113 protein-coding genes (2 of these 113 cut by a window edge) are annotated in these 111,631 nt (G+C 65.0%); 51 read left to right on the top strand and 62 right to left on the bottom strand.

The genetic code is table 11. The features are described from left to right. Together EEB15_RS12435 and EEB15_RS12430 are read right to left on the bottom strand one after the other, a co-directional pair. Positions 1-833, bottom strand: partial view of a multicopper oxidase family protein gene (locus EEB15_RS12435; RefSeq protein ID WP_141510175.1) — the start only. Its footprint begins 886 nt before the window's first position; the window shows 833 of its 1,719 coding nt (coding positions 1-833); the start codon lies at positions 831-833; the stop codon falls past the left edge of the window. Then, positions 806-1,459, bottom strand: a complete 654-nt coding sequence (locus EEB15_RS12430) for a hypothetical protein (protein WP_141510174.1) — start codon at positions 1,457-1,459, stop codon at positions 806-808. Before EEB15_RS12430 ends, EEB15_RS12435 begins: the two co-directional genes overlap by 28 nt. A 237-nt stretch (positions 1,460-1,696) precedes the next feature. On the opposite strand from EEB15_RS12430, the gene EEB15_RS12425 reads away from it, so the two are divergent. Beyond that, entirely contained in the window at positions 1,697-2,170 is a 474-nt protein-coding gene (locus EEB15_RS12425; RefSeq protein ID WP_141510173.1) for a lipopolysaccharide assembly protein LapB, read from the top strand. A 440-nt stretch (positions 2,171-2,610) separates the two neighbouring features. Here EEB15_RS12425 and EEB15_RS12420 read toward each other — a convergent pair whose 3' ends face one another. From EEB15_RS12420 to EEB15_RS12405, 4 genes are all read right to left on the bottom strand, one after another. Further along, positions 2,611-3,357 (bottom strand): FecR domain-containing protein, encoded by a 747-nt coding sequence (locus tag EEB15_RS12420; RefSeq protein WP_141510172.1) that lies wholly within the window; start codon positions 3,355-3,357, stop codon positions 2,611-2,613. Continuing rightward, positions 3,354-4,145 (bottom strand): BPSS1780 family membrane protein, encoded by a 792-nt coding sequence (locus tag EEB15_RS12415; protein ID WP_141510171.1) that lies wholly within the window; start codon positions 4,143-4,145, stop codon positions 3,354-3,356. Before EEB15_RS12415 ends, EEB15_RS12420 begins: the two co-directional genes overlap by 4 nt. Positions 4,146-4,268: 123 nt before the next feature. Continuing rightward, positions 4,269-5,243 carry a homoserine kinase gene (locus tag EEB15_RS12410; protein WP_141510170.1) on the bottom strand — a complete coding sequence of 325 codons (975 nt, stop codon included), beginning with the start codon at positions 5,241-5,243 and terminating at the stop codon, positions 4,269-4,271. After that, on the bottom strand, positions 5,243-5,530 hold the full coding sequence (locus tag EEB15_RS12405) for a hypothetical protein (protein ID WP_141510169.1): 288 nt from the start codon (positions 5,528-5,530) through the stop codon (positions 5,243-5,245). Before EEB15_RS12405 ends, EEB15_RS12410 begins: the two co-directional genes overlap by 1 nt. Before the next feature lie 58 nt (positions 5,531-5,588). Between EEB15_RS12405 and polA the strand changes: the two genes are divergently transcribed. Then, positions 5,589-8,408 (top strand): DNA polymerase I, encoded by a 2,820-nt coding sequence (polA, locus tag EEB15_RS12400; protein WP_141510168.1) that lies wholly within the window; start codon positions 5,589-5,591, stop codon positions 8,406-8,408. 298 nt (positions 8,409-8,706) lie between these two features. Here polA and EEB15_RS12395 read toward each other — a convergent pair whose 3' ends face one another. The 19 genes from EEB15_RS12395 to EEB15_RS33645 form a co-directional block, all read right to left on the bottom strand. Further along, positions 8,707-9,024 carry an I78 family peptidase inhibitor gene (locus tag EEB15_RS12395; RefSeq protein WP_141510167.1) on the bottom strand — a complete coding sequence of 106 codons (318 nt, stop codon included), beginning with the start codon at positions 9,022-9,024 and terminating at the stop codon, positions 8,707-8,709. A 32-nt stretch (positions 9,025-9,056) separates the two neighbouring features. Then, positions 9,057-9,461 (bottom strand): GtrA family protein, encoded by a 405-nt coding sequence (locus EEB15_RS12390; protein ID WP_158290079.1) that lies wholly within the window; start codon positions 9,459-9,461, stop codon positions 9,057-9,059. Beyond that, complete coding sequence (locus tag EEB15_RS12385; protein WP_141510165.1) at positions 9,458-10,177, bottom strand: class I SAM-dependent methyltransferase; 720 nt, start codon at positions 10,175-10,177, stop codon at positions 9,458-9,460. Before EEB15_RS12385 ends, EEB15_RS12390 begins: the two co-directional genes overlap by 4 nt. A 24-nt stretch (positions 10,178-10,201) precedes the next feature. Beyond that, positions 10,202-11,326, bottom strand: a complete 1,125-nt coding sequence (locus tag EEB15_RS12380; RefSeq protein WP_141510164.1) for a glycosyltransferase family 2 protein — start codon at positions 11,324-11,326, stop codon at positions 10,202-10,204. Between the two features lie 21 nt (positions 11,327-11,347). Then, the gene (locus EEB15_RS12375; RefSeq protein ID WP_141510163.1) at positions 11,348-12,892 is read right to left on the bottom strand and encodes a hypothetical protein; all 1,545 of its coding nucleotides are present in this window, start codon (positions 12,890-12,892) and stop codon (positions 11,348-11,350) included. A 3-nt stretch (positions 12,893-12,895) separates the two neighbouring features. Continuing rightward, positions 12,896-13,807, bottom strand: a complete 912-nt coding sequence (locus tag EEB15_RS12370) for a type II secretion system F family protein (RefSeq protein ID WP_141510162.1) — start codon at positions 13,805-13,807, stop codon at positions 12,896-12,898. 9 nt (positions 13,808-13,816) lie between these two features. Further along, on the bottom strand, positions 13,817-14,809 hold the full coding sequence (locus EEB15_RS12365; protein WP_141510161.1) for a type II secretion system F family protein: 993 nt from the start codon (positions 14,807-14,809) through the stop codon (positions 13,817-13,819). An 11-nt stretch (positions 14,810-14,820) separates the two neighbouring features. Next, positions 14,821-16,224: a CpaF family protein gene (locus tag EEB15_RS12360; RefSeq protein WP_233259469.1), complete on the bottom strand. Its 1,404-nt coding sequence runs from the start codon at positions 16,222-16,224 to the stop codon at positions 14,821-14,823. Next, the gene (locus EEB15_RS12355) at positions 16,221-17,375 is read right to left on the bottom strand and encodes an AAA family ATPase (protein ID WP_141510159.1); all 1,155 of its coding nucleotides are present in this window, start codon (positions 17,373-17,375) and stop codon (positions 16,221-16,223) included. The genes EEB15_RS12360 and EEB15_RS12355 overlap by 4 nt, the downstream gene beginning before the upstream one ends. Before the next feature lie 13 nt (positions 17,376-17,388). Then, entirely contained in the window at positions 17,389-17,844 is a 456-nt protein-coding gene (locus tag EEB15_RS12350) for a TadE/TadG family type IV pilus assembly protein (protein ID WP_141510158.1), read from the bottom strand. After that, positions 17,841-18,275, bottom strand: coding sequence for a TadE/TadG family type IV pilus assembly protein (locus EEB15_RS12345; protein ID WP_141510157.1), 435 nt, complete (start codon positions 18,273-18,275; stop codon positions 17,841-17,843). Before EEB15_RS12345 ends, EEB15_RS12350 begins: the two co-directional genes overlap by 4 nt. Before the next feature lie 10 nt (positions 18,276-18,285). Next, entirely contained in the window at positions 18,286-19,566 is a 1,281-nt protein-coding gene (locus tag EEB15_RS12340) for a TadE/TadG family type IV pilus assembly protein (protein WP_141510156.1), read from the bottom strand. 27 nt (positions 19,567-19,593) lie between these two features. Further along, positions 19,594-19,785 carry a Flp family type IVb pilin gene (locus EEB15_RS12335; protein ID WP_141510155.1) on the bottom strand — a complete coding sequence of 64 codons (192 nt, stop codon included), beginning with the start codon at positions 19,783-19,785 and terminating at the stop codon, positions 19,594-19,596. Positions 19,786-19,846: 61 nt separating this feature from the next. Continuing rightward, entirely contained in the window at positions 19,847-20,038 is a 192-nt protein-coding gene (locus EEB15_RS12330) for a Flp family type IVb pilin (RefSeq protein ID WP_141510154.1), read from the bottom strand. A gap of 93 nt (positions 20,039-20,131) precedes the next feature. After that, positions 20,132-20,416: a hypothetical protein gene (locus EEB15_RS12325; RefSeq protein WP_141510153.1), complete on the bottom strand. Its 285-nt coding sequence runs from the start codon at positions 20,414-20,416 to the stop codon at positions 20,132-20,134. A gap of 20 nt (positions 20,417-20,436) precedes the next feature. Next, a complete protein-coding gene (locus EEB15_RS12320) occupies positions 20,437-22,140 on the bottom strand; it encodes a type II and III secretion system protein family protein (RefSeq protein WP_141510152.1) in 1,704 nt (567 codons plus the stop codon). 51 nt (positions 22,141-22,191) lie between these two features. After that, positions 22,192-23,046 (bottom strand): Flp pilus assembly protein CpaB, encoded by an 855-nt coding sequence (gene cpaB, locus EEB15_RS12315; protein ID WP_141510151.1) that lies wholly within the window; start codon positions 23,044-23,046, stop codon positions 22,192-22,194. Between the two features lie 18 nt (positions 23,047-23,064). After that, positions 23,065-23,619 (bottom strand): prepilin peptidase, encoded by a 555-nt coding sequence (locus EEB15_RS12310; RefSeq protein WP_141510150.1) that lies wholly within the window; start codon positions 23,617-23,619, stop codon positions 23,065-23,067. A 144-nt stretch (positions 23,620-23,763) separates the two neighbouring features. Further along, positions 23,764-24,042 (bottom strand): PilZ domain-containing protein, encoded by a 279-nt coding sequence (locus EEB15_RS33645; protein ID WP_158290078.1) that lies wholly within the window; start codon positions 24,040-24,042, stop codon positions 23,764-23,766. A gap of 241 nt (positions 24,043-24,283) precedes the next feature. On the opposite strand from EEB15_RS33645, the gene EEB15_RS12300 reads away from it, so the two are divergent. Beyond that, on the top strand, positions 24,284-24,973 hold the full coding sequence (locus EEB15_RS12300) for a response regulator transcription factor (RefSeq protein WP_141510148.1): 690 nt from the start codon (positions 24,284-24,286) through the stop codon (positions 24,971-24,973). A gap of 21 nt (positions 24,974-24,994) precedes the next feature. Here EEB15_RS12300 and EEB15_RS12295 read toward each other — a convergent pair whose 3' ends face one another. Continuing rightward, a complete protein-coding gene (locus EEB15_RS12295; protein ID WP_255466323.1) occupies positions 24,995-25,264 on the bottom strand; it encodes a 4-oxalocrotonate tautomerase in 270 nt (89 codons plus the stop codon). A gap of 77 nt (positions 25,265-25,341) precedes the next feature. Here EEB15_RS12295 and EEB15_RS33640 point away from each other — a divergent pair, with 77 nt between their 5' ends. From EEB15_RS33640 to EEB15_RS12285, 3 genes are all read left to right on the top strand, one after another. Beyond that, on the top strand, positions 25,342-25,482 hold the full coding sequence (locus tag EEB15_RS33640) for a hypothetical protein (RefSeq protein ID WP_158290077.1): 141 nt from the start codon (positions 25,342-25,344) through the stop codon (positions 25,480-25,482). A gap of 143 nt (positions 25,483-25,625) precedes the next feature. Further along, complete coding sequence (locus EEB15_RS12290; RefSeq protein WP_141510146.1) at positions 25,626-26,486, top strand: ZIP family metal transporter; 861 nt, start codon at positions 25,626-25,628, stop codon at positions 26,484-26,486. 137 nt (positions 26,487-26,623) lie between these two features. Continuing rightward, positions 26,624-27,436: a DUF4142 domain-containing protein gene (locus tag EEB15_RS12285; RefSeq protein ID WP_141510145.1), complete on the top strand. Its 813-nt coding sequence runs from the start codon at positions 26,624-26,626 to the stop codon at positions 27,434-27,436. On the opposite strand, the gene EEB15_RS12280 is transcribed toward EEB15_RS12285, so the two are convergent. Then, positions 27,414-27,929, bottom strand: a complete 516-nt coding sequence (locus tag EEB15_RS12280) for a DUF4019 domain-containing protein (protein WP_141510144.1) — start codon at positions 27,927-27,929, stop codon at positions 27,414-27,416. The genes EEB15_RS12285 and EEB15_RS12280 overlap by 23 nt on opposite strands. Positions 27,930-28,016: 87 nt before the next feature. Continuing rightward, positions 28,017-28,907, bottom strand: coding sequence for a DUF72 domain-containing protein (locus tag EEB15_RS12275; protein ID WP_141510143.1), 891 nt, complete (start codon positions 28,905-28,907; stop codon positions 28,017-28,019). Between the two features lie 29 nt (positions 28,908-28,936). Between EEB15_RS12275 and EEB15_RS12270 the strand changes: the two genes are divergently transcribed. From EEB15_RS12270 to EEB15_RS12245, 6 genes are all read left to right on the top strand, one after another. Further along, the gene (locus EEB15_RS12270; protein WP_141510142.1) at positions 28,937-31,030 is read left to right on the top strand and encodes an ATP-dependent helicase; all 2,094 of its coding nucleotides are present in this window, start codon (positions 28,937-28,939) and stop codon (positions 31,028-31,030) included. 76 nt (positions 31,031-31,106) lie between these two features. Next, positions 31,107-31,691 carry a nucleotidyltransferase domain-containing protein gene (locus EEB15_RS12265; RefSeq protein ID WP_233259468.1) on the top strand — a complete coding sequence of 195 codons (585 nt, stop codon included), beginning with the start codon at positions 31,107-31,109 and terminating at the stop codon, positions 31,689-31,691. A gap of 344 nt (positions 31,692-32,035) precedes the next feature. Beyond that, entirely contained in the window at positions 32,036-32,779 is a 744-nt protein-coding gene (locus tag EEB15_RS12260) for a tyrosine-protein phosphatase (RefSeq protein WP_141510141.1), read from the top strand. Positions 32,780-32,852: 73 nt separating this feature from the next. Then, on the top strand, positions 32,853-33,668 hold the full coding sequence (locus EEB15_RS12255; RefSeq protein ID WP_141510140.1) for an isocitrate lyase/phosphoenolpyruvate mutase family protein: 816 nt from the start codon (positions 32,853-32,855) through the stop codon (positions 33,666-33,668). Positions 33,669-33,826: 158 nt separating this feature from the next. Then, a complete protein-coding gene (locus EEB15_RS12250; RefSeq protein ID WP_141510139.1) occupies positions 33,827-34,687 on the top strand; it encodes an alpha/beta hydrolase in 861 nt (286 codons plus the stop codon). 69 nt (positions 34,688-34,756) lie between these two features. Further along, positions 34,757-36,082, top strand: coding sequence for a sodium:proton antiporter (locus EEB15_RS12245; protein WP_141510138.1), 1,326 nt, complete (start codon positions 34,757-34,759; stop codon positions 36,080-36,082). Here the strand turns inward: EEB15_RS12245 and EEB15_RS12240 are convergent. Beyond that, the gene (locus EEB15_RS12240) at positions 36,079-36,840 is read right to left on the bottom strand and encodes a VOC family protein (RefSeq protein ID WP_158290076.1); all 762 of its coding nucleotides are present in this window, start codon (positions 36,838-36,840) and stop codon (positions 36,079-36,081) included. The two genes, EEB15_RS12245 and EEB15_RS12240, sit on opposite strands and share 4 nt — an antisense overlap. A 165-nt stretch (positions 36,841-37,005) precedes the next feature. Here EEB15_RS12240 and EEB15_RS12235 point away from each other — a divergent pair, with 165 nt between their 5' ends. Continuing rightward, positions 37,006-37,194: a hypothetical protein gene (locus EEB15_RS12235; protein WP_141510136.1), complete on the top strand. Its 189-nt coding sequence runs from the start codon at positions 37,006-37,008 to the stop codon at positions 37,192-37,194. 134 nt (positions 37,195-37,328) lie between these two features. Here EEB15_RS12235 and EEB15_RS12230 read toward each other — a convergent pair whose 3' ends face one another. The 4 genes from EEB15_RS12230 to EEB15_RS12215 are packed head-to-tail and all read right to left on the bottom strand — an operon-like array spanning position 37,329 to position 40,806. Beyond that, positions 37,329-37,682, bottom strand: coding sequence for a hypothetical protein (locus EEB15_RS12230; protein ID WP_158290075.1), 354 nt, complete (start codon positions 37,680-37,682; stop codon positions 37,329-37,331). A gap of 53 nt (positions 37,683-37,735) precedes the next feature. After that, the gene (locus EEB15_RS12225; RefSeq protein WP_141510134.1) at positions 37,736-38,623 is read right to left on the bottom strand and encodes a sulfurtransferase; all 888 of its coding nucleotides are present in this window, start codon (positions 38,621-38,623) and stop codon (positions 37,736-37,738) included. Positions 38,624-38,664: 41 nt separating this feature from the next. Further along, entirely contained in the window at positions 38,665-39,564 is a 900-nt protein-coding gene (locus tag EEB15_RS12220) for a DMT family transporter (protein ID WP_141510133.1), read from the bottom strand. 9 nt (positions 39,565-39,573) lie between these two features. Then, a complete protein-coding gene (locus EEB15_RS12215; protein WP_141510132.1) occupies positions 39,574-40,806 on the bottom strand; it encodes an aromatic ring-hydroxylating dioxygenase subunit alpha in 1,233 nt (410 codons plus the stop codon). Between the two features lie 195 nt (positions 40,807-41,001). On the opposite strand from EEB15_RS12215, the gene EEB15_RS12210 reads away from it, so the two are divergent. From EEB15_RS12210 to EEB15_RS12190, 5 genes are all read left to right on the top strand, one after another. Continuing rightward, entirely contained in the window at positions 41,002-41,229 is a 228-nt protein-coding gene (locus EEB15_RS12210; RefSeq protein ID WP_141510223.1) for an exodeoxyribonuclease VII small subunit, read from the top strand. Continuing rightward, the gene (locus EEB15_RS12205; protein WP_233259467.1) at positions 41,226-42,119 is read left to right on the top strand and encodes a polyprenyl synthetase family protein; all 894 of its coding nucleotides are present in this window, start codon (positions 41,226-41,228) and stop codon (positions 42,117-42,119) included. The genes EEB15_RS12210 and EEB15_RS12205 overlap by 4 nt, the downstream gene beginning before the upstream one ends. Positions 42,120-42,142: 23 nt before the next feature. After that, complete coding sequence (gene dxs, locus EEB15_RS12200) at positions 42,143-44,026, top strand: 1-deoxy-D-xylulose-5-phosphate synthase (protein ID WP_141510130.1); 1,884 nt, start codon at positions 42,143-42,145, stop codon at positions 44,024-44,026. A 191-nt stretch (positions 44,027-44,217) separates the two neighbouring features. Next, positions 44,218-45,297: a TRAP transporter substrate-binding protein gene (locus tag EEB15_RS12195; RefSeq protein ID WP_141510129.1), complete on the top strand. Its 1,080-nt coding sequence runs from the start codon at positions 44,218-44,220 to the stop codon at positions 45,295-45,297. Between the two features lie 182 nt (positions 45,298-45,479). After that, entirely contained in the window at positions 45,480-46,559 is a 1,080-nt protein-coding gene (locus EEB15_RS12190; protein ID WP_141510128.1) for a TRAP transporter substrate-binding protein, read from the top strand. A gap of 45 nt (positions 46,560-46,604) precedes the next feature. On the opposite strand, the gene EEB15_RS12185 is transcribed toward EEB15_RS12190, so the two are convergent. Then, the gene (locus tag EEB15_RS12185; protein ID WP_141510127.1) at positions 46,605-47,222 is read right to left on the bottom strand and encodes a peptidylprolyl isomerase; all 618 of its coding nucleotides are present in this window, start codon (positions 47,220-47,222) and stop codon (positions 46,605-46,607) included. 131 nt (positions 47,223-47,353) lie between these two features. On the opposite strand from EEB15_RS12185, the gene EEB15_RS12180 reads away from it, so the two are divergent. After that, on the top strand, positions 47,354-47,752 hold the full coding sequence (locus tag EEB15_RS12180; protein WP_141510126.1) for a nuclear transport factor 2 family protein: 399 nt from the start codon (positions 47,354-47,356) through the stop codon (positions 47,750-47,752). An 8-nt stretch (positions 47,753-47,760) separates the two neighbouring features. On the opposite strand, the gene EEB15_RS12175 is transcribed toward EEB15_RS12180, so the two are convergent. Then, complete coding sequence (locus EEB15_RS12175; protein WP_141510125.1) at positions 47,761-48,270, bottom strand: DinB family protein; 510 nt, start codon at positions 48,268-48,270, stop codon at positions 47,761-47,763. Between the two features lie 71 nt (positions 48,271-48,341). On the opposite strand from EEB15_RS12175, the gene EEB15_RS12170 reads away from it, so the two are divergent. Further along, positions 48,342-49,211: a nucleotidyltransferase domain-containing protein gene (locus tag EEB15_RS12170; protein WP_158290074.1), complete on the top strand. Its 870-nt coding sequence runs from the start codon at positions 48,342-48,344 to the stop codon at positions 49,209-49,211. Here the strand turns inward: EEB15_RS12170 and EEB15_RS12165 are convergent. Continuing rightward, a complete protein-coding gene (locus EEB15_RS12165) occupies positions 49,172-49,717 on the bottom strand; it encodes a DUF4256 domain-containing protein (RefSeq protein ID WP_141510123.1) in 546 nt (181 codons plus the stop codon). The genes EEB15_RS12170 and EEB15_RS12165 overlap by 40 nt on opposite strands. A gap of 89 nt (positions 49,718-49,806) precedes the next feature. Between EEB15_RS12165 and EEB15_RS12160 the strand changes: the two genes are divergently transcribed. Next, positions 49,807-50,187: a VOC family protein gene (locus tag EEB15_RS12160; RefSeq protein ID WP_141510122.1), complete on the top strand. Its 381-nt coding sequence runs from the start codon at positions 49,807-49,809 to the stop codon at positions 50,185-50,187. On the opposite strand, the gene EEB15_RS12155 is transcribed toward EEB15_RS12160, so the two are convergent. From EEB15_RS12155 to EEB15_RS12140, 5 genes are all read right to left on the bottom strand, one after another. Further along, complete coding sequence (locus tag EEB15_RS12155; RefSeq protein ID WP_141510121.1) at positions 50,184-50,729, bottom strand: GNAT family N-acetyltransferase; 546 nt, start codon at positions 50,727-50,729, stop codon at positions 50,184-50,186. The two genes, EEB15_RS12160 and EEB15_RS12155, sit on opposite strands and share 4 nt — an antisense overlap. A gap of 24 nt (positions 50,730-50,753) precedes the next feature. Next, the gene (locus EEB15_RS33635; protein ID WP_158290073.1) at positions 50,754-50,924 is read right to left on the bottom strand and encodes a hypothetical protein; all 171 of its coding nucleotides are present in this window, start codon (positions 50,922-50,924) and stop codon (positions 50,754-50,756) included. Between the two features lie 45 nt (positions 50,925-50,969). Next, positions 50,970-51,308: a cupin domain-containing protein gene (locus tag EEB15_RS12150; RefSeq protein WP_141510120.1), complete on the bottom strand. Its 339-nt coding sequence runs from the start codon at positions 51,306-51,308 to the stop codon at positions 50,970-50,972. Positions 51,309-51,336: 28 nt separating this feature from the next. Next, complete coding sequence (locus EEB15_RS12145) at positions 51,337-51,621, bottom strand: hypothetical protein (protein ID WP_141510119.1); 285 nt, start codon at positions 51,619-51,621, stop codon at positions 51,337-51,339. 273 nt (positions 51,622-51,894) lie between these two features. Continuing rightward, positions 51,895-53,004, bottom strand: a complete 1,110-nt coding sequence (locus tag EEB15_RS12140; protein WP_141510118.1) for a PAN domain-containing protein — start codon at positions 53,002-53,004, stop codon at positions 51,895-51,897. Positions 53,005-53,665: 661 nt separating this feature from the next. Between EEB15_RS12140 and EEB15_RS12135 the strand changes: the two genes are divergently transcribed. Further along, complete coding sequence (locus tag EEB15_RS12135) at positions 53,666-54,130, top strand: hypothetical protein (RefSeq protein ID WP_141510117.1); 465 nt, start codon at positions 53,666-53,668, stop codon at positions 54,128-54,130. Beyond that, a complete protein-coding gene (locus EEB15_RS12130) occupies positions 54,130-55,575 on the top strand; it encodes a hypothetical protein (RefSeq protein ID WP_141510116.1) in 1,446 nt (481 codons plus the stop codon). Before EEB15_RS12135 ends, EEB15_RS12130 begins: the two co-directional genes overlap by 1 nt. Positions 55,576-55,968: 393 nt before the next feature. Here EEB15_RS12130 and EEB15_RS12125 read toward each other — a convergent pair whose 3' ends face one another. The 5 genes from EEB15_RS12125 to EEB15_RS12105 form a co-directional block, all read right to left on the bottom strand. Then, a complete protein-coding gene (locus tag EEB15_RS12125; protein WP_199236516.1) occupies positions 55,969-57,573 on the bottom strand; it encodes an SIR2 family protein in 1,605 nt (534 codons plus the stop codon). A 200-nt stretch (positions 57,574-57,773) separates the two neighbouring features. Next, positions 57,774-58,226 (bottom strand): hypothetical protein, encoded by a 453-nt coding sequence (locus EEB15_RS12120; protein WP_141510115.1) that lies wholly within the window; start codon positions 58,224-58,226, stop codon positions 57,774-57,776. A gap of 316 nt (positions 58,227-58,542) precedes the next feature. Then, the gene (locus EEB15_RS12115) at positions 58,543-59,043 is read right to left on the bottom strand and encodes a hypothetical protein (RefSeq protein ID WP_141510114.1); all 501 of its coding nucleotides are present in this window, start codon (positions 59,041-59,043) and stop codon (positions 58,543-58,545) included. Then, entirely contained in the window at positions 59,044-60,573 is a 1,530-nt protein-coding gene (locus tag EEB15_RS12110; protein ID WP_141510113.1) for a TRAP transporter large permease subunit, read from the bottom strand. 34 nt (positions 60,574-60,607) lie between these two features. Next, positions 60,608-61,147, bottom strand: a complete 540-nt coding sequence (locus EEB15_RS12105) for a TRAP transporter small permease subunit (RefSeq protein WP_141510112.1) — start codon at positions 61,145-61,147, stop codon at positions 60,608-60,610. Between the two features lie 427 nt (positions 61,148-61,574). Between EEB15_RS12105 and EEB15_RS12100 the strand changes: the two genes are divergently transcribed. Then, a complete protein-coding gene (locus EEB15_RS12100; protein ID WP_141510111.1) occupies positions 61,575-62,828 on the top strand; it encodes an SUMF1/EgtB/PvdO family nonheme iron enzyme in 1,254 nt (417 codons plus the stop codon). Here EEB15_RS12100 and EEB15_RS12095 read toward each other — a convergent pair. Beyond that, positions 62,823-63,908 (bottom strand): substrate-binding domain-containing protein, encoded by a 1,086-nt coding sequence (locus EEB15_RS12095; RefSeq protein ID WP_141510110.1) that lies wholly within the window; start codon positions 63,906-63,908, stop codon positions 62,823-62,825. The two genes, EEB15_RS12100 and EEB15_RS12095, sit on opposite strands and share 6 nt — an antisense overlap. A gap of 2 nt (positions 63,909-63,910) precedes the next feature. After that, positions 63,911-65,011, bottom strand: coding sequence for a substrate-binding domain-containing protein (locus tag EEB15_RS12090; RefSeq protein ID WP_141510109.1), 1,101 nt, complete (start codon positions 65,009-65,011; stop codon positions 63,911-63,913). A gap of 126 nt (positions 65,012-65,137) precedes the next feature. On the opposite strand from EEB15_RS12090, the gene EEB15_RS12085 reads away from it, so the two are divergent. From EEB15_RS12085 to EEB15_RS12050, 8 genes are all read left to right on the top strand, one after another. Next, positions 65,138-65,605 carry a formate dehydrogenase subunit gamma gene (locus EEB15_RS12085; RefSeq protein ID WP_141510108.1) on the top strand — a complete coding sequence of 156 codons (468 nt, stop codon included), beginning with the start codon at positions 65,138-65,140 and terminating at the stop codon, positions 65,603-65,605. Next, positions 65,602-67,164 carry an NADH-quinone oxidoreductase subunit NuoF gene (locus tag EEB15_RS12080; RefSeq protein ID WP_141510107.1) on the top strand — a complete coding sequence of 521 codons (1,563 nt, stop codon included), beginning with the start codon at positions 65,602-65,604 and terminating at the stop codon, positions 67,162-67,164. The genes EEB15_RS12085 and EEB15_RS12080 overlap by 4 nt, the downstream gene beginning before the upstream one ends. A 12-nt stretch (positions 67,165-67,176) precedes the next feature. Continuing rightward, positions 67,177-70,041 carry a formate dehydrogenase subunit alpha gene (gene fdhF, locus EEB15_RS12075; RefSeq protein WP_141510106.1) on the top strand — a complete coding sequence of 955 codons (2,865 nt, stop codon included), beginning with the start codon at positions 67,177-67,179 and terminating at the stop codon, positions 70,039-70,041. Then, positions 70,038-70,874 (top strand): formate dehydrogenase accessory sulfurtransferase FdhD, encoded by an 837-nt coding sequence (gene fdhD, locus EEB15_RS12070; RefSeq protein ID WP_141510105.1) that lies wholly within the window; start codon positions 70,038-70,040, stop codon positions 70,872-70,874. Before fdhF ends, fdhD begins: the two co-directional genes overlap by 4 nt. Further along, entirely contained in the window at positions 70,856-71,080 is a 225-nt protein-coding gene (locus tag EEB15_RS12065) for a formate dehydrogenase subunit delta (RefSeq protein ID WP_141510104.1), read from the top strand. Before fdhD ends, EEB15_RS12065 begins: the two co-directional genes overlap by 19 nt. Before the next feature lie 89 nt (positions 71,081-71,169). Then, the gene (locus tag EEB15_RS12060) at positions 71,170-71,904 is read left to right on the top strand and encodes an ABC transporter permease (protein WP_141510103.1); all 735 of its coding nucleotides are present in this window, start codon (positions 71,170-71,172) and stop codon (positions 71,902-71,904) included. Continuing rightward, positions 71,901-72,602, top strand: a complete 702-nt coding sequence (locus EEB15_RS12055; RefSeq protein ID WP_141510102.1) for a phosphate ABC transporter ATP-binding protein — start codon at positions 71,901-71,903, stop codon at positions 72,600-72,602. Before EEB15_RS12060 ends, EEB15_RS12055 begins: the two co-directional genes overlap by 4 nt. Next, positions 72,599-73,390, top strand: coding sequence for a substrate-binding domain-containing protein (locus tag EEB15_RS12050; protein ID WP_141510101.1), 792 nt, complete (start codon positions 72,599-72,601; stop codon positions 73,388-73,390). Before EEB15_RS12055 ends, EEB15_RS12050 begins: the two co-directional genes overlap by 4 nt. Before the next feature lie 241 nt (positions 73,391-73,631). Here EEB15_RS12050 and modC read toward each other — a convergent pair whose 3' ends face one another. Genes modC through modA form a run of 3 tightly spaced genes read right to left on the bottom strand, consistent with a single transcriptional unit; the run spans position 73,632 to position 76,158 of the window. Further along, entirely contained in the window at positions 73,632-74,720 is a 1,089-nt protein-coding gene (gene modC, locus EEB15_RS12045) for a molybdenum ABC transporter ATP-binding protein (protein WP_141510100.1), read from the bottom strand. Continuing rightward, positions 74,717-75,403: a molybdate ABC transporter permease subunit gene (gene modB, locus EEB15_RS12040; RefSeq protein ID WP_141510099.1), complete on the bottom strand. Its 687-nt coding sequence runs from the start codon at positions 75,401-75,403 to the stop codon at positions 74,717-74,719. Before modB ends, modC begins: the two co-directional genes overlap by 4 nt. 8 nt (positions 75,404-75,411) lie before the next feature. Then, positions 75,412-76,158, bottom strand: coding sequence for a molybdate ABC transporter substrate-binding protein (modA, locus tag EEB15_RS12035; RefSeq protein ID WP_141510098.1), 747 nt, complete (start codon positions 76,156-76,158; stop codon positions 75,412-75,414). A gap of 72 nt (positions 76,159-76,230) precedes the next feature. Here modA and EEB15_RS12030 point away from each other — a divergent pair, with 72 nt between their 5' ends. Beyond that, positions 76,231-76,995, top strand: a complete 765-nt coding sequence (locus EEB15_RS12030; RefSeq protein WP_141510097.1) for a TOBE domain-containing protein — start codon at positions 76,231-76,233, stop codon at positions 76,993-76,995. A gap of 52 nt (positions 76,996-77,047) precedes the next feature. Here the strand turns inward: EEB15_RS12030 and EEB15_RS12025 are convergent, their stop codons facing one another. After that, the gene (locus EEB15_RS12025; protein ID WP_141510096.1) at positions 77,048-78,148 is read right to left on the bottom strand and encodes a helix-turn-helix domain-containing protein; all 1,101 of its coding nucleotides are present in this window, start codon (positions 78,146-78,148) and stop codon (positions 77,048-77,050) included. 12 nt (positions 78,149-78,160) lie between these two features. After that, positions 78,161-79,132, bottom strand: a complete 972-nt coding sequence (locus EEB15_RS12020; protein ID WP_141510095.1) for a TRAP transporter substrate-binding protein — start codon at positions 79,130-79,132, stop codon at positions 78,161-78,163. A 23-nt stretch (positions 79,133-79,155) separates the two neighbouring features. On the opposite strand from EEB15_RS12020, the gene EEB15_RS12015 reads away from it, so the two are divergent. The 8 genes from EEB15_RS12015 (at position 79,156) to EEB15_RS11980 (ending at position 89,190) form a co-directional block, all read left to right on the top strand. Continuing rightward, entirely contained in the window at positions 79,156-79,911 is a 756-nt protein-coding gene (locus EEB15_RS12015) for an aspartate/glutamate racemase family protein (protein ID WP_141510094.1), read from the top strand. A 70-nt stretch (positions 79,912-79,981) separates the two neighbouring features. Continuing rightward, positions 79,982-81,196, top strand: coding sequence for an efflux RND transporter periplasmic adaptor subunit (locus EEB15_RS12010; RefSeq protein WP_141510093.1), 1,215 nt, complete (start codon positions 79,982-79,984; stop codon positions 81,194-81,196). Positions 81,197-81,205: 9 nt separating this feature from the next. Next, complete coding sequence (locus EEB15_RS12005; protein ID WP_141510092.1) at positions 81,206-84,376, top strand: efflux RND transporter permease subunit; 3,171 nt, start codon at positions 81,206-81,208, stop codon at positions 84,374-84,376. After that, positions 84,373-85,761, top strand: a complete 1,389-nt coding sequence (locus EEB15_RS12000; protein WP_141510091.1) for an efflux transporter outer membrane subunit — start codon at positions 84,373-84,375, stop codon at positions 85,759-85,761. Before EEB15_RS12005 ends, EEB15_RS12000 begins: the two co-directional genes overlap by 4 nt. Positions 85,762-85,810: 49 nt before the next feature. Continuing rightward, complete coding sequence (locus EEB15_RS11995) at positions 85,811-86,488, top strand: response regulator transcription factor (RefSeq protein ID WP_141510090.1); 678 nt, start codon at positions 85,811-85,813, stop codon at positions 86,486-86,488. Then, a complete protein-coding gene (locus EEB15_RS11990; protein WP_141510089.1) occupies positions 86,475-87,896 on the top strand; it encodes a sensor histidine kinase in 1,422 nt (473 codons plus the stop codon). The genes EEB15_RS11995 and EEB15_RS11990 overlap by 14 nt, the downstream gene beginning before the upstream one ends. A 152-nt stretch (positions 87,897-88,048) precedes the next feature. Then, entirely contained in the window at positions 88,049-88,753 is a 705-nt protein-coding gene (locus tag EEB15_RS11985; RefSeq protein ID WP_141510088.1) for a TerC family protein, read from the top strand. 2 nt (positions 88,754-88,755) lie between these two features. Further along, complete coding sequence (locus tag EEB15_RS11980; protein ID WP_141510087.1) at positions 88,756-89,190, top strand: universal stress protein; 435 nt, start codon at positions 88,756-88,758, stop codon at positions 89,188-89,190. 10 nt (positions 89,191-89,200) lie between these two features. Here the strand turns inward: EEB15_RS11980 and EEB15_RS11975 are convergent, their stop codons facing one another. Together EEB15_RS11975 and EEB15_RS11970 are read right to left on the bottom strand one after the other, a co-directional pair. After that, complete coding sequence (locus EEB15_RS11975; RefSeq protein ID WP_141510086.1) at positions 89,201-90,511, bottom strand: TRAP transporter large permease; 1,311 nt, start codon at positions 90,509-90,511, stop codon at positions 89,201-89,203. A gap of 26 nt (positions 90,512-90,537) precedes the next feature. Next, the gene (locus tag EEB15_RS11970; protein WP_141510085.1) at positions 90,538-91,071 is read right to left on the bottom strand and encodes a TRAP transporter small permease; all 534 of its coding nucleotides are present in this window, start codon (positions 91,069-91,071) and stop codon (positions 90,538-90,540) included. Between the two features lie 67 nt (positions 91,072-91,138). On the opposite strand from EEB15_RS11970, the gene EEB15_RS11965 reads away from it, so the two are divergent. The 7 genes from EEB15_RS11965 to EEB15_RS11935 all read left to right on the top strand — a co-directional run bounded on the left by EEB15_RS11965 (position 91,139) and on the right by EEB15_RS11935 (position 100,583). Further along, positions 91,139-92,017, top strand: coding sequence for a LysR family transcriptional regulator (locus tag EEB15_RS11965; RefSeq protein ID WP_141510084.1), 879 nt, complete (start codon positions 91,139-91,141; stop codon positions 92,015-92,017). A gap of 167 nt (positions 92,018-92,184) precedes the next feature. After that, positions 92,185-92,979: a putative hydro-lyase gene (locus EEB15_RS11960; protein WP_141510083.1), complete on the top strand. Its 795-nt coding sequence runs from the start codon at positions 92,185-92,187 to the stop codon at positions 92,977-92,979. A gap of 14 nt (positions 92,980-92,993) precedes the next feature. After that, a complete protein-coding gene (locus EEB15_RS11955) occupies positions 92,994-93,968 on the top strand; it encodes a TRAP transporter substrate-binding protein (RefSeq protein ID WP_141510082.1) in 975 nt (324 codons plus the stop codon). Between the two features lie 92 nt (positions 93,969-94,060). Next, positions 94,061-94,594, top strand: coding sequence for a TRAP transporter small permease (locus tag EEB15_RS11950; RefSeq protein WP_370283545.1), 534 nt, complete (start codon positions 94,061-94,063; stop codon positions 94,592-94,594). A gap of 22 nt (positions 94,595-94,616) precedes the next feature. Continuing rightward, entirely contained in the window at positions 94,617-95,927 is a 1,311-nt protein-coding gene (locus EEB15_RS11945) for a TRAP transporter large permease (protein ID WP_141510081.1), read from the top strand. 32 nt (positions 95,928-95,959) lie between these two features. Further along, positions 95,960-96,958 carry a TRAP transporter substrate-binding protein gene (locus EEB15_RS11940; RefSeq protein ID WP_141510080.1) on the top strand — a complete coding sequence of 333 codons (999 nt, stop codon included), beginning with the start codon at positions 95,960-95,962 and terminating at the stop codon, positions 96,956-96,958. Between the two features lie 16 nt (positions 96,959-96,974). Continuing rightward, positions 96,975-100,583: a hydantoinase B/oxoprolinase family protein gene (locus EEB15_RS11935; protein ID WP_141510079.1), complete on the top strand. Its 3,609-nt coding sequence runs from the start codon at positions 96,975-96,977 to the stop codon at positions 100,581-100,583. 546 nt (positions 100,584-101,129) lie between these two features. Here EEB15_RS11935 and EEB15_RS11930 read toward each other — a convergent pair. The 5 genes from EEB15_RS11930 to EEB15_RS11910 all read right to left on the bottom strand — a co-directional run bounded on the left by EEB15_RS11930 (position 101,130) and on the right by EEB15_RS11910 (position 105,704). Next, positions 101,130-101,798 (bottom strand): hypothetical protein, encoded by a 669-nt coding sequence (locus EEB15_RS11930; protein ID WP_141510078.1) that lies wholly within the window; start codon positions 101,796-101,798, stop codon positions 101,130-101,132. Further along, entirely contained in the window at positions 101,795-102,985 is a 1,191-nt protein-coding gene (gene tcmP, locus EEB15_RS11925) for a three-Cys-motif partner protein TcmP (RefSeq protein ID WP_158290072.1), read from the bottom strand. The genes EEB15_RS11930 and tcmP overlap by 4 nt, the downstream gene beginning before the upstream one ends. A 61-nt stretch (positions 102,986-103,046) precedes the next feature. Next, positions 103,047-104,324: a three-Cys-motif partner protein TcmP gene (locus tag EEB15_RS11920; protein ID WP_141510076.1), complete on the bottom strand. Its 1,278-nt coding sequence runs from the start codon at positions 104,322-104,324 to the stop codon at positions 103,047-103,049. A gap of 8 nt (positions 104,325-104,332) precedes the next feature. Next, positions 104,333-105,079 (bottom strand): DUF5131 family protein, encoded by a 747-nt coding sequence (locus EEB15_RS11915; RefSeq protein WP_141510075.1) that lies wholly within the window; start codon positions 105,077-105,079, stop codon positions 104,333-104,335. A gap of 34 nt (positions 105,080-105,113) precedes the next feature. Further along, positions 105,114-105,704 carry a LexA family transcriptional regulator gene (locus EEB15_RS11910; protein ID WP_141510074.1) on the bottom strand — a complete coding sequence of 197 codons (591 nt, stop codon included), beginning with the start codon at positions 105,702-105,704 and terminating at the stop codon, positions 105,114-105,116. A 229-nt stretch (positions 105,705-105,933) separates the two neighbouring features. Here EEB15_RS11910 and EEB15_RS11905 point away from each other — a divergent pair, with 229 nt between their 5' ends. The 3 genes from EEB15_RS11905 (at position 105,934) to EEB15_RS11900 (ending at position 109,948) form a co-directional block, all read left to right on the top strand. Then, a complete protein-coding gene (locus EEB15_RS11905) occupies positions 105,934-109,002 on the top strand; it encodes an N-6 DNA methylase (protein ID WP_199236515.1) in 3,069 nt (1,022 codons plus the stop codon). Positions 109,003-109,120: 118 nt separating this feature from the next. Next, positions 109,121-109,261, top strand: a complete 141-nt coding sequence (locus EEB15_RS33630; RefSeq protein ID WP_158290071.1) for a hypothetical protein — start codon at positions 109,121-109,123, stop codon at positions 109,259-109,261. A 153-nt stretch (positions 109,262-109,414) separates the two neighbouring features. After that, the gene (locus EEB15_RS11900) at positions 109,415-109,948 is read left to right on the top strand and encodes a DinB family protein (protein WP_141510219.1); all 534 of its coding nucleotides are present in this window, start codon (positions 109,415-109,417) and stop codon (positions 109,946-109,948) included. A 49-nt stretch (positions 109,949-109,997) separates the two neighbouring features. Here the strand turns inward: EEB15_RS11900 and EEB15_RS11895 are convergent, their stop codons facing one another. Both EEB15_RS11895 and rfaD read right to left on the bottom strand, forming a co-directional pair. Next, on the bottom strand, positions 109,998-110,621 hold the full coding sequence (locus EEB15_RS11895) for a helix-hairpin-helix domain-containing protein (RefSeq protein WP_141510073.1): 624 nt from the start codon (positions 110,619-110,621) through the stop codon (positions 109,998-110,000). Positions 110,622-110,738: 117 nt separating this feature from the next. Next, a protein-coding gene (rfaD, locus tag EEB15_RS11890) for an ADP-glyceromanno-heptose 6-epimerase (RefSeq protein ID WP_141510072.1) crosses the window boundary here: on the bottom strand, positions 110,739-111,631 show its 3' portion. It continues 115 nt past the right edge of the window; only the last 893 of its 1,008 coding nucleotides appear in the window; its start codon lies off the right edge, out of view; it ends in the stop codon at positions 110,739-110,741.

The raw sequence follows: 111,631 nt of genomic DNA, 5'->3' as shown, positions 1-111,631 counted from the left end.
TTCGAACAGGTCCACGTCTTCTGGTTGCCCGGCTGGCTGCAATCGGCCGGGTTCGACGGCGACGGAAAGAGGGCGGTGATGTCGTCCAGCCGGCCTTGCGTGTCGTACAGGATGGTCTGGAAAACCATCACTTTTTCATTCCGGTTGGCCTCGCGCAGCGCAGCGGGGATCTTCGCTTCGTCGTCGTCGATGATCAGCGCGCCGCCCATGCCGCTGCCCACCTGGATGGAGGTCGAGCCATGGGTATGGGCGTGATACCAGAACGAGCCCGGCGGGTGGCTGCGCGGCACCTTCACCTCGTACCCGAAGCGGCTGCCCGGCGCGATCGCCAGCAGCACGTTGTCGCTGTTGCCCACCGGCGAAACATGCAGCCCGTGGGTGTGCAGGTTGGTCGTGTTGAACGAAGCCGGCCGCGTGGACAGGTGGGCGCTCTTGTTCTCCTGCTCGAACTGCTGCTGGATCTGGTCCGGCGTTTCCTTGGGCAGGCGGTTGTTCAGCATGACGTTCATCGTCTCGCCCGGACGCACCCTCAGAGTCGGGCCCACCAGCTGGCCGTTGTAGGTGCGCAGCATGACCGGGCAGCCCGCGATGCTGGTGGTCTTCGGGTCGGTGTACTGGACGTCCAGCGTGGTCGTCAGCGCGCCGCCCTGCGCCGAAATGTTGGGTGGATTGCGCAGCTCCTGTCGCCCGTACCTGGCAACGTCGATGTTCGTGTAGGCGCAAGGATTGGTCGCTTGCGACCAGGCAGACGTGCAGCCCAGCGCCACGGCCAGAGCCGCCATGGTGCGCGCGCTGCGCCTGCCGGTCAGGCCGGGAATTCTCGATAGGGGCATGCTTCATTCCTCCTCTGTGGTTGTAGGGGCAGCAGGTGCAACAGCAACATGCTGCAGATCATCGAAAAGACGAGAGCGTCGGCGGTCCAGGGCCACTGCATGCTGCGTGCGAGCCATGGCAAGGCCCCCATGGCGAACGACATCGCCGCGAGCATCGCGGCGACTGCAAGCGCCGCGCGAAAGAAGCTCGCGCGGCCTTGCCCGCCGGTGAACTCGAACAAGACCAGCCCCACCATCGCGGCGCCACTGACGGGACACGCCCCAAGGTGCTCGATCAGAGACGTGAACTGCGCGTCCCAGGAGGTGTCCGCGCTGCACACGCTGAGGAGGCGATCGGGAGCGCTGATGGAAAAGTCGATGGAAGCGGCTGCGCACAGGGCCAAAGCGCAACGCACCAATGAGGAAGAGGCCGGGCGCGCCGCGGGCCATCGCGCAGCGGCCAGCCGGAGGCCGCCAAGCACCACCGCGCCTGCGGCGCCCCAGAGCCAGTCACGAGAAGCACCCGATGTCGTGGAAGGCAGCCAGACGGCGCTCCACCCGAGCAGCGCATGCAACGCGACGCCCCCGAGCACGCGAAGTTTTCCAGGAGCAGCCCAGGCTGCCGCCCGCATCGACGCATCCGTCATGACCCCTCCCCTTTTTCTTTTGCCATGCAGTGCTGGCGCGGCGAAGGCTACACCGCAACGCGCGGCGCCACAACCTGTCAGGTCTGACAGTCCGCGTTGGGGCAACCTCGTTCGCTTAGCGGCTCGAAGCTCGCTATTTCGGGTGGAAGCACAATGAGCGGCGTGCAGCGTGATTTAGTGCCGCATCCAAAGGCCGCGGCGCGGCGTTTATCCAGTTCCACTACAGGAGAGATCGCAATGAATCCCAAATATCTTCTCGCGGCCCTGGCCGCCGCAGCCTTCATGGCCCACGCCGCCGACACGCCGGGCAGCAACCCGAGCCTGCCCGCGGGTCCGTCGGCGAAGGAGCGCCTGGCGGCCGCGCGCAAAGCCATCGGTGCCAAAGACTGGAGCCGCGCCATGTCGGAGCTGAACGCCGCCGCGCGCGAGGAGCCACGCAATGCCGATGTCCATAACCTGCTCGGCTACAGCTACCGCAAACGTGCCACGCCCGACCTCGCGAAGGCCTTCGAGCACTACGGCACGGCGCTCAGGCTCGATCCGCGCCACAAAGGCGCCCACGAGTACATCGGCGAGGCGTACCTGATGGACAAGAAGCCCGCCGAAGCGGAAAAGCACCTGGTGGAGCTGGAGAAGATCTGCGGCAACAAGACCTGCGAGGAATACGCCGACCTGGCGAAGTCGATCGCCGAGTACAAGGCGAAGAACTAGCGGCAGCTGTCATCCCGGCTGTCATTGCGGACTCTCGATCCGCAATCCATGAACCCGCATTCACTTTGGGCGCTCGTGGGCCGCGCGCAGCAACGCCGTGCATGGCCGGGCCGCGGCGCGATGGCTACGGCGTCCGGCATCGCTTGCTGTCGCAAGCTCCTGACGGAGTCCCCGCGCTGAACGGTCTTGCGGCCCCACGCAAAACAACTCACTCCGCCTTGCTCCGCTCAAACAAGTTTTGCGAGCATGAAACGGTCGCGTCGCAAGCGACGCTGGGCCGCAAGACCGCCCACCGCGGGCGCCTGGGCTTCATTCGCGCCGCAGCCCGTCCACGCACAGCTTTGCCGCGCGGCCTACGAACACCAAACTCGGGGTCATGGATTGCGGATCGAGTCCGCAATGACAGCCAAAAGAAAAAGCCCCGCATCGCGGGGCTTTGCTCATTTCGTCGGCTGCGCGCCTGCTGGCTTTTCTTCCCCGTAACCCGAGCCGTCCTTCTCGCCTTTCTTGCCCGAGATCTCCCAGGCCGTGCGCTGGTTGACCAGCTTGGCCAGGTATTCCAGCTCCTCGTCGGTGTGGTTGATGGCCTTGGCGGGCGTGAGGGAGCGGCCGTTCTTGGGCTCCGCCTCGCCCCAGAACGCCTGGTGGTAGTCCGATCGCGAGGTGGTCTTGTCAGGCCCCGCATTCATGTCCACCGTGCCGTAGCAGTTGCAGAAGTAGCTCCGGTAACTTTGCTGGGGAAACACTTCCGTGTACACGCCGGTGCCGCGGATGCCCGCCGTGAGCGTGGGCGTGACGATCTGCCGCGTGTTGCCCCGGCCCCAGACGCTCGCGACGGCGCCGGTCAGCAGCCGCAACACGCTCACCGCGTTGAGTGTGTTGCCGCGCTGCACCGCGAAGCGCGTGTTCTGGCGCACCAGGAAAGACGAGGTGCCGATCACGAAGACCAGTTGCGAGCCCGGCCCGGTCTCGAGGTTGTCGCCGGTCTGGATGGTCTGCTGCGGGTTGAGCCGTTGCCCGTTGATCAGCGCGTCGCCGCGCAGTTCGACGATGTTGCTGCGGTACTGCGCCTGGGCCGCCGTGAACCCGCCCAACCCGGTCCACGCAGCCGCGGCCTGCAGGAAGCTGCGGCGCTGGAACCACAGTACCTCTTGTTCAGTGCGGCCTTGCAGGAAGTGCTGTGTCATGTGGGCTCTCCGGGGGATGGTTGGGCGGGGTCCGAGGTGGCGACGAAGCTATCACGAAAGGTGAAATACAGCGAGGTGGAAAACATGGCCGAGATCATGAGCACCAGGGGCTGGAACGCGAAGGCGGCCACCAGCTGGCCCGTCACCAGCGATAGCACTGCCATGACCATCAACGCGGCGAACACCACGGCGGCCCAGGCCAGGCCGAACAGAAGCAGCGCTTTGCCGTTGCGCAGGCACGCCACGACGCTGAAGAAGAGGCTTTTGACCGGCGAGACGCCGTGCCAGTACACGAGGGCAGGGGCGTGCCAGAACATCAGCGAGATCGGCAGGTACAACAGAGCCGCGACCGACATGGCGGTCAGCACCTGCGCCGCGATTTCGGGCGTCATCGTCTCGGGCGTCACGGTCGTCCGAAGTTGCGACACGTCCACCATCAGCGGCACGAGCGCCATCAGGCCTATCATGACGCCCGCGAAGATGAGCCCCAGTAGCCCCAGGGCCAGCAGGCGCTTCCGGCCGGCGCGAAAGAGGGCGGCGACGGCGCGGGGCATGGGAAACCGCCCTTCCACGGCTTCGTGGCTCGCGATCATCATCCCCAGCGTCGAGATCGGCATGGTGGCCAGCGCCAGGATGGGCCCGACGAGCGGCAGCACCAGCAGCAGGAACGCTGCCGCCCAATAGAGAAAGAACAGGCCTGTGAGAGCCAAAGGCTGCTTCAGGAAGGTTCTGATACCGAGTTTGACCCATTGGATGCCGGTGCCCGCGGGAACGATGTTGAGTTTCATGGGAGATACGTTACGGCAGTCGCTTTGGAGGCGGGTTCATTGCGGCGCGGACGCCGCGGCGGGACGGGATGCGTGACAAATTTAACGCAAGCGCCGATGTTCGGCGGTGTGCTGGGACTGAAGTCAGGCGCTCACGGGCTGGCGCACCCGCTGGCGCAGCACCCGCTCGAAGTGGGCAGGGTCGTGCGCCTGCAGCATCGCGGCCTCGCGCGGCAGGTGAAAGTCCCACAGGCGCGAGATCCAGAAGCGCAATGCGCCGGCGCGCAGCATCGCGGGGAGCAGCTCGCGCTCCGCGCGTGCCAGGGGCCGCACGCCCGTATAGGCGTCCAGGAAGGCGCGGGCGCGCTCCTCGTCGTGCGCGCCCGTGGCCAGGTCGATGCACCAGTCGTTCAGGCACACCGCCAGGTCGAACAGCCAGCTATCGACGCCCGCGAAATAGAAGTCGAAGAAGCCCGTCAGCCGGCCCTCTTCGAACATGACGTTGTCACGGAAAAGGTCGGCGTGCACCGGGCCGCGCGGCAGGGCGGCGTAGGCGGACGTCGTCGCCACGTGGTTCTGGAAGGCCAGCTCGCTGCGCAGCAGGGCGGCCTGGCTCTCGTCCACGTGGGGCAGCACCACCGGCACGGTTTCATTCCACCAGGGCAGGCCGCGCAAGTTGGGCTGGTTGAGCGGAAAGTCGCGGCCTGCGAGATGCATGCGCGCCAGCATCTCGCCCACACCCGCGCAGTGGGCCGGTGTGGGCGCCAGTTCGCTCTTGCCGCACAGCTTGTCCACCACGGCGGCCGGCTTGCCGCAGACCTGGTGCAGCAGCTGGCCGTCCGGGTTGCCCGCTGAAGCGCTCGCAGGCAGTGCGTGCGGCTCCGGAACGGGGATGCCGCGCTGCGCCAGGTGCTTCATCAGGTGCAGGTAGAAGGGCAACTGCTCCTGCGTCAGCCGCTCGAACAGCGTCAAAACGTACTCGCCGAGCTCGGTTGTCAGGAAGTAATTTGTGTTCTCGATGCCGCCCTGGATGCCACGCAACTCGCGCAGCTCGCCGAGCTGCAGCGCGCGCGCGAGCTCGCTGGCCTCGCCCTCGGAGACTTCGGTAAAGACCGCCATCAGAAGCTGAAGACGTTCCAGACGCGCCGGCCGGTCGGCTGAATTTCATACGCGGGGGCACGCCCCTTGGGCTGGACCTTGATGCTTTCCGTCTGCCCCGCGTAGCGCACCTCGTCGATCACCACGGCGTCATCCTCGACGCGGATGAGTTCGACCTTCTGGTTCTTGCGGCCATCCGGCGTGGCTTGCTCCGCCACGAGCGGCGCGGGCGCCGGTGCCGGCGCGGGCTGGGCGGCCAATGCCGTACAGGCCACCAGCGGGAGGAGGAGCAGGAACTTCGGGTGCATGGGGGGGATTGTAAGAGCCTGACAAGAAGGGGCCGCCGCCAAGGGCACAATGCCTGCCATGAGCGAGTTGACCCCTAACGAAAAGCGACCGGTGCTGCTGCTGGTGGACGGTTCCAGCTACCTGTACCGCGCATTCCATGCCATGCCCGACCTGCGCGCGGTGCCGGGCGACCCGGCGAGCCCGGCGACCGGCGCCATCCGCGGCATGATCAACATGCTGCAAAAGCTGCGCAAGGACGTGCTGGCCGACTATGTGGTGTGCGTGTTCGACGCGCCGGGGCCGACCTTCCGCGACGAGCTGTACCCCGAGTACAAGGCCAATCGCTCGCCGATGCCGCCGGACCTGCGGCTGCAGATCGACCCGATCCACGAGGTCGTGCGTCTCCTGGGCTGGAAAGTGCTGAACATCCCCGGCGTGGAAGCCGACGATGTGATCGGCACGCTGGCCTGCATGGGCACCGAGCGCGGTCTCGACACCATCATCTCCAGCGGTGACAAGGACCTGAGCCAGCTGGTCAACGAGAACGTTACGGTGATCGACACCATGAACGACCGCAAACGCGACGTCGCCGGTGTGGAAGCCGAATTCGGCGTGCCCCCGCGGCTGATGGTCGACTACCAGACACTGGTGGGCGATTCGGTCGACAACGTGCCGGGCGTCGACAAGGTCGGCCCCAAGACGGCCGTGAAGCTTCTGCAGGAATACGGGTCGCTCGACGCTTTGGTGGAGCGAGCCGCCGAAGTGAAGGGCGCCGTTGGCGAAAACTTGCGCAAAGCCCTGGACTGGCTGCCCAAGGGCCGCGCGCTGCTGACGATCAAGAAGGATTGCGAGCTGACGGACTACATCCCCGGCCTGCCTTCGCTGGACGACATCAAGGTCACCGAGGGCCAGGACACCGAAGGCCTGAAGGCCTTCTACGACAAGTACGGCTTCAAGGGGCTGGTCAAGCAGCTCGAGACGCACGACGTGCCGCCGGAACTGGCGCAGGAGCACAAAAGCAAGAAGAAGGTCGGCCCCGGCGACACGGGTGGCCTGTTCGACGAGCCCGACCTCTCGGGCGCTTCGCAGGCCAGCAACCTGCAGTACGACACCATCTTCACCTGGGCGCAACTCGATGAGTGGTTGGCGAAGATCGAGGCGGCGGAGCTGGTGGCGGTGGACACGGAAACCAGTTCGCTCGACGAGATGATTGCCGAGATCGTGGGCGTGTCGTTCAGCGTGAAGCCCGGCGAGGCGGCGTACATCCCGCTGGCGCACAGCTACGGCGACGCGCCCGAGCAACTGCCGCGCGAAGAGGTGCTCGCGAAGCTCAAGCCCTGGCTGGAGAACCCGGCGAAGCTGAAGCTGGGCCAGCACGTCAAGTACGACCGCCACGTGTTCGCCAACCACGGCATCGAGGTGCAGGGCTATGCCCACGACACGATGCTGCAAAGCTATGTGCTCGAAGTGCACAAGCCGCACGGCCTGTCCAGCCTGGCCGAGCGCCACCTGGGCCGCAGCGGCATCGACTACGAATCCCTCACCGGCAAGGGCGCGCACCAGATCTCGTTTTCGCAGGTGGCGGTGGACAAGGCGGCCGAGTACTCGTGTGAGGACTCGGACCAGACGCTGGACGTGCATCTGGCCCTGTGGCCCCGCGTGCAGGCCGACAGCAAGCTGCGTTTCATCTACGAACTGGAGATCCGAAGCAGCGAGGCGCTGTACCGCGTCGAGCGCAACGGCGTGCTGATCGACGGGCCGATGCTCGCCAAGCAGAGCACTGAGCTGGGCCAGCGCATGATGCAGCTGGAACAGGAGGCGCATGACCTCGCGGGCCAGCCGTTCAACCTGGGCTCGCCCAAGCAGATCGGCGAGATCCTGTTCACCAAGCTGGGCCTCCCGGTCGTGAAAAAGACGCCCAGCGGCGTGCCCAGCACCGACGAGGAGGTGCTGGAAAAGCTCGCCGAGGACTACCCTTTGCCCGCGAAGCTGCTGGAGCATCGCGGCTTGTCCAAACTCAAGGGCACCTACACCGACAAGCTCGCGCAGATGGCGCATCCGAGAACCGGGCGCGTCCACACGCATTACGCGCAAGCCGTGGCGATCACCGGCCGGCTGTCCAGCAACGATCCCAACCTGCAGAACATCCCGGTCAAGACGGCTGAAGGCCGGCGCGTGCGCGAAGCCTTCGTCGCGGCGCCTGGCCACTTCATCGCCAGCGCCGACTACAGCCAGATCGAGCTGCGCATCATGGCGCACCTGTCCGAAGACGAAGCGCTGCTGCGTGCGTTCAAGGAAGGCATGGATGTGCACCGCGCCACGGCGGCGGAAGTGTTCGGCGTCGCCCCGGGCGACGTGTCGAGCGAGCAGCGCCGCTACGCCAAGGTCATCAACTTCGGTCTCATCTACGGCATGAGCAGCTTCGGCCTGGCGCGGAACCTGGGCATCGACAACACGGCGGCCAAGAACTACATCCAGCGCTATTTCGAGCGGTATCCCGGCGTCAAGAACTACATGGACGAGACGAAGATGACGGCCAAGAGCAAGGGCTACGTCGAAACGGTGTTCGGCCGTCGCCTGTACCTGCCCGAGATCAATTCACCCAACGGCCCGCGCCGCGGCGGCGCCGAGCGCCAGGCGATCAACGCGCCGATGCAGGGCACGGCGGCCGACCTGATCAAGCTGTCGATGGTCAAGGTGCAGGATGTGCTGGACGCCGAAAAGCGCCGCACCAAGATGATCATGCAGGTGCACGACGAACTGGTGTTCGAAGTGCCCGAGGACGAGGTCGAGTGGGTGCGTACCGAGGTCCCGCGCTTGATGGCAGGCGTCGCGGAGCTGCGCGCTCCGTTGCTGGCGGAAATCGGCGTTGGCGAGAATTGGGAAAAGGCGCACTGAGCTCTGGTCTGCGCGGGTTGCATTCGTGGCACCTCGCGTCGCGTCAGGCGGTACGCGGCAGGGCCTCACACTGTGGCGGTCGTCGCTTCGCGCCGACTCCGCTGAGATTCTTGGCCCGGGGCCGGCGCCGTACAACTCACAGAGCGCCTAAGGCCGCTCTGCTCGGACAGGTCCGGCGAGTCAGTCAACGAAGCGCGCCAAGGCGCGCCCGACCCCGGTCCAAGAATCTCAGCCGCCACAGAGATCGGCTCTGCCGCGTACCGCCTGACGCGACGCGAGGTGCTGGAACGCGACAGGTTTACCCGCAGCGGACGCTCGCGACCTTTCCACCGGCGTCGACCTCGATCGTCAGCCGGCTCGCATCGAACTCCATCGTGACCATCTGGCCGGGGCGGACCATGCGCACCCGCAGCGCACTGGCGCGCACCCGAGCCTCTTCGGCCAGCTTCGCGTCGGCAATCTTGCCCACCGCGAACTGCGCGGCGGCGTCGTTGCACTCATTGGGCGCGATCACGGGTGGACGCGGTGCGGCGGGCACCTGAGGGGGCTGCTGGGCGCAGGCGCTGAGCGTGGTGAAGAGGGCCAAGGGAAGGCAGAGGCGCAGGGGCTGGGGCATGGGGATGAACTCGCGGAAGCCATGGCCCATTATCACCGTGCACTTCGCATCGGCGCTTCATGCCCGAAGACGAACACGCGGCAGCCGATGAACGCAACGGCCGTGTAGACCGCCACCCCGAGCGCCTGAGCCAGGTAGGGGTTCATGTGCGCCTGCGAAATGACCCCGACCACAGTGGCCAGGTTCAAGAGATACGCTGCAGCGACAACGAGGAGAAATCTGGGCAGCACCCGGGCGACGGGCTGCCGGCTGGCGAAAGTCCACGAACGGTTCAGCGTGAAACTGCAGGCCATCCCGATGGCGTATCCGATGGCATTGGCAGTGATGGGGTCCGTGCCGAAGAGGTACATGGTCCCGTAGATGGCGAGCAAGCCGATGGCCGTATTGGCGGCCCCGACGGCGGCGAACCGGATGGCTTGGTCAATCAATGCTGTCACAGGGGTGCAGTCGCGATGAGGCGGTACTGCGCGCCGAGGCCGAGCCAGCCCAGTCGAGGCTCGAGCGGGCGGAGCACCTTGAGCATGGAGGGAAAGAAGACCTTGTAGTCGATGCGAACGTGCCTCCAACCGGCCCGCAACGCGCGCTGGCGCAGCGCCCGGGCGCCGACCAGACAGGCGTTCACATCGAGGGGACACGTCCTCACGGCATGGACGGTCAGCGGATTGAGCGGATTGTGCTCGTAGATGGCGAGCAGTCCGCCGGGCCGTGTGAGCCGCCGCAGTTCGGCGAGCCAGTGGTCGTGTTCCTCGTGCGGAATATGGTGGAAGACGCAGGCCGAAAACACGAGGTCGTTGCTTTGGTCGCGCAACGGGATGCTGCCTTCTTCGACCTGGAGGTAGCGCTCGCTGCCGGGAAACCGGGAGCGAGCAACGGCGATGCTGCGGCTCGAAACATCCGCGCAATTCAAGATACTTTCGCCGAAGTATTTGCGGAAGAAGGGCACTGAGTTGCCGATCCCGCTTCCGAAATCCAGGATCCGTGCCGCGGGGGCTCCGCTCCCACGCACGAAATCGGCGAGGTCGGCGACCTTGTACTCCGAAAAGTACTCCGGCCCCTCGCCCGTGATGGCGATGTTCGCACGATGCAGCTCGTGGTATTCGTCGGCCAGAAGGTCGAACTCGGCCTGGAGGCTCTTCGCGGTTCTGGATGGCATGTCGGTTGGCCTTGATACAGCGATTCAGGCGGCGCGGCCCTTCGCGGCACGCGTGGCGCCGAAGCCTCGCGGGGTGTGGGGCCGGTGCACGGCGGGTCGCACGCCCATGGAACGGGCGGCTGGCATGGCCTGCCCTGGGCTGGAAGCGCGATGGCGAGCCGGCTCGGCCGGGGCCGCCACGTCCCGGCCGGAGATTTCCTCGATCAGGAACCGCGGCCGCTGCTTGACTTCCATGTAGGTCTTTCCCACGTACTCGCCGATGACCCCGGCGCAGACGAGCTGGATGCCGCCGAGGAAATAGATGGGCAGCGTCGTCGACGCCCATCCTGGCAGGGCGTCCCCGCCGAACTTTGCCGTCAGCGCCCAGGCCGCGGCAAGGATGCAGCCGAAGGCGACGAGGAACCCCGTGGCCGTGATGGCGCGAAGCGGCGCGATCGAGAACGACGTGATGCCGTTCAACGCGAACTCCAGCATCTTGAGGATGGGGTACTTGGACTCACCGGCAAACCGCGAGCGGCGGTCATAGCGGACAACGACGCTTCGCAGCCCCAGCAGCGGCACGACACCGCGCAGGAAGAGGTTGACCTCCTTGAACCGGTGCAGGTGCCCGATGGCCCGCCGGCTGAGCAGGCGATAGTCCGCGTGGTCGTGAACGGTGCGCACACCCAGGCCTGCCATCAGCCGGTAGAAGGCCCGGGCACTCGAGCGCTTGAACCACGTGTCGGCGTCCCGTCGCGCGCGCACACCGTAGACGACTTCGGCGCCCTCGTGGAAGGCGTCCACCATGCTCTCTATCGCGGCTTCGTCGTCCTGCAGGTCGGCGTCGATGGTGACGGCCGCATCGCCGCGGGCCGCGGTCAGCCCGGCGAGCAGGGCGCTCTGGTGGCCGCAGTTGGCGGACAGCTTGACCCCCATCACGGGGCCGCCCTCACGCGCCCACCCGTCGATCATGTCCCAGGTCTGGTCACGGCTGCCGTCGTCCACGAAAACGACGGTGCTCCGCGGGGAGATCTTGTGCGCCGCGACCAGCCTTTCGCGCAGCGCGAGGAGCCGAGCACAGGTTTCCGCGAGCACCGCCTCCTCGTTGTAGCAGGGAACGACGATGGCGAGTTCGGCAGGTGTGCGGGCGGCACGGGCAATGGATGTCATGAGTTCACCTCCTTCACCTGTTCAGCGTTGACCGTCGGCCGCGTTCGGCGCGGGCGTTCGCACGTGGACCACCGCAACCTTGTCGGCATACAGCCGTTTCCAGCCCGGCAAGCGGTCCAGCACGGCGTTGGTGGAGTTTTCCGGCTCCAGCAAGGTCCAGCCGATGTCGTACTGCGCAAGGAGCTTTTCAAGGCCGCCGGGCGTGCGCTGTTCCATGGCGTAGACATAGGCCTTCATGAACTGCTCCCCGTACATGTCGGCCCGGCCGTCGATGAATACCGGGATGCCGCGGTAGATGAGGTAGCCGCCCGCGCTGTAGCTGTTGAGCACCCGCCCCTTGACACCGGCCTTCGCCACCGCGTCAAGGGCAGCCGCGGGCACGACCGTGTCCGGCAGTTCCAGAGGGCGCATGCGTGCGTTCAACGCGGACACGAGGACGAGGGCGAGGCAGCCCCCAAGCAGCGCGAATCTGCTGGCGGGCGCCGCCAGCCGCTGGAAGAAGCGGTCCAGTGCCGCGACTTCGCCCCGGCCCTTGCCCTCACGGTCTTGGCGGGCTGCCCACTGCGCGCCGAACGGGCCTGCGATGAAGAGCGGCGCCAGCAGCCCCACCAGTTCGACGTAACGCACATGCTTGAGTGCGAGGTGCAGCAGGCCCACGAGCAGCACGAGGCGCATCGGCGGAAGCCGCAGTCCCTGATGCATCACCAGCGCGATTCCTCCCAGCAACCAGAGCTCGAAAGTGTTGAACGTGCTGAAGCTCGGGGACCGCCATTCGCCGACCCGTTCGAGCACGAAGCCAAGATTCAGCACGTGCAAGGTAAACAGGATGCCCTGCGCGCCGTGCGGCGTGACAAGCGAACACGCCACCGCCAGAACCAGAAACATGCCCCAGGACTTGATGGTGGCCAGACGCCGCTCGGGGCCGGCATTGATCAGCGCTTCGAGCGCGACCGCGCCAGCCAGTGCGATTCCGAGCGTGAACCCGCCGTGCAGATTGGCCCAGACCGTCATCATGGGGAGCATCCACCAGGCCGGCGCGCGCCGCGCCTCGCTCGCGCGCACCAGCTCGATCGTCCACAGCATCAGGATCGGCAGCGCGATGATGTGCGGACGCGCGAGAAGGTGCCCGCTGGTCATTGCGAGCCCCAGCCCGGCGAACAGCAGGGCATAGATGGGTTCGAGCCACTTGAGAAGGGCCCGCGTCAGCAGCCCGATGGTGAGCGCGAACGCGATGCCCGTGACGGAGACGACAAGCGCCCAGCCACCCCAGTCGTGGGCGGCAGCCAGGACGACCTCCGACAGCCACTCGTGCGCGGTCCAGGCGGCACCCGGCATCGTGTGGGAGAACAGGTCGCCATCGGGAACCGACCGGTGGCGCAGGATCCACTGCCCCGTGGCGATATGCCAGTACGTATCGCCGTCGAGAAGCAGTTCCTTGCCTTGGTGGAGGGCGTACAGGTAGGCGAATGCGCCGGCCAGAAGGGGCCACGAAAACAACCAGCTCGTGCTCGCCCCGGTGGCCGGGCGCGTAAGCCCGCCGGCACTGAGTTCGTTGTCGATCGCCACGATTCACCCCCCGACGCTCAGCATGGGCATGATCGTGCGGATGATCTGGATCACCGCCGGCCCCAGGATCACCATGATCACCGCCGGGAAGATGCAGGTCACAAGCGGGATGAGCAGCTTTGTCGGCACCTTGGCGGCCATCTCTTCCGCGCGGATGCGCCGCTTGTGGCGAAGGTCATCCGAAAAGACGCGCAGCGACTCGCCGATGCTCGTGCCGAACTTGTCCGCCTGCGTCAGCATCGTCGCGAACGTGCCGACTTCTTCCACCCCCGTGCGCAGGGCGAGGTTGCGAAGCGCCTTCTCGCGGGCCCCGCCCGCGCGGATTTCGAGGTTCGTCAGGTGCAGTTCCTCGGCGAGCGCCACCGACTTGCGCTTCATCTCGTCGGCGACCTTCGTGAGTCCCGCGTCCAGGCCCATGCCCGCTTCGACGCAGACCAGCATGAGATCGGAGGCATCGGGAAAGTTCTCGAAGATTTCCCGCTGGCGCGAGCGGACGGCGAGGGCCACCGCCAGGTTGGGGATGTAGCAGCCGACCAGCGCCGCCGCCAGGACGTAGAAGGTCAGCGTGAGGGTCTCGCTTTCGTTCATGCGGCGCAGCATCACGTAGGTAAAGCCGGCCAGGAGGAGCGGCAAGATCGTCTTGGCGGCGAAGTACGTCAGCCTGGCGTCGGGATCGCGCACGCCCGCATGCATGAAGCGCAGGCGCAGCGGAGAGTTCTCCCAATCGCCCTCGGGCGTCGACAGTTTCGCGAGTGGGCCCGCGAGCTTCGAGATGGTCTCGGTCCAGTTGCTTTTTTCCTTCTGCGGGGCGAAGGTCTGCAAGCGCTGCTCGGCCCGCGTGGGCGCCAGCAGGAAGTAGGCACCGCCCACGATGCACATCAGGGTCAGGAAGATCAGGGAGCTGAGTAGCAGCATGGTGGGCTCCTAGTAGCGGATCTTGACGATCTTGCGCATGATCAGAATGCCGACGAGCATCATGCCCAGCGTCCACTTGATGATGGAATGCCCGATCGGGTCGGTCCACAACGGGCGCATGAAGTCGGGGTTGACGAGGTTCATCACGCCCGCCAGGAAGAACGGCATGATCGCAAGGATCCACGCGGAGAGCCGCCCCTCCGACGACAGCACGCGCACCTTGCCCAACAGCTTGAGGCGTTCGCGAATCAACTGGCTGAGATTCGTCAGGATCTCGGTCAGGTTGCCGCCCGATTCCCGCTGGAGCAGCACCGCCACGACGAAGTAGCGCAGGTCGGTGAGCGGCACGCGTTCGCTCAGGTGGGTGAGCGCCTGTTCGAGCGAGACGCCGAAGTTGACTTCGTCGTGAACCGTGGCCAGCTCGCTCGCGATCGGCTCGGCCATCTCTTCGCCCGCCATCTTCAGTGCCGCCGAAAAGGCATGGCCGGATCGCAAGGCCCGCGTGATCAGGTCGAGCGCCTCGGGCAATTGCCGCTCGAACTTGCGCAGCCGCTGGGTTCTCCTGTACTTCAAGTAGAGGAGCGGCAACGCACCCACCACAACCCCCGCCGCGGCGCCCATCAGCAAGGGTTGATGCAGGGGCGAGCTGACGATGAACCACGCGACAAGGAAGAAGCCGATGCAGGCGAGCAGCAGCGTGGAGACGGTCCAGTTCAGGCCCGATTGCAGGATGACGCGGTCCAGGGCCCGCATGCGCGGCATGCTCTCGAGCAGCCGCTGCATCGGCGGCAGCTCGCTCAGCATCCGCTGGCGCAGCAGCCCGGTCTCGGCCGAGTGGTCGTGAGTCGCCGAAAGCGCGTGCAGGCGCGTCTTGAGTTTCACGGCCTCCGGCCCCCGATGCGAGCGCCACACCGTGTACATGCCCTCGGTGAGAAGCAGGAAGGCGACGAACACCAACACGCTCAGCACGAGAAAAGAACTGCCAAGGAAGGAGGGAAGCATGGTGTGCCCCTTCAGTCGAAGTGCCGGGATGGGTCGAACATGGCGTCGGGCAAGACGTGGCCGAAGGCGCGCAGCCGGTCGGCGAACTTCGGCCGCACGCCCGTTGCCTGGAAGTGGCCCTGGACCTGCCCGTCCTGGCCCATGCCGGTGTGCCGGAAGGCGAACAGTTCCTGCATCGTGACGACCTCGCCCTCCATCCCGGTGATCTCCTGGATGCTGGTCACCTTGCGCCGGCCGTCGATCAGGCGCAGCACCTGGATCACCACCGAGATGGCGGACGCGATCTGCTGCCTCGCCGCCTTGTGGGGGAGGTTCAAGTTCGCCATGCCGATCATGTTCTCGAGGCGGGCGACAGCGTCGCGCGGCGTGTTGGCATGGATGGTCGTGAGCGAGCCTTCGTGGCCCGTGTTCATGGCCTGCAGCATGTCGAACGCCTCCGCGCCGCGCACCTCGCCGATCACGATGCGGTCGGGGCGCATGCGCAACGCATTGCGGACCAGGGCGCGCTGGGTGATTTCCCCTTTGCCCTCGATGTTCATCGGGCGTGTCTCCATGCGGACGACATGCGGCTGCTGCATCTGCAGTTCCGCGGCGTCCTCGATGGTCACGACGCGCTCCGCTTCGGGGATGTACCCCGAGAGGATGTTGAGAAGGGTCGTCTTGCCGGCGCCCGTGCCGCCGGAAATGAGGATGTTCACCTTCGACTTGATGAGGGCCTCGAGCATCTTCGCCATCTCCGGCGTGACGGTCTTGAGCCGGTCGCTCACGAGGTCTTCCATCTTCAGCGGGATGTGGGCGAAGCGCCGGATGGAGAGCATGGGCCCGTCGATCGCAACGGGTGGGATTACCGCGTTCACGCGCGAGCCGTCGGGCAGGCGCGCATCCACCATCGGGCTCGATTCGTCGATGCGGCGACCGACCAGCGACACGATCTTGTCGATGATGCGCAGCAGGTGTTTCTCGTCGGTGAACGTGACGCTCGTGAGCTCGAGGCGGCCGCGCCGTTCGACGAAGATCTGACGGTAGGAGTTGACCAGGATGTCCGACACGGTCGGATCCGCCATCAGCAGCTCGAGCGGGCCGAACCCCAGCATCTCATGCTGGATGTCCCGGATCAGCGACGCCCGTTCCAGGTCGTTGATCACGGCCTGCCGGTCTTGCAGGAGCCGCTCCACCATCAGCGCGATCTCGCGGCGCAGCGCGTCGGGCGCCAGCCCTTCGAGCACGGCCAGGTCGAACATCTCCAGCACCTGGAGGTGGATCTGGCTTTTCAGGAGCTTGTAGGCCTCGTCGTTCGATGCGGGGCGGCCGTCCTGCGTTTCGTCCCATGCGCCGGCACTGAGCTTCTCGCGCAGCGAAGTGACCCCCGCATCGCGCGAGAAGGAGTTGATCGTCTGGATGGTGCTCATGTTCATGCCCTCTTGAAAAGCCGGTCCAGCAAGCTCGCGCGGGCCTCATCGGGACGCGGATCGAGCGCGGCCGCGAGGTCCACGAGGTGGCGGGTCACGGTGTTCGCGCGCGCGCTTTTCGGCAGCGGGTCGCCATGGTTGATCGACGCGTTCACTTCGCGCCAGGAGTTCGGCACCGTGGTGAGTTGCACCGAGCCCAGCGACTTTTGCATCTGCTCGAAGCTGATGTCGCTGTTCTTTTCGAAGCGGTTGGCGATGAATTCGATCTTGTCCTGCGAATACCCCAGCGAGCGGAACGCCTCCAGCAGTTTTCCGGCATTGCGCAGGTCCGCGAGGTTGGACTGCAGCACCGGGAAGATGCGCGATGCACGGTCGAGGGCCTTGATCGCGATGGTGTCCAGCGAGCGCGGAACGTCCACGATCACGAAGTCGTACTGAGTCAGCGCGAGTGCGAGGATGGCGTCGACGTGCTCGGGCTTCACTTCCATGGCGTACGCAACGTCTTCCGGCGCTGCGAGGATGCTGTAGTTGGGCCCGACCTTGACGGCGCTGGCGGCAAGCAGCGAGGCGTCGAGCCGCCCGATGTCCTTGGCCACGACGGCGATGTTCGACGGCGCCCTGCCGTCGTGCAGAAACGCGAGCGCGCCGCCGAACTGGAGGTTCAGGTCGATCAGCAGGACGGAGCGCGTCTCGGCCAATTGCCAGCCCAGGTTGGTGGCCAGGAAGGTGGCGCCGGCGCCCCCCTTGCAGGGCATGAAAGCCAGGAGCTTGCCTTGGCGGCTGGCCGGGGCTTTCGCCATCTTCGCGGCGACGCGGTTCACCGCCGCCTCGAGCGCCGCGAGGCCGACGGGGGAAGGCAGGACTTCGCGCACGCCGGCGCGCATGGAATTGATCAGGAATTCCGGCGTGTGCGTCGAGCACAGGAGGATCACCGCGAGCGACGGGTAGTGCCCGGTCACGTATTCGACCTGTGCGAGTTCCGCGACGTCGCAGCACATCCCGTCCACCAGCATCAGGTCCGGGCCCTCGCGCTCCGCGACCTCGCGCATCCGGGTCTTTCCGCCTTCGTACAGGAACGTGGCGTGGCCGCGGGCCTGGAGGGCAGCCCCCACTTCGTCGAGATGGGTTCGGTTGGGTGAGATGACGGCGATTTTCATGGCGTGTCTTTCGTCACGGGCAGATGGTCGAGCTGTTGGGATCCTGTCCCATGATTTCTCGCGGCAAGTAGGTCTTGAAAGTGGGCATGGCCATCGGCGCGAGGGCTGCGAGCCCGGCAATCGGCGAGATCCAGCGGTACTGCAAGCCCACGATGGTCACGGTCACCCCCGCGCATGTGGCCGGGGTACAACTCGTGTTGCCCAGTTCGTCCTCCCAGAGGACGTTGATGGTGGTGATCTGCGGCAGGACGTTCTGCATGCGCGCCAGCACGGCGGCCTGGTTGAAAGTGTCGTCACACACCGCCGCGTAACGCGCGCCGGCACGCGTGGCTTCGCCCGCCGCGTTCCAGGTGTAGAGCATCCGGCTGAAATCGGTGACCGCCAGGACGAAGGTGAGGAATATGAGAAAGACCAGGGCGAACTCGACGGACGTCGCGCCCTTCTGCAATCTCCTGCGAGAGAGTTTCATAGGTAGCTCCTCATCGTCGCGGAGACGTCGGAGTAAGTCAGCGTCCCGAAAGGCATCCCGAAAGCATTCGCCAGCATGGGCGTGAAGGTGTAGCCGCTGATGGTGACCCGCACCGTATTGATTACCGGCGCACTGCCGGCGGTCTGCCAGGTGGGATTGGGCACGTGAGAGGTGCTGAGCCCCGGGGCCAGCGGGGTTCCCGTGCCGGAGAGATTTCCGTACACGGCCAGGTTGCGTGCCTGGGTCATTTTCGTTCCGGGGGTCTGGAGCGACAGGTAGCGGGCGGCGTCGCGCACGGACTTCGTGAGCGCGTTGTACTGCCAGACCGCCCGGCCCAGCTCGATCGCCGCGATCGAGAGCAGCAGCAGGAACGGCAGGATCAGCGCGAACTCGAGGAGTGCCACGCCTGCCTGCCTGTTCTTGGTTCTCATGGCGATCTCCTTATCTCACGAGGGCCGGGACGAGCGGGCCGGCGGCGCCGCCTGGCATGCCGCTGAAGCTGCAGGGACTGCTGGGCAGGCTCGCGTTGCCGAGGTATTCGAGCTGGACGTCCGTCATCGGAATGCTGAGGGGCTGCAGCATCAGCATGCACATGAAGTCGATGACCCTGTTCCCGCTGTCGGTCACGGGCACCGTCACGATGCGCCGGTTCGTTCCCCACTGTCCGTGACTGTTCGATCCGCTGCCCGACGCGGCCACGTCCTGGAAGCTGTTGAGGCTGACGCTGAGGACGGACTCGCAGTTGTTCACGCTGGTTCCGCAAGCCGCGAAGTTGCCGCGCTTGGTCGAGAAGTTCTGCGCCGTGCCGGTCGGATCCGCATACGGCGTGCCGTTCCAGGCGTTGCGGATGTTGGGGCTGGCCGGGTTGGGCGGCCAGTTGTTGTCCGTGTAGGCGTATCCCGACAAGTCCGGGCGCATGTAACTCGGATCCGTGGCGAAGTCGGGCAGCTTCTTGTAGATGCCGAACCGGTAGTTCCATTCCTCGGAGATCGTGGTCTTGGTGCCAGGCGTGCCCAAGATATCGTTCACGCGCGTGCCGCACTTTCCGTTCATCTCGGCTTGCGTTTCGGACGCGCTGGTGGAGCCGTCGAGGTTCGCCCAACCGATGTAGCCGCCCGGCGTGGTGCCCTGGCTCGTGATCACGGTGACCCATTCGCCGGGAACGAAGCCCCAGTCCGGTGCGACGCCGCCCGCCCTGGGCTTCGCGGCTACCGGGATCGGGCAGGTGGTCTGGCCGTGCGCGCGTGTGGCGACCGCGCTGGCCATCACGTTGCGCGTATTGGGGAAGTTCGCCGTATCGCCGGAAAACGCCCCCATGGCTCGCGTCAGCCACATCTGGACGCCGGGCTGGACGTGCTGGCACTGCACGTATTGCGCGGTGGCGGGATTCGAGGTCGAGACGTACGAAGTGTCCCTGAATGTGATGTCCGCGTTGACCAGCTGGCCCTGGCCGTTCCAGCTCGCGGACTGGAAATTGACGCGGTTGAGATTGCCGGCGGTGAGGCCCGCGCTGCGGGCGCGGTCGATGGCGCTGGGCTGCAGATCCAGTTCCTGGGCGGCGGCGAGCGCACAGCTGTCCATCGCGGTCTGCAATTCGCTCTTCACGATGAACAGGCGGCCGAAGTCCATGGCGAATCCGACGAATCCCAGCAGGAGCAACAGGAGAAGGGCCACCGTGACGATGACCGCTCCCTGCTGGCTGTAACGTGTGGCGCGGCGCATGATCATTCCTTCTGTCTCCATGTGCTTTCAGCTGCAGCTGGAAGTCGTCAGGCAGTTGTTCACACGGGCGATGAAGTCGGAGAGGTTGCCGTTGGCGACCCCTCGCAAGGCGACCACGAGAGCGATCGAAACGACGGCGATGATGAGCGCGTATTCGATCACTTGGGCGCCGTCGTCCTCGATGGCGAACGAGCGGATGAAACTGAGCTTCTTTTCCATGATGAGACTCCTTGAGGTGGACGCGGAACCCGACCGGTGGCCGGTCGGGCTTCGCAGTGGGTCAAGCGCACGTCGTCGTCGTCAGGCAGTTGTTCACCCGTGCGATGAACGTGGAGAAATTGCCGTTCGTGATGCCGCGCAGGGCGACCACGAGGGCGATCGAAACCACCGCGATGATCAGCGCGTATTCGATGACCTGGGCGCCGTCTTCTTCGAGGGCGAACGAGCGAATGGAGGAAAAGAGTTTGTCCATGATGTTTCCTTGGGTTGAGAAGAGAAGTCGCCAAACAGAAGGCGAAGCGGTGTGGGAATGTTGCTGGTTAGTCCATGCGTTGTCCCTCCTTCGCTAGTTCTTGCCGCCGCCGACGGCGCCACCGATGTTGATGACATTGGTGACGGGTGGCGGGGCCTTGAAGGAGTCGTGATAGCGGCCGTACGCTTCGTGCGCGGCGCGCCCGTCCATGCCGGCGATGGGATCGGGGTTGCGCCCGGCGTTCGGGTTCAGCGTCATGCGCAACCGCGCCTCGCGCACGGCATTGCCGAAGCGCGTGTCGTAGCTGGGCGTGGTGGAGGAAGTCGCGCAGCCGGCCAGGAGCACGGGCACGAGGAGGGCGAAAAGAAGTTTGTTCATGGTGTTCTCCGGGTCGGTGTTCACTGGCGCCCGGACACGGGCAGGAGCGGTGCGGCCTCGACGACCGAGGTGCTGACGGCCGACGTGCTGGCGGTCGGCACGAGATTCGCGGGAGGCTCGACCGGGGCTTGAACCGGCGTGGCCGACGCAGGCACGACGACGGTGACGGTCGGAACCGGCATGGTCTCGTTGGCCGCGCCCGCGGGCCGGGCCGGTGGCGTGGCGCCCTCCGAGCGACCCATGAACATCACGTCGCCGCGGCTGGGCACCGAGTGGTTGTCCGTCGGCAGCATCACGGCGGCCGTGAGGGGCTTCACCAGGCGGGGCGTGACCACGAACATCAACTCGGTCTGGTCCGTCTGGAATTCGGTCGAGCGGAACAGCGCACCCATCACAGGAACTTCACCCAGGCCGGGAACGCGCTTCAGCGCCTCGGTCACGTTGTTCTTGATCAGGCCGGCCACGACGAAGCTTTGCCCGTCGCCCAATTGGACGGTTGTGTCGATGCGGCGCGTCGACAGCGATGGCAGGATCGCCGTGACGCCGTTGATGGTGGAGAAGGGCGTGCCGGTCTGCGACAACTCGGACACTTCCGAGACCACCTTCAGGTTGATCCTTCCGTCCAGCACCGTGGGTGTGAACTTCAGGCCGACACCGAACTCCTTTTCCTCGAGCGTGATCGTGGTGCCGCCGCTGCCGAGGGCGTTGTTCGGGCTCTGCGCGACGGGAATGAAGATCTTTCCGCCCGACAGGAAGCTGGCCGACTGGCCGCTGATGGCCATGATGTTGGGCTCGGCCAGCACGCGGACCAGGCCGTCGTCCTTTTGCGCGTCTATTGTGATGCTTCCGGTGCCGATGCGCAGCGCCTGCAGCAGTCCTCCGCCACCGCTGAGGAAACTCGATATCAGCGAGTACGTGTTCAGCCCGCTGCTGGCGTTTCGCCTCGCATTGACGCTCGCGCCGAGCTTGTCGAGCAAAGTCTTGCTGACTTCCGCGATCTGGACTTCCAGCATGACCTGCTGCGGTGCCGTCACGCGCAGCAGGTTCACCAGCTTCTTGCTGTCGCCATAGGCCGCTGCCACGGTCAGGATCTGGTCGAGCTTCACGGCATCGCTGACGGTGCCGGTCAGCACCAAGGAGTTATCCGCCCCGCGAACCCTCACGCCGGATTCCTCCGGCATCAGGGCGGCGAGCTGGCCCTGCAGCGCCTCGGGGTCGATGGTGACCACGATGTCCTTCACCACGCAGCGCCCGTCGGAGCCCTGCAGCACCACGTTCATCGAACCAGGCTTCCGGCCGAGGAAGAACAACTCATTGGGCCCAAGAAGCGTGATCTCCGTGTCGGCCACCCCGTCGGTCGACGCGCCCCCCGACCCTGCGCCCGGCATGCCTTGCGGGGCGGCCTGACCAGGTTGGCCGGGCGTCGGCGTCAGGTTGACAGGCCTGCCGGCCCGGCTGCCCGAGCTGCCACCCACGACGATTCGCGTGGCGGGAAAGTCCAGGCGCACGACGCGCGACTTGCCCAGCGTGAGGTAGGTGGGCGGATCGACGGTGACGGTGCTGCATGGCCGTCCCGCCGGTGCGCTGGACGCGATGGGGGCGGAGCCGCTGCGTGCCGGCGGGGTCTGCTGTGCCTGCTGTGCCTGCTGTGCCTGCGCAAAGGCCGGAGCGGTTGCGATGACGAGGGCGGCAGCAAGCGCTGCCTTGGTGGTGGCGGAGTGCATATGCGTCTCTCCCTGGTGGTGTTGGTGTTGTTGATCGGGGTGTCCGACGATTCAGAAGCACTCGAGGGCGCGTGTGCCGCTTCGGATCACTTCCACGCACGTGCCGGGCGCCTTGACAACGGCGGCGGGGCGGGGCACGTAGCGCACGGGCTGCGCGGCCGGGGGCCCGCTGAGGACCTTGGTGGTGGGCACGACCTCGTTCTTCAGGCGCAGCAGATCGTCCTTGGTCACGCCTGCCGTCGTGATGGCTTGCTTGTCGAGCTGGTTGCGCAGCACGAGCGAAAGGGTGCCCACGCTTCGGGCGAGGTCCAGCTTCTCGGCCTGGCCCGGCGTGACTTCGAGCGTGACCGCGCTCACGACGCGCGGCTTCGTATCGTCCCGGCCCGCCTCCTGGGCGACCGCAAGGACCAGCACCTGCTCGAGGACGGTCATGCTGATCGGCTGCGCCTGCTGGCCGCCCGCGCGGTCCTGTTGCGCGTTGATCATCACGTCCACGTAGTTGCCGGGGAGCGCGAATCCGGCGACGCCGACGACGTCGTTGACGCGCACCGTCATCGCCCGCTTGCCTTCGGCAATCACGGCGGACAGTCCACCCTGCGTGCCGGCCGGCGCGAGCTTGCGGTCGAGCACGGCGTCACCGCGCATGAGCCCCACCTTGAGCACCCGGTCCTGCACGTCCTTGACGTCGTGGAAGGCGCCTTCGGGAACGGAGGTCTGCGGCCACTCGACCACAGTGAGCATCTGCGGGTTGACTTTGCTGCCCAGCTCGATGTCGACCGCGGCGACGACAACCTTCGTCGACGCGAGGTTGGCCCGCTGCGACACCCATCCGGCTGCATAGATCGCCGCGGCCAGCCCGACGAGGATCGCCAGGGCGAAAAAGGCGATGGCCTTGAGGTTTCTCATGAAGGGTCTCCTTGTGGGTCAGTTGAGATGGCGGTAGATGATCCAGGTGACGCAGCCCATGCAAATGCCGATCGCATAGGGAAGCTTGCCGATGGAAGGCATGGCTCCGAGCGAAGGCGCGTGGCCCGCGGCGATGGTGACCACGCTCGCAACCAAGGTCTCCTGCACGTTGCGAAGCATCTGCAAGCCCTTGCGCCGCGACAACGCAAAGCCCGCAGCCGCGATGCCGCCCGCGATCAGCGAGAAGGCCAATGCCACCAGGACGTCCGGCGCGCCGACGAAGGCGCCGACCATGGCCATCAGCTTCACGTCTCCCGCGCCGAGCACACGCAGCGCCCACAGCGGCAGCAGCAGGACCAGTCCCAGTCCGAGGCCGCCCAGCGACCTCAGCACGCCGACGTCGGTCACGAACGCGTTGAGCGCCAGGCCGACGAGAGCGCCGCCCATCGTGAGCCAGTTGGGAATGCGGTAGGTGCGCCAGTCGGACACGGCGGCAACCACCAGCAGTACGGCCAGCAGCAAGTCGGCGGGTGAAAGCAGGAGGCGCGTGGGCAGGTCTGGAAGGGTGATCATTTCGAACGTTTCGTCAGCCAGTGGGTTGAGACGAATATAGAAATCGTTCGACGGCCGCGAATGAGCGGACTCTCCCTATTTCGCTAGTACAGGTGTCCCTCGATTCGACTGGGACAAATGAACTAGCGAAAACTTCAGGAAATTTCAGCCGAGAGGTTCGAGCCGCTGGGTGTGCAGCTTGAGGGCAACACCCGTGCTGCCTTGGTGATGCTCGACGCGAACGATGGTGCCTTCGGCGATGAACTTCACCTGCGCTTGGCCAATCTTCATTTCGAAGACGACGGCGCCGCCGAGCTGGTGAAGTCCGGGGATCTCGAGGTACATCCCCGACGCGCTGATGTTGCGCGTGACCGCGGCGGTGCCATCGCCGAGCTGCACGGGCAGCGCGAGCGCTTCACGGGCTTCAAGGCGGTGTTCGGCCATGTCTTCAATGTAGGCGGCGAACGGTCGGTCGCAAATAGGCGATTTATCCCGATCGCACCAGGACAAGGAGCGCATGCCGCCTTGGATAGCGACCGCCGAGCAACCTCGATGGAACCGTCGAGCAGAGTAGCCCGGCCGTCGATAGTTTCCGCAAGGACTGCAACAAACTGCAACAAAGTGCATGGAAAATTTTTGCCCTGCCTACTATTACGCAACGTTGTAACTAAATTGAAGGTCCGCTATGACAAGTGTTTACACCAGCCCGATTCGGGTTTTTGTCATCGCCCCGCCCATGGTTTGCTGGGGCCTCGAGCGCCTGGTGCAAACCGCGTCTCGCATGGAGTTGGCGGGCAGTGCGAACTCGATTGCCTCATCGTTCGAATCACTGCAGCAAAGCGGGGCCGATCTGGTGGTCGCCGGCATCCACGGCGACGACGAGTTCGACGCGCTCGTGGACCTGGCCCACCGGACCTCGGCGCGCCTCCTCGTCGTGACGAATTCGAGCGACACGACGCTGTTGGACAACGCGATGCTTGCGGGTGTGCGCGGCGTGGTGCGCATGGACGACCCGCCCGCGCTGCTGCTCAAGGCCATCGAGAAGGTGCATGGCGGCGAGCTGTGGATCGACCGCGCCGCGACCGCACGCATCTTTCTCGAAATGGCACGCCAGAAAGCAGCCCCTAGCCACGATCCCGATCAATCGAAAATCGCCACCTTGACGAGCCGGGAGCGGCAGACCATCGCCGCGGTGACGAGCGACGCATCCGCGCCCGCCAAGGTGATCGCCAGGCGCCTGTGCATCAGCGAGCACACCTTGCGCAACCACCTGACGTCGATCTACAGCAAGCTGGAAGTGTCCAGCCGCCTTGACCTCTACGCCTATGCGTACCGCCATCACCTCGCGAGCGACGGGGTGAGCTTGCAGCGCTAGTGTTCGACGACCTCGCGGACTTCACGGCTTTTCAGACCAAAGCTGTCCGCCCGTAGCCCAATCGCTGCGCTTGATGTCGAACAGCAGCACGTCGACCGACTCCGGCTTGCCGCCCAGCGTGTCCACCACGGCCTGCGTCAGCGCGGCGACGAGGTTCTTCTTTTGTTCCGGCGTGCGGCCTTCCATCAATTCAACGCGGATCGTGGGCATCGGTTTTTCCTTTTGTGGGTTGCGAAACCTCCATTGTGGGCCCGGGCGCCTTCGGCATTTGGCTGAAGGCTGATTAAGCAATTCACCTATCGCCAGGCGCCGCCGCGGGCCAACAATGAGTCCGTGCTCCAGAGTCAAATAACCGAGTGAGGTCCCCCATGAGCAAGCTGTCCAGAACCGTCATCAAGAACGCTGTCGTCGCCGCCACGATCGGCCTGGCCGCCGTCGCATCGTGGGCGTTCACGGAATTCCGCGCGCCCATCATCGAAGTGGCCATTACGCAGTCCCAGCAAGGCTGAATCGCGCACTTCACCCCGCAGCCTCACCGCCGCCACGGCAACCCGTGCCGGCCAATTGTTAAGATGACCCCAGAGAAGGCCGGCGCCCAGCCGCCTTGAGAGGACTTTCTGGAGTCGTCCATGCCGGACGCGCACCGTTCAGCATGACATTGATCGCAATCCTGTTAGCCACCCTGGCCGCGGGCATCGGCAGCGTGTGGCTCGCCGCCGGCCTGATGGGCCTGGGTTTCATGGCCGGTCGGGGCAAAGATGGCCCCGCCCCCCTGGGGCCGCAGCACCTTCTCAGCCTGGCTGCCGGGGCCCTCATGGCCACCGCGTTCATGCACTTGTTGCCCGAAGCGTTCGAAAGCAGCGCCGGCGCCAAGGAGCTTTTCGCCACGCTCCTGATTGGCCTGGTGTTCTTCTTCCTCCTGGACAAGGCGGAACTGTGGCACCACGGCCATGAACATCACCATGAGCACGGCCACGAACAAGCCCATGGCCACGCCCACGACGATGGCGATGGCGATGGCGATGGCGATGGGCATCACCACCATCACCACCAGCCGCTGCCTTCAGGCGGCTGGGCGGTCTTGACGGGCGACAGCGTCCATTGTTTCGGCGACGGCATCCTGATCGCGTCGGCTTTCGTGGCTGACATGCGCCTCGGACTGGTTGCCGCCCTGGCCGTGCTGGCGCATGAAGTGCCCCACCACATCGGCGACCTGGCGGTGCTGCGCCTTTCCAGCCCCAACCGCCGCATCGCGCTGGTGAAGGTTTCCCTTGCCGGTGCCGTCACGATGTTGGGCGGGCTCACCGGATGGTGGCTGGTAGACCGCCTGCACGACTACCTGCCGTATTTCCTCGTCGTCGCCAGCAGCAGCTTCATCTACGTCGCACTTGCGGACCTGATTCCGCAATTGCAAAAGCGCCTCTCGGCGCGCGAAACGGCCGCCCAGGTCGCGTGGCTGATGCTGGGCATCGGCCTTGTCGCCGTGGTCAGCTATCTCGCGCACACGCACTGAAGCGCGACTGCGCAAGTTGCGGGGCGCGGCCTGTCCTACGCCGCCATGCGGCGGCATCCGACACGCGCCCTGCTGAGCCTTGCCCAAGATGAGGCATTGCCGCCGGCGGTTCTGGCGGGCCTACCGAGGGAATTTTCATGAAGTGCGCGAACTCTGGGGTTCTTGCCGTTGTCGCGTGGATCGCCGTTTCGAGCTTCGCGCCAGTGGCGCAGGCGCAGGGCGAGATCCAGGTCATCCCCAGGCCGCGCCCCGTCAACCCCGCCATATTCGCGCCGGCCGCTGCCGCCGCGAACAAATCGATGCCTGTCCAGCAGCGCGACGAGCGGCGCTTCCTGAAAGACGCAGCGGCCGAAGGCCGGTTCGAGAGCGAAGCGTCACGGCTCGCGCTGGCCAAGTCGAACAACGCCGGTGTGCGTTCGTTCGCCGCGACGCTGATCAACCACCATACGGCTGCATCCAACGAGTTGCAGTACATGCTGCACGTGCGTGGCATGGCAGCGCCCATGCTCGCCAACGACCAGCGCAAGGTTCTCAACCGCCTTGCGAAGCTGCAGGGCGCCAAATTCGATCGCGAGTTCATGGGAGAACTCGGGCTCAAGAGCCAGCAAGACAACGTGCACATGTTCGAGAGGGCCAGCCTGGCCACACGCGACCCGCAGCTCAAGGCCTGGATCGACAAGACGCTGCCCACGCTGCGGTATCACCTGACCACGGTGGAGCGGCTCGTGCCCGACGCCAGGATGGCCCGCACCGGGGCCGCGACCAACGCGGCGCCGCCGGCACGGCATGCCGCTGCGCCCGTGCCAGTCCAGCCCGCGGTTCAATCGCTGACGGCAGACCCGTTCGTTGCGCGCGCCAGCCTGGCCACGCGCTCGATGGGCGCGGGCGCCATGCCGCTGGGCCTGACGACTCCAGCGGGCAAGAAGCCTAGCGAGGCGAATACCCGGTGACGCGCCACTTGCCGTCGGACTCGCGCACGACGGTCACCACTTCCTGCAGTTCGCGTTTCTCGAACTTGGACAGGAAGATCGCGGTGACGTATTCGCCGTCGGGACGACCTTCCAACTTGGTCTTGTAGACCGATTCGGCCGGCGTGCGCTCGACGAAGGTACCGAAGCCTTCGCGCACCTTGGGGATGCCATCCATCCAGTTCGCCAGCGGCACCGCTGCGCGGAAGACGGCGCTCGAACCTTCCCAGGCGCGGCCCCAATCGCGGCGGTCCAGCAGCAGCAGCCAGCCGTGCGCGGCGAGCTTGCCGGCCGCTTCTTTTTCCTTCACTTCGGGCGAGACCGCAGCAGCCGGGGCTGCGGCTGCCGGCGCAGGCGCAGCGGGTGCCGCGGCGGGGGCTGGCGCCGCGTTGCGGGGCGCCTTCAGCTGCGCGCCGGCTGCTGCCGAAAACAAGGCAGCGCACAGCGCCAGTGGCAGGACGGGAGAAAACTTCATTCGGGCTCCGGCGTGGCAAAAAGTGTTCGATGAGTCTAGCCTGCCGGGGTTCCTCATCAGGAGCGCACGCATTCTTTTACCCCGGGTTTACCTCAGCAGGCTCATCAGCAGCTTGGCGTTGACCTGGCCCTGGTCTTCGTAGTTGGTGTTGAAGACGACGTGCAAAGCATCCGCGAGGCTTGCCATGCGGCGGATCTCCGGCACCATGGCCGCGAGTTCCGCCTGCGAATACCAGTAGTTGAAGCGGCTCGACGAAGCGCTGCTCTTGATGTTCCACGTGTCGTGGTTGCGCCCGTGCAGGCGCAGCAGCGCCAGGGCCGGGTGCGTGGCTTCCCACACGAGAGGCACGCAGTTGGCGAAGCCTTGCGGGCCGTCGACGATGGTGTGGGCTACGCCGAGCTCGCGCTCGAACGCAACCGTCTTGGCAAGATTGTCGCCGTCGAACCAGCTCTTGTTGCGAAATTCGACTGCGAGCAGGTGGCCTTGCATCTTCTCCACGCAGTGCGCCACGTGAGCCATGCCTTCGCGGTTGCGCAGCAGCCAGGGCGCGAACTGGAAGTGCAGTGCGCCTAGCTTGCCCGCCTGGCGCAGTGGCTCCACCGCTTCGGAAAATCGCCGCCACAACTCGTCGGCGATTTCTTTCGGCGTGTCCTTGTAGTACAGCACCTTGGGCGCGTCGGGGCCCAACGCCTGCTGCAAGTCCTTGTGCAAGACCGTCGGCGACGTCTGGTGGCCCGTGAAGAGGCGAAACGCCTTGATGTTGAAGGTGAAGTGTTCCGGCGTGCGCTCGGCCCACAGCTGCGCGTTGGCCGGCGTGGGCATGCCGTAGTAGCTCGAGTCGACTTCCACGATCGGGAATTGCGTGGCGTAGTGGCGCAGCCGCGCCTCCGCGCTCTTGCACTCCTTCGGGTAGAAGCGCCCGCATTCGATCAGCGTCTTGTCGGTCCAGGAAGCGGACCCTATGAGAATGTTGTTCACTGTATTAATATACAGGCGATAGGACCGTAATGCAGTACCCCCAGGCGACACCCGCTCCCATCGATCCACTCGCGCAGCTCAACGAGGAGCAGCGCGCCGCAGCAATGCACGGCACCGGCGAAACGGCAAGCGATACGCGGCCTTTGCTCGTCATCGCCGGCGCAGGCTCGGGCAAGACGAACACGCTAGCCCACCGCGTGGCCAACCTCATTCGCCATGGGACGGACCCGCAGCGCATGCTGCTGCTCACGTTCAGCCGCCGCGCGGCGCAAGAGATGGAGCGGCGCGTCGGCGGTGTGCTGCAAAAGGCGCTGGGGCTGCCGCCCACACAGGCGCTGCCCAACCTGCCGTGGTCGGGCACCTTCCACAGCATCGGCGCCCGGCTGCTGCGCGATTACGCGGGGCGCATCGGCCTGGAAGAAAGCTTCACCATCCATGACCGCGGCGACGCCGAAGACCTGATGGGCATGGTGCGCCATGACATCGGCCTGGCGGAAACCAAGAACCGGTTCCCGCTCAAGGGTACCTGCGTGGGCATCTACTCACGCGTGCTCAACACGCGAGACCCGCTCGAAAAAGTTCTGCAGGACACGTACCCGTGGTGCAGCCAGTGGGAAAGCCAGCTCAAGAAACTGTTCGGTGCGTATGTCGAAGCCAAGCAGCAGCAAAACGTGTTGGACTATGACGACCTCCTGCTCTTCTGGGCCGAGATGATGGCCGAGCCGCAGTTGGCCGAAGAGGTGGGTGGGCGCTTCGACCACGTGCTGGTCGACGAGTACCAAGACACCAACCGCCTGCAGTCCGAGATCATCCTGGCGATGAAGCCCACGGGGCAGGGCGTCACGGTGGTGGGCGACGACGCGCAGAGCATCTACTCGTTTCGCGGAGCGACGGTGCGAAACATCCTGGACTTTCCGCACCAGTTCACGCAACCGGCGCGCGTCGTCACGCTCGAGCGCAACTACCGCAGCACGCAGCCGATCCTGGACGCCAGCAACGCCGTGATCGGCGAAGCACGCGAGCGCCACGCCAAGAACCTCTGGACCGACAAGCCATCGAGCCACCGGGCGCAGCTGCTGCTGGTGCCCGATGAAGCCGAGCAGGCGCGCTGGGTGGCCGACCAGGTGCTGCGCCAGCGCGAGGCGGGCAGCACGCTCAAGAGCCAGGCCGTGTTGTTTCGCACCAGCACCCACAGCGCGCCGCTGGAGCTCGAACTCGCGCGCCGCAACATTCCCTTCGTGAAGTTCGGCGGCCTCAAATTCCTGGAGGCTGCCCACGTCAAGGACGTGCTCGCGGTGCTCAGGTTCGCGCAGAACCCGCGCGGGCGCATGGCGGGTTTCCGTGTCACGCAACTGATTCCGGGCATCGGCCCGGCCACGGCGGCGCGCCTGCTCGACGCGATGGGCGAGGCCGCGGAGCCGACGCAGGTGCTGCAGCAGTTCGCGCCGCCCGGCCAGGCGAAGGACGACTGGGCGCAGTTCGTGAAGCTCTACACCGAGCTGCGCAACCCGGAGGTTGCGTGGCCCGCCGATCTGGAACTGGCGAAGGCGTGGTACCTGCCGCAGCTCGAACGGATCCATGACGACGCGCCAACGCGCAAGCTCGACGTCGACCAGCTGGTGCGCCTCGCGGCGGGCTACGCAAGCCGCGAGCGCTTCCTGACCGAACTCACGCTCGATCCGCCCCAGTCCACCAGCGACCAGTCGGGCGTGCCGCACCTGGACGAGGACTACCTGATCCTTTCCACCATCCACAGCGCCAAGGGCCAGGAGTGGAAGGCCGTGCACGTGCTCAACGTGGTCGATGGCTGCATCCCCAGCGACATGGCCACCGGCACGCAGGACGAGCTCGAAGAAGAACGGCGCCTGCTCTACGTCGCGATGACGCGCGCGAAGGAGCACTTGCACCTGATCGTGCCGCACCGGTTCTACGTCACCCAGCAGGGGGGTGGCGGCGACAGGCACATGTACGCCGGCCGTACTCGCTTTATCACCGAAGCGATGGCGGAGAAGTTCGAGCGCATCACCTGGCCCGAGGCCGGTGCGCCGGGTACCGCGCCAGGCGCGAAGCCCGCCGCACCGCTGCTGCAGGTGAGGGATCGGGCGCGGGCGGCTTGGCGGTGATCGCGCCGTCATCCTGGCTGCACAAGACGGACTAGAATGTTCTCTTTATTGCTTCAATTGGAGCAATATTTGCTTCATGTCATCCATCGCCCACTTCCTTCTTGGCCAGACTCGCTCCGCGGTGTTGAGTGAGCTGCTGCTTCACCCGGAGGCAGCGCTCCACGTGCGCGAGTTGGCGCGGCTGACGGGTGCTTCGCCGGGATCGCTTCATCGTGATCTTCGGGCCATGACTGCGTTGGGGCTGTTGCTGCGCCAGGAGGTCGGGCGCCAGGTCCACTACCGCGCCAACACCCAAAGCCCGGTGTTCGATGAACTCTCGGGCCTGTTGCGCAAGACCGTTGGGCTGGTCGACGTACTGCATGAGGCGCTGAATCCGATGGTGGATCAGATCGACTACGCGTTTGTCTATGGCTCCATGGCCAGTGGCGCCGAACACGCTCACAGCGACGTTGACGTGATGATCGTGGGCTCAATCGGCTTCGGCGACGCGGTACAGGCGCTCTCTTCGGCGCAAGACAAACTTCGCCGGGAGGTGAATCCAACGGTGCTCACGACCGCTCAGGTTGCGCGCAAGCTCAAGGAAAAGGACGGGTTTGTCGCGCAAGTCTGGGCCAAGCCTCGTCTGTGGGTCATTGGCAGTGACGATGAGGAAAAACGATGAGCCTTGAAAATCTCGTCAAGATCAACAAGCTCAATCCGCATGTCACCGATGCGGCGGAAGTCGGCCGCCTACGACGACAACTTGGCTGCGCTCCAATCGGCCGGACCTGCTTGACCGGAGCGCGTAGCGCCAGAACCTCGTCTCTTGAAGGACAAGGCGGCACAAGGCATCTCCTACGCCCACGCGCAGGCAGTGCTGACAGATTCCCGTCGTGAGTCGACCGGCAGCAAGAGCAGCAAGTACATTGCGTTCATCCGTCGCGCGATAGACACTCGCGCGTGCATTTTTCCGGCCCGGCGGGGCAACCAGCCCAGCTGGCCTTCGTCCAGTGGGACAATCGACCCATGTCCCCACGGCTCCTGTCGATCAGCAATCCCTCGAACTTTCGCGATCTCGCGGCCCATGTGACGGTGCCGCACGGCCTCCGGCCCCACACGCTCTTCCGTTCCGACCACCTCGGCGCCCTCAACGAGGAAGACGCGCAGCAGATCAAGGCGCTGGGCATCCACCGCGTCCTGGATTTTCGCGGCGTCGACGAACGGACGTCGGCCGCGTGCATGCTGCCGGACGTCGCCGTTCATTCGCTCGCGATCGAACCGACCATCGTGCAGGTGCTGAGTGACCTGCTCACCGCCGGCCGCGAACTCACGCCCGACGAGGTCGTCTCGCACATGCAGGACACCTACCGGGGTTTCGTGCGGCACAACACGCATCGCTTCGCCGAGTTCTTCGCGCACTTGCTCGAGTCCAACCAGCCCACGGTCTTCCACTGCACGGCGGGCAAGGACCGCACCGGTTTCGCGGCGGCCCTGGTGCTGCACGCGCTGGGTGCGTCGAAGGAAGACGTGATGCGCGACTACCTGCTGACCAACGAGCGGCTGAAGCCGGGTTCCTTGCCGAGCGGTTGGCTGCCCCCGGCGGTGGCCGCGGTGCTGCATCGCGTGCAACCGGAGTTCCTTGCGGCTTCGTATGAGGCGGTGGAGCAGGACTATGGGGGGCTCGAAGGCTACTTCCGCGAGGGTTTGGGTCTGCGCGAAGCGGAGCGGGAAAGGCTGAGGGAGTTGTACCTCGTGTCCGGCGCGAAGTAGCGCGGGTCGAGCCCTTACTGACAGCATGCGTGACGGATTCGGATAGATTGGCGGCTTCACCCAGGAGCCACCGATGCCCATCAGCCAGCAAGACAAAGCCAACCGCTTTCGCGACCTGCACCAAGGTCCGAACGCCTTTCTCGTTGCCAATGCCTGGGACGCCGGTTCGGCGCGCATCCTGGCCGGCCTCGGCTTCACCGCCCTTGCGACGTCCAGCGGCGCTTCGGCCAACGTGCTGGGGCGGCGTGACGGCAAGGTCGCGCGTGAGGAAGCGCTGGCGCATTGCAAGGCAATCGCCGCCGCCACAGACCTGCCGCTGTCGGCCGATCTCGAGAAAGGCTTCGGCGACGCGCCGGCCGATGCGGCGCGCACCATCCTGATGGCCGCCGAGGTGGGCGTCGTGGGCGGGTCGATCGAGGACGCGACCGGCAACGCCGGCCAGCCGCTCTATTCGCTGTCCCAGGCCACGGAACGCGTGGCAGCCGCCGTGGAGGCCGCACGCTCGCTGCCGTTCGCCTTCACGCTCACCGCCCGCGCCGAGAATTACTTGCGCGGCAATCCGGACCTCGATGACACGATCGCGCGCCTGCAGGCTTTCGAGAAGGCGGGTGCGGACGTGCTGTTCGCGCCCGGCCTTCCCGATCTGGCGGCAGTGCGCGCCGTCTGCAGTGCGCTCGCGAAACCGGTGAATTTCATGGTGGGCATCAAGGGCAAGTCCTTCTCTGTCGCAGAACTTCAGGCGGCAGGCGTGCGCCGCATCAGCCTGGCGACTTCGCTGTACCGCGCTGCAATGGCGGGCCTGGCGGAAGCGGCGCGCGAAGTGACGGAGCAAGGCACGTTCAACTACCTGGACCGCAACACGCTGGACGTCAACAAGTTCATGGAATAGGTTCGCGCGGACTGCCGGGCAGGCCCGCGATCGCGCTCCTGCGTTGCTTACACCTTGTCGCTTGCGGCGCCTACGCTTCGCGCCGACCGATTCCTACACGGCTGAGGCAGGCGCGGCTGCACATTGGCTCACAGGCGGCAGCGCCAAGGAGCGTACAAATGGCCAATCAGAAGCAGTCGAAGGACAGTACGCCCCGCCACATGATGTACGGGTTGTTGTCTCTCGGCCTCATCGCGGTAGTGGGCGCGGCCTACACCGCGGCCATCGGCTGGCTCTGGTTCCGGCAGGAACGCCTGCTGTTCGAGCCCACGCCCTTGGCGGCCGACCACGTGCTGTCCAGCGATCCCGATGTCGAGGAACTGACCATCGACGTGCCTGGCGCGAAGCTCTCCGCCGCGCATCTGAAGCTGCCGAGCCCACGCGGCGTGGTCTTCTTCCTTCACGGCAACTCGGGCAACCTCACGGACTGCCTTGGCGACATCGATGCGTTCCGCGAAGTCAATTTCGATGTGGTGATGTTCGACTATCGCGGCTACGGCAAGAGCACCGCCTGCATCGAAAGCGAAGACCAGTTGCGCGGCGACGTGCGCTACGTCTGGGAGTATTTCGCCAGCCAGTACGAAGGCAAGCGGGTGGTCATCGCCGGCCAGTCGCTCGGCACGGCGCTGGCCGCCGGCCTGGCGGCCGAGCTTTCCGCCGCCGGGCGCACCCCCGACCTCACCATGCTCGTCTCACCGTACAGCAGCATGCGCGCGCTGGCCGAGGAACTCTATCCATGGGTGCCGCGCAAGGTGCTGCGCTATCCGCTGCACACGGCCGAACATGCCGGGCGTTTGAGCGGCCCGATCATGCTGTTGCATGGCGACAAGGACGAGCTGATCGGCATTCACCACAGCGAATCGCTCTGCACGGCAGCGCCGCATGCGCAGCTGTTCCGGGTCGAAGGTGCTGGCCACAGCGACGTTCACAAGTTCCCCAGCTTCCGAAAGGCGCTGGCGGGCGCGTTGGGCGTCCTCTAGGGCGAGCGGGCGCCAAGTCGAGGCATTTCCTCACACGGCCGTGACCGGCCGAGCCCAACAATAGGCCGCATGGAGTTCGCCGTCTGGTCGGTTGTCGTGGGGGTGCTGCTGATCGTCATGGCGCTCAGCGGCACCGTGCTGGGCCGGCTGCCGTTGTCGACCTCCATGCTCTACCTCGGGGCGGGTCTGGCGGTGAGCCCTTGGGGCTTGAACCTGCTTTCCGCCGACCCGCACGAGCACACCGTATTGCTGGAGCGGCTGACCGAAGTGGTCGTCCTCGTGTCGCTTTTCACGGCAGGGCTCAAGCTCAGTCCCGGCGTGCGCGACAGGCGTTGGCTGCCGCCGTTGCGGTTGGCCATCACGTCGATGATCGTGACGGTGCTGTGCATCGCCGCCGTCGCATATGCCTTCCTGGGGTGGCCCCCGGGCGCGTGCGTGCTGCTGGGGGCGATCCTCGCGCCCACCGATCCGGTGCTGGCCTCCGATGTGCAGGTTCAGCGGCCCGGCGACCGTGACCGGTTGCGCTTCGCCTTGACCGGCGAGGGCGGGTTGAACGACGGCACGGCGTTTCCATTCGTGCTGTTGGGTCTGGGCCTGATGGGCCTGCACGACATCGGCACATGGGGTTGGCGCTGGCTGGCCGTCGACACCCTGTGGGCGGCCACGGTGGGCCCATCGATCGGCGGCCTGTTGGGGCTGGGCGTGGGCCGCATCGTGCTGTACCTGCGTCGCGAACACAAGGAAGCGGTGGGCCTGGACGACTTCCTCGCAATGGGCTTGGTCGCGCTTTCCTACGGCATCTCGCAACTGGCTCATGCGAACGGTTTCCTTGCAGTGTTCGCCGCAGGCATTGCTCTGCGCTACCTGGAGCAATCCGAGACGGCCGGCGCCGCGAGCCGCCGTGCCGCCGCCGAAGCCCACGTCCACCCGGACAAGACCGTTGCCGAAGCCGCGGCGGTGGACCCGCGCCATGCACCGGCCTTCATGGCGCAGGCGGTGCTGGGCTTCAACGAGCAGGTGGAGCGCATCGGTGAAGTGGCCGTCGTCATCACCATCGGCGCCATGCTGTGGGCGGTGCAGTGGCACAGTGGCGCATGGTGGCTGGTGCCGATTCTGTTTCTGGTCGTGCGGCCGGTGGCCGTCGCGCTCGGCCTCGCAGGGTCATCGGTTTCGTCGGGGCAGCGATGGCTGATCGGCTGGTTCGGCATCCGCGGCGTCGGCTCGCTGTACTACCTGATGTATGCGCTCAACCACGGTGTGCCCAGCGACCTGCGCGATCCGCTGATTGCGCTCACGCTGTCGGTGGTGGTGACGTCCATTGTCCTGCACGGAATCTCCGTGACGCCGATGATGGCTGCGTATGAGAAGACGCTGCGGCGGCGGAAAAAAAGCTAAGCCATCACAGCGGGTTGAATGAACGCAATGGCCGCGCCCTGCGGATCCACCAGCGCGCCAAGGCGCCCGACGGTGGGCACGTCCTGCGGCGGTATCGTCAGCGAGCCGCCCAAAGGTGCCACACGCGCCGCCGTCGCGTCGGCTTCTTCCACGCGCACATATGGCAGCCACATCGGCGGCGTGTCTGCGTGCGGCGTTTTCATCAGGCCGGCCCGGGGCTTGCCGTCGGGGCTTTTGAGGATGTAGTAGGTTGCGCCGTCGCCAATCCTCATCTCGTCGTGGGTGTAGCCGAACAGTCCCTCGTAGAAGGCGAGCGACCGGTTCACGTCGGGCGTGAGCAGTTCATTCCAGATCCAGTCGCCTGCAGGGGTCGGGTCGCGGTCGGGGCGGTCGCCCTGCAGGCCCTTCCACAACGAGACGACAGCGCCGGTGGGGTCTGCAAAGGTGGCGCCGCGGCCGACGCCTGCGAAGTCCGACGGGGGCATCAGCGCTTTCGCGCCCGCGGCCAAGGCCGCGTCGAAGCTCGCGTCCACATCCGTGACTGAAAGATAGCTGGCCCAGTGCGTGGGCACGCCGGACGGAGCGCGCAGCAGGCCTGCGATGCCTTCGCCGCCGTTCTGAACCATGTCGTAGTCGCGCCCGGGTGCGGACAACGTTTCGACTTTCCATCCGAAGAGTTTTTCGTAGAACTCCCGGGCCTTGGCGGGGTCGGCGGAGAGATGTTCGAACCAGGTGAATTTGCCGGCGTGGTAGCTCATCGATTGCATCCTGTGGCGGTGTGACGGGGCAACGCGGGTTTAACACACGCACGCGCGCCGTCAAGCTTGCGTGGACTACAGGCTTGTCCTGCGATGGCCGACATCGCTGCGCGTGCGCGTGCCCGAAAGTGGGCTCATCGATCCAGCTTTTTAAAGGAGCTCGACATGAACCGACCAGACAAGCCATCGAACGTTGCCAAGGATGACCGCGACGCGAGCACCGATCAGACCCCCAGCACCGACATGCAGCCCGAAGACACGGGCACAGCCGACAGTGGCAATTCCGCACAAGCCGCCGAGAAGGCCGTGAAACAGACGACCAAGACGCCGGCGGAACAAGGCGGCAAGAGCTGAGTCGCCCGACGCCCCGATGAGCCGGGCTGGCTCTGCGTTTGTCCTACATCCTTCTGCGGCAGTCGCCGACAAGCGTAAACCCGTATGGCCCTCTAGAGTCGTGTCCCAGGGCGGCGCAGGCTGCCCTTCTCGATTCAACAATCCCCAAGGAGTTTCCCGATGAACGCATCCCTCACAACATGCGCCGCGCTGGCACTGGTCGCCGCCGTTTCCCTGGGTGCTTGCACCAAGCGCGACGAAGCCGCCACCACGCCATCCACCTCGACCAGTTCGTCGAGCACCAGCACGCCTGCAGGTGGCAGCACGGCCGGCGGCAGCACCAGCGGTTCCACCGCGGCTGGCAGCGACACGTCCGGCAGCACCAGCGCCAGCGGTTCCCCTTCCGGTAGCGGCAGCACAAGCTCGATGGGCGCTTCGGGTTCCACGTCCGGCTCCGGCAGCACGGCTGGCGGCAGCTCCAGCGACACGTCGGGCGTTGCGAACTCCACCAGCACGGCCACGACGACGACGAAGTAACGTCAGCCGCGAAGGCCCGGCCGGTCTAGCCTTTCTCGACCGGCCGCTTCGGGTCGCTGCACCATTCGCTCCAGCTGCCCGCGTAGAGGGCAGTGGGGCCGAATCCGGCCAACTCCATCGCAATCACGTTCGGTATGGCACTCGCGCCGCTACCGCAGTGATGGACGACGGTGGCCGGGGCCCGCCCGGCAAGTAGCTGGTCGAACTCCGCCTTGAGCTGCGTCGCCGGCTTGAACTTGCCGTCCGCGCCGATGTTCTGCGTAAAGGGCCGGTTCAAGGCACCGGGGATGTGGCCGGCCACCGGGTCCAACGGCTCCACCTCGCCCTTGTAGCGCGGCGTCCCCCGCGCGTCGATGATCGTCTGTTCACGCTTGCCCAGCGCCTTCACGACGTCGGTCGTGGTCACGAGCGATCGCAGCGCCGGGCCAAGCTCGAAGTTCGACTGGAAGTGGGACGGTTCGGCTTGGTCCGTGACCTGTCCGCCTGCGGCCAGCCACGCCTGCAAACCGCCATCGAGGACGGCCACGGCATCGTGGCCCGCCCATTTCAGCATCCACCACAGGCGCCCGCAGTAGTTGGCACCGTTGCGGTCATACACCACCGCCTGCATGTCGTTGGCAAATCCCACGCTGCACAGCCACATGGCGAATTTCTCGCGGCTGGGCAGCGGATGCCGCCCGCCCGAAGCGGCGTCGGGGTGGGGATGGTGCCTGCCGTCGGAATCGACCACGCCCTGGTCGCTCAGGTCCGTGTCCAGGTTGGCGTAAACCGCGCCCGGAATGTGCGTCTTGCGGTATTGCTCTTCACCGGCCGCGGGGTTCATGAGGTCGAAGCTGCAGTCGAAGATCATGAGCGGCTGGCCGCTGGTCTGTATTGCTTGAAGCTGCTGGGCTGAAATGAGGGTGGAATACATAGGTAAATTATGCGGCGATCCACCACGGATTGCGACGCAGCCTAGTGTTCTTCCGCCGGCGAATCGGGCGCGGCGCGTGCACGCAACACCGTCGCGGCAACGCCGCTTCCCACGATCAGCGCCATGCCGGCCCAACCCAGCAGCGGAATGCGGTCGCCGAACAGCGTGATGCTGTAGATCGCGCCGAAGACGATGCCGGAGTACTGCAGGCTGGCCACCACCAGCGTTGCGCCATGGCTGTAGGCGCGTGTCATGCACAGCTGGCCGAGCGAGGCGAGCACCCCGACGGGGATGAGCCACAACGCATGCATCCAGTCCCACGCCGAAAGCCCCGTGACGACCATGCCCAGCGCGCCCGCGACCGTGGAGCCGACGGCGAAGTAGAAGACCGTGCGCGTCTCCGGCTCGCCCAGCTTGCCCAGCGCCATCACCTGCATGTACGCGAAAGCCGCCGTCAGGCCCGACATCAGGCCGATGAGGCCGGCGAACACCTGGTTCTGCTCGATGGTGGGTCGCAGCATCATCACCACACCCGCGAACCCTGCCAGCACGGTGGCGACGAGCGCACCCTGCCGCAAAGGCGCAGCCGCGCCGCGGCGCGGGTTCCAGGCGAGCAGTGCCCCGCCCACCAGGAAGGTTGCAATCCAAACGCTGCTCATGTAGTTCAGCGTCATGGAGGTCGCCAGCGGCAACTCGGCCAGCGAGTAGAACCACGCGCCCAGCGAGATCACGCCGACCAGGCTGCGCCAGAAGTGCATGCCGCCATAGTTCGTGGCCAGCCTCACGCCTTGCCCGCGCGCCAGCAGCCACATGAAGAGCATGCCCAGCACGCCGCGGTAGAACACCAGCTCCGAGCTGCTGAACCAGGCGGACGCGTACTTCACGCACACCGCCATGGTGGCGAAGAAGAACGAGCCCAGGACCATCCAGAGGGCTTGCAATTTTCGGAGTCAGGTCGCGGCCGCCGCGGAACCGGCTTCGCCGGGCCGCTGGAGGCGCCCCCTTGAGGGGGAGAGGGCAACGCCCGAGGGGGCATCGCCGGAGGCGCTTCGGGGGGGGGCCAGTTTCTCGCGGTACCACTCGTGGAAGTGCTGCATGCCGTCTTCCATCGGACTCTGGTACGGGCCGACCTCGTTGTCGCCGCGCAGCATCAAGGCCTTGCGGCCGGCATCCATGCGCTCGGCGATCTCGTCGTCTTCCACACAGGTCTCCATGTAGGCGGCCTGCTGCGCTTCGACGAAGTCGCGCTCGAATGCCGCGATCTCTTCGGGGTAGTAGAACTCGACCATGTTCATGGTCTTTTCCGGGCCCATCGGGTGCAGCGTGGAGACGGTGAGCACGTGCGGGTACCACTCGACCATGATGTGCGGGTAGTAGGTGAGCCAGATCGCGCCGTACTTCGGCTGCTGGCCGTTGCCGTATTGCAGCAGCGCATTCTGCCAACGCTCGTACACCGGGCTGCCGGCCTTGCCCAGGCGGTTGGCCACGCCCACGGTCTGCACCGAGTAGTTGTCCTTGAACTCCCAGCGCAGGTCTTCGCAGTCGACCATGCTGCCCAACCCCGGATGGAACGGGCCGACGTGGTAGTCCTCGAGGTAGACCTCGATGAAGGTCTTCCAGTTGTAGTTGCACTCGTGCATTTCCACGCGATCGAGCACCATGCCGGTGAAGTCCAGGTCCGCGCGCGGGCCCAGGCCGGCCAGGTCGGCGGCGACATCGCGGCCTTGCGGTCCTTTCTCGAACAGCAGTCCGTTCCATTCCTGCAACGGGTAGTTGTTGAGGTTCAGGCACGGGTCCTCGGCGAAATGCGGCGCGCCCAACAGGGTGCCGGCCGGGCTGCCGTTGCCCCCGCTGTACGTCCAGCGATGCAGGGGGCAGACGATGTTGCCGCCGCCCTTGGCCTCCGCGGAGCCGCGGCCCTTGAGGATCACGGCTTGCCGGTGGCGGCACACGTTGGAGATGAGCTCCACGCCTTTGGGCGTGTGCAGCAAGGCGCGGCCGCCACCCTCCTGGGGCAGGGCGTAGTAGTCACCTTGGTTCGGGACGGAAAGCTGGTGCCCCACATAGCGGGGCCCCTGCTGAAAGATGGCGTCCATCTCGCGCTTGAACAGCGCCTCGTCGAAGTAACTGGAAACTGGTAGTTGGCTTGCGGCCTGCTGCAGTTGAAGACTTAAATCAGACATGGGTGACCTGACCTAGAGACTCCCCCTATTAAGGGGCAGGGAAGCGCTTGATCCGTAGAAAATGCGCGCGAGGGAAACTTCCACACAAAAAAACCGGGCTGCACCCGGGTTGAGGGAAGGGGATTGTACCCTCCGGGCTCTGCTCGGGCCGGCTCTGGGGACTCTAGAATCGCTGGTTTGAATCGCTCGATGAACATGCCCAAGGCCTCCCCTACAACCCCAGCCAGCTACGAAGCCGCGCTGGAAGAGCTCGAACAGCTCGTCGGCCTGATCGAATCCGGGCAATTGCCGCTGGAACAATTGCTCACCGGCTATCAGCGCGGGGCCGAATTACTGACGTTCTGCCGTGAAAAATTGCAGGCCGTGGAGAATCAGATCAAAGTGCTGGACGAAGGCACGCTCAAGCCGTGGACGCAAGAGTGAGGGTTTTCTTTGACCTGCGTGCCTGGAGCAACGAACGCCTGACGCGCGTCGAGCAGGCCCTGTCGGACTGGGTCATAGACGACGCGCCGGCGGGCCTGGGCGATGCGATGCGCTACGCCGTGCTCGACGGCGGCAAGCGTCTGCGTCCGTTGCTGGTGCTGGCTGCCAGTGAAGCGGTGCAAGGCAACGACGAGGCCGCCTTGCGCGCAGGCTGCGCGGTGGAACTGATTCATGCCTATTCGCTGGTCCATGACGACATGCCCTGCATGGACAACGACATCCTGCGCCGCGGCAAGCCCACGGTCCACGTGAAGTTCGGCCAGGCCCAGGCGCTGCTCGCGGGTGACGCGCTGCAGGCGCTGGCCTTCGAGCTGCTCGCGCCTGACGGCGAGGCCGTGCCGGCTGCCGTGCAGGCTGCGCTCTGCCGACTCCTGGCCCGGGCCGCGGGCCACTCCGGCATGGCCGGCGGGCAGGCGATCGACCTGGCGAGCGTGGGCCTGGCCTTGAATGAAACCCAGCTTCGCGAAATGCACCGCCTGAAGACGGGCGCGCTGCTGCAAGGCAGCGTGATGATGGGCGCGGCCTGCGGCACCTGCGACGACACTGCGCGTGGGGCGCTGATGCGCTATGGTGCCGCAATGGGCCTGGCATTCCAGGTGGTGGACGACATCCTGGACGTGACGGCCGATTCAGCGACGCTGGGCAAGACCGCGGGCAAGGACGCCGCGCAGGACAAGCCCACCTACGTGTCGTTGCTGGGGCTGGATCGCTCCCGCACTTACGCGCAGGAACTGCTGCAGGAATCGCTGCAGGCGCTGGAAGCGAGCGGCCTGGCGGACACTCAGGCTTTACAGGCATTGGCGATGATGGTGGTCGACCGCGACAGCTGATCCCACGGATACGACGGAAAAACATGGCGATGCTCGAAACGATCAACGACCCCGCGGACCTGCGCAAGCTGCCGCGCGCCCAGCTCAAACCGCTGGCCGATGAACTGCGCGCGTTCGTGCTGGACAGCGTGTCGCGCACGGGCGGGCACCTCAGCTCCAACCTGGGCACGGTGGAACTGACCATCGCGCTGCACTACGTCTTCAACACGCCGTACGACCGGTTGGTGTGGGACGTGGGCCACCAGACCTACCCGCACAAGATCCTCACCGGCCGGCGCGACCGCATGAACTCGCTGCGCCAGCTGGGCGGCCTGTCGGGCTTTCCGCAACGCAGCGAGAGCGAGTACGACGCCTTCGGCACCGCGCACTCGTCCACCAGCATTTCCGCGGCGCTCGGCATGGCGCTGGCGGCCAAGCAGAAGGGCGAGAACCGCAAGGCCGTGGCCATCATCGGCGACGGCGCGATGAGCGCCGGCATGGCCTTCGAAGCGTTGAACAACGGCGGCGTGGCCGAATGCGACCTGCTGGTCATCCTCAACGACAACGACATGTCGATCAGCCCGCCGGTGGGCGCGCTGAACCGCTACCTGGCGCAGCTCATGAGCGGGCAGTTCTACGCCGCGGCCAAGAGCGTCGGCAAGAACGTGCTGAAGGTGGCGCCGCCCCTGTTCGAATTCGCCAAGCGCCTGGAAGAGCACACCAAGGGCATGATCGTGCCAGCCACGCTGTTCGAGAAGTTCGGCTTCAACTACATCGGCCCGATCGACGGCCACGATCTCGATTCGCTCGTGCCCACGCTGGAGAACATCAAGCACCTGAAGGGCCCGCAGTTCCTGCACGTCGTTACCAAGAAGGGCCAGGGCTACAAGCTGGCCGAGGCCGACCCGGTGGCCTATCATGGGCCCGGCAAATTCGACCCTGCGGTGGGCATCCTCAACCCCACGGCGCCGCCCAAGCAGACCTTCACCCAGGTGTTCGGCCAGTGGCTGTGCGACATGGCCGCCAAGGATTCGCGCCTGGTCGGCATCACCCCCGCCATGCTGATCGGCTCGGGCATGGTGGACTTCCAGACGCAGTTTCCCACCCGCTGCTATGACGTCGGCATCGCCGAACAGCATTCGGTCACCTTCGCCGCCGGCCTGGCCTGCGAAGGGTTGAAGCCCGTGGTGGCGATTTATTCCACCTTCCTGCAGCGCGCGTATGACCAGCTGGTGCATGACGTGGCGTTGCAGAATCTGCCGGTGGTGTTCGCGCTGGACCGCGCGGGCCTGGTCGGCGCGGACGGCGCGACGCATGCGGGCGCGTACGACATACCTTTCCTGCGCTGCGTGCCCAACGTGAGCATCGCCTGCCCGGCCGACGAGCGCGAATGCCGCAAGCTGCTCTCGACGGCGTTCGAGCAAAGCCATCCGGTGGCCGTGCGTTATCCGCGTGGCGCGGGGGCGGGCGTGGCCACCGAGCCGGGCCTCGAAGCGTTGCCGTTCGGCAAAGGCGAGGTGCGGCGCGAAGGCAAGCGCGTCGCGATCCTCGCTTTCGGCACGCTGCTTTATCCGGCATTGGCGGCGGCGGAGCGACTGAACGCCACGGTGGTCAACATGCGCTGGGCCAAGCCGATCGATGTCGCGCTGCTGCTGGAAGTCGCGGGCGGTCACGAAGCGCTGGTCACGGTGGAAGAGGGCGCGGTGATCGGCGGCGCGGGCAGCGCGGTGGGTGAAGCGCTGCAGGCGGCCGGTGTGCTGAAGCCGCTGCTGCAACTGGGCTTGCGAGACGAATTCATCGAACACGGCGATCCGGGCAAGCTGCTCGCGCTCCAGGGGCTCGATGCGGCGGGCATCGAAGCATCGGTGCTCGCGCGCTTCGGCGACCTTGTGGAGCGCATGCCGCCCGCGTTGAAGGTCGTCGGTTAAAACGTTCTTTTGGTTCCTGTAGCTTTGCTGACAGGAGGCTGAGAACCAAAGGATTCCGGGTATTTCTCAAGGGAAAACCCCTGAGTACCTAAGTGGGCGCGTTCCTAGAATTGCGGGCAGATCAGGGCAGCAAATAGTTGTCTCGAATCTTTGAGTCTCCAGTTCAACTTCCACGCTAGAGGAGCGCATCCATGGATCGTCGATCAATCATCAAGAATGCCGGTATTGCCGGCGTACTGGCCGCGGGCATCGCCCCGGCAGTACATGCCCAGGCCGCCATTCGCTGGCGCCTCGCTTCCAGCTTCCCGAAGGCGCTGGACACCATCTTCGGCGGCGCCGTCACTTTCGCCGAGCGCGTCAAGGCGATGTCGGGCGGCAAGTTCGAAATCTCCGTTCACGCGGCCGGCGAGCTGATGCCCGCCTTCGGCGTGGTCGACGGCGTGCAGCAAGGCTCCGTCGAAATGGCCCACACGGCGCCGTACTACTTCTTCGGCAAGGACGAGTGCTTCGCCCTGGGCTGCGCCATCCCCTTCGGCCTGAACAGCCGCCAGATGACGGCCTGGATGCTCGAAGGCAACGGCATGAAGCTGATGCGCGAGTTCTACGCCAAGTACAACATCATTAATTTCCTCGGCGGCAACACCGGTGCCCAGATGGGCGGCTGGTATCGCAAGGAGATCAAGTCGGTCAAGGACATCAAGGGCCTGAAGATGCGCATCGGCGGCTTCGCCGGCAAGGTGCTCGAGCGCGTCGGTGGCGTGCCGCAGAACATCCCCGGCGGTGAAATCTACACCGCGCTCGAAAAGGGCACGATCGATTCCGCCGAGTGGGTGGGTCCGTACGACGACCAGAAGCTGGGCTTCAACAAGGTCGCCCCGTTCTACTACTACCCCGGCTGGTGGGAAGGCGGCCCCGAGCTCGACTTCTTCATCAACGACAAGGCGTTCAACGCGCTGTCGGCCGAGAACAAGGCCATCGTCCAGGCAGCGGCCGCCGAGGCCCACGTGACGATGCAGGCCAAGTACGACGGCCTCAACCCCAACGCGCTGAAGCAGCTCGTGGGTGCCGGCACCAAGCTGCGCCCCTTCCCTCAAGACGTCATGGCCGCAGCCTTCAAGGAGGCCCTGGGCCTGTACGAAGAGCTCAACGCCAAGAACGAGAACTGGAAGAAGATCTACGCCGACTACTCGAAGTTCCGCGCCGACCAGAACCTGTGGTTCCGCTTCACCGAAGCCACGTTCGACCGCTTCATGCAAGCGCAGAAGCTGTAAGACCCGTTTCCTTTTTCCTTTCCGGAATTTCTCGCCGCGCCTCGTGCGCGGCTTTTTTTTGCTTTTCAGAAACCTGACACAGCGCGGGCATACGTGGTTCTTCGTAAGTGGGTTGAAAGGCTTCGCGCCCGGCGCCATCGCATCATCGCGCCGCTGAATTCATCAACCCAGGAGAAAGAACAATGGATCGTCGTTCCCTCATCAAGCATGCCGGCATCGCGGGCGTTCTGGCCGCCGGCATCGCGCCGGCCGTGCACGCGCAAGCCGCCGTCCGCTGGCGCCTGGCCTCCAGCTTTCCCAAATCGCTCGACACCATTTTTGGCGCGGCCGAAGTGTTTTCGCAGAAGGTCAAGCAGCTGTCCGGTGGCAAGTTCGAAGTGTCCGTTCACGCGGCCGGCGAGCTGACGCCGGCGTTCGGCGTGGTCGACGCCGTGCAGCAAGGTTCCGTGGACGCAGCCCACACCGCACCGTACTACTTCTTCGGCAAGGACGAGACGTTCGCCATCGGGGGCGCCATCCCCTTCGGCCTGAACAGCCGGCAGATGAGCGCGTGGACCTACGAGGGCAACGGCCTGAAGCTCATGCGCGAGTTCTACGCCAGGTACAACATGATCAGCTTTCCCTGCGGCAACACCGGCGCGCAGATGGGCGGCTGGATGCGCAAGGAGATCAAGAGCGTGAAGGACCTGAAGGGCCTGAAGTTCCGCATCGGCGGTTTCGCGGGCAAGGTGCTCGAGCGCCTGGGCGGCGTGCCGCAGAACATCCCCGGCGGTGAGATCTACACGGCTCTGGAAAAAGGCACCATCGACGCCGCTGAATGGATCGGCCCGTACGACGACCAGAAGCTGGGCTTCAACAAGGTCGCGCCGTTCTACTACTACCCCGGCTGGTGGGAAGGCGGCTTGCAGCTGGACCTGTACGTCAACCAGAAGGCCTACGACGCGCTGAACGCAGAGCAGAAGGCCATCGTCGAGATGGCCAGCACCTTCGCGCACGTGGAAACGCAGGCCAAGTACGACGTGAAGAACCCCACCGCGCTCAAGCAGTTGGTGGGCGCCGGCGCGAAACTGCGCCCGTTCCCCGCCGACGTGATGGCCGAGGCGTTCAAGCAGGCGATGGGCCTGTACGAAGAGCTGAGCGCGAAGAACGAGAACTGGAAGAAAGTCTACGCCGACTACAACAAGTTCCGTTCCGACCAGAACCTGTGGTTCCGCTTCACCGAAGCCACGTTCGACCGCTTCATGCAGTCGCAGAAGCTGTAACGCGCGTCATGCCGGACTCGAGCCGGCATCCATCTTCGCGCGCCTTCAGATTCGCCGAACGCGAACCACCGCGATCGGCGCTTTCAAAAACTGCTCCGGCTTGCCCTGCGCGTGCAGGCGCCGGACCACGTCCATCCCCTCCACGACTTGCCCGAAGGCCGCGAAGCCCTGGCCGTCCGGGTTGCGCCCGCCGCCGAAGTCCAACGCCGGCTGGTCGCCGATGCAAATGAAAAACTCTGCCGAGGCCGAGCCCGGCGTGCTGCGCGCCATGGAAACGGTGCCGTCGCGGTGGCGCAGGCCCGTCTGCTGTGTGGTTTCGTGCGCGATGGGAGGGAAGGGCGGCGTTTTGCCTTCCGGCTCGTTGCGGCCCCACTGCACGACCTCGATCTTGTGTGTGGTGGCGGCAGCCTGATTGGCCAAGGTGACGATGCGATAGACAGAGCCGCTATCCAGAAACCCGCCATCGACGTGGGCGAGGTAGTTGGCCACCGTGATCGGCGCAACCGCTGGGTTGACCTCAACCACGAAAGCGCCGAGGGCCGTCTCCACGCGGGTGCGTACCGGCCCGCGCGAAGGCTGGGCGGACGCAGGCAAGGCGGTAACGGCGGCAAGGTAGCCGGCGGCCAGCAGAACTCGGCGGCGGATGGGAGATCGACCTGTCATGCTGAGCCTCCGGGATGGGTCCTCATTGCATTCTGCCGTAGGAGTCGGCCGACGCGAGTGTGGCGCCGCTGCTGGCGCCTCGATTTCGCCGCGACAGCAACATGGAGGATCGCCTTAAAAAGGAGTATTCCATGCGAACCTCAAGCAAAACGCTGATCGACCTCGAAACCAAGTTCTGGCAATCGATAGTGGACCAGGACCCTGACACCGCCACGTCGATGCTCGCCGAGCCGGCGCTCATGGTGAGTTCCCACGGCGCGATGAAATTCGACCACGACGGCTACCGCAAGATGGCGGAGCAGGGCGACTCAGTGCTCAAGTCGTTCGAACTGAGCGATGTGGAAGTAGTCTTCCCCAACGACTCCACCGCGATCCTCACGTATGAAGTCAAGCAAAGCATGGCCGACCGCGGCAAGTCGGGCGGCGTCACGCAGCAGATGGCCGATTCTTCAACCTGGATACTGACCGACGATGGCTGGCGCTGCGTGATGCACACCGAGACGCCGGTCGGCGGCGCGAAGAAGCACTGAAGGCCCGTCTAAGCCTGTTGCCGGGGCGCCCGGCGCGACGGCTCTGTCTGATGCAGGAACTTCGTGTACAGGTCGCGGGGCGGCGCGACAGAGATCGACTTGAGTACCTGGCCGACGTTGCCCCGGTGATAGGCGCCGTGCGTGATGACGTGCAGAAGAATTTCTTCGAGCGACATCCGACCGGCGTCACCATCGGCGAAGGTGAAGTCCATCACCTCAGAAGCCTTTTCATCGGTCAGTGAAGCGACATAGGTTTGGTACCACGCGTCAGTAGCCGCTGCGTCGTCGCGTAGCTGATCGAGGGTGGGTGTGGCCTTGGTATTGGTGGCCTCGAACGGCGCGGGCTCGCCGGCCAGTCGCGCACGAAACAACCTGTCGACCACGTAGATGTGGTTGAGCGTGCGGATGCAGGTGGTGAGCTGTTCCGCGTGCTCAGCGGGCAACGTGGCCAAAGCGGCGAACAGTTCGCGATTGGCCCAGGCTTTGTGGCCGAACAGGGAGATCAAGGTTGTGGACATGGAGGTTCCTGACTTTGGCGGGGCCGGCGAATGCCGGACTTCCGGCGGCTTGGCGCTCTCCAGACTATAAGATGAAGCATGCTGCGCCCGCTGTTCCCTTGTTCATGTCACGCAATCAACTCCCCACCGGCCACGATCCCCTTGAAGGGATAGGCCCAAACGGCGCGATCACCACCGGTGCGGGGCGCAGCAACATATCGCAGGAGTTCCGGTCCCTCCTCGACAAGGCGATCGAGCACGTGAACGCCGCCAATGTTGCCCATTCGCTCTACGTCTACGGATCCGTCGCGACCGGAACGGCGCGCGTCGGCAGCTCTGACGTGGACCTTGTGACGATCGGGCTAGACGCCGAGTCCGCGCGGGCCGTGGCCGCGACGCTGACCGCCGCGTTTCCCGGGCTTTGCCGGGGCGCAGAGATTGGCCCGGCCCAAATGTCCGACTACGAAGGGCCGAGCGATGAGGCCTATGGCAACCGCGTCTTTCTGCGGCACTACTGCGTGCACCTCACGGGCCCGGATGTCGCGGCCGGTCTGCCGGCTTTCCCGGCGGACACAAATGCGGCTCGCGGATTCAATGGGGATATTGGCCTGCGTGCGGAACGTTGGCGCAAAGAGCTTCTCGATACAACCAATCCGGCATCGCTCGCACGCCGCATCGCCCGGAAGACGCTCTTTGCCGTATCAGGGCTGGTGAGCATCCACGACGTCACCTGGACGACGGACAGGATCGCCGCCGCTCACCGGTGGGGAGGAGTGCGGCCCCACCTCGCAGCCTCTCTGCACACGCTGATTGAGTGGGGTGGTGGACAGGCGACGCCGTCACGAACAGAGATCCAATCGGCACTCGACGGCGTCGTTACCGATGTCGTCGGCGACTTCAAGACCCGGATCGGACTGTGGCATCAAACGCGCAGCAACCCGCGGAAACCCCGCGCCGCGTAATACGACTGCGCGCCGTTGTGATACACGAACACCCGTCCATAGCGCCGATCGCAGAAGAGGGCGCCGCCGAGTGAGCGGACGTCCTTGGGCGTGGCGATCCAGCTGGATGTCTTCACGTCGAACTCGCCGAGCTGTTGCAGCGCGCGGTACTGCTCTTCCGACAGCAACTCGACGCCCACCTCGGCAGCCATCTCGACAGCGCTGCCCTGTGGCTTGTTTTCCTTGCGCTCGTTCAATGCCTTGTCGTCGTAGCAAAGGCTTCGGCGCCCGGCCGGCGTTTCGGCAGAGCAGTCGCAAAAGATGACCTGGCCGTTTGCTTGCTCGCGGGCGATGACGTCCGGTTCACCCCCTGAAGCCTCCATCCGGGCGAGCGCCTGCAGCGCGGCGGGAGCCGCTTCGAGCCGAGCCAGCACATCCTTCCACGTCACGCCCTTGTGGCGCTGCATGTTGGCGTCGAAGCGGGCCTTCAAGGTCTGGAGCAATTCCTGGCGTTCTTGTGCTTTCATGGTCATCCGGCATATGCTAGCAGCCGCCCGCCGACGGGCAAGTGTGGACCCTTGTGCAAGTGTGACCGGACCGAGCGAAAGGACTGCATATGCTGGCCAATGCCTCCGTGACGACGATGCTTCCAGTGATCGAGATGGAGCGCGCGCGAGCCTTCTACGAGCGGTGCCTCGGCCTCGTGCCGGTTGGGCTGAACGCCGACGGCAAGTTCATCTACAAGGTGGGCGGCGCCACGCTCGCGCTTTTCCCCAAGCCGGAAGGGACGAAGGCCGAGCACACGGCGATCAGCTTCCAGGTTTCAGACATTGTCGCCAGCATCCGCGACCTGAAAAAGGCCGGCGTGGTGTTCGAGGACTATGACTTTCCGGGGTTCAAGACGGTGGACCACATCTGCGTGCTGGGTGCCGAGAAAGCGGCATGGTTCAAGGACACCGAGGGCAACTACCTCTGCATCCACGAGGACTTGGCCTAGGGCGTTTCTGTGCCGTCCGGGCCGCGGAGGACATACAGCAGTCCGTCGACAGAGCCGGCGTCGGACTGGTCGAAATCCGGTATGACGGCCTCGAACCGAAAGCCTGCCTTTTCAAGAAGGCGCCTCGAGGCCATGTTCGACTGGAGAAGCTCGGCGCGGATCTCGGCGAGGTTGAGTGCGTCGACTGCATAGCGCGCGACCAACTGGGCAGCGGCGGTGCCCAGCCCCTTGCCCCACCAGGCGCGGCCAATGACGACGCCCAGTTCAGCGATGCGCTCGTCCTTGGATGTGATCGCCAACCCAATCGACCCCACACTTTCGGCCGAACCATTGGGAACGATCGACCACCGGATGCCCGTTTGCTGGCGGAACCGCTCGCGATTGCGGGCGAGCCACACAAACCCCGCTTCGATCGACTCTGGAATCGGGTCGCCCGCCAACGCGGCCGATTCGGCGTCCGTCGCGCGCGCGAACCAGGCGGGCACATCGGCCTCTGTGAGTTCGCGCAGGTGGACCCGGTCTCCGCGGAGCTCGGGCACCATTGCTGGAAATTTGAGCGTGTGCAATCAGAGGCCCATTTGTGTGCCGCGATCAATTTCGCTTTGTCGCGCACCAGCCGCGCGGCGCTGCCTGACTCGCATCGAGAATTTCTTCAACTGCGCTGGCTGCACAAACGCCTGGACGATCGTGCTCGCCGGCGCGCGAAACAACATCTCGGAACGGGCGATGGTTGGCATGCGGCCTCCTTCAGGGATCGTCAGCGTCGTGACGTTCGAACACTCTCAGCGGGGCTGGTATGCGAGGACGATCGTGACCAGGGCCGAAGAATCCTGAACCGCGACGACGCCATGCACGACACCGCCCGACAGGAACAGCATCTCCCCGGCGCGCAGCAAATGACTCCTGCCTTCGGCCGTGACGTCCATCTCGCCTTCGATGCACTGTACGGTGATCTCGCCCGGGACGCTGTGCGGAGGGAACGACCTTCCCGCCTGAAGCACGAGTCGAATGACTTCAAGTTGCTCTGACTTGAATAGCGCGGTGGTCTTCTCGCTCAGCAAACGCGGTCCCAGTGGCTGGACATTGATGAGTTGACCGGAGCTCGCGTGCGGAATGGCCATGCGAGAGAGTATGCGCCTCTGTCCGGAGCTACGAGGGTCGACCGCTATGCAAACGTTGCGCCAAGAAGATCGCCAGTGCGGCCATGGTGAAGAACGTGCCGCTGGAGACGAGATACAAGAACAGGTCTTGATCGGTCGCCGGCTCGAATTGCCATGGCGGGATGCGGTGAAGACCGGGCATGAGAAGCGCCGAGAGAACCGCCAAGCCCACCACGGTTGCCAACGCCAGCTTCGGCGTGAGAGCCCGTGACGCCCAGCGCGCGGCGAAGTACGCGGGAACCAGAAGAAAAGCCGTGGCGAGCGTGAGCAGCATTCGAGTGGCCTGACGTTTGAGGGATGAGAGACGATCTGCGCGTGGTAGTTGAAGTGCAGACGGAGCGTTCCGTCTCTCCAACCCAGTTCTTTCGAATCCTCTGTCAAATTCAAGAGCATTCTAGGTTGAGCCCATTGCTGCGCGACAACGGCGACCGGACGTGTACATCTGCAATCTTGACAAGCTATGCGTCACGGCCACCCAAAAAATCGCAAGCACGAAACCTGCGCTCCGTTGTCTCAGTGGGAGTTGCAGGAGCGGTCTAACGTCGCCTCACGGCACCCAGACGTACCGGTACTTGATGGACAGGGCCAGCGGCACCCGGAAGCCGTTGATCAGGATTTCGAACTCGTCTCGGGGTCCCAGGTAGGGTCCATTGGGAGAAACCAGGCGGTCGCCGCCGACGTGGTCGGTGGGACCGGAGAACGTGTAAAAGCGATGCCGCGAATCCGAGGTGCGCAGGGTGCGCTGCGGCGCGCCGATCGTCATGATCGGGTTCTGCTGCATGCAGGCATTGACCGAACCCTGCGCCGAGTAGGTGACGGCGACCCGGTCGTTCACCCGCATGGCGCCCGCGTCGGGGTTGAAAGTCCAGCGGAACGTGAACGACTGGGACGTGCCGGGGTTGACCATGCCGGCGCCCGGTACGCACTCGCCCGGGCGGGCGAAGGTGGTGACGCTGATCTGGCCGCCGCGGCTGTTCGCCTCGTAACTGTCGATGTGATAGGACGGCGGCTGGGTCTCCGGATACGTGTTCCTGCGTTCAGGCTGGCCTTCCAGTCGCCAGTGGCCACCCGCGGTCTGAGGTGGGGGCGGGGGTGGAACGACAGGCCCGGCACCGGGCTTGACACCGGAGACGCAGCACCCGCTGCCCGCCACCGCCGGTGGCACCGTGTTCTTCAGCCAGCACTTCGCGTTGGGCCCCTGCACGCCGGGCTGGACATAGGTGTACGACTTGCAGGTGCTGTCGGCGGCGCAGGCGGCGCTGCACAGGCCCGGGATGGCCTGCGGCAGGTCGAAGCTCCGGTAGTCGCCGCCCGGCCGGTTGACACCGTCTTCGACCGTGACGCTACCGGCCGGCGGTGCCACGGCCGCCTTGACGCCCGAGACGCAGCACCCATTGGCGGTAGCCGCCGGCACGCTGCTCTTGAGCCAACACTTCGCGTTGGGCCCCTGCACGCCGGGTTTGACATACGTGTAGGCCACGCACGCGCTCTCGCCGGCGCATGCGTTGCTGCACATCTGCGGGCTGGCCTGGGGCAAATCGAAGCTGCGGTAGTCGGACCCGCCGCGGTTGACGTTGTTCTCGAACGTGAGACCCTGCGCGAAGACGCTGGAACAAGCCAGCATCAAGAAGGCCATAGCCAGATGAAGTGCACGCATCGGTGTCTCCTTGCGCGGTGACCTGCGGGGTCTGCTGAGGGAATCCGGGCTTACTGGCCGGCGACCTGCCGAGTCTAGGGTCGTTCACGACGCAAAACAAGCCGTTGATGGACTTTGCAGTGAGCGACCGTCGATGCCGAATCGCCGAATGAGGGAGGCTACGCGTCATCGTCTGCTCCGGCAATACGGACCAGAGTTGCGGGTGGTGCCAGCAAAGCTCATGACCCGTGGAGTCGCGGTGCGATCGAATGGCATCACGAAGCTTCTCCGTTAGGTCAGAGTGTCAACTAAAAGGAGGCAAGCTCCCAGGCAGGGGCGTAGGTCAGGGTGATTCTGAGTCAAATCGGCTCTGGTTTCTTGGCAATTCATCACAGGAAAAGAAACCCGGCAAAAACCAAACCTCGGTCATAGTTCACGCCCTCGGGGGACGAATTCCGTCATCCCAATGGTTTTCAGGGGGGTCTTGTGGCAAAGCCACTTCGCTTGTTCGTGCCGGCGCTGCCGTGCACGACGTTGAACCTGCTCGTCACCTCGATGGGCAGCGAGCCTCGCGGCACCCGCTCAATCCCAATCTGTATTCGGCCTGCCCCAGGCCGTGCGGCAAATTCTTGCTGCGTTCTCCCGATGCACTGACTGTCGATACTTCAACCAAGGAAACCTGATGACTTCTCCCCTTAGCCTGTACATGCCCGTGCTGGCCAACACCAAGCCGCTTGCCATCATCGAAGCCCTGGCGAGCAGCCAGCCCGCCATCGATGCGGCGCTCAAGTCGATCGGCACCGTCCACTTCGCGCGGTTCCAGCTGCTCGACACCTCCAAGCCCAACCTGCAACCCAGCATGCTCGCCTTGAACGAGCCGTCTAGCACCCTCGTGCTGGCCGTCATCACCGAATACGACGGCGACTTCGACGCCTACATTCGAGACTTCGTGTCGCAGCTGGGTGCGGTGTTCGACACGCTTCTGAGCTTTGTGGTGGGCGGCGCCGCGGTTTCACCCGTGGCCAACAATGTGCCCGCGTTCGAGGCGTTCATCACCCTCAACGATGCGTCGCAGCACCAGCCCAATGAGTCCCTGTACACGGCGTACCCGCAGACGGTGCAACTGATCCTGGCTGCGTTTTCCTGATGGCCGCCCCAGCCGCGGCCGGGCTGCCCACGCCCACGATCGATCACAGCGATGTGCAGGGCACCATCCTGCGCGGCTACCGGGTCGACTTTGCGCGCCACTTCATTCTGACCATTGACAACGCCGCGGCGACGGGGCAGCTGATACAGGCGCTGGTCAGCGGCAGCAATGGCCTGCCCAAGGTGACCACGGCGCAGCGCCCCCCGACCAAGCCCGCGTGCTTCCTGAACTTGAGCTTCACCTGCCCGGGCCTGGCGGCCATGGGGGTCAGCGCCACCGACCTCCTCAGTTTCGATGGGTCGTTCCAGTTGGGTGCCACCAACCTCAAGGTGGCCAACAACGTTGGCGATGTGGGCAGCAGCGCACCGGCAAACTGGGTGGGCGGCCTGAACAACGGCGGGCAAGTGCACATGCTGCTCAGCGTGTGGGTGACCGATTCGCTGGACGTGCTTGAATCCGTGTCCGCCCAGCTGCGCGCCGCCTTCACCGGCGCCGTCACCGAGTTGTCGACGCAGGATGCCACCGCGCTGCCCGACAACATGGTTCACTTTGGCTACCGCGACAGCATTGCGCAGCCCAACATCATCGGCGCGCCGGCCACCAAGCAGCCCTCTGACGATCAACCGGCAGTATTGACCGGAGAGTTTCTGCTGGGGTACGCCAACGAAAGCGGCGGCACCTACAGCGTGACGCCGGCACAGCTGTCCACCAACAGCAGCTACGCGGCGTTCCGCATTCTCGAACAGGACGTTGCGGGGTTCGAGGCCTTGCTGGAATCCTATTCGACGAAAGCCGGCATGAGCAGCGAAATGCTGGCCGCCAAGATCTGTGGACGCTGGCGCAACGGCAACCCGCTGGAACTGGCGCCGACCACGCAGGGCCCGGTGCTGCCGACGTCCGAGCTGAACAACTTCAACTATGTGACCGGCCAGGCGCCAACCGACGACACGCTGGGCCTGAAATGCCCCGTGGGCTCGCACATCCGGCGCAACAATCCGCGCGATGAAGCCGTCGTGGGCACCGACAGCACGCACCATCGCATCGTGCGCCGCGCCATGCCCTACGGCCCGCCCTACGACCCGCGGCTGCCAGACGCAGGCGCCACGCGCGGCCTGGTGGGGTATTTCATCAACGCCAGCGTGCAGAACCAGTTCGAATTCCTGTCCAGCCAGTGGAACCTGGTGTCCAGCTTTGTGAAATCGGCCACCGGTCCGGGCGGATCGAACGACGGCAACGCGGTCTTCAACATCAGCGGCCAGGACGTGTTTCTCGGCGTGAACGATCCGGCGAGCAGTTCCTTCACGCTGCCGGGCCTGGGAAAGAACGGCACCGCCAACACCACGCTGACCGGTTTTGGCCGCACCGTGACCACGCGTGGCGGCGTGTACGTTTTCTTCCCCAGCATCAGCGGGCTGACTTATCTGGCCGGATTGCCGCAGGCGTAGCTCACGAGAACGCCCGGCAATCTGCGCCAGTGTCTCGCGCACCAGCCGCACATGTTCGGGCCGCGCGAGGCCCTTGGTGCGGTAGCCCGCGCGCCGCCGCTTCGCTACGGTTTGGATCACGGATGGTGTAAACGACCGAGTAGATCCTCCAACCCCGCTCGGTCCGGCCGGAGGCTTACGAACATGTTGCCAATGCTCTCTTTCCCAATTTGTCGCCCTGCCATCGGAGAGGCAGACGTAGTCAAACGACGCTGAAGCCACTGCGGCGAAGCCGCCTCCTGCTGTAGTGTTTCCGTGTCGATTGACTTGTTGGCCTCATGCTGCAGGCGAGGATACAAGCGGCTGACGAGCCAACACATGGCGACTATGCGCGCCGGGCAGGCAGCATTCGCGTTAGAAGTTTGCCTGCGCAATAGCCTCCACTCCACTAACGATCTGGTCTGCCTTGGCCTTCGGAACGTTCTTTAAGCCATGCACAACTTCGTTGCGAACTCGCAGCCAGTCTTGAACCACTTTAATCGGCGTGTCTCGCAGGAGCCCCTGCTTCTCGGCATGAAGCAGTAGATCACGCAGTGTGACAGCTCTAGGTGACGATACGGCAGGCATGTCAACGCGTCTTCTGAGCACGCTTTCCAAAAGCGAAATTGCCGAGATGACTGCCGCGCGATTCTCTCCTGCGGCAAGTAGCCGAGAAGGTTCTGCAAGTAGCGTTGGGCGAAGCTCCTCTGCAGCAGTTCTGAGCCACTCGTGAACTGCCTCAAGGAAGGTGTCAGGGTCCTCCAGATTTACATCAGGTCTTTGAATGTATAGGTAACCGGCAAGGTCACTGGGGAGTCGCGTGCCTTGCTGCCCAATCAGCAAGATCCTTCCGGCCGGCAGCCTTCGGATGCCGAACCGAAACTCAGCGAGCGTGAACTCCGATGACGCATCGACAATCATTAGGAGAGCCCTGCCGATTAGAGCGTCAACCTTTGGCAGTATCGTGTCGCCGGGAGTTACAACGTCGTCAGCTGTAACTGGGACGAATCCATGTTGCCTCACAAGCGGAAACACTCGCTCGCGATAGAACGAGTGCAACGAAAGTGGAACCGCAACAAAGCAAAGGCGCGTCTGTGCGTCTACCGGCAAAGACAGTTCACGGAGCGATTGCTCCTCCTTGACTTGGCTCGACGGAATGACAGCAGCTTGCCAATAGTCGCGAAGTTCTCCAAACGCGTCGGCCAAGACTTCGCCGTACTTAGATTTACCCAACGGTAGGTTGATGATCTTGACGCCCCGCCGATCAAACCTAGAGACGTCAGTTGGTTTGGAGCCAACGGCGATTGCGTATGCCATTCGTCGGGACCTGCCGAGACGTTCCCCGACAACTTGCCAAACTTGACGAAAATCTGGATCGTCAAGGCTGTACCCGACCAGCACTGCCGTTCTTGTGATTAGTAGATTGGCCAAGTAGGTCGCGAGCATCGGGTACTTGTCGAGAAATCGATCGTAGTCAGTTTCTGTCGCGATCAACCTGGCTGGATGACGCAGGTCGCCGTGCAGCTTCAGTAGCGACACTCCCGAGTCCCGGACGTTTATCGAAAGTTGCTCTTCGTCTACAAGCGGAGTGCAATTCCTTGGGATGCTCTCGTACTGGCGCTCAAGCAGGAAATCGAAGTTTGTGGTGCATACGAGGTCAAAGGGTACCGAGCAGAAGGCTTGGTGAGCGTTGCCAGGCCTCGACTCGGATATCAGCAGCGCCTCGGACAAGCGCTCGATTAGTTTGGGCCTTCCGAACTCGTGCTCGAATGCAGATATTGCATCGAGCGCTCCTGTTGGCGAGTAGTCGCCGAGCTCTGCTGCCAGTCCAGTGCCCAAGTCGGCCCAAAGTGGCATCTGCTTGCCATCTGGCAGTACAGCGTTCTTCGAGAATCCGGCACCAATGATCGGTAGCCAACGTCCCGCAACCAGGTCGTCCAGAAGCGGCTTTGGGAAGTGTTGGAGGTATTTTGTCGCCATGTGCCGTCCAAAGGTGCTTGCTGTGCTGTCTAACGAATGAAAGGGACTTCCCCGTCCCGAGCGAGCCGCGCGTCGTGAGAGTTGCGGTTTACGGCAACGAAGTGCCACGATGGGAAGTGCGACCTTTTCATCAACTCACTCGGCGCAGCTTCTCGTTGTGTGACTGCGTCGAGCGACTCGTTAGATGGCACTGTCCGCATTCAGGGGTTCGCCACGATGAAGTTCGTGAGTGCGCGTGCTCGCACAGGAGCCTGATGTTGCCCGCTGAACACGCTGACCTTCCCGAAGCCTCGAAGGAATGCGAGCTCGGCGGGAGAGATCTGACCTGTGCCGCGAAATTTATCCTTCATCACCCAGAAGTAGAGGTCGTAGGCACGCGCAAGGCGACGGAGCACTGGCGCAGCGGGGGCAGTCGGGCAAAGCGCTAGCAAGAGGTGCGCATGCCCCGCGCTCTGGAGCGCGGCGATGCGTGCGGCCCATGGCGCGGTGTCGATATCGTCGTTCGACCGACGACGAATCGCGAAACCACGCCCACCTATCGACATGTGACGCACGTAGACACTGTTGCCTGTCACCGCCTTCAAGGTCCTTGACTTCCCCCAGTTGGAGTGACCAACCACAAAGAAGGCCTGCTGCTTTGGTTTCGTTGCCATTTGATCTCCCTAAGCCATCTAACGCAATGTATACCGCAGCCCTGCGATATAGCTGCCGAATATTCATTGAAGCGGCTCCCCGCTTTTTGTTCTAAGTACCTGATTTATATCAGGGAGGGGGCGAGCGGACTAATGAATCTTGTTGGTATTCGGCTGGCAAACCGTGCACGGTTCGACTGGTCCGCGTCACTGCGGGGCGCGCCGTGGATACTGTCGATTGGCCTGAACGTTGGCGCGCTGAGATGGATGCCGGATCGAGTCCGGCATGACAGCCTGCGCAGAACAGCGGGCACCAACGCCGGCCCCACACCACGCCCTACTTAAATCCCCGAAACTCTTTCAGTTCCACGATCATCCGCTCGAACTCCGCCAGCATCGCTGCGTCGGCCGCATAGAACACCGCGAACTTGCCCAGCAGGGTGCGCACATACAACCGCGGCGCGATCAGCCAGTCGAAGCCGCGCACGCGGATCAACTTGCCGTAGGCCAGCTCGCCCAGTTCCATCTTCTTGTCCCAGATCCAGCTCTGGTGCAAGGTCTTGGCTGTGAGGGTGGTGCGGCTGGTGACGATGTGCCACCAGGTGTAGAGCATCACGGCGAGCGCTGCCAGGGGCCAGCCCAGGGCGGCTGCCGCCGACATGCCGGCCGGCGAGAGCTGCCCGGCTTGCCACAACAGATACATCCACAGCTCGATGCCGAAGACCATCACCGTGGCCAGCAGGCGAAACGGCAGCGAGAAGGCCCGCACCCGCATCGGGTCGACCGTCGGCGCGAACCGGAACGGGGGCGGCCCGAAGGGTTGGATCGCTTCGTTCACTTATTTCTTGAAAAGGTCGTCGATCTTCTTCTGCTCGTCGGCTTCGGCCGCGCCGGGTTCGGCGGGCTTGAGCGGGTCTGCCTCGGCAGCGCCGGAGGCGGGCACGGCCGGTGCCTCCACCGGAATCTCGATCTTGACCTTGTCGACGTCGACGATGATTTCCTTGTCGAGGAACACCGTCACGGTTTGCGGGATGAAGATCACCACCGCCACCAGAATCAGCTGCAGGATCACCCACGGGATCGCGCCCATATAGATGTCGTTCGACAGCACCGGTTTGGGAATGCGCTTTTCCTTGTACAGCGTGTCCGCGATGCCGCGCAGGTAGAACAGCGCGAAGCCGAACGGCGGGTGCATGAAGCTGGTCTGCAGGTTCACGCACAGGATCACGCCGAACCACACCAGGTCGATGCCCAGCTTGGCCGCCACAGGCGCGAGCATGGGCACCACGATGAAGGCGATCTCGAAGAAGTCGAGGAAGAACGCCAGGAAGAAGACGAAGATGTTCACGACGATCAGGAAGCCGACCTGGCCGCCCGGCAGGCCGGTGAGCAGGTGCTCGACCCACACCGAGCCGTCCACGCCCTGGAACACCTGGCTGAACACGCGCGAGCCGATCAGGATGAACACCACCATGGCCGTCAGGCGCATGGTGCCGTGCATGGCCTGCCAGGTCAGCGACCAGCTCAGGCGGCGGTTCATCGCGGCCAGCAGCAGGGCGCCCATGGCGCCCATGGCGCCGGCTTCCGTCGGCGTGGCGATGGCGCTTTTTTGCAGCGGCAGGCCACCCATGGAACCCAGCACCACGAAGATCAGCAACGCCGAAGGCACGATGCCGCGCAGTGCCTTCTTCCAGAGCGCCCAGCCGTTCAAGGTGCGCGCTTCCTTGGGGACGCCGGGCACGTAGTGCGGCTTGAACGTTGCGATGGCGAACGTGAAAGCGGCGAACAGCAGGATCTGCAGGATGGAGGGGCCCCAGGCGCCCTTGTACATGTCGCCCACCGGCTTGCCCAGCTGGTCGGCCAGCACCACCAGCACCAGCGACGGTGGCACCAGCTGCGTGATGGTGCCCGAAGCGGCCAGCACGCCGGTGGCGTAGCGCATGTTGTAGTTGTAGCGCATCATCACCGGCAGCGAGATCAGCGCCATCGCGATCACCTGGCCGGCCACGGTGCCGGTGATGGCGCCGAGGATGAAGCCCACGATGATGACCGAGTAGCCCAGGCCGCCCTTGATGGGCCCGAACAGCTGGCCCATGGAGTCGAGCATGTCTTCGGCCAGGCCGCACTTCTCGAGGATGGTCCCCATGAAGGTGAAGAACGGGATGGCCAGCAGCAGCTCGTTGTTGAGGATCGAGAAGATGGAGATGGGCAGGTTGCCCATGAAGGCCACCGGGAACCAGCCCATGTGGATGGCGTAGAAGGCGCTGCCCAGGCCCAGTGCCGCCAGCGAGAACGCCACCGGGAAGCCGACCAGCATCACCACGACGAGTCCCGCGAACATCACGGGAGCGAAGTCTTGCATTTGCATTTTGTTGTGTCCGTCTTGTAGTTGGCGTGCGTGCTTACTGGATCGGCTTTTCGTAATGCGTGTCCATGGCGAACTTGCCTTGCAGGTACGCCACGCGCTTGATCACTTCAGCCCAGCCCTGTAGCCACAACAGCGCAAAGCCCAGCGGCATGGTCAGCACCACGGGCCAGCGGATCAGGCCGCCGGCGTTGTTGGACATCTCGTTGGTGGAGTAGACCTTGTAGAAATACGGCCACGACAGCCAGGCCAGCAGGCCGATCACCGGCAGCAGGAAGATCAGCAGGCCGAACAGGTCGACGTAGACCGGGCCGTTGCCCTTGAGCTTGCCGTAGATCAGGTCGACGCGGACGTGCTCGTTCTTTTCCAGCACGTAGGGCGCGCCCAGCATCACGATCACGGCGAACAGGTACCACTGGATCTCGAGCCAGCCGTTGGAGCCCATGTTCAGTCCGTAGCGCACGAAGGCCGTGCCCGCGCAGATCACGGCGGCGAGCAGGACGCACCAGGCGGCGAGCTTGCCGATGCGGTCGTTGAGCCAGTCGATGCCCAATGCAAGTTTCAGTAGTAATGACACGGCGAGTCTCCGGGAAGTCTGTTAATTCGAAAGTGCCGAGGCGCCTGAGGGCCACCGCGATATTACGTCTATAGTTTTGGGCGGCGCTGAGAGAAGCCTGACGATGTTAAACCCGTTGCTCATCCAAGCCTAGGGCCTGTTGACGCCATTTCCAGGGGCGCGTTGCGACTCCAAGGGGCCAGGCGCAAGGCGTGAGGCCGCGGCTGGGGTCAACCCCAGCAAGGACTTGCAACGCCGCGGATGGCCCCTTGGAGTCGCAACCCGAAGGGAAGGGGCCGCATCGGGCGCCACTCGGCGTTGCCCGGCTGGCCCGCACGCGAGTGCGGGCTGCACCGTGCGCCTTGATTGGCGCCCGATGCGACCCCTTCGCGCCCCTGGAAATGGCGTTAACAGGCCCTAGAGGGCCTGCTGGGTGAATAATGGGCCCATGCCCTCGCTCACCCCGGTCTCGGTTCCCGCCTCCATCGACGATCCGGTCATGGGGCGCCGGGGCGGGCGGGAACTGCTGTCGCTGGCCTTGATGGACGCGCGAAACCACAGCCTGCACCTGCTGTCGCACTTCGAACAGGGCGGCGGCGCCGGGTCTCGGCCCGGGCTGGATTCGCCTCTGTGGCTGGCCGGCCACATCGGCTGGCTGGCCGAATACTGGATCGGCCGCAACCCGCAGCGGGCCCTGGGTCCGGCCTGCCCCGCCGACGGGGTGCGGCTGGCGTCGATCGAGCCCATGGCCGACCGCTGGTTCAATCCTGCGCTGGCCGCGCCCGAAATGCGCCAGGGACGGGGCTTGCCCAACGGCGAGGCCATTCGCGCCTACCTTCTGGAGACGCTTGAGAGCACCTTGGAGATGCTGGAAAAAGCGCCGGACGAGGACGAGGCGTTGCATTTTTTCCGCGTGGCGCTGTTCCACGAAGACTTGCGCTGCGAACAGTTCGTGATGCTGGCGCAGGCGCTGGGCGTGCCGCTCAAGCTCGCACTGCCCGTGGGCGTTGCCGCACGCGACCCGATCCTCGTGCCCGCGGCGCGCTGGATGCTTGGGTCGCAGCCGGGCGGCTTCGTCTTCGACGTCGAGAAGTGGGCGCATGAAGTCGAGGTGCCCGAATTCGAGATCGACGCGCAGCCGGTCAACTGGGCCCAGTACGTGGAGTTCGTTGACGACGGCGGCTACGACCGGCCCGAACTGTGGTTACCGCAGGGATGGGCCTGGCTCGAGAAGGAGGCGGCGCAGGAAGGCCGCCGCGGGCCGCGCTATGTGGAGCAGATCGGCGTGGCCAGCGGCGCCGTCATGCAGACGCACTTCGGCAAGGGCGCGCGCATGTCTGGCACCCAGAGTGCGATGCATGTGAGCTGGTGGGAAGCGGATGCCTGGGCGCGCTGGGCCGGCCGGCGCCTGGCGACCGAGGTGGAATGGGACATGGCCGTTCAAACGGCGGGCCGCCGGGGCTTTCGCTGGGGAGACGTGCGCGAGTGGACGGCCAGCACGCTGCGGCCGTGGCTGGGCTTCGCACCCGATGCCTGGGCCTTGCACACCGACCTGGAAGCGCAAACGTATTTCGGCCGCGCCCGCGTCCAGCGCGGCGCTTCGTTCGCGGCGCGCTCGCGGATGAAGCACCCGAAGTTTCGGAGCTTCGCGCTGCCGGACAACGACAGTGGGTTCTCGGGCTTCCGGACCTGCGCGTTATGAAAAGTCCCACCAAGGCAGCCGTGCTTTCAGGCTGAGGACTTCTCCGCTGCATTCGGGCACGTAGCCGGGCAGGGCGGCCAGTTGCTGCTGCCATGCGGCGCTGCGCAACACCTCGAGCAGTGCCTGGACGGAAGGCTGGTTCAGCGCCGCCTTCAAGCAGACCAGGTAGTAGTCTTCGTCCAGCAGCGGCACGAAGCCCAGCCCGCGTGAGCGCGCCGCGGCTTCGATGCCCAGGCCGGCATCGGCGGCGCCCGAAGCGACGGCCTGCGCGACGGCGGCATGCGACGGCTCGGTGTTCTCGTATCCGTTGATTGCCGACGCGGCGATGCCGCCTTGGCCCAGCAACTCCTGCAGCAGCACGCGCGTGCCGGTGCCCAGGGCACGATTGACGAAGCGTGCGCCCGTGCGCTGCAGGTCCGCGAGCGACCGCAGGCCATGCGGGTTGCCCGCCGCGACGATCAGCCCTTGCGTGCGCTGCGCGAAACCGATGATCTTGTGCCGGCCCGGCTGTAGCAGCGGGCGGTAGGTCTGGCGTGCGAACGCGCCGCAGCCGGGGAGCCGCGGCACATGGAAGCCGGCCACCTCGCAGCGGCCCTCGTTGAGCGCGCTGATCGCGTCGACGCTGCCGCAAAAGCGCACGTCCAGGTGCAGCCGCGCGCTGGCCGCAGCATGTTCACGCAACGCGGCGAGCGCGTCGTCGTGGCTGGCAAACAGTTCCAGCACGTGGGCCCCATCGTCGAAGGCCACCGCGAACACGCGTTCCAGGTCGGCATGCAGGGCCTCGATTTGCGGCGCGAGGCGCGCCTGCGCCTGGCGCTCCGCCCAGAGCAGCTTGTCGCCGAACTCCGAGAGGCGCGCCGGCTGGCCCTTCTCCCAAATGATGAGGGCGTGGCCCAGCTCGGTTTCCCAACGCTTGAGCTCGCCCCACACGTGGCGGTACGAGAGGCCCAGCCCTTTGGCGGCGGCTGAGATCGAGCCATGTTCGCGGACCGCGTGCAGCAAGTCCATCAGCGGATTGCGGATGGCGCCATCGCGGTCGCGGCGGGCGGCCAGGGAATAGGACAGCTCGATCTTGTGCATGGTCAGCGCCGGCGCTTGGCGGTAACGGCACCGCGCAGCGCCGGAAAGACATCGGCGAGGTCGGCCACGCGGCCGCAGTCGTCGGCCTCGTAACCCGGCAGCTTGTCCACGGCCTGCTTGAACGCGTCGCCGCGCAGCAGCTCCAGCATCTGCTGCACCACGGGCGCGGCCAGCGAGCGGTCGTCGCACAGCAGGAAGTAGCGTTCCGTCGGGCCGGGGATGAAGCCCAGCTTGAAGCGGCGCGCCGGGGTCTCCACGCCGTAGCCCGCATCGGCCATGCCGCTGGCAACGAAGGCGGCCACCGCCGCGTGGGTGAACTCGCACTGCTCGTAGCCCTTGATGTCGGCTGGTGCGATGCGCTCCTTTTGCAGCAGCATGTCCAGCAGGAAGCGAGTGCCAGAGCCGGCCTGCCGGTTGATGAAGCGCACGCCGGGCCGCTTGAGGTCGCGTAGCGAGTAGATCTTCTTGGGGTTGCCCGGCGCCACCATCAGGCCCTGGTGGCGCGATGCCACGTGGATGATCTTCTGCGAGCGCGCGTCCAGCCAGGGCCGGTAGTGGGCGATGGCCTGCGCCTCGAATTCGCCGAGCGGCACATGGAAGCCGGCCACGTCGCAGCCCGCGTTGCGCAGCGACTCCAGCGCCTCCAAGCTGCCGCAGTACTTCAGGTCGTTGGGCACGCTCGCGGCGCCCAGGAAGCCGTGCAGCGTCTCGATCGCGAAGCCGTGGCTGGCATGGATGCGCAGCAGCTCGGGCATGGGCGACAGCAGTTTGCCGATCTCGGCGCCGAGTTCGGAGGCCAGCGAATCCAGCAGCGGCGACAGGCGCGCTGTCACGCGGCGGTCGGCCCAGACCAGCTTTTCTCCGAGGGAGGTGAGGGTCGAGCCCTTGCCGCGTTCCATCAGCACCAACGGCTTCCCGAACAGGGCTTCGCCCTGGCGGACCAGCTCCCAGGCGTGGCGGTATGAAACGCCCAGCACCTGGCAGGCGCTGGCCAGGCTGCCTTGCTCATGCACCCCGACCAGCAACTCGATGACGCGCGGCGCCAGCGTAGGGCCGCCGGCCTGCCGGATCGTCCATTGGGGCTTGATGGCGACTTCGTGCATCGGATCTATATAGGAGATTGAAAGCCTATTAAGCAGGCCAATCGGATCATATTGCGGCGGATTCTATCGGTCAATACACTGGCCGCAACCCCGCCGAGGCCTTATGCCATTGAAAGCCTATTCGCCATGAACATTGCCATAGCAACCGCACGCGGCATCGCCGCCGCCCACAAGGACGTGCCGGGCGGCCTGCTGCCCGCGCTGCACGGCATCCAGGACGCGCTGGGCCATGTGCCGGCCGATGCGGTGCCGGCCATCGCCGATGAATTCAACCTGTCGCGCGCCGAAGTGCATGGCGTCATCAGCTACTACCACCACTTCCGCGCCACGCCGGCGGCGCGGCACGTCATCCACATCTGCCGTGCCGAGGCCTGCCAGGCGATGGGCGCGGATGCGCTGGTCGCCCATGCTCGCAAGCACCTGGGGTGCGAACTGCACGGGCATTCGCGCGACGGCGAATTCACGCTGGAGCCGGCCTATTGCCTGGGCCTGTGCGCCTCTTCGCCGGCGCTGCTGATGGACGATGAGTTGCATGCGCGGGTGACGCCGCAGGCTTTCGACGAACTGGTTGCCGTTGCGAGGAGCGCGGCATGAGCGACACCATCGCCGTTTACGTGCCGCGTGATTCGGCCGCGCTGGCTGCCGGCGCGGACCGCGTCGCGCGCAAAATCGCGTCGCAGGCCGCGCAGCGTGGCATCGCCGTCGATCTCGTGCGCAATGGCACGCGCGGCATGTTCTGGCTGGAGCCGCTGGTGGAAGTCGCCACGCCGCGTGGCCGCGTGGCCTACGGGCCGGTGACGCCGGATGACGTGGCGGGTCTGTTCGATGCGGGGTTCCTGCAGGGCGGCGCGCATGCGCTGCACCTGGGCTTGACCGAAGAAATCCCCTACCTGAAGAAGCAGGAGCGGCTGACCTTCGCGCGCATGGGCGTCACCGATCCGCTGTCGCTGGCCGACTACGAGGCGCACGAAGGTTTCGCCGGTCTGCGCCGCGCGCTGACGCTCGCGCCGGCCGACATCGTGCAGCAGGTGTTCGACGCGGGCCTGCGCGGCCGGGGCGGCGCTGCCTTCCCGGCGGCGATCAAATGGAAGACCGTGCTGAACACGCCGGCATCACAGAAGTACATCGTTTGCAACGCCGACGAGGGCGACTCCGGCACCTTCTCCGACCGCATGACGATGGAGGGCGACCCCTTCATGCTGATCGAGGGCCTGACCATCGCGGCCATCGCCACTGGCGCGACGCAGGGCTACATCTACGTGCGCTCCGAATATCCGCATGCGATCGCGGTGTTGAACGATGCGATCGCGCGGGCCGAAGCGGCGGGCTTCCTGGGCGCGAACATCCTCGGATCGGGCCACCGCTTCTCGCTGGAAGTGCGCAAGGGCGCCGGCTCTTATGTCTGCGGCGAAGAGACGGCGCTGCTGGAAAGCCTGGAAGGCCGGCGCGGCATCGTGCGCGCCAAGCCGCCGGTGCCGGCCATCGAGGGCCTGTTCGGCCAGCCAACGGTCGTCAACAACGTGATCACGCTGGCGACCGTGCCGATCATCCTTTCGCGCGGCGCCGACTTCTACAAGAACTACGGCATGGGCCGCTCGCGCGGCACGCTGCCTTTCCAGCTGGCCGGCAACATCAAGCAGGGCGGGCTGGTGGAGAAAGCCTTCGGTTTGACGCTGCGCGAACTGCTGTACGACTTCGGTGGCGGCTCCGCCACCGGCCGGCCGATCAAGACGGTGCAGGTCGGTGGGCCGCTGGGCGCCTATCTGCCCGAATCGCAGTGGGACATTCCGCTGGACTACGAAGCTTATGCGGCCGTCGGCGCGGTGGTGGGCCACGGCGGGCTGGTGGTGCATGACGACACGGCCGACCTGTCGAAGCTGGCGCGCTATGCCATGGAGTTCTGCGCGATCGAATCCTGCGGCAAGTGCACGCCCTGCCGCATTGGCTCCACGCGTGGCGTCGAGGTCATCGACAAGATCAGCGCCAACAAGAACCGGCACGAGCAGGTGATCCTGCTGCGCGACCTGTGCGACACGATGTTGAACGGGTCCCTCTGCGCCATGGGCGGCATGACGCCTTACCCGGTGCTCTCCGCGCTGAACCACTACCCGCAGGACTTCGGCCTGGCCCAACCCGATCGCGAAGCGGCATAAGAAGGAAACCCCATGCTCGAACATTCCCACGACATCGACTACGGCACGCCCCGCCGCGAGAACGAAGAAGAGGTCACCCTCGACATCGACGGCATGCAGGTCACGGTGCCCAAGGGCACGTCGCTCATGCGCGCGGCGGTGGATGCCGGCGTGCAGGTGCCGAAGCTCTGCGCGACCGACAGCCTGGAGCCCTTCGGCTCCTGCCGCCTGTGCCTGGTCGAGATCGACGGCCGCCGCGGCTACCCGGCCTCCTGCACCACGCCCGCCGAAGCCGGCATGAAGGTGCGCACGCAAAGCCCGAAGCTGCAGGAGCTGCGCAAGGGCATGATGGAGCTGTACATCTCCGACCACCCGCTGGACTGCCTGACCTGCGCGGCCAACGGCGACTGCGAGCTGCAGGACATGGCGGGAGTGACGGGCCTGCGCAACGTGCGCTACGGCTACGACGGCGCCAACCACCTTCATGCCAAGAAGGACGAGTCCAACCCGTACTTCACCTACGACCCGAGCAAGTGCATCGTCTGCAATCGCTGCGTGCGGGCTTGCGAGGAGACGCAGGGCACCTTCGCGCTGACGATCAGCGGACGCGGCTTCGACTCGCGCGTGTCGCCGGGCCAGGACCAGCCGTTCATGGAGTCAGAGTGCGTGAGCTGCGGTGCCTGCGTGCAGGCCTGTCCCACGGCCACACTGCAGGAGAAATCGGTGATCTGGCTGGGCCAAGCCGAGCACAGCGTCATCACCACCTGCGCCTACTGCGGCGTGGGCTGCGGCTTCAAGGCGGAGATGAAAGGCAATGAAGTGGTGCGCATGGTGCCGTGGAAAGACGGCAAGGCCAACGAGGGCCACTCCTGCGTGAAGGGCCGCTTTGCCTGGGGCTATGCGACGCACAAGGACCGCATGGTGAAGCCCATGATCCGCAAGAAGATCACCGATCCGTGGCAGGAAGTGAGCTGGGACGAGGCGGTGAACTACGCCGCATCGGAGTTCCGCCGCATCCAGGCCAAGTACGGCCAGGATTCGATCGGCGGCCTGGTGTCGTCGCGCTGCACGAATGAAGAGGGCTACCTGGTGCAAAAGCTGGTGCGCGCGGCCTTCGGCAACAACAACGTCGACACCTGCGCCCGTGTGTGCCACTCACCCACCGGCTACGGCCTGAAGCAGACGCTGGGCGAGTCGGCTGGCACGCAGACCTTCAAGTCGGTCGAGAAGTCCGACGTGATCATGGTGATCGGCGCCAACCCGTCGGACGGCCATCCGGTGTTTGCCTCGCGCATGAAGCGGCGCCTGCGCGCCGGTGCCAAGCTGATCGTGGTGGACCCGCGCACCATCGACCTGGTGAAGTCGCCGCACATCCGCGCCGAGCACCACCTCAAGCTCAAGCCCGGCACCAATGTGGCGGTGATCAGCGCGATGGCGCACGTCATCGTGACGGAAGGCCTGGTCGATGAAGCCTTCGTGGCCGAGCGCTGCGAGGCCAAGTCGTTCAACGAGTGGCGCGAGTTCGTATCCCGTCCGGAGAACTCGCCCGAAGCGATGGAAGCGGTGACGGGCGTTCCCGCTGCAGATCTGCGCGCCGCCGCACGCCTGTTCGCCACCGGCCACGACGGCAAGAAGAACGGCGCCATCTACTACGGCCTGGGCGTCACAGAGCACAGCCAGGGCTCGACCATGGTCATGGGCATCGCCAACCTGGCCATGGCCACCGGCAACGTCGGCCGCGAAGGCGTGGGCGTGAACCCTCTGCGCGGCCAGAACAACGTGCAGGGCAGCTGCGACATGGGCTCGTTCCCGCACGAGTTGCCGGGCTACCGTCACGTGTCGGACACGACGGCGCGCTCCGCCTTCGAAGCCGCCTGGAACGTGGCGCTGCGCGCCGAGCCCGGCCTGCGCATCCCCAACATGTTCGACGCCGCCATCACCGGCAGCTTCAAGGGCTTGTACTGCGAAGGCGAGGACGTCGTCCAGTCCGACCCGAACACGCAGCATGTGGCCGAGGCCATGATGGCGATGGAATGCATCGTGGTGCAGGACCTGTTCCTGAACGAGACCGCCAAGTACGCCCACGTGTTCCTGCCCGGCTCATCCTTCCTGGAGAAGGACGGCACCTTCACCAACGCCGAGCGCCGCATCTCGCGCGTGACCAAGGTGATGCCGCCCAAGGCCGGCTACGCCGACTGGGAAGTGACGCAGCTGCTATCCAACGCGCTGGGCTACCCGATGAACTACCGCAGCGCCGAGGAGATCATGGACGAGATCGCGGCGCTGACGCCCACATTCAAGGGCGTGAGCTACGCCAAGCTGGCCAAGCTGGGCAGCATCCAGTGGCCCTGCAACGACGAGGCGCCGGACGGCACGCCCACCATGCACATCGGCGAGTTCGTGCGCGGCAAGGGCCGGTTCATCATCACCCAATACGTGCCGACCGACGAGAAGGTCACGCGCATGTTCCCGCTGATCTTGACGACGGGCCGCATCCTGTCGCAGTACAACGTGGGCGCGCAGACCCGCCGCACCGAGAACAACCAGTGGCACAGCGAAGACCGGCTGGAGATTCACCCGAGCGACGCCGAAGACCGCGGCGTGGAGGAGGGTGACTGGGTCGGCATCAAGAGCCGCGCCGGCGAGACGGTGCTGCGCGCGATCATCACCGACCGGGTGCAGCCGGGCGTGGTCTACACCACCTTCCACTTCCCCGAGTCGGGCGCCAACGTGATCACCACCGACAACTCCGACTGGGCCACCAACTGCCCCGAGTTCAAGGTGACGGCGGTGCAGGTGATGAAGGTGATGCAGCCTTCGGCCTGGCAGCAGGAGTACAGCCGCTTCAACCGCATCCAGGAAGGTCTGCTCGAAGCGCGGATCGAAGAAGCCCAATGAAGCCCGACGACGCTTTTCTCGGGCGGGGCGGCGCGCAACAGCTGCGGGTCAGCCGCACGCGCGGCGGGCTGCGTGCCGACGCGCAGGATTGGGTCGCCGACGAAGTGCCGGTGGCACTGGAGTTCAACGGCATCTCGCACGCCGTGATGCTGGCCACGCCGCTGGACCTGGAGGACTTCGCGCTGGGCTTCTCCCTTGGCGAAGGCATTCTGCGCGGACCGCACGAGCTGTACGGCGTGGAGGAAGAGCAGTGCGCCGAAGGCATCACGCTGAAACTGGACGTAGCCAGCTCGGCCTTCGCCCGGCTTAAGGAGCGGCGCCGCACCATGGCCGGCCGCACCGGCTGCGGGCTGTGCGGAACCGAGACGCTGTCGCAGGTGGCGCGGCCTTTGCCCGCGCTGCCCCTGGGCGGCGTGTACGCCAGCGAAGCGGTCGCACGCGCGATGAACGAACTGCGCGCGCTGCAGGTCTTGCAGCACGCCACCGGGGCGGTGCACGCCGCCGCCTGGTGCACGGCGCAAGGCGAAGTGGTGCTGCTGCGTGAAGACGTGGGCCGCCACAACGCGCTCGACAAGCTGATCGGCGCGTTGGCCGCCGAGGGCCGGTTCGCCAGTGACGGTTTCATCGCCGTCACCAGCCGCGCCAGTTTCGAGATGGTGCAAAAAGCGGTGACCGCGGGCGCGCCGCTGCTGGCCGCCGTTTCCGCCGCCACCTCATTCGCCGCCGCGACGGCGCTGGATGCCGGCTTGACGCTGGTGGGCTTCGCGCGCGGCGACGACCTGGTCATCTACACCCACCCCGAACGGATTTCCCCATGCACGTCGAACAGCTGATCAAGATGGCCAACCAGATCGGCAGCTTCTTCGAAGCCATGCCCGACCGCGCGCAGGCGCTGGAAGACGCGGCGCAGCACATCAAGAAGTTCTGGGAGCCGCGCATGCGGCGTGAACTGCTGGCCCACCTCGACAGCGTGGGCAACGGCGAACTCAACGAGACGATGGCGCAGGCGCTGTCGCGGCATCGCGCGATGCTGTCCTGAGTTGAGGCATTTGCGGCTATGAATCCGATTGCATAGCTCGACACTCCCGATGCGCGGGCATGCAGCCCGCACTAGTATCCAACCCCGTCATGAACACCTTTTCCGAGAGCGCTGCCACCGCGTTGCAGCTGATTGCCGGTGCCGATCCGGTCCTGGTGTCCATCGTGGCCCGCTCGCTGGCCGTGAGCGCCGCCGCGTGCGCACTGGCCTGCGTTGCCGGCCTGTTGCTGGGCGCGTGGTTGGGGGTGGCGCGTTTCGCCGGACGCGGTGCGCTGTTGACGGTACTGAATACCTTGCTGGCGCTGCCTTCCGTGGTGGTGGGGCTGGTCGTTTACCTGTTGCTGTCACGCGCCGGCCCACTGGGATTCCTGGGCTGGCTTTTTTCTTTCAAGGCCATGGTGCTGGCCCAGGCGATCCTGGTGTTGCCCGTGGTCGCGGCGCTCACGCGCCAGGTCGTGGAGGACGTGGACCGCGCCAACGGGGAGCAGTTGCGCTCCCTCGGCGCGGGGCCCATGCTTCGCAGCCTGCTGCTGGCATGGGACGAACGCTATGCCCTGCTCATGGTCGTGATCGCGTCATTTGGCCGAGCGATCTCCGAAGTGGGCGCGGTGATGATCGTCGGCGGCAATATCGACGGCTTCACGCGCGTGATGACCACCGCGATCGCGCTGGAAACCAGCAAGGGCGACCTGCCGCTGGCGCTGGCGCTGGGCATCGTGCTTCTTGCCGTGGTGCTGGCGCTCAACGCCGTGATCGCGCTGGTGCGGCGCTGGCGCGTCGGGCGCGATGACAGGCCCCTGCTGCTGCAGGGCGCGCCTTCATGAGCGGCCTCATCAAATTGAAGGGCGTGGACGTGCGCTTCGGCGCCGTGCAGGCGCTGTCCGGCATCGACCTGCGCGTGGCCGCTGGCGAGCGGTTGGCGCTGATCGGCAGCAACGGTAGCGGCAAGAGCACATTGCTGCGCGTGCTGCACGGCCTGGTGAAGCCGGTGGCAGGCTCGGTGCTGCGCGACAGTGCGGCGCGGCAGGCCATGGTGTTCCAGCGGCCGCACATGCTGCGCACCAGCGCGCTCAACAACGTGGCGCTGGGCCTGTGGATTGCCGGTGAGCGCTGGCGGCGGGCTCGCGAGAGGGCCTTGCTGGCCCTCGGGCGGGTGGGCCTGGGCGAGGTGGCGCTGCGCAGCGCGCGGGCGCTGTCGGGTGGGCAACAGCAGCGCCTGGCGCTCGCGCGTGCCTGGAGCCTCAAGCCCGATGTGCTGTTCCTGGACGAGCCGACGTCCAGCCTGGACCCTCACGCCAAGCGTGAGGTCGAGTCGCTGATGGCGGAGTTCGCGGAAGGCGGCATGACGCTGGTCTTCGCCAGCCACAACCTGGGGCAGGTCAAGCGGCTGGCCACGCGTGTGGTGTACCTGGAGCACGGCCGTGTGCTGGCCGACTTGCCGGTGAATGAGTTTTTCAACGGCCCGCGTCTGGTGCAAACCTCGCGCGAGGCTGACCTGTTTGTCAAAGGAGAGCTTGCTTGAAACGTACGTTGGCGTTGTGCCTTTTGTTCCTGGCAGCGGTTGCGCATGCCCAATCCATCACCATGGCATCGACCACATCCACCGAGCAGTCGGGCCTGTTCGGCCACCTGCTGCCGGAATTCAAGAAGGCCAGCGGGCTGGACGTGAAAGTCGTCGCCGTCGGCACGGGCCAGGCGATCGACATGGCGCGCCGGGGTGATGCAGACGTGCTGTTCGTGCATGACCAGGCGGCGGAAGAGAAGTTCGTCGCCGAGGGCGGCGGCGTGAAGCGCTTTGCGGTGATGTACAACGACTTCGTGCTGGTCGGCCCCAAGGCCGATCCGGCGGGTACCAAGGGCCGCGACATCGTGGAGGCGCTGAAGAAGATATCGGCCACCAATGCGCCCTTCATCTCGCGCGGCGACAAGAGCGGCACGCACGCGGCCGAGCTTCGCTACTGGACGCAGGCGGGCTTGGCCGACAAGAGGGGCTCGGGCTACAAGGAATGCGGCTGCGGCATGGGCCCGGCGCTGAACATCGGCAGCTCGTCCAACGGCTATGTGCTGACGGACCGCGGGACCTGGCTGAGCTTCAAGAACCGCGGTGACCTCGCGGTGCTGGTCGAGGGCGACACAAAGCTGTTCAACCAGTACGGCGTGATGGTGGTGAACCCCGCGAAGTTCCCGCACGTCAAGGCGGCGGATGCGCAGAAGTTCGTCGACTGGATCATCTCGCCGCCGGGCCAGTCCGCCATCGCGTCGTACAAGATCGGCGGAGAGCAGTTGTTCTTCCCGAACGCGGTGAAGTGACGCATCGCCGGCACCTCTTGCTTGCGGCGACAGGCGCCTTGCTGTCGGGATGCGGGTCCCCCGCCACGGCTTCGGCGCGTCGTGAAGAGTTAGCCGAATTTTCACTACGGGCTCGCGTACGGGGGCCATGGATGCCGGGTAGCCGATGCAGCGAATGTCCCCGGTCGGCCTACGGCCTTCCTCCTCCTTTATTTCGCCGCCCCGATCCCGCCCTCGCCCTGCTCCGGCATGACATGGGTTGTCATTCCACCAGCGCCACTGATTTCACCTGCGCCCACACCGGGGTACCGGCAACAAGGTCCAGCGCATCCGCCGCGCGTGCGGTGATGCGCGCCAGCAGCATCGACTCGCCGCACGCGAGCCGCACCAGCACCTGCGAAGGGTGGCTGTCCGGCGCGATGCTATCCACCACGCACGGCAGCAGGTTCTGGATGCTGGTGGCACGCGGCTCTTCGGTCGCCAGGCTCACGTCGCGCGCCAGCACGCGCAGGCGCACGCGCCGTCCCGTCGCCACGCCTGTGTCGCGCAACCACAGGCTGCCGCCCGCGAAGTCGACGCGGGCCAGGTGCCATCGCTCATCGCGTTCGCCTACCGTGGCGTCGAGCAAGGCGCCCGCATCCTCGCCGAGGATCACCGGCGCGTCGATGCGCGCGAGCACTTGTGCGGTCGGTCCGGCGGCCGTCACGCGGCCGTGGTCCAGCACGATCAGCGTTTCGGCCAGCCGTGCCACTTCGTCGGCCGAGTGCGTGACGTACAGCATGGGGATGTGCAACTCATCGCGCAGACGCTCCAGCCAGGGCAGGATCTCCTGGCGCCTCGCATGGTCGAGCGATGCCAGGGGTTCGTCCAGCAGCAACAGGCGCGGCTGCGTGGCCAGCGCGCGGGCGATCGCCACCCGCTGGCGCTCGCCGCCGGAAAGCGCGTGCGTGCGGCGCTCGAGCAGGCCGCCGATGCCCAGCAGGTCGATGACGTCGTCCAACGCGATGGCACCGCCTACGGAGCCGGAGCGGCGCTGGCCGTATTGAAGGTTGCCGCGCACGTCGAGGTGGTCGAACAGGCTGGCCTCCTGGAACACATAGCCCAGGGGCCGGCGCCATGGCGGCAGGAAGACGCCGTTGCCCTCGTCCTGCCACACCTCGCCCGCGATTCGCACCAGGGCGCCGGGCGCGCGCTCCAGGCCCGCGACGCAGCGCAGCAGCGTGGTCTTGCCGGAACCCGAGGGGCCGAACAGGGCGGTGATGCCGCGTGCCGGCAGCTCGATGTCCGCCTCCAGCGAGAAGGCGGCACGGGCCAGCGAGAGCCGGACGCGGCTGGTGGGTTCCGCACTCATGGCATCACCCGCGCGCTGCGCCGGTTCAGCAGCGCCAGCGACAGCAGCACCGCGAACGAGAACACCACCATGCCGCCGGCCAACCAGTGGGCCTGTGTGTATTCGAGCGCTTCGACATGGCCGTAGATCTGCGTGGAGACCACCCGTGTCTGCTGCGGGATGTTGCCGCCGATCATCAGCACGACGCCGAACTCGCCGACGGTGTGGGCGAAGCTGAGAATGGCGGCAGTAACGAAGCCGGGCCGCGCGAGTGGCAGTGCCACCGAAAAGAACGCATCCAGCGGACGGGCACGCAACGTGGCGGCCACCTCCATCGGGCGGGTTCCTATCGATTCGAAGGCGTGTTGCAGCGGCTGCACCGCGAACGGCAGTGAATAAATCATCGACCCGAGCAGCAGGCCCGCGAAGGTGAAGGGCAGCGTCCCCAGCCCCAGGGCCTGCGTGAACTGGCCGCCCGGCCCGTGGGGGCCGAGCGCGACCAGCAGGTAGAAGCCCAGCACCGTGGGCGGCAGCACCAGCGGCAGCGTGACCACGGCCGACACCGGTGCGCGCCAGCTCGAACCCGTTCGTGACAGCCACCAGGCCAACGGCGTGGCGAGCAGCAGGAGCAGGACGGTGGTGAGGCTGGCCAGCTTCAGCGTCAGCCAGATCGCATCGAGGTCACCGGCGCTGAAATCGGGCATGAGGAAGTTCAGAGTTCGTAGCCGTAGGAGCGGATGATGGCGCGCGCCTTCTCGCCCTTGAGGTAGGCCGCAAGCGCCGCCGCCGCCGGGTTGTCCTTGCCGCCGCCCAGCGTCACTGCGTCCTGCCGGATCGGCTCGTGCATCGCGCCCGGCACCACCCAGGCCGACCCCTTGGCAATGGCGCCGTCCACCATCACCTGCGACAGGGCGACAAAGCCCAGCGCCGCATTGCCGGTCGAAACGAACTGGTAGGTCTGGGCGATGTTCTCGCCCTGCACAAAGCGCGGGCGCAGGCGCTCCAGCACGTTCATCTTCGCCATGGTTTCCATCGCAGCCGCACCATACGGCGCGAGCTTGGGGTTGGCGAACGCGATGCGCTCGAAGCTGCCCTTGGCCAGCACTTCGCCCTTGCCGTCAACCACGCCGGGCTGCGCGCTCCACAGCACCAGCCTGCCGATGGCGTAGGTGAAGCGTGTGCCGGCAACTCCCAGGCCTTCTTTCTCCAGCCGAGCGGGCGTTTCGTCGTCCGCCGCCAGCAGCATCTGGAACGGGGCGCCATTGCGGATCTGTGCGTAGAAGGCGCCGGTGGCGCCGAAGGCCAGGACAGCCTTGTGCCCGGTGTCAGCCTCGAACGCCGCAGCGATCTTCTGCATCGGCGCCGTGAAGTTGGCCGCGACGGCAACGCTCACTTCCGCGGCGTGCGCACCGGACGCGCATGCCAGCACGCAGGCGGCTTCAACGATGAATCGGCGCATGGCCCCTCGCTATTCAAAAAAGGAATAGCGAGAAGTATACGAGCGGTCCCACCGGGCAAGCACAATCCCCCCATGGCAACCAAGCTCAAACTCGAAGGCGCGCTGGGCCACGCGGCCGCGGACAAGCGCCTGGAAATCCTGCGCCAGGTGGGGCAGGGCGGATCGATCTCGCAGGCGGCACGCGTGGCCGGCGTGAGCTACAAGGCGGCGTGGCAGGCGCTCGACACGCTGAGCAACCTGGCCGGCGCGGCGCTGGTGGAACGTGCTGTGGGCGGCGCCGGCGGCGGTGGCGCCCGGCTCACGCCCGCGGGCGAGCAGTTGCTTTCGGCGGCGCGCGAGCTGGAGCAGACGCGAGCACAGGTGCTGACGCGCATCGCCGGCCGTGGCGGTGCGCTGGTGCCCGCACCGGGCCTGGCGGCGCTGGGTCTGCGCACCAGCATGCGCAACCAGCTGCCGTGCGTGGTGAAGTCACTGCGCGCGCAGGCGGGCGCGATGCGCGTGGAGCTGTCGTTGGCGGACGGCACATCGCTCTTTTCGCGCATCACGCGGGAGAGCGCGCAGTTGCTCGGGCTGGTGCCACGGCAGGACGTGCTGGCGCTGTGCAAGGCAACGGCAGTGGGCGTCGCCCTCACGGCGCCAGCCGTGCCAGGGCGCAACCTCCTGCCCGGGATCGTGAGCCGCGCCTCCCGCGCCGCCAGCGGCGGTGAAGTGGCGCTGGCGCTGGCCGGGGGCCTGCAACTGATCGGCTTCGCCGGCCCGGCGAGCGGGCTCAAGGTTCGCGCAAGCGCCGTGGCGTGGATCGAGGAATCGGCGGTCGCGATCGCGCTGCCGGGATGAGTCTGCTGGGATGAGTCTGCCGGAGGCCCGCACCCGGCGTCGCGTGAAGTTGCTACTTCTGGCCGAGCTTGCGGTACACCGTCGCCCGGCTGATGCCCAGCGCCAGCGCGGCCTGCTGCACATTGCCGCGCGCATCGGCCACGGCTTTTCGGATCAGTGCGATTTCGACATCGCGCAGGGGCACGCGCGGTGCGGCGGTGGCGGCCGTCTGTCCAGGCCGTTGTGGCAGGGCCAGCAGGCGCAGGCCGGACCACAGGGCGACTTCCAGCGGCGACTGCGGCAACTCATGCCGCACGAAGTCGAATAACGGCTCCCAAGGCTGCGCGAACAGGTCGCTGCAGTGCGCGGGCCCGCCCGCCAACGCCAACTGCGGCAGCATCCGGCGCGCGGCCTCGTTGCTGCCCAGCACGGTGCCGTCGCCGTCCAGGCTTACCAGCCCGTCGTCTTCGCTCCCCAGCGAGCGGCCCGGCCAATTCAGGCGCAGCAGCAGGCTGTGGGGCAAGTCGGCCACCAGCGAGTTCTCGATACTGCGCACCGACTGCGCGGCCAGGTGCTTCAGCTCCGGCCGCTCCGCGGCGTTGATGCCTGTGAGGTCCAGCATGCCGATGCAACGGCCGTCGGGGCCGAACAAAGGCGCACCGGCGCAGCTGTAGACGGAGGTGTCGTCGAAGAAGTGCTCGCCCCGATGCAGCCACACCGGTTGCAGCTCGACCAAAGCGGCCCCGATGGCCGTGGTGCCCACGCTGCGCTCGGACAGGTCGACGCCCACGCGCGTGATCAGGTCGGCGCGCCGGTCGCTGCGGTCGATGGGGCCATGCGCATCGATGACCACGCCGTCGCCGTCGGTGAGGATCGCGAAATACCGTGTGCTGGCGAGTGTGCGCGAGAGCCTGTCCAGCACCGGTCGTGCCGCACGCACCAGCGGCTGGCTGGCGTCCAGCACGCGCTTGCGCGCCTGGGCGGGAACCATGTCGAAACCCAGCCGCTGTTCGGGCCGCCGGCCGGCAGCGAGGCAGCGTCGCCAGGACCTTTCGATCCAGGTCTCGACGCCTCGCCCCGCGACGGGCGCGGCGCCCGAAAGCACGGCGCGGCGCGCGCCATCGATCAGCGCGAGCCTGTCGTGGGAAAGGGGTGACGCCTGCGAGCCCGGCACGGATGCTTCGCCTTATTTGGTCTTGCGATAGTTCGCGACCACGGCCTGGCCGTCGGGGCCGGCACGCTTCTCCCAGTCGGTCAGCATGATGGTGCCCACCTGCCGCATGTCGGCCATCAGCTTGGGCGAAGGCGTCATGATCTTCATGCCCTTTTCGGCCAGCGCCTTCTTGTACCACTCGTTCTTTTCCTGGCTGATCTTCCAGCCGCGGGTCTCTGCCTCAGCCGCGGCCTTGGTCACGGTCGCCTGCGTTGCCGGGTCCAGCGCGTCCCAGGCTTTCTTGTTGACGATGACGGCGTTCTTGGGCAACCAGGCCTGGGTGTCGTACCACAGCTTGATGTGCTCGTAGGTCTTGGTGTCGTAGCCCGTGGAGCCGGAGCTCATGTACGACTGCACGACGCCGGTGGCCAGCGCCTGCGACAGCTCCGCGGCTTGCACGGTGACGGGCTGCGCGCCGATCAACTCGGCCACCTTGGCAGTGGCCGGCGAATACGCGCGCCACTTGATGCCGCGCATGTCGGCGACGGAGCTGATTTCCTTGTTCACGTAGATGCCCTGCGGCGGCCATGGCACGGCAAAGAGAATCTGCATGCCCTGGTTGGCCAGGTACTTGTCCAGGGCGGGCTTTTGCGCGGTGTACAGGCGGCGGCTCTCGGCATAGCTGGCGGCCAGGAAGGGCAGGCCGTCCAGGCCGAACAGCGCGTTTTCGTTGTCGAAGTTGGCCAGCAGGATCTCGCCGATCGCCGCCTGGCCGCCTTGCACCGCGCGCTTGATTTCCGGCGCCTTGAACAGGGAGGCGTTGGCATGCACCTGGATCTTCAGCTTGCCGCCGGTGGCCTTGTCGACGTCGTTGGCGAACTGGACCAGGTTTTCCGTGTGGAAGTTGGTGGCCGGGTAGGCTGCGGGAAGATCCCACTTGGTCTGGGCCGTGACCTGTGTGGCCAGGCCCAGCGCCAGCACGGAAAATGCGAACTTGAGTTTCATGGTGACTCCGGGACAATGGTGTGATGAATAGTGGGCCAAGAATAAATGCAATCCCCGCGCCAGCGGACCCGGTTTTACCCCCGGTGAACGGGCCGGCGCGCGGAGGCTTCCTCGGGGTGCTGATGCTGGACACGCGCTTCCCCCGGCCGCTCGGGGACATCGGCCATCCCCAGAGTTTCGGCTTCCCGGTGCGCCAGCGCGTGATCGCCGGCGCCTGGCCGTCGTCTGTCGTCACCAGTGCGGACAAGCTGCGGGGCAGTGGATTGGTGGCCGCTTTCTGCACCGAGGCACAAGCCCTGGAGCGGGAAGGCGCCTCGGCCCTCACCACCAGTTGCGGCTTCCTGGTGCTGGCGCAGCGCGAGATGCAGGGCGCCGTGTCCATACCCGTGGTCACGTCGAGCCTGCTCCAGTTGCCGGGTCTGCTGGCCCGCGAGGCGCAGGTGGGCGTGCTCACCATCAGCGCGGAACATCTGGGCCACGAACACCTGCTGTCGGCGGGCGTGCCGCAGGAACGACTGGGCGACGTCATCGTGCAGGGCATCGCACCCGGCAGCGAGTTCGTGCGCGCCATCCTTGGCAATCGCGACACCATGGACTTTGAACAGGCTCGGGCCGATGTGGTCGCGGCGGCGCAGGCCCTCAAAGACCGCGCACCGCATCTGCGCAGCGTGGTGCTGGAGTGCACCAACATGCCGCCCTATGCACAAGCCGTGCACGATGCGTGCGGCTTCCAGCTCCATTCATTACTGGACTCGCCCGAGTTGCATCTGCGGGACTGATTGCTGCCAAGCGCGTGTCGCGCAGCCGGGGCATACTCTTCGGTTTTCCCCGATTCCCACAAGGAATGCAATGGCAGTGTCGCGACCATCCCCTGCGTCCATCTTTCCCATTTTTACTGTTGTGCTGGCGGCCGCGTTGCTGGCGGCGTGCGGCCAGGGCGGCAACGCGCAGCCGGCCGGCGGTGGCGGCATGCCGCCACCCGAAGTCGGCGTTGTCACCGTGGCGCCAGGCGAGGTCGGGCTCATCACCGAGCTGCCCGGACGGCTCGAGCCGTCACGCGTGGCGCAGGTCCGCGCGCGGGCCGCGGGCATCGTGCAGAAGCGCCTGTTCAACGAAGGCTCCGACGTGCGCAGCGGCCAGCCACTGTTCACCATCGACCCTGGGCCCTACGCCGCCGCGGCCGCGAGCGCGCAGGCCACACTGGCGCGCGCACAAGCCAACCTTGGCCAGGCTAGCGCTCTCGCCGAACGCTACAAGCCACTGGTGGAAGCCAACGCCATCAGCAAGCAGGAATACGCCAATGCCGTCGCCGCGCAGAAGCAGGCTGAAGCGGAAGTGGCCGTCGGCCGGGCCGCGGTGCAGACCGCGCAGATCAACCTCGGCTACGCATCGGTTACGGCACCGATCTCCGGGCGTATCGGCCGCGCGTTGGTGACCGAAGGCGCGCTGGTGGGGCAGGGCGAGGCGACGCCCCTCGCGATGATCCAGCAGGTCAATCCGATGTACGTGAACTTCACGCAATCGGCGTCCGAAGTCATGAAGCTGCGCCGTGCGATGGAGCAAGGCCGACTGACACGCGCTGCCGGCCGCGAAGGCGCATTGGTGCGTGTGGTGCTCGAAGACGGCACCGAGTATCCGCAGCCGGGCCGCCTGCTGTTCTCGGATCTGACGGTCGACGCGACCAGCGGGCAGATCACCTTGCGCGCCGAGATTCCCAATGCCAACGGCGTGCTGCTGCCGGGTCTGTATGTGCGCGTGCGCCTCGAGCAGGCCAAGGCCGGCGACGCCGTGCTGCTGCCGCAACAAGCGGTCACACGATCTGGCCAGGGCGACACCGTGATGGTGGTCGACAAGGACGGAAAGGTTTCACCGCGCAACATCAAGGTGGGCAATGAGCAGAACGGCCAATGGGTCGTGCTGGACGGGCTGAAGGCGGGCGAACAGGTGGTGGTCGACGGGTTCCAGAAGATGCGGCCCAACGCGCCCGTCAAGCCGGTGCCCTGGTCGCCCGGCGGCGCGCCCGCCAAGCCGGCATCAGCCCCTGCGTCGGCGGCCAAGTCTTAAGGCGAAGCGATGGCCAAGTTTTTCATCGACCGGCCGGTCTTCGCGTGGGTGATCGCACTGTTCGTCCTGGTGCTGGGCAGCGTGGCCGTGGTCAAGCTTCCGGTGGCGCAGTATCCGACCGTGGCGCCGCCGTCGATCACGGTTTCCGCGGTCTACCCCGGCGCTTCGGCGCAGACGCTGGAAGACAGCGTGCTGTCCATCATCGAGCAGGAGATGAACGGCTCGCCGGGCCTCATCTACATGGAGTCGGTGGCGCAGGCCAACGGCAGTGGGTCGATCAACCTCAGCTTCGAATCGGGAACGAACCCCGATCTCGCGCAGGTGGACGTGCAGAACCGCCTGGGCCGGGCCGCTCCGCGCCTGCCGGCGGCAGTGACGCAGCAGGGCGTGCGTGTCGACAAGGCGCGCTCGAACTTCCTGCTGTTCACCATCCTCTCTTCCGAGAACGCGGAGTTCGATCCGGTGGCGCTGGGCGACTACGCCTCGCGCGCCGTGCTGCCGGAAATCCAGCGGATCCCGGGTGTCGGCCAGGCGCAGTTGTTCGGCACCGAGCGGGCCATGCGCATCTGGATCGATCCGGCCAAGCTGGTGAGCTTCAATCTGTCGGTGGGCGACGTGAATGCAGCCATCCGCGCGCAGAACGCGCAGGTGTCGGCAGGCGCCATCGGCGACTTGCCCAACGTCGCCGGACAAGGCATTGCCGCCACGGTGGTGGTCAATGGGCAGCTGACGTCGGTGGAGCAATTCGGCAGGATCATCTTGCGCGCCAACACCGACGGCTCGGCCGTGCGCTTGCGCGACGTGGCGCGACTCGAGCTCGGCGCGCAGGGCTACGCGATCTCCGCGCGCCTGAACGGCAAGCCCTCGACCGGCATCGGCGTCCAGCTGTCGCCCACCGGCAATGCGCTGGCCACCGCCAAGGCGGTGCGCACGCGCATGGAAGAGCTGTCGAAATTCTTTCCCAAGGGCATGACCTGGTCGATCCCGTACGACAGCTCGCGCTTCGTCAGCATCTCGATTTCGCAAGTGGTCGAGACGCTCGCCGAAGCGATGATCCTGGTGTTCCTGGTGATGTACCTGTTCCTGCAGAACTGGCGCTATACCGCGATCCCGGCGATCGTGGTGCCGATCTCGTTGCTGGGCACTTTCGCCGTGCTGCTGTCGCTCGGATTCTCGATCAACGTGCTCACGATGTTCGGCATGGTGCTGGTGATCGGCATCGTGGTCGACGACGCCATCGTGGTGGTGGAGAACGTCGAGCGGATCATGAGCGAGGAGGGATTGCCGCCGCGCGAGGCAACGGTCAAAGCCATGAAGCAGATCCAGGGCGCCATCGTCGGTGTGACAGTGGTTCTGATCTCGGTGTTCGTGCCGCTCGCTTTCTTCGGCGGCGCCGTGGGCAACATCTACAAGCAGTTCTCGGCGGTGATGGTGGCGTCGATTGCGTTCTCGGCCTTCCTGGCGCTGTCGCTGACGCCGGCTTTGTGCGCCACGCTGCTGAAGCCGATGGAGGCCGGGCATCACCTGGAGAAGCGCGGCTTCTTCGGACGCTTCAACCGTGCCTTCGCGCGCACAGCCAAGGGATACGAAAGCTTCGTCGCGCGCATCCTTCGACGCGTGGGGCGCGCGCTCGTGGTCTACGTGGCGGTGCTTGCCGCCGTGGCCGTGCTGTTCATGCGCCTGCCCACGTCGTTCCTGCCGAGCGAGGACCAGGGCTACATGCTGGTGAACGTGCAATTGCCGCCGGGCGCCACCATCGAGCGCACGACGCGCGTGATGGAGCAGGTCGAAAACTTCATCCTCAAGCAACCCGAGGTGCAGAGCATGGTGGGCGTGCTGGGCTTCTCCTTCTCCGGGCAAGGGCAGAACGCGGGCCTGGCCTTCGTCACGCTCAAGGACTGGAGCGAGCGCAAGGGCAAGGAACACACCGCGCAGTCGATCGCGGGCCGCGCTTTCGGCGCTCTGTCGGGCATCCGCGATGCCTTCATCTTTGCCTTGAGCCCGCCGGCCATTCCCGAGCTGGGCACGGCCACGGGCTTCAACTTCCGCTTGCAGGACCGCGGGGGCAATGGGCATGAGGCGCTGGTGGCGGCGCGCAACCAGCTGCTGGGGATGGCAGGGCAAAGCAAGGTGCTCGCGGGTGTGCGGCCCGATGGCCTGGAAGACGCACCGCAATTGCAGGTGGACATCGACCGCGGCAAGGCCAACGCGCTAGGCGTGAGCTTCGACGCGATCAACGCCGCGCTGTCGACCGCATTGGGTTCCAGCTACGTCAACGACTTCCCGAACCGCGGCCGGCTCCAGCGCGTGGTGGTGCAGGCCGATGCGCCCAGCCGTATGCAGCCCGACGACCTGTTGCGCCTCTCCGCGTTGAACAACAAGGGTGCGGCCGTGCCGCTCTCGGCCTTCGCGAGCACTCGCTGGGTGAACGGTGCCATGCAGACGATCCGCTACAACGGCTACCCTGCCATGCGCATTTCCGGCGATGCGGCCCCCGGCCGCAGCACCGGCGAGGCCATGGACGAAATGGAACGGCTCGCCGCGCAGTTGCCGGCGGGTTTCGGCTACGAGTGGACGGGCCAATCGCGCGAGGAGAAGCTCTCGGGCGCGCAGGCCGCCATCTTGCTGGGCTTCTCGCTGCTGGCGGTGTTCCTCTGCCTGGCGGCCCTGTACGAGAGCTGGTCGATCCCGATGTCGGTGGTCCTGGTGGTGCCCCTGGGCATCGTCGGCGCGCTGCTGGGCGCGACGTTGCGGGACTTCCCGAACGACGTGTACTTCAAGGTGGGCCTGATCACCATCATCGGCCTGTCGGCGAAGAACGCCGTGCTGATCATCGAGTACGCGAAGGACTTGCACGCGCAGGGCATGAGCCTGGTCGACGCGGCTCTCGCCGCCTGCCATCTGCGGTTCCGGCCGATCATCATGACGTCGATGGCCTTCATTCTCGGCGTGCTGCCGCTGGTGGTGGCCTCGGGCGCCGGCTCGGCCAGCCAGCGCGCCATCGGCACCGGCGTGATGGGCGGCATGCTCACGGCCACCAGCCTGCTGGTGCTGTTCGTGCCGGTGTTCTTCGTGGTGGTGACCCGCTTCTTCAAGCCCAGCGAGCGGCAGCGGCGCATGTATGCGCATGAGGCGGACCAGGAGTTACCGCCGGGCGCGCGCGCGGGGGACCAGGTATGAACGGCCGCGCGCTCTTTCGGTTTGCGCCGCTGGCAGCCGCCCTGTGGCTCGCCGGTTGCTCGATGATGCCGGTCTATGAACGCCCGGCCGCGCCGGTCGCGGGCAATTGGCCTTATGCATCCGCGCCGTCAGGCACACAAGCGGCCGATCTCGACTGGCAGAACTTCTTCGCCGACGCGCGGTTGAAGCAGCTCATCGCGACCGCGCTGCGCAACAACCGCGACTTGCGTGTGGCGGTGCTCAACATCGAGCAGGCCCGTGCGCAATACGACATCCGCAAGGCCGATCGCTTTCCGACCTTCAACGCCGCGGTGGCAGGCTCGCGTACGCCCGCGGCCGGCGGCGCGACGACAAGCACCTACACCGTGGGCCTCGTCGTCACGGCGTGGGAAATCGACTTCTTCGGCCGGGTCGCCAGCTTGAGCGAAGCGGCATTGGCCCAGTACCTGGGCACCGAAGAAGGCCGAAAGGCCGCGCAGATCAGCCTGGTGTCGACAGTTGCCACCACGTGGCTCAGCCTGGTGGCCGATGAAGAACTGCTGGCGCTGACGCGCCAGACGCTGGCAACGCGCGAAGATTCATTGCGCCTGACGAAGCTGCGCTTCGACAATGGCGTGGCCTCGGAGCTGGATTTCCGCCAGGCGCAATCGCTCTTCGAAGGCGCGCGGGTGGCCTTCGCGCAGCAGCAACGCCAGCGCGCGCAGGATCTCAATTCGCTGGCACTGCTGCTGGGCGAGCCGGTACCCGCGGACTTGCAGGTCGCGGTGAGCACGGAGTCGGTCTCGCTGCCCGATTTGCCGGCGGGCACGCCTTCGGAAGTGCTGGTGCGCCGTCCCGACGTGCGCCAGGCCGAGCAGCAGCTGATCGCGGCCAACGCGAACATCGGCGCGGCGCGCGCTGCATTCTTCCCGCGCATCTCGCTGACTGCCGGAGTCGGTACCGCCAGCAGCCACTTGTCCGACCTGTTCAAGGGCGGTTCCTGGGGCTGGACCGCAGCGCCGCAGTTGCTGCTGCCGATCTTCGACGCGGGCCGCAACGCGGCCGGACTGCGCTCGGCAAACGTGCAGCGCGACATCGCGATCGCGCAGTACGAGAAAGCGATCCAGTCGGCTTTCCGCGAGGTTGCCGATGCACTGGCAGGCCGCGCCACGCTGGGCGAGCAACTGCAGGCGCAGCGCAACGTTGTCGAGGCGGAGTCGGTGCGGTTCCGCTTGTCCGAGCTGCGCTATACCAATGGCGTGGCGAGCTATCTGGACCTGCTGGACGCACAGCGGTCGTTGTTCACGGCGCGGCAGGCGTTGATACAGACACGTCTCGCGCAATTGCAGAACCAGGTGCTGCTGTATCGCGCGCTCGGCGGTGGCTGGAGCGAACCCGCCAGATAGAACTGCCGGGTCAAGCCCGCAATGACAGGCTTGCCGTACCATCGCCCCCATGCGAATACTCCTCGTCGAGGACGACAAGATTCTCGCCGATGCCCTTTGCCGGGCACTGGTGCAGTCCGCGTACGCCGTGGACGTGGTGGGCGACGGGCAGCAGGCCGACAACGCGCTGGCGCTCGAGATCTATGACCTCGCGATCCTCGACATCGGCTTGCCGGGCCCCAGCGGGCTGGAGGTGCTGCAGCGCCTGCGGGCTCGCAAGTCACGCGTTCCGGTGCTGATGCTCACGGCGATGGACGCGCTTGCCGACCGCGTGCGGGGCCTGGATCTGGGCGCCGACGACTACCTGGCGAAGCCATTCGACCTGCCGGAACTGGAAGCGCGGGTACGGGCGCTGCTGCGGCGTGGCAGCACGAACGCGTCGCCGTCGCTGGTCCACGGCCGGCTGCGGCTGGACACGGCCGGGCGGCGCGTCTTCTACGACGACCAGCCCGTGGAACTGTCGGCGCGCGAGCTCGCGGTGCTGGAGCTACTGCTCATGAGGGAAGGCCGTGTCGTCAGCAAGGAGCACATGGTCAACCACCTCTATGGCTGGGGCGACGAAGTCGGGGCCAATGCGATCGAAGTCTACGTCTCGCGCATCCGCAAGAAGCTCGAGCCCCTGGGCTGCGAGATCCGCACCGTGCGCGGCATGGGCTACCTGATGGAGCGCGTTGGTGGAGCGGGCTGAACCGCGGCTGCAGTACAAGCTCCTGGCCTGGCTGCTGGGGCCGCTGATGGTCCTGCTGGTGCTGGACACGGTGTTCACCTACTGGACGTCGGTCAACATCTCGAATCTGGCGCACGACCGCTCGCTGCACGAAATCGCCCGCGAAGTGGTACTGCACGTGCGGCCAAGCCGCGGCACGCCGAAGCTCGAGATGTCGAATGCCGCGGAGAGAATTCTGCTCGTCGACCAGCAGGACCGCCTGTTCTACCGCGTGAATGCGCGGGACGGCACGCTCATCGGCGGCGACCCGGCGCTGCAGGGGCCGCAGGCAGCCGGCCCGGACGCGGGCAAGCCGCGGTTCTATGACGCCGTCGTGCACGGTGTGCCCGTGCGGATGATCTCTGCATGGATGCCGTACGACGGCGACGGCGCATCCGGCACAGTGCTGGTCCACGTGGCGGAAACGCTGAACAAGCGCAACCGCCTGGCGCTGGAGATCCTGGCCAATGTCGTCGTGCCCCAGCTCCTGCTGATCGTCATGGCGGCGCAGGTGGTCTACTTCGGCATCTCGCGCGGCCTGCGGCCGCTCCTGCGGTTGCAGGCCGCCGTGTCCAACCGCTCCCATCTCGACCTGAGCCCCGTCGACACGCGCAATGTGCCGGGCGAGGTCATGCCCCTGGTCACCGAGGTCAACGAGCTGATGCTGCGGCTGGGCAAGACCCTCAACTTCCAGAATCGATTCATTGCCGACGCCGCGCACCAGCTCAAGACGCCCGTCAGCGGGCTGAAGGCGCAGATCGAGCTGGCGCTGCGCGAAGACGATCCGGCCAGGGTTCGCCATTCGCTGGCGCAGCTCTATGTGAGCGCCGACCGGCTGTCGCGGCTGGTGCGCCAGTTGCTGTCGCTGGCGCGCAATGAGCCGGGCGCCGTGGAGTCGGTCGAACTCCAGGCGATCGACCTCAACGCGTTGGCGGTCGAGGTCGCGATGGACTGGGTGCCGGTCGCGCTCAAACGCGACATCGACCTGGGCTTCGAGGCATGGCCCGAGCCGGTCGTCATCGATGCCGATGCGGACCGGTTGCGTGAGTTGATCAACAACCTGGTCGACAACGCCGTGCGTTACAGCCAGGAAGGCGGGCGCGTGACGGTGGCGGTGGGGTTGACCGCCGAAGGGCAGGGCCGCCTTTCGGTGAGCGACGACGGGCCGCACATCCCCGTGGATGAAAGGACGCGGATCTTCGAACGCTTCCACCGGCTGCTGGGAAGCCACGCCGACGGCAGCGGACTGGGCCTGGCGATCGTCAGCGAGATCGCCGCGCTGCACGACGCGCGCATCACGCTGGAAGAAGACCGCGACGGCATCGGCAACACCTTCAGCGTCGTCTTCCCGGCGCCCGCACCCGAGATGGATGATCCGCCGGCTGCGTAAGGTTGGCGACAGGAAAGCGACAACTTCACGACAGCCTGCAGACATGTACGGGACAGGCAGGCGGCAGGGCTGCGACAGCCCACGTCCCTATTCTCGGTCGAGCAGGAACCGATCCCCGGTTCCGCCCACCCCTGCTCGAGGAGACCCCAAGAATGTCCGCATTCACGACCCCAGAATTCTGGATCGCGCTTTCCCAGATCATCATGATCAACATCGTGCTCAGCGGCGACAACGCCGTGGTGATCGCGCTGGCTTCGCGGTCGCTGCCCCCGGCGCAGCAGAAGAAGGCCATCATGTTCGGCAGCGTCGGCGCGATCGTGCTGCGCATCGTGCTGACCTTCTTCGCGGTCTACCTGCTCTCGCTGCCCTACCTGAAGCTCATTGGCGCGGCCTTGCTGCTGTGGATCGGCATCGGCCTGCTGAAGGGCGATGACGAGGAAGAACACATGGAGAGCCATTCGAACCTGGCTGCCGCCATCAAGACGATCATCGTCGCCGACCTCGTGATGAGCCTGGACAACGTGCTGGGCGTCGCCGCGGCGGCCAAGGGCAATGTGGTCTTGCTGGTCGTCGGTCTCGTCATCAGCATTCCGCTGATCATCTACGGCAGCACGCTGATCCTGAAGCTGATGGCCCGCTTCCCCGCGATCATCACCATCGGTGCCGGTCTGCTGGGCTGGGTGGCCGGCGAGATGGCGGTCTCCGATCCGTCTGTCCACGCGTGGGTCGAAAACGGCCGCCAAAGCCTGCACACCATTGCCCCGGTGGCCGGCGCGTTGCTGGTGGTCGGTCTGGGCAAGTGGCTGGCATCCCGCCCGCAGGCCCTGCCCGGCAAGCTCAGCGAAGCCGCGGAGTAAGCATGCGAAACCTGCTGATTCACATCAATGCCGACAACGAGGCGGCCATGAAGTCGGCGGTGGCGCAAGCCATTGCCCTGTACCGCCAGGAGCCGGTTGCCATTCACTTGCTGAATGTGCAGCCCCAGCTTTCCGGACACGTCGCGATGTGCTTCGACAGCCGCGAGCTGAGCGGCATCCAGCACCAGGCCGGCGCCGAAGACCTTGCGGGTGCGCGGGCGCTGCTGGATGCGGCGGCGGTCCCGTATACCGCGCTGGTGGTGGTGGGGCGCCGCGCGGAGACGATCGCCCGGGTCGCGCGCGAACTGGCCTGCGACAGGATCCTCATGGGCAATGAAGGCCATGCGGGGTTTGCGGGCCGGGTCTTCGGCAGCCTTGCCGGCCAGGTCCGGCAGATCGTCGGCGGCGCCGGCGACTGCCAGGTCATCAGCCCATAACAGCCGCGGGCTACTTTTCCACGCCCATCACATAGTTGGGCAGCCAGGTCACGATCTGCGGGAAGACGGTCACCAGTGCGATGCAAAGCACGAGGCAACCGAAGAACGGGATCGCGGCCCTGGCAATGGTGTTGCTGTCCTTGCCGGTCATGTTCTGCAGCACGAAGAGGTTGAAGCCGACCGGCGGTGTGACCTCGGCGATCTCGACCAGCAGCACGATGAAGATGCCGAACCAGACGAGGTCGAAGCCGGCCTTCTGGATCATCGGCAGCACCACCGCGGCGGTGAGGACGATCATGCTGATGCCGTCCAGCGCGGTGCCCAGCACCAGGTAGACGACCACCAGGCACGCGATCAACGCATAGGGCGACAGGTTCATGGCGTTGACCCACTCGGCCAGTTCGCGCGGCACGCCGGTGAACGCCATGGTCTTGGTGAGGAACGCCGCGCCGGCCAGGATGAACATGATCATGCAGCTGGTGCGCGTGGCGCCCATCAGGCCGTCCCAGAAGTTCTTCCATGTCAGCGACCGGCCCCACGCCGCGATGGCGAGTGAGCCCGTCACGCCGTAGGCCGCGCATTCCGTGGCCGTGGCATAGCCCGCGACCAGCACCCAGACGATGAACACGATCAGCGCGGCGCAGGGGATGAGGTTGCCGCTCTTGCGGATCTTCTCGCCCCAACTGCTGGGCGGGTCGGCTGCCGGCACCTTGGACGGGTTGCGGATCGACCACCACGCGATGTAGCCCATGAACAGGCCCATCAGCAGAAAGCCGGGCAGGAAGCCCGCGAGGAAGATGCGGATGATGGAGGCATCGGCCGCCACTGCGTACACCACCATCGTGATCGACGGCGGGATCAGGATGCCCAGCGTGCCGGCCGTGGCCAGCGCGCCCAGGGCAAGCTTCTCGTCGTAGCCGCGCTTCTTCAGTTCCGGCAGCGCCACTTTGGAGATCGTCGCGCAAGTCGCGGCCGAAGACCCGCTGACCGAACCGAAAATGCCGCAGCCGAGGATGGTGGTGTGCATGAGCCGGCCCGGGATGCGGTTCAGCCACGGCCTCAGCCCTTCGAACATCTCTTCGCTCAGCTTGGTTCGAAAGAGGATCTCACCCATCCAGATGAAGAGCGGAAGCGCCGCCAACTCCCACGACGCATTGCTTTCCCAGAAAGCAGAGAACAGGTTCTTGCCGGGCTGCGTGTTGACGAAGAAGGCTTGGCCGATCCATCCACAGATGGCCAGCGTCATCGCGATCCAGACACCGCCCGTCAGCAGCAGCAGCATGATCACCAGCAGAAAGAGGCCGATTCCGAGCGTGGTCATCGTGTGTCTTTTCCTGGAGTTTTTGTTCAGACGTCGGATGAGAAGTCGCCGTGCGCGTGCCGCTCTTCCACCGCGGTCACGTAGGTGGGCCGGGCCCCCCGCGCCACCAGCACCATCTCGTCGAGAACCGCGATGAAGAACAGCCAGGCGCCGACCACGAAGCTGGTCTGCGGAATCCACAGCGGGATGGCGAGCAGGCCGTTGGCCATGTCGTTGAACTCGTAGCTCTCCCAGGCGAAACGCGTGGCCCAGAAAGCAAGGTAGCCGATCGCGAAGCAGGCAATCGCCAACGAGATGATCTCCAGCACCCGCCGCGGGCCAGCCGGGAGTTTTTCCAGGAGCAGCGTGACGCGCACGAAGTCGCCGTGCTTGAAGGCATGCGCCATTGCCAGGAACGCGGCTGCGGCGCACAGCCAGGCCACAATGTCGTTGGTGGCGCCGGTGCGGATGCCGAATTCGCGGGCGATGCTCTGGCCGACCATCAGCACGCAGATGGCCAGGACGCAGAGTGCGGCGAGGCCGGCGGCCCCGAGGTAGAGCCGGTCGAGGAATTTGCGCATCAGGCATTATTGCTCTGCTGAACCACGCTCCCGCCGCCATTTCCGCCATGAATCTCCGGAACGCACCATGAACCTCCGGTTCGTCGAAGCCTTCTACTGGGTCGCGACCCTTCAATCGGTGTCGCGCGCGGCCGAAAAGCTGTTCATCACGCAATCGGCGATGTCCGCGCGCATCGCGGCGCTGGAGGATGAACTGGGCACGGTGCTGCTGGACCGGCGCAACAAGCAGTTCCGCATGACTTTCGCCGGCCAGCGCTTCCTCAAGCACGCCACGCGCCTCCTGGAGCTGCAGCGCGAGATCAAGCAGGAGATGGGCGGCGAGGCGCCGCTGGAGTTGCAGATGCGCATCGGCGCCATCGAGTCGGTGCTGCATTCCTGGCTGATCCCTTGGGTGGAATACCTGCGTGCCCAATACCCCGAGCTGGAGTTGGAACTGTCGGTGGAAACCACGCCGGTGCTCATCGAGCTGGTGCGGCGCGGTGCGCTCGACATCGTGTTCACGGCGGCGCCGGCCAACGTCGAAGGCGTGCGCAGCAAGGCGCTGCCGCCGATGGAGATGGCCTTCCTGGGCAACGCGGGCGTGCACCGCAAGCGGCTCTACCGGATGAGCGATTTTGCTGACATGGAGCTGATGACTTTCCAGCGCGGCTCCTATCCGCACCTGGCGCTGCTCGACCAGCTCAAGGCGGCGCAGGTGCAACCCAGGAAGGTGCACGCCATCTCATCGATCTCCGCGATGGTGCAGCTGGTGCAGGCGGGCTTCGGCGTGGCGGCACTGCCGCTGGCCGCGGCGCGCAGGCTGCCGGACACCTCGGGGCTGAAGATCCTGCGCTGCGACACCCAGCTCGCGCCGCTGCCCATCCACGCCAACTACCGGTTCGATCCTTCCTCGGGAAGCGCCGAATTGGTGCTCAAGTCCGCACTCGAATTCATCGCCGGTTTCTGATGGGTTGCGCCCTAGGGTGAAACCCTGATATCGCTTCGCATCATCGAAAAATGTGATGAGCTGATCGAAATATTTTGCGTTTGCCGCGAAGCGCCGGCACTTCCAGAATCCGGCTCATCGCAACACGAGTCGAAAACACGAGTCGATTCTTTCCGGAGCCCATCGTCTTGAACGCAGCCAACCCTTCTTCCGCCGCCGTCACCGCCCGCCGCGCCATCCGCACCGGCGAGTGGGCGTCGCACACCAGCGGCCTGGCCGACAACCACGTGCAGGGCAACGTGGTGATCCTGCCCGCGGATCTGGCCGGCGACTTCCTGCGCTACTGCCAGCGCAATCCCAAGCCGTGCCCCGTGCTCGCCGTTTCCGAGCCCGGCGATCCGTTCCTGCCCACGCTGGGTAAGGACATCGACATCCGCACCGACGTGCCGCGTTATCGGGTGTGGCGCAAGGGCGAGCTGGCCGCCGAGCCGGGCGACATCACCCACCTCTGGCGCGATGACCTGGTGACTTTCGTGATCGGCTGCTCGTTCTCGTTCGAGCAGGCGCTCATCGAAGCCGGCCTGCCGCTGCGGCACATCGAACAGAACCGCAACGTAGCGATGTTCCGCACCAATGTGGCCACCGCGCCGGCCGGCCCCTTCAGCGGGCCGCTGGTCGTGACGATGCGCCCGATGCGGCCCGCCGACGCCATCCGCGCCGTGCAGATCACCTCGCGCTTCCCGAACGTGCATGGCGCGCCGGTGCACATCGGTGACCCGGCGCAGATCGGCATCGTCGACCTTTCGCGCCCCGACTACGGCGACGCCGTCGAGGTGCTGCCGGGCGAGCTGCCGGTGTTCTGGGCCTGCGGTGTCACCCCGCAGGCGGCCATCGAGCAGGCACGCCCCGATTTCTGCATCACGCACGCGCCCGGCGCGATGCTGATCACCGATCTTTTCAACCACGAACTGGCCAGCTTTTAAGGAGCTTTGCGATCATGAAAAAAGTACTCTCGTCCCTCACGTGCATTGCCGCACTGGCGATGTCCACCGGCGCGCACGCCGATGCCAAGTGGGACCTCCCGTCCGGCTATGGCGTCAACACCTTCCAGGTGCAGAACCTGCAGCAGTTCGCCGAGGGCGTGGACAAGGCCACCGCCGGCAAGCTGAAGATCACCGTGCACGCGAACGCCTCCCTGTTCAAGGCCAACGAGATCAAGCGCGCGGTGCAATCGGCCCAGGTGCCGGCCGGCGAATTCATCCTCTCGGGCGCGGCCAACGAGTCGCCGATCTTCGGCGTCGATTCCATCCCCTTCCTGGCCACGAGCTACGCCGACTCCAAGCGGCTGGACGAGGCTTCGCGCGCGGTCCTCGCCAAGACACTGGCGGCCCAGGGCATCAAGCTGCTCTACACCGTGCCGTGGCCGCCGCAGAGCCTGTACTCGGTCAAGCCGGTGGCAGCCTTGAAGGATCTCAAGGGCACCAAGATGCGCGCGTACAACCCGGCCACTTCGTTTATCGCCAATGCGGTGGGCGCGCAGCCCGTGACCATCCAGCTGGCGGAGCTGCCGGCGGCCCTCGCCACCGGCGGGGTCGACAACTTCCTCACCTCCAGCGCCAGCGGCGTCGACAGCAAGCTGTACGAGAGCGTGAAGTACTTCTACGCGGTCGCGGCGTGGCTTCCCCGCAATGCGGTGGTGGTCAACCAGAAGGCCTTCGACGCGCTCGACAAGCCGGCGCAGGAAGCGGTGCTGCAGCAGGCCGCGGCGGCCGAGCAGCGCGGCTGGAAGGCCAGCGAGCAGAAAGATGCCGAGTACCTCAAGGAACTCGCGGCCAAGGGCATGAAGATCGACCCCGCGGCCGACGGCCTGAAGAAAGAACTGAAGTCCATCGGCGACCAGATGACCGCCGACTGGGTCAAGACGGCCGGTGCCGACGGCAAGGCCGTCATCGACGCCTTCAGCAAGAAGTAAGGCGCTGCGGCGAACGCTCCATGTCTACAGCCATCCATCCCATGCCGGTGACGCCCGCCGCCACGGCCGCCGAGACGCCACGCCCGCACGCGCTGCGGCGCTGGCTGGACCTGAGCTACCAGGGCGCCGGCGTGCTGGGCGCGGCGTGCATTGCCGCCATCTGCGTGCTGATGGTGGCGCAGACCCTGGGGCGGCAGTTCGGCTTTCCCACGGGCGCCATCAACGACCTCGTTTCGTGGCTCTGCGCGGCGGCCGCGTTCCTCACCATGGCCCATGCCTTCAAGCACGGTGACTTCGTTCGCGTCACGCTGCTGCTGGAGAAGGCAGCGCCACCGCTGCGGCGCCGCTTGGAACTGGTGTGCCTCGCGATTGCGGTCGTCGCGATCGGTTACCTGGCGTTCTGGGCCTGCCGCTTCACCTACCAGAGCTGGCAGTTCAATGAAGTGGCGCAAGGGCTGTGGATCGTGCCGATCTGGATCCCGCAACTGAGTTTTGCCGCCGGTTCGCTGCTGTTCCTGGTGGCGGTGATCGATGAATTCATCCTCGTGCTGCGCGGCGAGCTGCCCACCTTCGTGCGGCTGGTGCAGGAGCGGCACGCCAAGGGCGATTTCTCGTCCGACCTCTGACCCACGTTCCTGAAAGACATCCATGGACACCCTCGCCGCCGGCGCCTTCCTGCTGATCCTCATGCTGCTGATGCTGTCCGGCGGAGTCTGGATCGCGATGACACTGGCCATCGTCGGCTGGGCGGGGCAGGCCTTCCTGACCACCAGCCAGCCGGGCCTGAACCTCTTCTCGGCCTTCTGGGAAAGCAACGCTTCCTGGGAACTGGCGGCACTGCCGCTCTTCATCTGGATGGGCGAAATTCTTTTTCGCACCAAGCTCAGCGAGGAGATGTTTTCCGGTCTGGCGCCATGGCTCAACCGGGTGCCGGGGCGGCTGTTCCACACCACCATCCTGGGCTGCGGCATCTTCGGTTCGGTCTCGGGCTCATCGGCCGCCACCTGCGCCACTATCGCCAAGGTGTCCCTGCCGGAACTGAAGAAGCGCGGCTACGACGAGAACATCGCCATCGGTTCGCTGGCCACGGCCGGCACCCTGGGCATCCTCATTCCGCCGTCGATCACCATGGTGGTCTATGCGGTGGCGGCGGACGCTTCCATCATCCGCATCTTCCTGGCGGGCTTCCTGCCGGGGCTGGTGCTGATGGCCCTGTTCTCCGGCTACATCGCCTGGTGGGCGCTGCGCAACAAGGGCAAGATGCCGCCGCGCGAGGCCGCCACCACGTTGCGCGAGAAGCTGCGCCTGTCGCGCAACCTGGTGCCATGCGCGCTGCTGATCGTGTTCATCTGCTGGTCCCTCGTGGCCGGCTGGGCGACCGCCACCGAATGCGCGGCCTATGGTGTGGTGGGCGCACTGGCGCTGGCCGCATGGAGCCGCTCGCTGACCTGGGCCAACTTCACCGAAAGCCTGGGCGGCGCGGCGCGCACCAGCTGCATGATCATGTTCATCCTGGCGGGGGCGGCCTTCCTCACCAAGACGATGGCCTTCACCGGCATCCCGCGCGAGCTGGCCGAGTGGGTCAACGGCATGCACCTGTCACCGTACGCACTGATCACCGCGCTGGTGGTGGTGTACCTCGTGCTGGGCACGGCCCTGGACGGCATCAGCATGATCGTGCTGACAGCCGCGGTGGTGATGCCGATGATCCAGAAGGCCGGGTTCGACCTCATCTGGTTCGGCATCTTCGTGATCCTGCTGGTGGAGATCGCCGAGGTAACGCCGCCGGTGGGATTCAACCTCTTCGTGCTGCAGAACATGACCGGCAAGGACAGCAATGTGATTGCCCGCGCCGCCATTCCGTTCTTCCTTTGCCTGGTGGTGTGCATCGTGCTCATCACCGTGTTTCCGCAGATCGTCACTGTCGTGCCGGACGCTCTGATGGGGAAGGCGAAATGACGGCACGACAGCCCCTCCTTTAAGGAACTCTCATGAAAAACGTCGTTGCGGCGGCCTTGCTGGCCGCCTGGGGATCGCTTTGCCTGGCGCAAGCCGCTACCTCTGCCATCACGCCGGCCGCCACCACGTGGAAGCTGGCCACCGGCTACCGGGCCGAGTCCTTCCACACGCAGAACCTCGAGGAATTCGCCCGAGAGGTGGCAGCCGCCACCCAGGGTCAACTGAAGATCGAGGTGGCTGCCAACAACAGCCTGGTCAAGCTGGCGGAGATTCCGGCGGCGGTTTCCAGCGGCAAGGTGGAAGCGGGAGAGGCCATCATGTCCGGCATGGGCAAAGAGGTGCCGTTGGCAGGCGCGGACGGCGTGCCCTTCGTCGTCGGCTCCTACGAGGCCGTGCAGCGCATGTGGGCGCTCCAGCGACCCGGCATCGAGCGCGAATTCGCGCGGCGGGGCCTGAAGCCCCTGTACGCCGTGCCGTGGCCGCCGCAGGGCCTGTACACGAACAAGCCGATCCGCGATGTCAAGGACCTGCAGGGCATGAAGATGCGCACGTACAACCCGACCACGGTGCGCATTGCCGAGCTGCTGAGCGCCACGCCGGTGGACGTGCCCATGGTCCAGGTGGGCCAAGCGCTGGCCGAAGGCAAGATGGACGCGATGATCACCTCAGCCGTGACCGGGGTGGAGAACAAGGTGTGGGGCGGGCTGAAGCATTACTATGAGCTCAACGCCTGGTTTCCCAAGAACATCGTGTTCGTCAATGCCAAAGCCTTTGCCGCCCTGCCGCCAGCGACGCAGCAGGCTGTCGTCCGCAGCGCCGCGCTGGCGGAGATTCGCGGGTTCGCGCTCAGCCGGTCGGCGGCGGTGAGCGCCACGGAAGACCTGCGCAAGAATGGCATCAAGGTCGACCCGGTGCCTTTCGAACTCAGCCGCGACTTGAAGCGCATGGGCGAAAAATTTTCCAGGGAATGGGTGGCGTCGGTGGGCAATTCCGCCAACGAAATCTTCATTCCGTTCTACTCTCTGCGTTGATTACCCGAAGACCACGATGACCGTCACCCGTTCCCCCGCATCCGCACCCCGCTGGCAGTTCTGGATCGACCGCGGCGGCACATTTACCGATATCGTGGCCAAGCGGCCGGATGGCTCGCTGCTCACGCACAAGCTGCTGTCGGAGAACCCGGAGCAGTACAAGGACGCCGCCGTCGCCGGCATCCGCCATTTGCTGGGCCTGAAGCCCGGGCAGCCGGTGACGCCCGACGTGGTCGAGTGCGTGAAGATGGGCACCACCGTCGCCACCAACGCGCTGCTGGAGCGCAAGGGTGAGCCGACGCTGCTGGTAACGACGAAGGGGTTTCGCGACGCGCTGCGCATCGCCTACCAGAATCGCCCGCGCCTGTTCGACCGGAACATCGTGCTGCCTGAGTTGCTCTACAGCTCAGTCATCGAGGCGCAAGAGCGCGTAGCTGCGCAGGGTGAAGTACTGCAGCCACTGGACGAAACGCTGCTGAGGAAGGAACTGCAGGCGGCATACGAACAGGGCCTGCGCAGCATGGCCATCGTGTTCATGCACGGCTACCGCTTCACCGACCATGAACAGGCGGCCAAGCGGATCGCGAAGGAGGTCGGCTTCACGCAGATCAGCACATCGCATGAAACCAGCCCGATGATGAAGTTCGTCAGCCGTGGCGACACGACGGTGGTCGACGCGTATCTCTCGCCCATCCTGCGCCGCTACGTCGAGCAGGTGGCCGGCGAGATGCCGGGCGTCAAGCTCTTCTTCATGCAGTCGTCGGGCGGCCTCACGGATGCGCACGCCTTCCAGGGCAAGGACGCGATTCTGTCCGGACCGGCCGGCGGCATCGTCGGCATGGCACGCACGGCCCTGCTGGGTGGGCATGAGAAGGTGATCGGCTTCGACATGGGCGGCACGTCGACCGACGTGTCGCACTATGCCGGCGAGTTCGAGCGCGAGTTCGAGACGCAAGTGGCCGGTGTGCGCATGCGCGCGCCGATGATGAGCATTCACACCGTGGCGGCCGGCGGCGGCTCGATCCTCGAATTCGACGGTTCGCGCTTCCGCGTCGGCCCGCAAAGCGCGGGCGCCAACCCCGGCCCGGCCAGCTACCGCCGGGGCGGGCCGCTCGCCGTGACCGACGCGAACGTGATGGTCGGCAAGATCCAGCCGCGCTACTTTCCCAAGGTGTTCGGCCCCAAGGCCAACGAAGCGCTGAGCTACGAGGCCGTGGAAGCGAAGTTCAACGAACTCGCGGGCAAGACCGGGCGCAGCGCCGAAGTGGTGGCCGAGGGCTTCATCAACATCGCCGTACAGCAGATGGCCAACGCCATCAAGAAGATCTCGGTGGCCCGCGGCTACGACGTGACGCGCTACACCTTGCAGTGCTTCGGTGGCGCGGGTGGCCAGCATGCCTGCCTGGTGGCCGACGCGCTCGCCATGAGCCGCGTGTTCGTGCACCCGCTCGCTGGCGTGCTGTCGGCCTACGGCATGGGCCTGGCCGACCAGAACGTGATCCGCGAGCAGGCGATCGAGCTGCCGCTGGCGCAAGCATCGCTGCCCCTCGTGGCCGAACGGCTGGATACGCTCGGTGCGGCCGCGCACGCCGACCTGGAGCGACAGCAGGTCAACGCTGGCACCGTCACCATGCATCACCGCGTGCACGTGCGGTACGAGGGCAGCGATTCGGCGCTGGTCGTGCCGTTCGGCGACCTGCCGACCATCGTCGCGGGCTTCGAGGCCGCCTATCGCCAGCGCTTCGCCTTCCTGATGAAGGGCAAGGGCATGATGGTGGAAGCCGTGTCGGTGGAAGCGGTGGTGGCGGGCGACGCCCCGGCCGAGCCACAGCACGAGGTCCACGCGCCACGCGAAGTACCGCGCCGCGAGACGGTGCGCATGTACTCGGGTGGCCAATGGCAGGAAGCGGCACTCGTCGTCCGCGAAGACCTGCGCGCCGGCGACGTGATCCCCGGCCCGGCCATCATCGCCGAGAAGAACGCCACCACGGTGGTCGAGCCCGGGTGGGAAGCCCAGCTCACGGCGCTGGACCACCTGGTGCTGGACCGCCGAGTGCCACGCTCGATGAAATTCGCCGCCGGCACGACGGTGGACCCGGTACTGCTGGAGGTGTTCAACAACCTGTTCATGAACATCGCCGAGCAGATGGGCCTGCAACTGCAGAACACCGCCTACTCCGTCAACATCAAGGAGCGCCTGGATTTCTCCTGCGCGTTGTTCGACTCGCAAGGCAACCTGATCGCCAACGCGCCGCACATGCCGGTGCACCTGGGTTCGATGGGCGAGAGCATCAAGACGGTGATCAACGAGAACGCGGGCCGCATGTCGCCCGGCGACGTTTACGTTCTCAATGACCCGTACCACGGCGGGACGCATTTGCCGGACATCACGGTGATCACGCCGGTGTACATGGGCGCCGCGCGGGACGACAAGCCGATGTTCTACGTCGGCTCGCGTGGGCACCACGCGGACATCGGTGGCATCACGCCCGGTTCCATGCCGCCGTTCTCGACGCTGATCGAGGAAGAGGGCGTGCAGATCAACAACGTCAAGCTGGTCGATCGCGGTCAGCTGCTCGAGGCCGAGATGCTGGCGCTGCTGCGCAGCGGGAAGTACCCGAGCCGTAACCCCGAGCAGAACATGGCGGACCTGAAGGCGCAGATCGCCGCGAACGAAAAGGGCGTCCAGGAACTGCGCAAGATGGTGGAGCAGTTCGGGCTGGATGTAGTGCAGGCGTATATGCGCCACGTTCAGGACAACGCCGAGGAATCGGTGCGCCGCGTCATCACCAAACTCAAGGACGGCGCGTTCACGCTGCCGCTGGACAACGGCGCGCAGATCAAGGTGGCGATTCGTGTCGACGCGAAGAACCGCAGCGCGGAGATCGATTTCACAGGGACGTCGGAACAGCAGACCAACAACTTCAACGCACCGACGGCGGTGTGCATGGCGGCGGTGTTGTACGTCTTCCGCACGCTGGTGGACGACGACATCCCGCTCAACGCGGGCTGCCTGAAGCCGCTGAAGGTGATCATCCCGCCGGGCTCCATGCTCAACCCGAACCCACCGGCCTCGGTGGTCGCGGGCAACGTCGAGACTTCCACCTGCATCACCAACACGCTCTACGGCGCGCTGGGCGTGATGGCGGCGGGCCAATGCACGATGAACAACTTCACTTTCGGCAACGATCGTCACCAGTATTACGAGACCATCTCGGGCGGCAGCGGTGCGGGGCAGGGCTTCAATGGCACGAGCGTGGTGCAAACCCACATGACCAACTCGCGTTTGACGGATCCTGAAGTTCTGGAGTTCCGCTTCCCTGTCCGCCTGGACAGCTACGAGATTCGCGAAGGCTCGGGTGGCAACGGTGAGTGGAAGGGCGGCAGCGGCGGCGTGCGGCGCGTGCGCTTCCTGGAAGACATGACGGCCAGCATCCTGTCGAACGGGCGCAAGCACGGCGCGTTCGGCATGGCGGGCGGCCAGCCGGGCCTCGTGGGCATCAACCGCGTGGTTCGCAGCGATGGTGTGGTCGAGGAACTGGACCACATCGGCCAGGCAGAAATGAAACCGGGCGACGTATTCGAGATCCACACACCCGGCGGCGGTGGCTACGGCCAAGGCTGATGCCAGTCATGCGAAGTGGAGTCTGTCCTTAATCTTGTGTTTGAGGCATAACATGACCAACGGGACCGTCAATTCCAAGCAACACGAATTGAAGGTGCGGTCATCGTGGCCAAGAGCGGCGCTGCCGAAGATGCCAAACTGCTTGACCAGTTCGTCACCGGGCTCCTGACCGGGGAGACCATCAACGCGCCCTCCATGGCCTTCAAAAAGGCCCTTATTTGAACGCGTCATGGGCGCCAGCCGAGCTGGGGCACACATGAGCTACCCGCCGGCGAGGCCAAATTCAAACCGGCGGCCAACCACGGCCGACTCGGGCCGTGCGGCCAGGACTGGAACGAGACGATGAATCAATTTTCGGTCCTCTACGAAAGTCGCTTTTACTAAATTTGAAGCTTAAGACGCCGCACTGACTTGCTCACGGCGTCGGTCGCTCGTCGCAAGCGACGCCCGCTGCTGTGTACGAGTCTTTGACCGCCTCAATCACAAAACTTCAGCATGCCACCAGGTGGCAGATTCAGAGTCTTCCGTAGGCGACGCCACCAATTACTAGCAACTCACCCAGTGCGAAAACTTGTCTGTAGGTGCTGCCGGCACCCTGAAATGATTCACGCCGATGGCGCGCAGTTCGGACGGCTTCAGCGGATTTGAAGCGTACCAGTTGTGATAGACATCGAGACGAAGTTCGAGATCCGCCTGGAGGAGAATGGCAACAGCACTTAGGCTAGTGTTGTGGCTTTCCGTGAGCTTTCTCCGCCCTCCGTGCCAGCGCGCGAGAACTGTCGCTCCGCCCTCAGGCGCTGGTTCGGCTGACACCAATATGGTTTCAATGCCGTACATGGCGACACTTATCGCTTGCGCGTCAAGGAGTTCAGGCCAAAACCGGATCGGATCATGTAGGACCAATAGGGTCGGGAGTGCAGTGCCCGCCAACGCCTTGAGCTGCGGAACTGCATTGGCGATTTTCTTCCGCACACGCTCGCCCGGAATACCCCAGTGATACGCGTACACAGGGTCAAATTCCTCTGGATCGCAAGCAATGAGTGCCTTCTCTTCTTCCGAAGGTTCAAGTTCCTTGACCTCGACAATCAGGTCGCGGCTTGCCAACCTAAATCGGTAGTCCGGTCGCCGATCCGACGCTTCGGGAACACGGAAGTGTGATATCCCAGCGCGAACGCAAAACTGCTCAAGAAGCTTTTCTGACTTGGTAAACGTCATGCTGAGATCACCTTCGCGCTGGAGAGCTGCAGTCGCTCTCCGGCTTTCTCAAAGTGCAATGGCTTAGCTGGGCGCCGACTGCCCATTGCATCCAAGTTGACCACCACGCCAGCCGCAATGAGGCGTGTCAAGGAAGATTGAAGCTCTTTAGGTAGCCAGTTCGTCGATTCCAAGATGTCTGCGAACGCCGCGGTGTCTACACGCCTCTCTCCCTGCACGAGATAGCGGCGCCAGAACGCATCAACTTCATCAGGGCTGCTTCGCCCTTCGCTGGGTACCGTTGCCGCTTCGTCTTCAAACAGGTCCGGCACGCCGGATCTTCTCGCGTGTTCGTCAAGCCGCCTCACGGCTCGGACCCGGGCTTGCACGATGTCCACCTTCTCCGATGCATTCATGAACTTAACAATGCCCAGAGGATGGCTGCTCAAATAGACGAGGTGGTACTTTGTGCGTTGATGCAGTGGGTGAAGGACGCTGACATAAGCGGTCCTCGGACGGTAGTCGTCGCGGCCCGGCGGTACGCACTCCTTCAGGCTCTCGCGATAGGCGCCAAGCAGTGAGTCCTCTCGTTGGGTCGGGGACATGCCATTCAGATCAACGGAGCGACCCAAGAGTTGCCGCATCTCGTCCTGCCAACCGGTCATGGATGCGGTGCGATTGATGAAGTCGTAGATGAAGTTGATCAGAAACTCCGACCTTCTCCGCTGAAGCAGTGGCTTCAACACATCGATGATCACAGGCGACCAACCTTTGGGATCGATAAAGAAAAATGTGAAGCTAGTGTTCCCGCACCATTCGAGGATTTCGGCCCTCAGGTCAACGAAGTCGCCGGACATGCACTCGCACTCGACGTTCTTGTCCGCGCTGCGCGCAAGGAAATTGGTTAGCCGGCCAAATGCCACCTTGTCTTTCTCGACAAAGAGGGCTCGCATGCGAGCATTGACACCCAGAGACACAAGTTTCGCGTGGCAAGCAGCGAGCGTCTTGAGAGACAGCGCAATTGAAGTGCCATTGAGGTTCTCGTCCTCAGAGCCCCACGGTCCGGCGAAACAGTCAACATAGCAAATCTCGGGTCGGGCCTCGCGCTTTGCGCCCAGGCCGATGGTCAAGACGAGCGTCTCTAGATAGCCCTCAAGGAGGGTATGTTTGATAAGCGCTGGTTCGCGCCCCTCGTAGATTTCTGGCACCGTTGATGTCACCGGGTCAATACTCCTTGCGGCACGAAGACACCCGTCATCGAGCTTCCAGTCAGCTAGGGAGAAGGAATAACGCCTTCTGCTGTGGCGGCATGATCTGATCGCTCGCCTTGATCCGCGCTGCCGATTTGCGCCGCGTGCCGTCAGCGCCGACGATCTCGACGGCCTTCTCATTGAGCAGCTTGCCTATGGACTCTCGGTAAATTTGGGCTGACGCCGGCGAGCTGTTGCACGTTGTGGCGAATAGCTCGCCAAAGCTGATGCCTTCGTCGTTGGCGTAGACGCGGCGAGGGATGTGCTCATTCAGTGCGGCAATACTGGATCTTCTGGCCACGTCGTCGAATTCGAATCCGAGCGATGACTGGCCTCGGTGCGCAGCGTCATGCTCAGGGTCGTAGCCGACCATGTGAAACATGTCGAGGCCAGCTCCGCCGTAGTGGATGAAGTAATTGTTGTTTGCCCAGTGGACCTCAGTCATCACGTCGCGCGCGCGGTGGTGCTGAGAAAGGTGGATCAACCAGTAGTCGCCATGCCCGTTACGGTTTCGGATGAAGAACGGCGTGTAGTGTCTTGCGCCGCAGTTCTCGACTAAGGATCGGTACAGGGCGCTCTGGATAAACAACCGCCAGTCGCGCTCAGACTCTTTGATTTCGTCGATTGTTCGTCCCTGGAGCGCCCCCGGGAGGCCGATGCCGTCCAGCAAGGCCCGGGTCAACTTCCCGTCGCTGGCGAAGTTTAGGAAAGAGTCAACCCCAAAGGTCAGGATCACTTCGGCGCTAGGCAGTCTCGTGAAAATCTTGCGAATCAATTCAGTCGGCACATCCTTGTAGCCATACTGGTCAAGCGAGAAGATCGACCGACCGTTGCGCGGGCTCTTCTTCTTGATGAATTCGATGATCGAGTTCGCTTCGTCTTGAAACTTCGCGTGACGAAGGAAAATGCTGTTGCCGATTCTATTTCCGTAACCTGCTTCACGTAGGACTTTGTCGAGATGCTGATGCGCATCCTTGTCGGATTCGACAAAATAGTAGTCCACGCGCAAATCAATCTTCTTTCGCCGGTCCTTGTTTATCAGGTACTCCGCCTCGCGCGTCGCTTCCAAGAAGATGAACGGAGACCCCTTTACCGACTCACCGGTGTCGCTGTGAACGTAGAGACCGCCTCCGGAAAAGCCATCGACCAGTGTCAGACGAAGTTCTTCCTGGGTATGCGAACTGACGAGCGTCTTGAAGTAGGCCGCCAGGTACGCCTGCAAGATTCGGTGTTTCGCTACGCTGTGCTGCTGAATGAGGTCAGGACCATCCTTCCAACTGTACTGTTTCAGCGCCATGCGATCCTTTAGGCGTGGGCGGAGAGTTCTGGCATGTCATCCCATGTGCGCCCGGCCAATAGCCGGCCATTCGCCTTCTTTGAGCGGCGCTTGCCGTCGGCGCCCCACCCACCCCACTGCTTGAAGAAGAATTGCACGCCTTGCTCCTCGCATTGTTGCTGGATTCTCTCGACCCAATCAAGCTTCATTGGTCGGGCCTTAGGGCCGGATTCTCCTCCAACGATGACCCAATGTATATCGGTTAGGTCTAGCTCGCCAACGTCCTCCAATAAAGGTTCGACCGACAGGAAGCGAATTCGAGCATCAACCAGACGAAGAGCAGCAATGCGCGGCACACCGTACTTTCGATCTTCCACTGATACGCCGAGCCATGCGTTCGTTGGCACATCGCGATTGCGAAAAAAAGCCGCCAACCTATCGGCCCGCTTCGTCAGAACCTGGAACGTGTGGTGCGGGCAGCGCCGGATCACGTCGAAAACCTGGGCGATGTAGTTGTCGTCCACCCCCTTGTGGAAGAGGTCCGACATCGAATTGACGAAGTAAACGGTTGGCTTCTTCCTGGTCAGTGGCTCGGCCAAACGATCAGGCAAGATGGTTAGCTTGAAACCGTTCTCATAGCCGGGGGTGCCCATGGCCTTCAACCGTTTTGCCATCGATTCCGCATAGCAGTGTTTACATCCCGGCGAAATCTTGGTGCATCCGACAGTCGGATTCCAGGTTGCTTCAGTCCATTCGATTCGGCTGGCTTGGGACATGTAGGCTCCAGGTTAGTTCGGGTTGTAGTGCTTGTCAGAGCTTACGGACCAAGCGGGTCACTACGCCCCAGATATGCAGTTCGTTCCTATCCGTGACAACAATATCGTGAAAATCGGGATTGGCTGCCTGCAGCAACCAGCCGGTAGCGGCACGCTGGAGGCGCTTCACGGTTAGTTCACCGTCCACCTCTGCGACAACGATGCGACCAGCTTGTGCATCGATCGAGCGGTCCACTATGAGTTCGTCGCCGTCGGCGATGCCTGCGTCGCGCATGGACCAACCGGTGACCTGCACGACGAAAGTGGCCAACGGGTCGCGGACGAGGTGTCGCCCAATGTCCGCGGTTCCTTCTTGATAGTCATCGCCTGAAGTTGGCTTGCCGGCGCGGACGCGGCGGCCAAGTATCGGTACCGACGTGACGGATCGTTTGATTGCGATGGGGCGAGCCTTGGATGCGTCGACATCAACACGTTGAACGGGTCTGCACTTGTGTGCTTCGAGATATCCGACGACCACAGGTACTAGACTCTGCGGCACTCGCACCGTCTTTGTCGGTTCGCCATAGGCAGGCTTTCGCCCTGCCCCCGGCCGGGGGCCGCCGTGTTGAGTTTTTCCTTGTTGCATGATATTGTGACGCAATCAAGAGTACCATACATCGGTCATCGCTGAAAGGCATTCGAGCGCGAAGAACCGCATGACTGCTCGCACCGCGATCCGCCGGACGCCAGTGCTGAATATCTGAGAGAACTGGGTGTTGCCCTTCGCCCATCGCGGAAGCGTCTTGGGCGTGTTGCTGCGTAAGTTGGCCCTAACCGCGCTGCCATAATCGCGCTTTCTATGTCTGGAGCGTTCATTGTCCACCGGCCTGCTAGACCTTAACGCACTCGCACGAAGACTCGCCGACCGAGACCATGCGCGGACCGAAGCAAACGTTCAGAGCGACCTGCATGCCTTCCTCCTGGCGGCTCCTTTAGAACTCGACGAAGACGACCTTCGCGACTTAGACGTTGTCCTTGAGCAGCAAGCGGGCGCTAGGCGGCGCATCGACGTAGAGGCTGGTCTGTGCGTCTTTGAGGTCAAACGCGATCTTCGCAAGGGCAACGTCCGAAGTGACGCCGTTGACCAGCTTACGGGCTATGTGTCCTCGCGAACGGCGGATATGGGTCAACGTTATGTTGGGGTATTAACCGACGGCGCTGAGTGGCATCTCTATTACTTGCTGAATGACAGTTTGGAGCTGGTATCGACCTTCTTGCTCGATCCCGCGAAACCAAATGTGGATGCACTCTGTGTATGGATGGAGGGAGTGCTGGCCACCGCTGAGAAGATCAAGCCGACCCCTCATGAGATCAATCGCCGCCTTGGTTCAACAAGCCCAGGTTATTCGCTGGATGCTACGGAAATCAAGTCTCTATACGACAAGAACAAGGGACTGCCAGGAGTGAAGCTCAAGCGTGAGTTATGGGCGCGACTGCTCACGACGGCGTTTGGAACAAGCTTTGCCGACACTGATGATCTGTTCATCAATCACACGTTTTTGGTGGTGACGGCCGAGGTTGTCGCACATGCTGTTATGGGTTTGGACCCGACAGCAAATGATGTCTCCGCCGCAACAATCTTGTACGGACATCTTTTCAGCGCCGCCCAGGTCGAGGGCGTCATCGACGCCGACTTCTTCGACTGGCTAATCGAGGTGGAAGGAGGTCCCAGCTTCGTTAAGTCCTTGGCTCGGAGACTCTCGCGATTTGCTTGGAAAGACGTAGAGCATGATGTACTGAAGACACTCTATGAAAGCGTGATTTCGGCGGCCCAGAGAAAGAAGCTTGGCGAGTACTACACGCCGGACTGGCTGGCAAGCCAAGTTGTTGATGCTACGGTCGGCGATCCCTTAAATCAGAGAGTTCTCGATCCGTCATGCGGCTCAGGAACCTTTTTGTTTCACGCGATCCGAAAGTACCTGAAGGCCGCGTCTGATGTTGGGATTGATGACAATGTTGCGCTTGTGGGTCTTACTGGGCATGTCATCGGAATGGACATCCATCCTGTTGCAGTTACGTTCGCCCGCGTAACCTACCTGCTGGCAATTGGAACAGCGCGACTGAGTGCCCTTGACCGCCCGCCCTTGTCCATCCCTGTGTACCTAGGCGATAGCATTGAGTGGGGTCAAAAGCAAACTCTTTTCACGGCTGACGCAATTGTTATCCCTACCACCGGCTCGGGAGAGCTTTGGGGAACAGACCTGCGCTTTCCAAAGAGCATCGTCCGCAATGCATCGCAGTTCGATGGCTTAGTGCGCGAGTTGTCTGACTTGTCTGCCGATCGGGAAAGGGGAAGCGCAGTGCCGTCGCTGACGGCCGTTTTTCGCCGGCACGCCATTGCTGCGGATGATCTCCCAGTAATCGCAGAGACATTCAGAACGATGTGCCAGTTGCATGACAACGGGGCCAATCACATTTGGGGTTACTACGCCCGAAACCTCGCGAGACCATTTTGGTTGGCGCTCGACCAGAATCAAGTGGATGTTCTCGTGGGTAACCCTCCGTGGTTGTCGTTCCGCTTCATGACACAAAAGATGCAAGAGGAGTTCAAAACGTTGAGCACAGAGCGAGGTCTCTGGGCTGGCTCCGCAGTCGCTACCAATCAGGATTTGTCAGGACTTTTTGTCCTAAGAGCAATTGAACGTTACCTACCAGTCGGCGGCCGCTTTGGTTTTGTCATGCCATGGGCGACGCTTCGTGGCCGGCAATTCGCCGGATTCCGCAAGGGCCGATATCCGCTGGGCGAAGGATTGCCACTTGCGTTGTCCCTTGAAAACGCATGGGACTTGCACAAGATCAAGCCGACGTTTTTCCCCGTGCCGGCCAGCGTCATATCAGGACAAAGAGCCGAGAGCAACAACCCTAGTGCGCTCCCCACAGAAGTGGATGTCTGGGAAGGACGCCTCCCGCAGGTGAACCTTAGTTGGGAGCTGGCCGGCCCCCATCTTACGCAAAGCGCTGGAACTGTCATACGTGCAGCGAACTCGGTTGCGGGTGAAGGATCGCCGTACCATCCCAGGTTTTCGGAGGGCGCCACTGTGTCGCCTCGCGTCCTGCTCATGGTTGAGGAGAGGCCAGCCGGGCCGATGGGAGCAGGTGCCGGAAGATTGGCCATTAGGAGTCTCCGAAGCGCAAATGAGAAGAAGCCTTGGAAGCTTCTGCCAACGCTCGAAGGAAACGTGGATCGTCAGTTTGTCCGGCAGATGCACGCAGGCGACACCGTCATGCCATTCCGCGTGCTTACACCTCGCCGCGCGATCATTCCCTGGGATGGTGATCAGTGCCTGAACTCGTCCGACCGATTGGCGCACTACCCAGGCCTTGCCGACTGGTGGAGCCGAGCTGAAGCGTTGTGGACCGAAAACCAGTCAAGCGACAAGCTGACTCTGCTTGAGCGTCTCGACTTTCAGCGTGGAATCTCCAATCAGATGCCCATTCATGCGGATGCGCTGCGGATCGTCTACACGAAGAGCGGAATGTACCTGGCTGCCGCCCTCATCAGGGATCAAGCGGTCATTGCTAACAGCCTCTACTGGGCGTCGGTCGGCAGTATTCAGGAGGGGCGCTACCTTGAAGCAATATTGAACAGCGATGAGTTAACGAAGCGAGTGAGGCCGCTTCAATCAAAGGGCGAGCACAACCCCCGGCACTTCGACAAATATGTCTGGCAGGTTCCCATTCCCCTTTTCGATACCAAAGAGGCGATTCACAATCGAATCGCTGACCTGGGCGAGCAAGCTGCATTGGCCGTCGCCAAGATGGAACTGAGAACTGATATTCGCTTTGAATCAGTGCGGCGGGCCATCCGTCAGGAAATCGCGGCGTCCGTATTTGGCAAAGAGATCGAGGTTCAAGTCGCGCTGTTGCTCGGCAAGGTCTCGTGAGACCGCTGGAGTTAGTTGATCGCACCCCGGTGCGGAAATGTAGCATCGGATTAGCTTGCGCATATCGAGTCTGTCCTGTTTTGTATTTGAGGCATAAACATGACCCACGGGACCATTTATGCCAAGCAAGACGAAGTTGACGAGTGCGGCCATCGCGGCCAAGAGTGCGGCGCTGCCGAAGATATCCAAGGACTGGAAGGACGCGATGAGCCAATTTGCGATCCTTTACGAAGATCGCTTCACCAAAGTTGCCGCTTAAGATGTGGCACCGACTTGCCCACCACGTCGGTCGTTCGTCGCAAGCGACGCCCGCCGCCGTGGACAAGTCTCTCAGCGCCTCGAACAAGAATTCGGACGCGCCCGCGGAGTGCCATAGAGGCGCTCCTCGCCGCTTGGACGCACAATGACGCCGATGGACGCGGCCTTCACTGACAACTACCGGTTCCTCGCGAAATACAACCGCTGGTTCAACCAGCGGTTGTTCGCCGCCTGCGAGCAACTCTCCGATGAAGAGCGCAAGCGTGACCGCGGCGCGTTCTTCGGCTCCATCCACGCGACGTTCAATCACCTGATGTGGGGCGACCGCGTTTGGCTGCGGCGCTTTGGCGAGCAGGGCGTCCAGTTTTCGTCGTTGACGCCGCAGGTGCTGCAGTTGCCCGACGGCGCGATGCATGGCGTGCTCCTCTACGAGGAATGGGGCGCATTGCGAGCGGCCCGCGACGAGCTGGACGCCGCTATCGAGGCTTGGGCGCAAGACATGCCGCCTGACTATCCCATGCGAACCATGCGCTACGGAAACACCAAGGGCGTCGCGCGTGAACACCCTGCCTGGCAAGCGGTCACGCATTTCTTCAACCACCAGACCCATCACCGTGGTCAGGTCACGACGCTGCTTGCCCAAGCGGGCATCGACCCCGGCACGACGGACCTGATCGCCCTGGTGTAGCCCCAACAAAAAGACCCGCCGAAGCGGGCCTTTTTTCAAGCGCGGGAGCTTACTTCTTGGCGCTGGCTGCGGGCTTGGCTGCGGAGGCCGCGCTCGCGGCCGGCTTGGCGGGCTCGGACTTCGCCTTCTTGGCGTCTTCCTTGGCCTTCTTCGCAGCTTCCTTCTTCGCCTTGGCTTCTTCGGCCTTCTTGGCCTTTTCCTCGGCCTTGGCCTTCTTTTCGGCTTCCTTCTTGGCCTTGGCTTCAGCCTTGGCATCCTTCTTCTCTTCCTTCACGGCCGGCGCCGAAGCGGCAACCTTCGCCGGAGCCGAAGCGGCTACCTTCGCCGGGGCCGCCTTGTCGTCCTTCTTTTCGGCCTTGGCAGCGGCCTTTTCCTCTTTCTTCTCTTCTTTCTTGGCCGCCGCGACGCCCTTGAAGCCGGCGCCGTTGACGGTCATGCCTTCAGCGGAGAACTTGGCTGCATTGCCCTCGCCCACGCCTTTGACACGTTCGATGAAGTCGCTCCAGTCCTTGAAGGCGCCTTTCTTGCGCTCGTCGAGGATCTTCGTGGAAATGCCGGGGCCGATGCCCTTGATGCCGTCAAGTTCGGCGGCGGTGGCCTTGTTCACGTCCACGGCGGCGAATGCGGCAACGGCGTACAGCATGGCCAGAACGGCCAGGATTTTCTTCAACATGCTTGGCTCCTGAAAAGGAATCGGATGGGGAGGGTGCGCGCCGCCGGCTTGCCGTGGCTCGTTTGTAACGCGCCCCGTGCGCAGCGGTTGACAGGGCCTGCCGCCCGCCCCGTGGCGTCAGGCCGGTTTCGCCAGTTCCGCCATGTAGCGGGATACGCCCGAATGCACGTCGGCGAACACGTGCTCGCAGCCGGCCGCGCGCAGCGCGCCCAGGTCGGCCTGTGTGTAGCACTGGTATTTGCCGCGCAGCGCATCGGGGAAGGGCACGTATTCGATCAGGCCCTGGGCCGCCGCGGAGGCAGCATCCATCAGGGGCTGGCCCGCCTGCCCCTGGAGCGCGTTGACGACGGCCACCGCCACGTCGTTGAACGGTTGCGCCCGGCCCGTGCCGAGGTTGAAGATGCCTGACTTGTCCGCATGATCGAAGAACCAGAGGTTCACCGCGACCACGTCGTCGATGAAGACGAAATCCCGCTGCTGCTCGCCGGCGCCATACCCGCCGTATTCGCCGAACAGCTTGACCTTGCCTTCGGCCTTGAACTGCTCGAATTGGTGGAAGGCGACGCTCGCCATGCGGCCCTTGTGCTGCTCGCGCGGGCCGTAGACGTTGAAGTAGCGAAAGCCCGCGACCTGGCGCTTCGTCTTCTTGAAGTCCTTGCCGCATTCGCGCCGCATGCGCTGGTCGAACAGCAGCTTCGAGTAGCCGTAGACGTTGAGCGGGCGTTCGAATTCGGGCGATTCGCGAAAAGTGTCGGAACCGCCGTACGTGGCCGCGGAGGACGCGTAGAGCAACCGGGTGCCGCGCTCCTGGCAGGCGTTGAACAGGCCACACGAGAGCGTGTAGTTGTTGTCCATCACGTACTTGCCGTCGGTCTCCATCGTGTCGCTGCATGCGCCTTCGTGGAAGACCGCTTCGACCTTGCCGAAGTAGCCTTCCGCGAAGAGGTCGTAGAACATGTCGACGTCGACATAGTCCGCGATCTTGAGATCGGCGAGGTTGCGGAATTTGT

The organism is Ramlibacter sp. WS9, assembly GCF_003797765.1.
In the GTDB taxonomy this organism is placed as follows: Bacteria; Pseudomonadota; Gammaproteobacteria; order Burkholderiales; family Burkholderiaceae_C; genus Ramlibacter.
The sequence above is the reverse complement of the archived record's forward strand: the minus strand, read 5'-3'. Positions and strand labels throughout refer to the sequence as shown.

What these genes read in the sequence shown, in the direction of transcription:
- EEB15_RS12430 (WP_141510174.1), bottom strand. Translation starts at nt 1,459, where the DNA reads ATGACGGATGCGTCGATGCGGGCGGCAGCCTGGGCTGCTCCTGGAAAA.
- EEB15_RS12425 (WP_141510173.1), top strand. Translation starts at nt 1,697, where the DNA reads ATGAATCCCAAATATCTTCTCGCGGCCCTGGCCGCCGCAGCCTTCATG.
- EEB15_RS12420 (WP_141510172.1), bottom strand. Translation starts at nt 3,357, where the DNA reads ATGACACAGCACTTCCTGCAAGGCCGCACTGAACAAGAGGTACTGTGG.
- EEB15_RS12415 (WP_141510171.1), bottom strand. Translation starts at nt 4,145, where the DNA reads ATGAAACTCAACATCGTTCCCGCGGGCACCGGCATCCAATGGGTCAAA.
- EEB15_RS12410 (WP_141510170.1), bottom strand. Translation starts at nt 5,243, where the DNA reads ATGGCGGTCTTTACCGAAGTCTCCGAGGGCGAGGCCAGCGAGCTCGCG.
- EEB15_RS12405 (WP_141510169.1), bottom strand. Translation starts at nt 5,530, where the DNA reads ATGCACCCGAAGTTCCTGCTCCTCCTCCCGCTGGTGGCCTGTACGGCA.
- polA (WP_141510168.1), top strand. Translation starts at nt 5,589, where the DNA reads ATGAGCGAGTTGACCCCTAACGAAAAGCGACCGGTGCTGCTGCTGGTG.
- EEB15_RS12395 (WP_141510167.1), bottom strand. Translation starts at nt 9,024, where the DNA reads ATGCCCCAGCCCCTGCGCCTCTGCCTTCCCTTGGCCCTCTTCACCACG.
- EEB15_RS12385 (WP_141510165.1), bottom strand. Translation starts at nt 10,177, where the DNA reads ATGCCATCCAGAACCGCGAAGAGCCTCCAGGCCGAGTTCGACCTTCTG.
- EEB15_RS12380 (WP_141510164.1), bottom strand. Translation starts at nt 11,326, where the DNA reads ATGACATCCATTGCCCGTGCCGCCCGCACACCTGCCGAACTCGCCATC.
- EEB15_RS12370 (WP_141510162.1), bottom strand. Translation starts at nt 13,807, where the DNA reads ATGCTGCTACTCAGCTCCCTGATCTTCCTGACCCTGATGTGCATCGTG.
- EEB15_RS12365 (WP_141510161.1), bottom strand. Translation starts at nt 14,809, where the DNA reads ATGCTTCCCTCCTTCCTTGGCAGTTCTTTTCTCGTGCTGAGCGTGTTG.
- EEB15_RS12360 (WP_233259469.1), bottom strand. Translation starts at nt 16,224, where the DNA reads ATGAACATGAGCACCATCCAGACGATCAACTCCTTCTCGCGCGATGCG.
- EEB15_RS12355 (WP_141510159.1), bottom strand. Translation starts at nt 17,375, where the DNA reads ATGAAAATCGCCGTCATCTCACCCAACCGAACCCATCTCGACGAAGTG.
- EEB15_RS12350 (WP_141510158.1), bottom strand. Translation starts at nt 17,844, where the DNA reads ATGAAACTCTCTCGCAGGAGATTGCAGAAGGGCGCGACGTCCGTCGAG.
- EEB15_RS12345 (WP_141510157.1), bottom strand. Translation starts at nt 18,275, where the DNA reads ATGAGAACCAAGAACAGGCAGGCAGGCGTGGCACTCCTCGAGTTCGCG.
- EEB15_RS12340 (WP_141510156.1), bottom strand. Translation starts at nt 19,566, where the DNA reads ATGCGCCGCGCCACACGTTACAGCCAGCAGGGAGCGGTCATCGTCACG.
- EEB15_RS12335 (WP_141510155.1), bottom strand. Translation starts at nt 19,785, where the DNA reads ATGGAAAAGAAGCTCAGTTTCATCCGCTCGTTCGCCATCGAGGACGAC.
- EEB15_RS12330 (WP_141510154.1), bottom strand. Translation starts at nt 20,038, where the DNA reads ATGGACAAACTCTTTTCCTCCATTCGCTCGTTCGCCCTCGAAGAAGAC.
- EEB15_RS12325 (WP_141510153.1), bottom strand. Translation starts at nt 20,416, where the DNA reads ATGAACAAACTTCTTTTCGCCCTCCTCGTGCCCGTGCTCCTGGCCGGC.
- EEB15_RS12320 (WP_141510152.1), bottom strand. Translation starts at nt 22,140, where the DNA reads ATGCACTCCGCCACCACCAAGGCAGCGCTTGCTGCCGCCCTCGTCATC.
- cpaB (WP_141510151.1), bottom strand. Translation starts at nt 23,046, where the DNA reads ATGAGAAACCTCAAGGCCATCGCCTTTTTCGCCCTGGCGATCCTCGTC.
- EEB15_RS12310 (WP_141510150.1), bottom strand. Translation starts at nt 23,619, where the DNA reads ATGATCACCCTTCCAGACCTGCCCACGCGCCTCCTGCTTTCACCCGCC.
- EEB15_RS33645 (WP_158290078.1), bottom strand. Translation starts at nt 24,042, where the DNA reads ATGGCCGAACACCGCCTTGAAGCCCGTGAAGCGCTCGCGCTGCCCGTG.
- EEB15_RS12300 (WP_141510148.1), top strand. Translation starts at nt 24,284, where the DNA reads ATGACAAGTGTTTACACCAGCCCGATTCGGGTTTTTGTCATCGCCCCG.
- EEB15_RS33640 (WP_158290077.1), top strand. Translation starts at nt 25,342, where the DNA reads ATGAGCAAGCTGTCCAGAACCGTCATCAAGAACGCTGTCGTCGCCGCC.
- EEB15_RS12290 (WP_141510146.1), top strand. Translation starts at nt 25,626, where the DNA reads ATGACATTGATCGCAATCCTGTTAGCCACCCTGGCCGCGGGCATCGGC.
- EEB15_RS12285 (WP_141510145.1), top strand. Translation starts at nt 26,624, where the DNA reads ATGAAGTGCGCGAACTCTGGGGTTCTTGCCGTTGTCGCGTGGATCGCC.
- EEB15_RS12280 (WP_141510144.1), bottom strand. Translation starts at nt 27,929, where the DNA reads ATGAAGTTTTCTCCCGTCCTGCCACTGGCGCTGTGCGCTGCCTTGTTT.
- EEB15_RS12270 (WP_141510142.1), top strand. Translation starts at nt 28,937, where the DNA reads ATGCAGTACCCCCAGGCGACACCCGCTCCCATCGATCCACTCGCGCAG.
- EEB15_RS12265 (WP_233259468.1), top strand. Translation starts at nt 31,107, where the DNA reads ATGTCATCCATCGCCCACTTCCTTCTTGGCCAGACTCGCTCCGCGGTG.
- EEB15_RS12260 (WP_141510141.1), top strand. Translation starts at nt 32,036, where the DNA reads ATGTCCCCACGGCTCCTGTCGATCAGCAATCCCTCGAACTTTCGCGAT.
- EEB15_RS12255 (WP_141510140.1), top strand. Translation starts at nt 32,853, where the DNA reads ATGCCCATCAGCCAGCAAGACAAAGCCAACCGCTTTCGCGACCTGCAC.
- EEB15_RS12250 (WP_141510139.1), top strand. Translation starts at nt 33,827, where the DNA reads ATGGCCAATCAGAAGCAGTCGAAGGACAGTACGCCCCGCCACATGATG.
- EEB15_RS12245 (WP_141510138.1), top strand. Translation starts at nt 34,757, where the DNA reads ATGGAGTTCGCCGTCTGGTCGGTTGTCGTGGGGGTGCTGCTGATCGTC.
- EEB15_RS12240 (WP_158290076.1), bottom strand. Translation starts at nt 36,840, where the DNA reads ATGAGCTACCACGCCGGCAAATTCACCTGGTTCGAACATCTCTCCGCC.
- EEB15_RS12235 (WP_141510136.1), top strand. Translation starts at nt 37,006, where the DNA reads ATGAACCGACCAGACAAGCCATCGAACGTTGCCAAGGATGACCGCGAC.
- EEB15_RS12225 (WP_141510134.1), bottom strand. Translation starts at nt 38,623, where the DNA reads ATGTATTCCACCCTCATTTCAGCCCAGCAGCTTCAAGCAATACAGACC.
- EEB15_RS12215 (WP_141510132.1), bottom strand. Translation starts at nt 40,806, where the DNA reads ATGTCTGATTTAAGTCTTCAACTGCAGCAGGCCGCAAGCCAACTACCA.
- EEB15_RS12210 (WP_141510223.1), top strand. Translation starts at nt 41,002, where the DNA reads ATGCCCAAGGCCTCCCCTACAACCCCAGCCAGCTACGAAGCCGCGCTG.
- dxs (WP_141510130.1), top strand. Translation starts at nt 42,143, where the DNA reads ATGGCGATGCTCGAAACGATCAACGACCCCGCGGACCTGCGCAAGCTG.
- EEB15_RS12195 (WP_141510129.1), top strand. Translation starts at nt 44,218, where the DNA reads ATGGATCGTCGATCAATCATCAAGAATGCCGGTATTGCCGGCGTACTG.
- EEB15_RS12190 (WP_141510128.1), top strand. Translation starts at nt 45,480, where the DNA reads ATGGATCGTCGTTCCCTCATCAAGCATGCCGGCATCGCGGGCGTTCTG.
- EEB15_RS12185 (WP_141510127.1), bottom strand. Translation starts at nt 47,222, where the DNA reads ATGACAGGTCGATCTCCCATCCGCCGCCGAGTTCTGCTGGCCGCCGGC.
- EEB15_RS12180 (WP_141510126.1), top strand. Translation starts at nt 47,354, where the DNA reads ATGCGAACCTCAAGCAAAACGCTGATCGACCTCGAAACCAAGTTCTGG.
- EEB15_RS12175 (WP_141510125.1), bottom strand. Translation starts at nt 48,270, where the DNA reads ATGTCCACAACCTTGATCTCCCTGTTCGGCCACAAAGCCTGGGCCAAT.
- EEB15_RS12170 (WP_158290074.1), top strand. Translation starts at nt 48,342, where the DNA reads ATGAAGCATGCTGCGCCCGCTGTTCCCTTGTTCATGTCACGCAATCAA.
- EEB15_RS12165 (WP_141510123.1), bottom strand. Translation starts at nt 49,717, where the DNA reads ATGAAAGCACAAGAACGCCAGGAATTGCTCCAGACCTTGAAGGCCCGC.
- EEB15_RS12160 (WP_141510122.1), top strand. Translation starts at nt 49,807, where the DNA reads ATGCTGGCCAATGCCTCCGTGACGACGATGCTTCCAGTGATCGAGATG.
- EEB15_RS12155 (WP_141510121.1), bottom strand. Translation starts at nt 50,729, where the DNA reads ATGGTGCCCGAGCTCCGCGGAGACCGGGTCCACCTGCGCGAACTCACA.
- EEB15_RS33635 (WP_158290073.1), bottom strand. Translation starts at nt 50,924, where the DNA reads ATGCCAACCATCGCCCGTTCCGAGATGTTGTTTCGCGCGCCGGCGAGC.
- EEB15_RS12150 (WP_141510120.1), bottom strand. Translation starts at nt 51,308, where the DNA reads ATGGCCATTCCGCACGCGAGCTCCGGTCAACTCATCAATGTCCAGCCA.
- EEB15_RS12145 (WP_141510119.1), bottom strand. Translation starts at nt 51,621, where the DNA reads ATGCTGCTCACGCTCGCCACGGCTTTTCTTCTGGTTCCCGCGTACTTC.
- EEB15_RS12140 (WP_141510118.1), bottom strand. Translation starts at nt 53,004, where the DNA reads ATGCGTGCACTTCATCTGGCTATGGCCTTCTTGATGCTGGCTTGTTCC.
- EEB15_RS12135 (WP_141510117.1), top strand. Translation starts at nt 53,666, where the DNA reads ATGACTTCTCCCCTTAGCCTGTACATGCCCGTGCTGGCCAACACCAAG.
- EEB15_RS12130 (WP_141510116.1), top strand. Translation starts at nt 54,130, where the DNA reads ATGGCCGCCCCAGCCGCGGCCGGGCTGCCCACGCCCACGATCGATCAC.
- EEB15_RS12125 (WP_199236516.1), bottom strand. Translation starts at nt 57,573, where the DNA reads ATGGCGACAAAATACCTCCAACACTTCCCAAAGCCGCTTCTGGACGAC.
- EEB15_RS12120 (WP_141510115.1), bottom strand. Translation starts at nt 58,226, where the DNA reads ATGGCAACGAAACCAAAGCAGCAGGCCTTCTTTGTGGTTGGTCACTCC.
- EEB15_RS12110 (WP_141510113.1), bottom strand. Translation starts at nt 60,573, where the DNA reads ATGCAAATGCAAGACTTCGCTCCCGTGATGTTCGCGGGACTCGTCGTG.
- EEB15_RS12100 (WP_141510111.1), top strand. Translation starts at nt 61,575, where the DNA reads ATGCCCTCGCTCACCCCGGTCTCGGTTCCCGCCTCCATCGACGATCCG.
- EEB15_RS12095 (WP_141510110.1), bottom strand. Translation starts at nt 63,908, where the DNA reads ATGCACAAGATCGAGCTGTCCTATTCCCTGGCCGCCCGCCGCGACCGC.
- EEB15_RS12090 (WP_141510109.1), bottom strand. Translation starts at nt 65,011, where the DNA reads ATGCACGAAGTCGCCATCAAGCCCCAATGGACGATCCGGCAGGCCGGC.
- EEB15_RS12085 (WP_141510108.1), top strand. Translation starts at nt 65,138, where the DNA reads ATGAACATTGCCATAGCAACCGCACGCGGCATCGCCGCCGCCCACAAG.
- EEB15_RS12080 (WP_141510107.1), top strand. Translation starts at nt 65,602, where the DNA reads ATGAGCGACACCATCGCCGTTTACGTGCCGCGTGATTCGGCCGCGCTG.
- fdhF (WP_141510106.1), top strand. Translation starts at nt 67,177, where the DNA reads ATGCTCGAACATTCCCACGACATCGACTACGGCACGCCCCGCCGCGAG.
- fdhD (WP_141510105.1), top strand. Translation starts at nt 70,038, where the DNA reads ATGAAGCCCGACGACGCTTTTCTCGGGCGGGGCGGCGCGCAACAGCTG.
- EEB15_RS12065 (WP_141510104.1), top strand. Translation starts at nt 70,856, where the DNA reads ATGCACGTCGAACAGCTGATCAAGATGGCCAACCAGATCGGCAGCTTC.
- EEB15_RS12060 (WP_141510103.1), top strand. Translation starts at nt 71,170, where the DNA reads ATGAACACCTTTTCCGAGAGCGCTGCCACCGCGTTGCAGCTGATTGCC.
- EEB15_RS12055 (WP_141510102.1), top strand. Translation starts at nt 71,901, where the DNA reads ATGAGCGGCCTCATCAAATTGAAGGGCGTGGACGTGCGCTTCGGCGCC.
- modC (WP_141510100.1), bottom strand. Translation starts at nt 74,720, where the DNA reads ATGAGTGCGGAACCCACCAGCCGCGTCCGGCTCTCGCTGGCCCGTGCC.
- modB (WP_141510099.1), bottom strand. Translation starts at nt 75,403, where the DNA reads ATGCCCGATTTCAGCGCCGGTGACCTCGATGCGATCTGGCTGACGCTG.
- modA (WP_141510098.1), bottom strand. Translation starts at nt 76,158, where the DNA reads ATGCGCCGATTCATCGTTGAAGCCGCCTGCGTGCTGGCATGCGCGTCC.
- EEB15_RS12030 (WP_141510097.1), top strand. Translation starts at nt 76,231, where the DNA reads ATGGCAACCAAGCTCAAACTCGAAGGCGCGCTGGGCCACGCGGCCGCG.
- EEB15_RS12020 (WP_141510095.1), bottom strand. Translation starts at nt 79,132, where the DNA reads ATGAAACTCAAGTTCGCATTTTCCGTGCTGGCGCTGGGCCTGGCCACA.
- EEB15_RS12015 (WP_141510094.1), top strand. Translation starts at nt 79,156, where the DNA reads ATGAATAGTGGGCCAAGAATAAATGCAATCCCCGCGCCAGCGGACCCG.
- EEB15_RS12010 (WP_141510093.1), top strand. Translation starts at nt 79,982, where the DNA reads ATGGCAGTGTCGCGACCATCCCCTGCGTCCATCTTTCCCATTTTTACT.
- EEB15_RS12005 (WP_141510092.1), top strand. Translation starts at nt 81,206, where the DNA reads ATGGCCAAGTTTTTCATCGACCGGCCGGTCTTCGCGTGGGTGATCGCA.
- EEB15_RS12000 (WP_141510091.1), top strand. Translation starts at nt 84,373, where the DNA reads ATGAACGGCCGCGCGCTCTTTCGGTTTGCGCCGCTGGCAGCCGCCCTG.
- EEB15_RS11995 (WP_141510090.1), top strand. Translation starts at nt 85,811, where the DNA reads ATGCGAATACTCCTCGTCGAGGACGACAAGATTCTCGCCGATGCCCTT.
- EEB15_RS11985 (WP_141510088.1), top strand. Translation starts at nt 88,049, where the DNA reads ATGTCCGCATTCACGACCCCAGAATTCTGGATCGCGCTTTCCCAGATC.
- EEB15_RS11980 (WP_141510087.1), top strand. Translation starts at nt 88,756, where the DNA reads ATGCGAAACCTGCTGATTCACATCAATGCCGACAACGAGGCGGCCATG.
- EEB15_RS11975 (WP_141510086.1), bottom strand. Translation starts at nt 90,511, where the DNA reads ATGACCACGCTCGGAATCGGCCTCTTTCTGCTGGTGATCATGCTGCTG.
- EEB15_RS11970 (WP_141510085.1), bottom strand. Translation starts at nt 91,071, where the DNA reads ATGCGCAAATTCCTCGACCGGCTCTACCTCGGGGCCGCCGGCCTCGCC.
- EEB15_RS11965 (WP_141510084.1), top strand. Translation starts at nt 91,139, where the DNA reads ATGAACCTCCGGTTCGTCGAAGCCTTCTACTGGGTCGCGACCCTTCAA.
- EEB15_RS11955 (WP_141510082.1), top strand. Translation starts at nt 92,994, where the DNA reads ATGAAAAAAGTACTCTCGTCCCTCACGTGCATTGCCGCACTGGCGATG.
- EEB15_RS11945 (WP_141510081.1), top strand. Translation starts at nt 94,617, where the DNA reads ATGGACACCCTCGCCGCCGGCGCCTTCCTGCTGATCCTCATGCTGCTG.
- EEB15_RS11940 (WP_141510080.1), top strand. Translation starts at nt 95,960, where the DNA reads ATGAAAAACGTCGTTGCGGCGGCCTTGCTGGCCGCCTGGGGATCGCTT.
- EEB15_RS11935 (WP_141510079.1), top strand. Translation starts at nt 96,975, where the DNA reads ATGACCGTCACCCGTTCCCCCGCATCCGCACCCCGCTGGCAGTTCTGG.
- EEB15_RS11930 (WP_141510078.1), bottom strand. Translation starts at nt 101,798, where the DNA reads ATGACGTTTACCAAGTCAGAAAAGCTTCTTGAGCAGTTTTGCGTTCGC.
- EEB15_RS11920 (WP_141510076.1), bottom strand. Translation starts at nt 104,324, where the DNA reads ATGGCGCTGAAACAGTACAGTTGGAAGGATGGTCCTGACCTCATTCAG.
- EEB15_RS11915 (WP_141510075.1), bottom strand. Translation starts at nt 105,079, where the DNA reads ATGTCCCAAGCCAGCCGAATCGAATGGACTGAAGCAACCTGGAATCCG.
- EEB15_RS11910 (WP_141510074.1), bottom strand. Translation starts at nt 105,704, where the DNA reads ATGCAACAAGGAAAAACTCAACACGGCGGCCCCCGGCCGGGGGCAGGG.
- EEB15_RS33630 (WP_158290071.1), top strand. Translation starts at nt 109,121, where the DNA reads ATGCCAAGCAAGACGAAGTTGACGAGTGCGGCCATCGCGGCCAAGAGT.
- EEB15_RS11900 (WP_141510219.1), top strand. Translation starts at nt 109,415, where the DNA reads ATGGACGCGGCCTTCACTGACAACTACCGGTTCCTCGCGAAATACAAC.
- EEB15_RS11895 (WP_141510073.1), bottom strand. Translation starts at nt 110,621, where the DNA reads ATGTTGAAGAAAATCCTGGCCGTTCTGGCCATGCTGTACGCCGTTGCC.